Genomic DNA, 113229 nt, shown 5'->3' on the forward strand with positions numbered 1-113229 from the left:
CGGCAAAGTCGTCAAGAAGGGTTACCTCGAACTCGACGAACTCGAGGACGAACCGGCCTTGCGCACCCGCCGCTTCGACGGCGCCTGCATCTTCCTCAACCGGCCCGGTTTCGCCGCGGGCCCCGGTTGCGCGCTGCACATCATGGCGGTGCGCAAAGGGATCGAACCCCTGGAAGTGAAGCCGGACGTGTGCTGGCAGCTGCCGATCCGGCGGACCCAGGATTGGGTGGAACGCCCCGACGGCGTGCAGATCCTGCGCACCGTGGTCACCGAATACGACCGGCGCGGCTGGGGTCCCGGCGGCCTGGATCTGGATTGGTACTGCACCGGCTCCCCCGATGCCCACGTCGGCGCGAAGCCGGTCTGGCAGTCCTACGGCCCGGAGCTGCGTGAGTTGCTCGGTGCGCCCGCCTACGACGAACTCTCCCGGCACTGCCGCCGACGCGAGGGTCTCGGGCTGGTCGCGGTGCATCCGGCCACGGTGGAAGCCGAGCGGATGAACCCCGGATCTCACGGATCGAATCACTCGGAGTGAAAACCTCGTAACCATTCGGTTCATCTGTAGGTCGTGCATCTGTCACCGAACTCGGGTTGGATAGCTGTCCATGTCCAAGAAAGCGATCTACGCAGCGACCCTCGCGATCGGCGCGACCCTCTCCATGACCGGCCTGGCCAATGCCGAACCGAACGGTGATCCGGCCGCGTACGCGGACTTCACGGCCGACTTCGTGAACTACAACGACCCGGCGGCGATCGACGCTGCCAAGAACGGCAAATACATCATCATCAGCACGAAGGGCACCTCCTCGCCCATCGGCTGCCGAGGCAACGGCGCCGACGTGCCGATCTACGACTGCAAGCAGTTCGACGGCGTCGAAGTGGTCTCCCTGAAGAAGATCGACACCCCCCTCGGCACCGCGTGGAGCGTGCTGTAGCCAGGCATCTCGACCATGAACGAAAGGTCCCGTCGGAAATCCGGCGGGACCTTTTCGTTGGGGAGTCGAGATCAAGCTTCGAGCTTGTAACCCAGTCCGCGCACGGTGACGAGGTGTTCCGGCTTGGCCGGGTCGGCTTCGATCTTCGAGCGCAGTCGCTTGACGTGCACGTCGAGGGTCTTGGTGTCGCCCACGTAATCGGCGCCCCAGACCCGGTCGATCAGCTGACCACGGGTGAGCACGCGACCGGAGTTGCGCAGCAGGTACTCGAGCAGGTCGAACTCCTTGAGCGGCAAGGTGACCTGACCACCGTTGACGTGCACGGTGTGCCGGTCCACATCCATCCGCACCGGTCCTGCCTCGAGCACGCCGTTCTCGCTGCCCGAGTCCAGCTCGTCACCGGCGCCGCGGCGCAGCACGGCCCGGATCCGCGCGATCAGCTCGCGCGCCGAGTACGGCTTGGTGACGTAGTCGTCGGCGCCAAGTTCCAGTCCGACCACCTTGTCGATCTCGCTGTCGCGCGCGGTCACCATGATCACCGGCACGCCGCTGCGCGTGCGCAACTGCTTGCACACGTCGGTGCCGCTCATACCGGGCAGCATCAGGTCGAGCAGCACGATATCGGCGCCGGAGCGGTCGAATTCGGCCAGCGCGGACGGACCGTCGCCGACGACGGTGACGTCGAAGCCTTCCTTGCGAAGCAGGAACGCCAGCGGCTCGGCCAGCGAATCCTCGTCTTCGACGATCAACACACTCGTCATCTGCGTGCCTCCACACCGTTCGTTCGTCCTGCGAGAGTGCGCGGGACGGTGGTTTCTCTCGTGGTGGGCTCCGGCGTCTGTTCCGCGTCCTCGTCACCATCGGTTTCCAGATGGGCGGGGATGCGCAGCGTGAACGTCGAGCCGGTGCCCAGTTTGCTCCACAGGGTGATTTCACCGTTGTGATTGGCCGCCACGTGTTTCACGATGGCCAGGCCGAGCCCGGTGCCGCCGGTCGACCGGGAACGGGCCTTGTCGGAGCGGAAGAACCGCTCGAACACCCGTTCCTGATCTTCCTTGGCGATCCCGATGCCGCGATCGGTGACCGCCATCGCGACATGATCGCCGCGCAGCGACCGGCTCACCGACACATGCGAACCCTGTGGCGAATACGCGATCGCGTTCTCCACCAGATTCGACAGCGCGGTAACCAGCAACGTTTCGTCGCCGAGCACTTCCAGCCCACTCGGCCGGTCGGTGCTGACGGTGATGCCCGCGGCCTCGGCGGCGGTGCGCGAGCGGTCGACCGCCTGCTGCACCACCGTGTCGACATCGACCACGGCCAGATCGGGCAGTTTCTCGGCGCCCTGCAAGCGCGACAGCGCGATCAGCTCGGTCACCATCTTGCCCAGGCGCCGCGATTCGCCGAGCACACGGGAACCGAAGTGGCGCACGGCTTCGGGATCGTCGGCCGATTCCAGCATGGCCTCGGCCAGCAGGCTCATCGCGCCGACGGGGGTCTTGAGTTCGTGGCTCACGTTGGCGACGAAATCGCGCCGGGTGGCCTCCATGCGGGCCTGCTCGGAATCGTCGTCGGCGAACAGCACGACGAAGCTGGTCTCCTCGCGGGAGAGTTTGCGGGCCACGCCACGCACGGCGATCCGGCCGCGGCCGGGTAGCGGGTTCTTGGCGGTGAGGTCGTATTCGGCGGACTCACCGGTCGCCAGCACCTTCTCCACGGCCGCCCACGCGCGTTCGTCGAGCAACCGGTTGCGGACCAACCCGAGTTCCTCGGCGCGCGGATTCACCAGCACCACATCGCGGTATTCGTCGACAACGGCGATGCCGGATTCGGACGCGAGCACGATCAGGTCGAGCACCTGCGACATCGTCAGCCCGGTGTCTTCCTGGGTACGGGCGGCTTGCCTGGCATTGACGAACGGGATCAGCAGGCCCCCGACTGCCAGCCCGACGACAGCCGCGAGGACTGCCAACAGCACTGCCTGCGGAACACTCACAAGATTGATCGTACGAGTGCGGACCGACATAACGTCGGCGGGTCGGCGAAGTTTCACGCAGGTCACAGGCACTTGGTATGGCGTTCTTTTGCCGTTCACCCGGCAGGCACCTGAGGCTCCGCCGGGCGTGTCAGTTCGGCGGTTCGCCGTACATGGCGGTGGTCACCGCAGGCCCGTGCCGGTCGACCCATACACCGAGCGCATAAATCGGACCGAGCAGATCGCGGCCAGCGTCGGTGAGTTCGTATTCGACTCGCGGCGGCGCTTCGGCATACCGACGCCTGCGTACAAGCGTCATCTTCTCCATGCGCCGCAACGTCTGGGTGAGCATCTTCTGACTGATCCCGCCCGCGCCCGCGAGAAGTTCGCTGTGACGTTGCGGACCATCGCGCAGCAGGTACACCACCACCGGCAGCCACGAATTCGCGAACAGGTCCACGGCCAGCCGCGCCGGACAGTCGGCCTCGTAGGCACCGTAGGGCGGGTACTGCACCGATTCAGCGGTGGTCATGGGTACCAGCGTGCCACCGCCGAAAGGCACCTGCGGGTGCCTTTCGGTCTTTCTAGCGTCAGTGTGGTCGATGCGATCAAGCTCGGCACCTGCCAATCACAGGAGTTCTCATGCGAATCGGAATCATCGGTGCGGGCGCGATGGCGGCCACATTGGGCGGCGGCTGGGCCGCGGCGGGTCACGAGGTGCGGATCGGCGCCCGCTCGGCCGATGCGGCGGGAGCACTCGCGGCCGAGATCAACGCGATCCGTGGCGCGGGACCGGAGGCCGACCGGGCGAGCGGAACGGCTGCCGCGCCGGTCGACGTGCGAGCGGCGACGATCGGCGAGGCGATCGCCTTCGCCGATGTAGTGCTGTTCGCGGTGCCGGTCAGCGCCCTCTCCGAACTGCTCGCCGCGCACGGCCCCGATCTGGCCGGAAAGACCGTGATCGACTGCACGAACGCGTTCATGCCCGACGAATCCGCACCCGACGGAGTGACCGCGTTCGTCCTGAGCGAGGAAGCGGTAGCGGAACGCATCGCCTGGGACGCACCGAACGCCCACGTGGTCAAGGCTTTCAATCTGCTCGCCGCCGAGGTATGGGCGGGCGCCGACCGCGTCTTCGACGGTGCGCGTCTGGCCGTCCCGATCTGCGGCGACGACCCGGTGGCGGTACAGACCGTGGCCCGGCTCGCCGAAGACCTTGCCCTGCAACCATTTATCGCGGGCGGCTTGCACCGGGCCAGGTACTTGGAGGCGACCTCGGTCTTCACCGTCGGCCTCTGGTTCGGCGGCCTCGACGCCCGCGCGATGCTGCCCCCGCTGTCGGCGGCCTTCGCGGTCGCCGACGCCTGAATGCCGAAGGCCCTGGCGCTACCGATCTTCCGGTTGCGCCAGGGCCGACGACTCGACTACGCCGCGGTCCCGAGGTCGCCGTGGCCTCGGACTCAGTCGTCGTGCGAACCGGCGCTCACGATGGCCTCGATCGCATCGATCAGACGTTGCTTGTCCGCCGGTTCGATGTGCAGATCCCGGTACCGCTGGTAGGTGAGATAGCGTCCGTCGTCCGCCACATCGAGCCATGTCAGATATCGCGGCGACGTCGGTCGTTCGGCATGCAAACCGACCCTGACTTCGATGCGTCCGTACGCGGCGCGGTCGGCCGCGGTCAGCCGGTGCATGCGAGCGGCGACGGAATCGGCTGGGCGCTGCCAGGATTCGAAGTGCGCGGCCAGCCGGTCGACGTCCTCGACGAGATGTCCCGCGCGTCCGGCGGGCTGCTCGCCGAGGAAGGTGGCGAAAGCCCGCGCCACCATTGTGGCGCTGCCCGAGAACACCTCGACGCTGTTGTCGTCGTACTGCCGGATCACGACGCCGCGCTCCCCTGACCGCGCACCGTAAGCCCGCAGCCGGGGTCCCGCCTCGTCGAACACCGCCATAGAGGTCTCGGGTCTGGCCGCATGCCGCAGTACCGCGGTCAGGTCCGGGTCGGCGTCGGTGGGCCAGCGCTGTGTCGCGGCCCGTGCGAGCTCCTCGTACCGATCCTGGGTGGCGGCTGCCGAGAACACCGTGAGCGGGAAGGGGTACCGGTCGTCGTCGACCTCCCCCTGCCACACGTGCGCGAACTCGTCGGCGGTGAAAGTCCAGCTCACGAGTCACCCGTTTGGTCCGCGAGGCGGGTCGCGGGTGCGTCCGCGCCGATAGCTTCGGGCACTGTCGGCCGTTCCTCGCCGAGCAACTCGGGTTGGACACCGCGAAGATAGTCGGGCGCCTGGTGTTCCTGCTCGTCGTCTTTGCCGCCGCCGCGCGCGCCGGGCGCACCCATCATGCCCGGACTCATCCCGCGTCCGGCCGAGGCCGCACCGGAAGCACCAGCAGCCGTGAGGCTTTGAACGGCACCGGCTGTCGGGCGCCCGGCAACGGGCGCGCCTGGCGTGCTGCCGCCCAGGTTCGAACCACCGGGCGATCCCGACCCCGGCGATCCGGAACCCGGCGATCCCGACCCCGGCGACCCTGACCCCGGCGACCCACCGGACGGGTTGGTGCCCGGCGTGGTCGAGGCAGGAGTGGTGCTCGCTGGGTTCGTACTGTCCTCCCCCTGAGAATCGTCGGTGCCGCTGTCCTCGGTATCCGTGCCTGCTGTTGTTGTCTCGTCGTCGGTCGTCGTGCCGGGCTGGGTGGTCTCCTCGGTGGTGCCAGGGTCCTCGGAAGTCCCCGCGTCAGTGCTGTTTCCACCGTCGCCGCTGGTGGTACCACCGTTGTTCGACCCACCGCCGCCGGCACCCTGTCCATTGGCGCCGACGGTGCCGGGCTGGGTCGGTGCGACGAAGGTCGGCACGTTCTCGCCCGCGGGACCATAGGTCGGCTTGTAGGTCTGGTTCATCGCCGCGATCGCCTCCAGGCGCCGGTTCTCCTTCTCGCGCGCGATCGCCGCCGCCCCATCAGGAACCGCGAGCTCTGTCAGGCTCGCAGGCACCGAGGTACCCACGTTCGTTCCCTCAGTCGAGGAGACCGGTGCCGGCACAGCCACTTTCACCGCCTCCGCACCATAGGCCGCGGCCTTCACCCGATGCCCGACCGCGGACAGCACCGTGTACACATCCGTCGCCTCGGTGATGAACCGCCGCCCGGCGGCTTCGCCCGCCGACGCGAACGCACCGTCCAGGCTCGACGACGCGCGCCCCGTCTGCAGCATCAACCCGGTTACCGCACCGGAGATCTCCGTGAACATCGCGACCCACTTGTCGCCGAACTGCTGCATCACACCCGGCTGCATCTGCTGCACGGCGTTGTAGATGTCCTCGTGCGAATGACCCTCGAAGACTTCCCAACTCCCACTCTGGATGTAGGCCGGATCGGTTCCCCCGTGGCTGAGCGAGCTCTGCTGCTTCTCGGCACCCGACTGCTGCTGATTCCCGTTGGCCGTCGGTACGAGCGGTACCCCGAATGTTGTCGACAGAATGTCCGTCAGCGGAACTTGCGTTCCTCCCCCGTCCGCCATGGTCAGTTCTCCTTACCGATGGATTTCTCTACTGCCGAGGCGATTTCCATGATGTTGGCGCAGGGGTCGAGGTTCTGGTTCTTGCCAAGACTCAGGACCAAGGTCCCGACAATGACGACACCGGCTTTCGTCAGCAGGTGCACCTGACAGGCGTCTTCGCCCCCAGGTTGGCCTCGCACCAAGCCGGCTTGGCGGCCGTTGACAGTCGTCGCCTGCAGCCAGGCGCCGTTCTTCTGCAGGTTCTCGTCCCACGAGATGTTTCCTGAGTCCACGTTGACAGACAATGTGTTGTCCGCGTTGCGGAAGATGCACGTCAAGAACGTGTACTCAGCAACCAAGTCCGGACCTCGCCTGCGTGACTCGGAGCGAAAGCCCACCGCGTCGATATCGGCAGCGTCGATCCAGGTGCAGGGATCGAAGACCACCTTCGGTCGCACACTCGATTGCGTGTATTTGTTGTCCTGTGACGGCGGCTGCAGCTTCGCATCGGTCAGCGTCGTCCGTGCAGCCTGGGTCTCCGTAACCGAACTGCTTGATCCCGACGCTTCGGGACCCGCGGTGTCGGGTGATGAACTGCACGCCGACCCAGCCAGGGCAACGAGAATCAAGCCGGGGATCACTCGCGATTTCATGTTATGCCTGCCCAGCTATCACGCTCAATGCAGCCGCATTGAGCTGGTCCGCTTCAGCGAGTATTCCTGCGGCCCGCAGATATCCGTCGGCCATAGCTCTCGCTGCTGTCGCCATCTGTCCGAGGACTTGTTTCGCTCCGATCGCCTTGTTCGCGAAGCCTTCCTGCAGTTGCTGTGCTGATGCCAACGACCCGAAGCCGTGGATGCCTCGCAGCACCTCCGCCTCTTCGAGCCACCCATCGCACGCCGCCGCGAACCGCAGATACGCCCCAGCCACCTCCCGAGCGGCATCCGGCTCCATCGTCAACTGCCCCGACGAAGCCGCGTTCCACAGCTGCGCCGCAGCATCCCCTCCGATAGCCACTGAGCTCCCCTCCCAAGATCAAGCGTCGACCGGCATTTTAGCGCCGACTCGACCACGGTGAACAGCTCGCCGAATACATCACCCTGACCTGCGGCTCATTCGACAGACGTCACAGGCCGAGGACCTTCGCCGCCGATACCTGGGCGCCCACTACATCGTCGAGCATCTGGAAGATCGGACGGAACCGAACGCTGCTTCGTTGCGTCTAATCAGGCGAGTACTACCGAAAGATGCTGAGGGGACAGGTGGCGACGACGCTTGCACGGTATCCGAATCACCAACTGCCGCTACGGACCCGCTGACGGCCGCGAAGCCGCCCAGCGACAAGAATCACTTCCGCCGAACTATCTCGAACACTGGAGAGCAATGCTCAAGGCTGACATCGACCAAATACGTGCCCTCGCGGTGAAACTCACCAACGCGGGCGAGAGCATCGACGCGTTGGACGTCCGTTCCGGCGCGAGTTCGTTGGATGCGGCGCTCCCGGACGGCACGAATGACGCGACCTTCTTGATTCCCGAAGCCGCCGCCCAGGCAGCACTGGCTGTCGAGGGCGCGTTCTTGCGGGCGGCCGAGCGCTACAAGCAGGTGTCCACGCTGTGCACCACCTGCGCCGACAACTTGCAGATGACCGACGAAGAGTTCGACCGGAAGCTGTCCGAACTGGACGTGCGCAATGCATAAGCGTTCAGCTGTCGAGAAATGGGACCTCGAAGCCGTCAAGACGTGGGGTACCCAGGTCGCATCTGCGCGCGGTGCGCTGATGGTGTGCGCCGATACCACGATGACCCACATGCGGGACATGCAAGCCAGTTGGGCCGGGGCGGCCTACCTGGCGGCGTATGACCGCGTGGCAGGCGATCACCTCCAAGTCCAGAAGTTGGCCATGGAGGTCGACGAGCTCGTCACAGTCATCAATGATCAAGTCGACAACGTCGTTTCCCATCGCACGACGCTGCTGGGCAAAGTGACCGACGCGCAGGGTCTCGGGATGACGATCGACGACGTGTGGAAGGTGATGGACTACGACAACGTCGAAGCCGACGTGCGTCGCGACCACCAGCAGTTGATCAACAACGCGCTGTATCCGTTCGAGGACGCCGTCACCAAGGCAGTGCAGGCCATCACCGGCCAAGCCACCGAGATTCGGTCGGCAGGCGATCTGCTCGGTTCCAGTTTGGATGTCAGCGCGGCCGATACCCAGGCCGGGCGCTTCGGCAAGGACGACGGTACCGAGCTCGCCGAAGCGGTCAAGAACCATGACAAGGCCAAGATCGACGAAATCCTCGCGCAGATGCCGCAGCCGGCGCTCTCCCAATTCGAGATCGACCAGCTGGCCGCGGGCAACGAGGTGAATACCCTTCCCCAGAGCACGCAGGACTACTACAAGACATTCCTCCAGTCGGCGGGCAAAGACGGCATCCTCGGCCTGAACGAACAGCTGCTGGCACGAGAGTCCGCCGGCGACACCACCGCGGCCGCGCAACGAAACAACCTCGCCAACACCGTGCTCGCGATGACCAACGAGAAAGTGGGCACCAGCAACGGATCCAAGGGCTCGTACTCGAACCTGCCCCCCGACCTCCAAAACCTCGTCTCCGGTCGCGCCGAGGACTTCACCGGTGCCTACAACGGCGAGAACCAACTGGTCAACCGCTATCAGGAACTCGGCCAGTTCAGCCAACTCCTGAACCAGTCCGATCCAGGCATGCAACCCGGCAAGCAGCTCGGCGTCGAACTCGGTAAGCAGAGCGAAAGCATCACGGCCTACCTCGACAACATCGACTCGAACAACGCGAAGCACATGCCCCCCGGCTTCAGCGAAGAAGATCGTGTGACGATGGAGGAGGGCGCACAGAGTTTCTTGGAAGTCGCCACCCGCAACGACGATGTGAGCTATTCCCTGCTCACCGGCAACGGTATGCCGGACTCACCCGATATCGGATCCGAGTACAAGAACGACCGCCCGTACGACGCCGAAGAATTCCGGAATACGATCTTCCGCAACGAGTGGGCCGATGACGGCAAGGCCGCGTCAGGACTGTTGGACTGGATCGCCGAGGACACCAAGAAGCCCGGCGAGGAAGGTTTGCGCGCGAACGAGGCGTTCGCAGCACTTCCCGAATATTTCGCGCCCTCTGGCGACGCACCCGACGGGTCCGCATCCGAACGCCCGGAACTGAAGGACGAGGACGGCAAAACTGTCTTCAACCGAAGTGTCGACGCATTCAATGCCAACCCGCAGCTCGCCGATTCCATGGCACATATCATGGGCAACAACATCGATTCCTATATATCGGGCCACGCGCTCGAGAGTGGACTGGTGGACGACCCCGGTCTGCCTGGAAACGATAAACGCTTGGCTGAGCTCTCGGTGACGGATGCAGACCGCATGCTGTTCCTGGCTGGGCAATCCGAAGGCGGTCGTCTCATGCTAGAGGTGAGCCGTCAAGAGTACGAGTCAACAAAGATTGGAGAAGCATTGGCCGAAGGTGGCGACAACCCCGCCACATGGTTGGAAACCAACGCACCGAATCTTGCCGAACTCGACGGCCGCTATACGAATGCTATCAACAACGCCCTGACTTGGCAGGACGAGCAGAACGCTCAGGCCAGCTTTGATGAAAAAACCAAGACGTTCGAGAACCGTCAACAGGCAGCGGACATCGTGAAGTCCCTTACTTTGGACAATTTGGAAATTCCCGGGAAATCCCCTGCCGGAGTGATCGGAAACGAGGTATTCGGAGTCCTGAAGGACGAAGGATACAATGCGGCCATGGAGAAATGGAACCCCGAACCCGAGAAGGAAGGGGTGGTTCCACCGAATTCCGATGCACTGACCACACGCTCGGAAAACGAGGTTCGAAGCATCATCCTCCAGGAAATGATGAAAGAGGGAACCCTCCCCGCATTCGGCATCGATACAAACGGAAACCGCATCGACTACCTCGATTCCAATGGTCGCATCATTGACGTCGGAGAAATATCCGGACCGGCAATGACGGCCGTGAACCGGACGCTGACCGATCGCGGATTGCAAGATTATGTCACCGACTACGGGCAAGCACATACTATCGCTTTGAATACTAATTTGAAATCAGATCCATCGGAAGTGAAAGCATATGTGACCGGCAAGACAGGAGGTGGGAAGTGAATCAAACAACAGAACGACCGAAATGGCATAGCGCCGCAGCAGTCACAGCGGTATTTACGTGCATCCTGACAGCGAGCTGCTCATTGAATTCCAATGAGCCAGGAGGGAAACCCACGACGACAACGGTATCTGTTTCGGTAGCCTTCGACCCCTGCAAGGATCTTACGACCGGGTTCATCGAGAAATACGGTTTGAAAACTCCGGGCACGGTGGCGAAAGAACCCATGATGTCATTGCGGGATGCGCAGGGGTGTGAGTTCGAAACAAACGTAGCAAAATATTCCAGGACCACTATCGCACTCAACGACGCTCGCCTCGGCTCAGCCGATGAACTCCAACACCCGCCCAGGCGCAGTGTGACGATCGCAGAACGTCCCGCCGAACTGCTGAGCTGGCGGGAAAGACCAGGCCAAGCCGGCAAGCCGGTCTGCTCGATCCAAATCCAGTTGGCTCGCGACTCTCTGTTCATCTTCTATAGCGATGGGGTGTTGCCGCTGCCCGATGACGACTATTCCTGCCGCAGAGCCATGGAGATGGGCGATGATCTCGTACGGATGATCGAAACACACGGGTGACCCGCTCCCGAACTTCGCGGCCCGCTGCGCTCCGCGCACTCGCTCACGCGACGATGCCCAGCCCTGAAGCAACAACGACCGGCACCAGGTACAGCACGGGGAACGCCACCGTCTTGTACGACCGCGCCCGGAGCACTGTCACCACCGCACCAGCGAAGTACAGGATCAGCCCGATCGCGGCGATGACCCCGATCACCGGTACGAGCAGGCCGACCAGCAGGCCCACAGACCCGAGGGCCTTGGCGATTCCCAGTGGCGTCCACCAGGTCTGCGGGACGCCGTATTCCACCAGCGGCTCCACTACGAACGGGGCCCGGCGCAGCAGTGAGAACGCCGAGAACCCCACCCACAGTGCGGCGACGACGGTGACGATGACGTAGGCGGTGAACATGGCGTAACTCCTTCGGCAACCGCGCGTTTCGCGGATCTACCGAGGTGACGACACAGCCGACGCGAGTGTGACATCGCCCCGGACAGCACAACGGCCCCACACCGTCGAACGGGGTGGGGCCGAGGCGTTGGAGTTACTTGCCGCCCTGATTGGCGACAGCGGCGGCACCGGCGGCAGCGGCGGCCGGGTCCAGGTACTCGGCGGCCTTCACCGGACGCATGTTCTCGTCCAGCTCGTAGACCAGCGGGATACCGGTGGGGATGTTCAGGCCGGAGATGTCCTCATCGGAGATGCCGTCGAGGTGCTTGACCAGCGCGCGCAGCGAGTTGCCGTGCGCGGCGACCAGCACGGTCTTGCCGGTCAGCAGTTCCTTGGAGATGGTGTCTTCCCAGTACGGGACCATCCGCTTGACGACGTCGAGCAGGCACTCGGTCTTCGGGACCTCGATGCCCGTGTAGCGCGGGTCGCCTTCCTGGCTGTACTCGTTGTCGGGCTGGATCGGCGGCGGCGGGGTGTCGTAGCTGCGACGCCACAGCATGAACTGCTCCTGGCCGTACTGCTCGCGGACCTGCTCCTTGTTCTTGCCCTGCAGGTCGCCGTAGTGGCGCTCGTTGAGGCGCCAGTCGCGCACGACCGGGATCCACAGCCGGTCGGCGGTGCCGAGGGCGTTGTCGGCGGTGCTGATCGCGCGACGCAGCAGCGAGGTGTAGACGATGTCGGGCAGGATGCCTGCCTCTTTGAGCAGCTCTCCGGCCCGTTTACCCTCGGCGATGCCCTTGTCGGTGAGTTGCACGTCCACCCAGCCGGTGAACAGGTTGAGGGCGTTCCATTCGCTCTCGCCGTGGCGCAGCAGCACGAGGGTGTAGGTCATAGGGGTCATTCTGACATTTCGACGATGTCAGGCCCACTCCACCTCGTCGAAGCCGATGCTCAGCTCGTAGGGTCCACCTTTGACCAGCGCGTCGACCTGTAATCGCGACGCCACCGAGTCGACTTCGCGCACTACGGCGCACACCCCTTGGAACGGACCCTCCGGAATATGGACGACATCGCCCGGCACGTAGTCGGCAGCCACCTCATCGAGGCTACGCGCGCCGACGACCAGGCATAACGAACGCGCCGAGCGCATCGCCGGTCGGACCGAAGAGTCCTCACACCGCCTCAGCTCTCGTCTGCTTCGACCGCGAGCACCCCCGCACCGACGAGCGTGGCCCCCTCGCTCAGCGTCGACAGTTCCACCGACAGCTCCTCGATGAACTCGAGCCGCGAATGCCTGGTGACGGCAGCCCGCAACGGCCCCCAGAGCGGCTCCCCCGAATGCGCGAACCCACCGCTGATCACCACCCGGTCCACATCCAGCAGCGCGGCCGCCGACGAGATCGCCTGCCCCAAGGCGGTTCCCGCTCGAGCCAAGGCGGCGAGCGCGATCGGCTCACCACCACGCGCGTCCTCGGCGAGCTCGACGCCGCTGCCGCCCACCCAGCCTCGCGCACGCGCCCACCGCACCGACGACATCCCGCTCGCCACCGCCTCCACGCACCCGACTCCCCCACAGGGACAAGCGGTGTCGTCGCCGGGCACCACGATGTGCCCGAGGTGACCGGCATTGCCCGTGCGCCCCACCACGACTCGCCCGTCGGCGATGATCCCCCCACCGACCCCCGACGACACCGTCAGGGCCAACCCGTTGTCCACCCCACGCAACCCACCGACTCGATGCTCGGCCAGCACCAGACACGCGCCGTCGATCGCCAACCGCACCACCGCATTCGGGAACAGCGCCCGTACCTGTTCGACGATCGCGAACCCGTCCCGCCACGCCGCGAGGTTCAACGGCCGGATCACCCCGGCGGGCACGTCGACCGGTCCGGCCGAACCGATCCCGACCGCGCTCACCTCGTTGTCACCTGCCACAGCGACCAGAAGCTGCCGACAGGTCGCCCACGGGTCGGCCGAGGCGGCGGCCGCCCGGCGCACTCCGTGCAGGCCGTAGTGCGGGTCCACAACTCCCGCGGCAAATTTCGTCGCCCCGATATCGAGCGCAAGCACCGCCATCACCACTCCTACCTACCGCATCGGGCCTGACCAGTGCCGGTTACGGCCATCGCTGATGTGAAGCGTCACAAGGTGTGGCACGCGACACTTTGACTACTGGTCGGTACAGATCACCGGTTTTCGTTAGATACTTCTGCACGGGTCGGGTCGTTTCGTTGGGCAGCACTACTGTTGATGAAGGAAAGCTGTGTCGAAAATCGCTGTATTGGTGTTGAGTCTGCTCTCAGTGGGCTTGTTCGCCGCACCTGCGGGTGCGAACCCGCTTTATCCGACGCCGGATCCGGATCCGTTCTTCACCGCACCGGCTGACATCAGCGCGCTGGCACCCGGCGACGTCGTGCGGACCCGCCACATCGACACCTGGATGTACCCGGGCACCGAAGGACACCAGGTGGCCTTCCGGTCCACCAACTCGGCGGGCAACGCGATCATGGGCATCACCACGGTGTTGCTGCCGGTCGGCGTGAAGAACCCGCCGCTGGTGTCCTACCAGGCGCTGATCAACTCCATCGGCACCCGCTGCAACCCCTCGCAGTCGCTGTTCAACGGCGAACTGCAGGACGCGCCCGGCGCCATGCTGCCGTTGGCGCGCGGCTGGGCGATCTCGGTGCCCGACTACCTCGGCCCGACGGTGGCCTACGGTGCGGCCAAGCTCAGCGGCATGGTCACCCTCGACAGCGTGCGGGCCGTGCAGAAGGTCGCTGAGCTGGGTGTGGGTTCCTCGCCGGTCGCGATCGCCGGCTACTCCGGTGGCGGCATGGCCACCGCGTGGGCGGGCGCACTACAGCCCACCTACGCGCCGGAGCTGAAGCTCGCGGCCGTGGTGTCCGGTGGCATCCCCGCCGACCTCGAGTTGATGGCCGACGCACTGGGTTTCGCGCCGCACCCCGGCTTCGGCCTGGCCTTCGCCGCCGCGATGGGTATCGAGCGCGAGTACCCCGATCAGGTGCCGGTGTCGGACCAGCTCAACGAAAACGGTCTGTGGTTCCGGGAATTCACCAAGGACGCGTGCCGTCGCTTCCTGCTGTTCCACGGCGCCCTGCGCAATGCCGACCAGATGGCGGCGTCCAAGGAGCTGCTGGGCAGCCAGGTGGCACGTGGGGTCCTGCGCGAGAACAGCCTCGTGCACTTCCAGGGCGCGCCGACCGCACCCACCTACATCTGGCAGGGCAAGTACGACATCCTCACCCCGTACGCGCCGGTCGCCGAGACCATCGCCCGCTGGTGCGGTGCGGGTGCGCCGGTGCAGCTGAACACCGTCGAGATCTCCGAGCACATGACCGCCGCCGTGGCGGGCTTCCCCGATGCCTGGAACTACGTCGAGGCCCGTTTCCGCAACGAACCGGTCCCGACCAACTGCTGAGCTGAGAAACGATGCCGGACAGGAACTCTCCTGTCCGGCATCGTTTGTTTTCAGACCTTGTCGGCGTCGTCGATGATGTGCTCGAAGGCGCGCAGATTCTTCAGCGACTCACCCCGCGAGACCCGCCACTTCCATTCCTTGCGAATGGATTCGGCGAAACCGAGTTCGAGCAGCATGTTGAAGTCGTTGTCGACGGCTTCGAGGATCTGACCGAAGACGCGGTCGAGTTCGTCGGCGGTGACCGACTCGGCGGACATGCGGCCGACCAGGTAGATGTCGCCGACATTGTCGAGCGTGTAAGCCACCCCGTAGAGGCGGCGGTTGCGCCGCAGCAGGTATTTGTAGACGCCTTCGAAGTTCTCATCGGGCTTGCGGCAGACGAAGGATTCGATGCGAACCCCGTGCTTGCCGACGGTCAGCATCACCGTGGTCTTCAGCTTGCGCTCACCCGGCAGCACCACGATGAACGTGTCGTCACCGTGGCGGGTGTATTCGATCTCGCGATCGCGCAGCGTGTCGTCGATGATCTGTGAAACGGCGCTCACCTGCGTGCTCCCGTCCGGCGCCGCCACAGCGCCCGCGATCTGGCCTGGCCTGTCTCGCCCGCGTACAGAGCGATCGGTCCGCGTTCGGCGCGGAATCCGGCCATCGCGGCAGCGTAGCTGTCGAGCAGCCCGTCGGCGGTGTGCGCCCAGGAGAACCGGCTCGCGTGCTCGACGGCGGTCGCGCCCATGCGGGTCAGCCGGTCGGGATCGTCGAGCAGGGCGGCCAGCGCGTCGGCCCAGTCGGGCGTGCGATGCCCCGGCACCAGCAGGCCGGACTCGTGGTTGCGAACCGCGGTGCCGAGACCGCCGACATCGGCGGCGAGCACCGGAGTGCCGCTGGCCTGCGCCTCGATGGCGACCAGGCCGAAGGATTCGTTGTAGCTGGGCACCGCGACCACGTCGGCCGCGCGATACACCTGCACGAGCTTGTCGGCGGGCTGCGGCGGCAGGAACGTGACCCGGTCGGCGATGCCGAGATCGGCGGCCAGTTCGATCAGCGCGTGCGGTTTGGCCAGTCCGGTACCGGACGGCCCGCCCACGATCAACACACGCAGCTTGCGGCTCGGATCCCGGCTCAGGAGCTCGGCCGCGGCCCGCACGAGCACATCGGGGGCCTTGAGCGGCTGGATCCGGCCGATGAACGCGACGATCTGCTCGTCGGCGCGCAGACCGAGTTCGGTGCGCGCGGCGAGCTTGTCGCCGGGGCGGTAGCGGGTCAGGTCGGCGCCGGGGGGCACCACGTCGATACGGTCGGGTGAGGCGCCGTAGAGGTCGACGAGCTGATGGGCTTCGTCACCGGTGTTGGCGACGAGCCGGTCGGACTCGGCGATCACCTGCTTCTCGCCGATCACCCTGGTTTCGGGTTCGGGGGTATCGCCCTCGGCCAGCGCGGCGTTCTTCACCGCGGCGAGGGTGTGCGCGGTGTGCACCAGCGGCACCCGCCAGCGATCGCGCGCGAGCCAACCGACCTGGCCGGAGAGCCAGTAGTGCGAGTGCACGAGGTCGTAGTGGCCGGGCAGGTGGCGCGCTTCCTGGCGCAGTACCTCGGCGGTGAACGGACACAGCTGGGTGGGCAGCTCGTGCTTGTCGAGTCCCTCGAACGGGCCCGCGACCACGTTGCGCACGATCACGCCGGGTCCGGCCTCGGCGACCGGCGGCAACTCCGACGAGGTCGCGCGGGTGAAGATCTCCACCTCGGTACCCCGTTTGGCCAGCTCGAGCGCGGTTTGCAGCACGTAGACATTCATCCCGCCCGCGTCCCCGGTGCCGGGCTGCGCCAGCGGCGAGGTATGCACCGATAGCACCGCGATGCGATGGGGCAAAAGTTCGGGATGACGCTGGCTCACACCTTCCAGTGTGCACGCCGCGACGCCGCCACCGTTACCCCTACCGGGTTCGGTGACGGCTGTCACAGCGTCTTCGTGAGTGAGTTCACGGACTTGTCGCGGTCGAGCCTGCCCGATCCGGCGCCGGAGCGCGAGCGGGTTTCGGACAGCGCGGTGGCTGTCACGCCCGGTGCAGCGCTGCCTCGAACACGGGCCACGATTTGTGCATGTCCTGCTCCCAGTAGCCCCACGAGTGGGTGCCGTTGGAGCGCATGTCCACCGTGGCGGGGATGCCGAGCGTTTGCAGCCGATCGCGCAGCTGCTGGGTGCACAGATTCGTGACGGCCTCGAGCCCGGCGCCGAACAGCAACTGCATGGTCATCTGCGCCGGGTCGCCCTGGGCGAAGATGTTGTCGTACGGACCGGGGATGCCGGTACCGGAGGAGATGTAGACGTCGGTGCCGCGCAACGATTCCGCGTGCAGGTACGGGTCGTTGTCCGACCACTCGGGATCGGTGGGTGGGCCCCACATATTGGCCGCGTTGCCGAGCCTGCTGCCCACCACCGTTCGCACGATCGCTTGTCCGCGTGGATCACTCGTGCGCACGCACCCGCTGTAGGAGCCGATCGCCCGGTACAGCCCCGGCTCGGCGAGCGCGAGCTGGAACACCGAGGTCCCCGCCATCGACAGTCCGGCAATGGCATTGGCACCGGTGCCGTCGAACTCCTTGTCGATCACGGGCGGAAGTTCCTTGGTGAGGAACGTGGTCCACCGCTGCTTGCCGAGCACCGGATCGTCGGTTTTCCAGTCCGCGAAATAGCTACCGGCACCGCCGAACGGGATCACCACATTGACCTGTTTGTCCTTGAAGAACTCGACGACATCGGTTCGATCCAACCAGTTGCCGTCGCTGCCCCCACCGACTCCGTTGAGCAGATACAGCGTCGGCGCGGGCGCATTCGGATCCGCGGCCCGCAACACCCGCACCCTGGTGACGATGTCCATCGCCGGTGAGTACACGCCAACATCGATGGTGCGATCCGGCTCGACCCGCTGATCCTCGATCCGCGCTGTCGGCTCCGCGCCCGCGGGCGCCCCGACCACAAGACCGGCCAACACGACCGACACGGCCACTACAACCCGTGCGCCCACTGCTCGACCGAACATCATCGAACTCCGTTCTCGACGCCGAATCCTCTTCTCCACATACGATCCAACGACATTCCAGAACGCTACACACGATCTCGGCGGAAATCTGTGACGATTCCTAGAAGATATACCCGAAATCTGTACGTTCATTCTCCTTGGTTACCCGGAACAATCACGGGCCGATCACATAGGCACCGCAGACCAATCACATCACCGACCCTACCTGCGCTGTTATGCCTCATCCGCGCACACCGTCGCCCGATTCCATCGGCGGAAATAGACCGGTCGGACCCGTTCGACCTATTCCGCGAATTGCGAAATATGACACAACAAGCATGCAAAGTTATTCGCATCTCATGATCAGCGCCGAACCAGCGGGCTGACGCGACCTGCGCGCAGACGGCAGGTTCAGCCGACCCGCAGGGCCGCGGCGAACAGCGGCCAGGAGTGACGGAGGTCGTCGCGCCAATAGCCCCAGGAGTGAGTTCCGTTGGGACGCAAGTCGATTGTGGCGGGGATGGCGAGGTCGTGGAAGCGGGTGGCGAGCTGTTGTGTGCACAGGCCGGTGACCGCGTCGAGGGCGCCGCCGACGATCAGCTGGTCCACCAGCTTCATCGAATCACCGTGTAGCCCGGGTCCGTCGACGGTGTCGAGCCCACCGGGAAGGCCGGTCCCGGAGGAGACGTAGATGGCGAGGCCGCGTAGACGCTCGGCGTGCAGAAAGGGATCGTTGGCAGCCCAGAGGGGGTCGCCGGGTTGTCCCCACATGTTCACAGGGTCGCCGTTCTGACCGGAGACAACGGTATTGACGATGGCGTGGCCCTGCGGACCACTGGTGGAGACGCAGCCACTGTAGGAGCCGACGGCCTTGTAGAGCTGGGGCGCCGCGAGCGCCAGCTGGAAGGCCGCTGTGCCCGCCATCGACACCCCCGCGACGGCATTGACGCCGTCGCCCTGGAACTCGGCGTCGATGACGCGGGGCAATTCGCGGGTGAGGAAGGTGGTCCAGCGCTGACGACCTAGGACGGGATCATCGGCCCGCCAGTCGGCGTAGTAGCTGCCCGCGCCGCCGATCGGCATCACGACGGTGACCTGCTTGTCGGCGAAGAAGGCGTCGGCGTCGGTGCGGGTGAGCCAGTTGCCGCCGTCGCGCCATTCGCCGGTGGGGCCGACGCCACCGTCGACGCCGTTGAGCAGATACAGCACCGGCGCCGTCGCCGTGCCATCGGGCGCGGGCAACACCGCCACGGTCACCGACTTCGCCATGGCGGCGGAGTGCACCACCAGCTCGACGACCCGGCCCGGACCCGGCGTGACGGAAATCAGCCGCGTGGCGTCGGTGGCCGGGCTCGCTCCGGCCACCGGAGCAGCGCACGTCAGGGCCGCCGCGAGAACCAGCACACAACGCGTCAAGACGCTCATGCGCCACCTCCATGCCCGGCCGCGGGACAAGGCCGTCGGGCTCAGAGTAAGTCGCCCTCACCTGCCTCGGACATGTTTCTGAAACATTGCCGATTCAGAGCGGCGGGGTGCGCCGAACTCACCCCAGCGCGTCGACAAACGCGCTGACCTCGGCAAAGAAGCGCGGGCGGTCCTCGATGAAGAGCCCGTGCTGGGCCCCTTCCCAGAAGGAACCGCGGGCGTCAGGGGCATTGTCGAGGATGTACTGACCGTTGGCCGCCGGGACCACCGGGTCGTCGGTGCCGTGCAGCACGAACACCGGAACATCCAGGGCGCGCAGCGTTTCGGTGTTGTCGATCGTGCGGTAGAACAGCGCCTTGCGTACCGAAGGCGGGGTCGCGAGACTGCCGCCGAACAACCGCTGCGCGTCGACGCCCTTGTCCTCGCCCGGCCCGGTATTGGCATTGCCGAACACCGAGAACGCGCGCACCGCGCGCCCGGCGGCCTCGTCGAACACCCCTGGAATCGCCTTCTCCATCGAGGGCCCGGGAGCCGCACCGGGCACATCGCGGCCGATATGGGCGGGCGCACCGCAGTAGACGACACCCGCGACAGCCGAGGTGCCGTAGGTGGCGAGGTAGTCGGTGGCGACGATCCCGCCGTAGGACCAGCCGAGCAGCACCGCACCGGAGTCGATGCCCTCGGCGGCAAGCACCGCGGCCACATCGCCGGCCCAAGCCTTGGGATCGTCATAACCGGCGCCGGGATCGTCGGAGTACCCGTGCCCGCGCAGGTCGACCGCGATCACCCGGTATCGCTCGGCCAGATCAGCCGCGGCAGCACCCCAGCAGCGCAGATTCCCCGCCCACCCGTGCAACAGCACCAGCGGTCTACCGGTACCGCTCACCTGGTAGACGATCCTCGTTCCATCGGCACTGACAGCATCGCGAATAGCCATACCGACAGGCTAATCGGCGCAGTCGTGCAGCGATCCCCATGCCTGACGTCACGGTGATCGGAGCCATGGCGCCCGCAAATCCGGGGCGAATAAGATCGACCACCATGAGCATTCGCACCGCTGTCGTCACCGGAGCCAGCTCGGGAATCGGTGAAGCCACCGCCCGGGAACTGGCCGAACAGGGCTATCACGTCTATGTGGGCGCCCGTCGGTTCGACCGGGTGCAAAGCCTCGCCGCCGAGATCGGCGGCACCGCGCTCGAACTCGACGTCACCTCCGAGGAATCGGTGCGCGCGTTCACCGACGCGATCGACCACGTCGACGTGCTGGTCAACAACGCGGGCGGCGCGAAGGGCATGGCCACGGTCCTCGACGCCGACCTCGACGACTGGCGCTGGATGTGGGAGACCAACGTCGTCGGCACCCTGCGCATGACCAAGGCCCTGCTGCCGAAACTGATCGCCTCCGGCGACGGCCTGATCGTCACCATCACCTCCATCGCCGCCCTGCACACCTACGACAACGGCTCCGGCTACACCTCCGCCAAGCACGCCCAGGCGGTTGCCCACCGCACCCTGCGCGGCGAACTCCTAGGCCAACCGGTCCGCCTCACCGAGATCGCCCCCGGCGCCGTGGAAACCGAGTTCTCGCTGGTCCGCTTCGACGGCGACGCCGACCGCGCCGCCAAGGTCTACGAGGGCATCGACCCCCTCTACGCCAAGGACATCGCCGAAATCGTCGGCTTCGTGGCCACCCGCCCGCCCCACGTCAACCTCGACACCATCGTCGTCAAACCCCGAGACCAGGCAGGCCCCGGCTCCTTCGCCCGCCGCTCCTGAGGACTGCTCGACCCACTCCTCGCCCGGTAAACGTGAGGCTCGACACTCCTGGGCGTCGAGCTCTTCGGTCGATCTGCTTCGGGCGGCATCCCATCGGGTACCTGAATTCCAGGGCGGGGTAGGCGAATCCAGGATCGGTGGTCGTTCGAGTAGCGGGGCGGGCGGCGGGAATTGATACTGGGAGCGGATCGCTCGGGCGTTGCTAAGAATTCGCCATGCCAAGTGACTGATCTTTAACATGGCCGTTTGTCGATAGCCAGTCTGAGGAGTAGATGTTCGATGCTCGGTATCAAGTCCGTTTTCGGTGGGTTCAAAGATTTCCTGATGCGCGGGAACGTCATCGACCTCGCGGTCGCGGTCGTGATGGGTACCGCGTTCACCGCGGTGGTCACCTCGTTCAGCAAGGGGCTCATCAATCCGCTGCTCGCGGTGTTCGGTTCGACCAATGAATTGGGCCTCGGCGTTCAGCTGATCGCCGACAAGCCGGCGACCTTCATCGCGTTCGGCCCGATCATCACCGCGTTCATCGACTTCTTCATGGTCGCCGCGGTCCTGTACTTCGTGCTGATGCTGCCGATGAAGTCGCTGAAGAACAAGTTCGGCACCACCAAGGACGCCGAGCCCACCGAGACCGAACTGCTCATCGAGATCCGCGATCTGCTGGCCAAGCAGCAGGGTCTGACCACCGACGAGACCGTCGCGCTGAGCAAGGATCGCGCCAGCGAGTCCGTCGAGGCGTAGCCGGTTCAGACGTAGGCCGGAGTCCTGCTCGGCCAGCGCGGGTGGTTGGGGTCGATCACGTAGGCGTGGGTGTGCTGGAAGTGCCGTGGCCCGATCTGGATCGCGTCGGTCAGGATCGCCGGGTCGACCGAGCCGAGTTCGTGGACATGCGTGATCTCGGCCGGATCATGGCGTGGCCACAGCCGGATCGCCGCCGTGGCGCCGAGGCCGGCGATGACCGCAAGGGTCGCCCAGGTGGCGGTGAAACCCGCGGTGGTGGCCAGCCAGCCGGTGATCGGGTAGGTGATCAGCCAGGCGAGGTGGGACAGGGAGAACTGGGCCGCGAACAGGGCGGGGCGGTCCTGCGCGCGAGCGGAACGACGCAGAACACGGCCGGTGGGGGTGAGGATCAGCGCGGTGCCCGCGCCGATGGTGGCCCAGGTGGCGAGGGCGGCGGACCAGTGCCACTCGCCGATCGGCAAGATCGACAACGCGAGCGCGGCGGCGAGGCCGACGAGCAGAACAGCGGCACCGGCGAGCATGACCGGACGCTCGCCACGGCGGTCCAGGATCCGGGGCAGGGCGAGGGCGATGACCATGGTGCCGAGGCCGTTCGCCGCCAGCAACAGCGCGACGCCGGACTGATTGCCGCCCAGCACGTCCCGGGCGTAGTTCACGGTGTTGACCATCACCACCGAGCCCGCGGCGGCGACCACCAGGTTCAACCCGAGCAGCCCACGCAGTCGCGGAGTCGCCGCGAACAGTCGCAGCCCGGCGGCCAGCCGTTCGGTGATCGCACCCTCGCCGACCACCGCGTTCGGGATACGCGCGGCCAGCACCAGCGCGACCGACACCGCGAAGCCGAGACCGGTGCCGACGAACAGCCAGTGGAAGCTGATCAGACTCAGCGCCAGCGCCGCCAGCATCGGGCTGAGCAGTGTTTCCATGGTCGCCGCGAGCTGGGCCACCGACAGCGCCTTCGTGTAGTCGCGCTCGTCGGGCAGGATGTCGGGCAGCACCGCCTGGTAGGTGGGCGTGTAGGCGGCCGAGGCGATCTGTAGCAGTGTGATGAGCACGTAGATCTGCCAGATCTGGTCCACGAAGGGCAGCGCCAGCACGATCGCGCCACGAATTCCGTTGAGTGCCATCAGGAATTGCCTGCGCGGCAGTCGGCCCGCGTACGCGCCCGCGATCGGCGCGACGGTGACATAGGCGACCATCTTCAGCGTCAACGCCGTACCGAGCACGATGGCCGCGTTGCCGCCCGCCAGTTCGTAGGCGAGCAGACCGAGGGCGACGGTGGTGAGTCCGGTGCCGAACAGGGCCGCGACCTGGGCGGTGAACAGCAGTCGGTAGTCGCGGTGAGCGAACAGCGAGGTGGTCATGGCCTGCCCTTTCAAGGCTGCTTATCTGCGTATGAATGCAATAAGCAGCTTAATGCCGTGAGTATTCCCGGACCACCGAAATCTTCTTCTGCTTGACCTCGAGGACAGTTGAGGTAGGACGGTAGAGCGCAGCGGCGGCCGAGGGCCGTCACCGACGAAGAGGAACGTCATGAGCGCCACGGTTGACCACGTCCGAACCGATATCAGCCCGTTGCGGCTCGCGGTCGTCATCGGCAGTACCAGGCAGGGGCGTTTCGGCCCGACGATCACGAACTGGTTCGTCCGACAGGCGGCACTGCGCGACGCCGTCACCGTCGATGTCGTCGACACCGCGAGCATCGAGTTGCCGCACGCGTTCGGCGCCGCCACCGACCATCCCTCTGTCGCGGAAGCCACCGAAAAGCTCTCGCGCGCCGACGCGTTCGTGGTGGTGACACCCGAGTACAACCACAGCTACCCGGGTTCGCTGAAGAACCTGATCGACACCCACCACGCCGAATGGCAGGCCAAGCCGGTGGGCTTCGTCTCCTACGGCGGCATCTCCGGCGGGCTGCGCGCCGTGGAGCACCTGCGCCCGGTCTTCGCCGAACTCCATGCGGTCACCGTCCGCGACTCGGTCTGCTTCCCGAATCCGTGGGGCAGATTCGACGACGCGGGCGAGCTCACCGCTCCCAACGATGCCGACGCCGCTGCCGCGACCATGCTCGATCAGCTGACCTGGTGGGGCGAAGCACTGCGCGCCGCCCGCCTGGCCCAGCCGTACGGGAAGTGACCGCCGTGATCACCACCGTCGAACCGACCACCAGCCGCACTCCGATGCGGGTCGCCCTGGTCCTGGTGGTCGGCATGATCATGGCAACGCTCGATCAGACCATCGTGAATGTCGCCATCAACAAGTTGTCGATGGAATTCCACGCGGGCCTGAGCACGATCCAGTGGGTCGCGACCGGATACTCGCTCGCCCTCGGCGCCGTGGTGCCGACCTCGGCATGGCTGGTCGGCCGATTCGGCGCCAAGCGGCTGTATCTGATCGCGATCAGCGCGTTCGTTGTCGGCTCGGTGCTGGCCGGACTGTCGTGGAACATCGAGTCGCTCATCGCTTTTCGACTGATCCAGGGTGCGAGTGGCGGGCTGTTGATGCCGGTCGCCATGACGATCCTGCTGCGCGCGGCCGGACCAGAGCGGCTGGGGCAGTTGATGAGCACGCTCGGGTTGGCCATTCTGGTCGGCCCGCTGCTGGGCCCGGTGATCGGCGGATACCTGATCGACGAGGTGTCGTGGCGCTGGATGTTCTTCATCAATCTGCCACTGGGCGCGTTGGTGCTCCTGCTGGCGGTACGGGTGGTGCCCGACGACACGCCGGAGCCGCCGCGGGCGCTCGACATCCGCGGGCTGCTGCTGATGTCGCCCGGGTTGGCGTTGGTCATCTACGGCGTCACCGCCGCGGGCGAGAGTGCCGGGTTCGCCACCCCCGCGGTGCTCGTGCCGCTGCTGGCGGGGATCGGCCTGATCGCCGCGTTCGTGCGTCGTTCGCTGACCACCTCGGTGCCGCTGCTGGATCTGCGCGTGCTCGGCAACCGGATCACCGGCACCTCCGCGGTGCTGCTCGCGGTGTTCGCGAGCGGCTACTTCGGTTCGATGTTGCTGCTGCCGTTGTACTTCCAGGTGGTGCGCGACGAGTCAGCGCTGGTGGCAGGCGCTTTGGGGATTCCGTTCGCCCTGGCGTCGGGCGCGACGATGCAGGTGGCGGGCAGATTGATCGATCGGATCCCGCCCGGCCGGTACCTGCCGGTGTCGATCACGGTGGCGCTCACCGGGTTCGTGCTGTTCGTGGTCCAACTCGACGCGGACGCGCCGTACTGGGCGCTGTGCCTGACGATGGTGCTGATGGGCGCGGGCGGCGGCGGAACCATGATGCCGGTGATGACCACGGCCACCCGGCCGCTGAGCCGCGAGCAGCAGCCCGCCGGGTCGACGGTGCTGAACATGATCAGCACCACGTCGATGGCGATCGGCACGGCGGTGGCCTCGGTGACACTGGGCGCGCTGCTCCCGGTCGCAGGTGGACTACAGGCACTGCACGCCATGACGGCGGATCAGCGAGCCGAACTCGCCCCCGCTCTGGCCGACGCGTTCCAGCACACCTATCTGATCGCGCCCGTCATGATCGCGCTGGCGCTCGTCCCTGCCCTACTCCTGCCCCGCCGCTAGAGCAGGTCGAACCGTCGTGCCGTGGACATCGCACCGCGGCACGACGGTAGGGGTCGGATCTATCCGGCCGGCAAGGCGGACATCGACGTCCACGTCGACCAGTCGATGGCCCAGTCGTAGATGTCGCCGTCGGCCTGGGACAACTCGATCGAGGTGCCGGTCACCTCCACCGGATCACCGTAGAGCGCGGTCGGGAAGTAGGCCTGAGCATCGCCGGGCGAGAGGTTGATGCAGCCGTTGGTGACGTTCGACGAACCCTGGGCCGAGAGGGATTCGGGGTTGGCGTGGATGAATTCGCCGTTGTTGGAGATACGGACGGCCCACCGTTCGCGCACGTTGGTGTAGTACGGCGGATTCGACATCATGAAGTCCTCGTACTTCTCGGTGACGACGTGCACGCCCGAGCGGGTCACATTGCGCGGCTCGTTGCCTTCGCCGTAGGAGACCGCGAAGTCGAAGACCGTGGCGCCGTCGCGCACGACCTGCATGCGGTGACTCGGGGCGTTCGCGATGACGATCTGGCTGCGCCCGATGGTGAAGTCGGAGCTCACATCGGAGTCGCCGTAGGCGCCGCCGCCGAGGTCGACGCCGTAGAGCTTCGCGGCGACGTGCACGGTGGTGCCGGGGGTCCAGTAGTTCTTCGGACGCCAGTGCACCCGCGAGCCGTCGTCGTCGGGCAGCCAGGCCCAGGATCCCTCGGTGCCCTGGTCGGTGGTGACGGTGAGCGCCTTCTCCACGGCCGCCTTATTGGTGACCGGCCCCGCGAACTTCAGGATGATCGGCGCCCCGATCCCGACCTGCTGGCCGTCGCCGATGTTGATCGTGGCCGGGATGGTCGATTGGGGACTGATCGTGGTGAAGGTGCCGTCGATCGGGACCGGTTTCGCATCGGCCCCGATGGCCGTCCCCGCCCAGGTGTACGACGCGCCGTAACCGAGCGGTTCGGAGACCTTGTAGGTCGTGCGGTCGGGGCTGAGCTGACCGGGGATCTGCTTGCCGCCGGCATTGGTGAGGGCGATCTGGTCGATCGTGCCGTGGGCGACCGTCACCGAAACGGGCGCGACCGGATCGACGTCGGTGGCCCCCGGCGTCGGCGCGATGGTCACCTGCGCGACCGGCGTCGCCGCCTCGGCGTCCTTGCCCGGCCGGTCGATCGTGCACCCGGTGAGCACGACGAGCACCGCCAGCAACATCACCGCAATCACCGATCGACCACCACGAACGCCGACGTCACGGCGCTGTGCCGACGAACTACGACGCGCGTTTTTTCGCGCGCGCAACAGACCGGTTACCGAATGTTTGCTCACGCATCGAATGTACGCCGAGCTATCGACCCGCACCCCGTGAGCGCGGTCTCACCACAACCACTACTGGCGGTTGAGCCATTCCTCGGTGAACGCGGCCTCGTTGGCGAGGAGTTCGATCAGGTGCTCCGAGATGGCCGCCTCGATCTTGCCGCCGAACAGCGGGATCTTCACCTCGATGGTGCCGTTGATCGCGGTGGTGGAGCCGGTGCCGTCGTCGGGGGCCATGGTGACCGTGCCGCGGACCACCGCGGGGGCGCCGTCCACGTGGGCTTCGAAGATGCCGCCGGTGCCGGTGTAGGTCTCGGTGCGCGGAATGATCAGGTCACCGGGGCGCACAGCGGTGATGGCGGGCGGGAGCTGGTCGGCGGGGATGGACTGCACCATCTGGACGCGGACCTGGTCGCCGTCTACGGCGAAGGCGTCGAGCCGGGCACCGGGGCCGCCGACCTCGGCGATCCGGGCCTTCCAGTACTGCTCGTCGGAGTACGCGGCGCGCACCGCATCGACGGAATGCGTGTAGCCGGCAGTGAACGCCAGAGGTGTAGCCATGCTCGACACGGTACCGTCTGCGGACGTGCGTACAACACGGGTGGTGTCCTCCGATCAGCTGCGTGACCTGCTTGCCGATACCGGCGCGAAGGTCAGCGATTCGGTGCGTTTGTCCGAATTGACGACCCTGCGGGTCGGCGGGCCCGCGCTGCTGGCCGAATGCGCGAGCACCGAGGCCCTGGTGGCCACGGTGAAGGCCCTGGATGCGGCCGGTATCGCGGTCCTGCTGGTGGCAGGCGGGTCGAACCTGCTCATCGACGACGCGGGCTTCGACGGCGTGGTCGTCCGGGTCGGCACGACCGGTGTCGAGCTGAGCGCCGACGGCGTGGTGGCCGAGGCGGGCGCGAACTGGGACGAGGTCGTCGCGGCGACCGTCGCGGCCGGACTGGGCGGGTTGGAGTGCCTGTCCGGGATTCCGGGTTCGGCCGGCGCGACGCCGGTACAGAACGTGGGCGCCTACGGCGTCGAGGTCGCGTCGCTGTTGCGCCGGGTGCGGATGCTCGATCGCAAGACCGGGGACGTGCGCTGGGTCGAGCCCGCCGAACTCGGCTTCGGCTACCGGACCAGCGTGCTCAAGCACAGCGACGACGCCGTGGTCCTCGCGGTCGAGTTCGCGTTGGATCCGAGTGGGATGAGCGCACCGTTGCGCTACGGCGAACTGGCGAAGGCGCTCGGCGCGGGCGACGGCGAGACCCTGCCCGTCGAGCAGGTGCGCGCGCAAGTGCTCCGCCTGCGGGCAGGCAAGGGCATGGTCCTGGACCCGGCCGATCACGACACCTGGAGTGCCGGTTCCTTCTTCACCAACCCGGTCGTCACCGAGGAGCGGTTGCCGCGGGTACTGGCCGCGATCGCCGCGCACGTCGGCGACGACGTCACCGTGCCCACCTATCCCGCACCCGACGGCACCAAGCTCTCGGCCGGCTGGCTCATCGAACGAGCCGGTTTCGCGAAGGGCTTCCCCGGTGACGCCGCCGCCGCACGCCTGTCCACCAAGCACACCCTGGCCCTGACCAATCGCGGCGCCGCGACCGCCTCCGACATCGTCGCTCTGGCCCGCACCGTCCGCGCGGGCGTTCAGGAAAGGTTCGGCGTGACGTTGGAGCCGGAACCGGTAACCGTCGGCATCGATTTATAGGACCGAGCACAGACAACCCACCACTTCCCGCCGCCCACACCCCAACCACGTAACGTGTCCTGCCATGGCACGCAGACTGGACTACTCCGCTCGCTACCCCCTGCACACCACCGAAGAGCTGTACGCAGCCCTCCAGAGCAGGGACTACTGGGAAGCCCGCGTCGCCGAAATGCGCAAGTACGCGCCCAACAACGAAGTGGTCAGCCTCGACGTCTCCGATGACGGCATCGACGTGGTCCTGCACCACACACTGCCCCGCGAGATGCTCCCCGAGATCGCCCAGACCGTCATGCGCAAGGACATGGTGATCACTCGCAAGGAGAGCTGGGGTCCGTTCGACCACGACGAGACCGAGGGCAAGTTCTCCGCCTCGATCCCCGCAGGCCCCGGCAGCCTCACCGGCACCATCCGCCTTTTCCCCACCGAAACCGGCGCCACCATGCGCTTCTCCCCCACCGCCAAGGTCTTCATCCCCATGGTCGGCCCGCGCCTGGAGCAGTTGATGCTGGTGAATCTCGTCGACCTGTTCCGCGCCGAGCAGGAGGAAACCCTGCGCTACCTGGATCGAGAATCCGCCGAGAAGACCGTCTGACCCACCCGTGGCCCCGAGCCGCAAGGCCGTCCCGCCGGTCGGCACCATCACCCGCGGCACCACGGGCGTCAACCGCCTACGCCGCAGCGACCGCTGGCTCGTCAACGACGAACTCGTCAGCACGACACTGCGTGAGGCCACCACGCCCCTGGTTGTCGACCTCGGCTACGGCGCCGCCCCCTGGACCACCTTCGAGCTGGCCGCTCGCCTGCGCACCGTCCGCCCCGACCTCGAGGTGGTCGGTCTCGAAATAGACCCGGCCCGCGTCGTCGAACCCCGCGACGGCGTCCGCTTCGCCCGGGGCGGCTTCGAACTGGCCGGTCTGCGACCGACCCTCGTCCGCGCGTTCAACGTCCTGCGTCAATACCCCGAGGACGCCGTCCCCGACGCGTGGTCTCGAATCCAGTCCAATCTGGCTCCCGACGGCCTGCTCGTCGACGGCACCTGCGATGAACTCGGCCGCCGCTGCGCCTGGGTGCTGCTCGACCGCCACCGCCCGCTCTCCCTGACGCTGGCCTGGGATCCCTTCACCGTCGACCGACCCTCCGACATCGCCGAACGCCTGCCGAAAGCGTTGATCCACCGCAACATTGCCGGTGAACGGATCCACACCCTGCTCACCGCGGCCGACCAGGCCTGGGAGCGATCCGCGGCCATGGCGCCGTACGGCCCCCGCGTCCGCTGGCGAGAAGCTGCGCAGATGTTGCGCGCCAACGGTTTCCCCCTTCGCCCGTATCACCGGCGAATGCGCGACTGCGTGCTGTCGGTCCCCTGGGACGTCGTCGCCCCGTCACACCCGGCTTAACGCCCGCCGCACCCGCGTCGACGCGCGCGGCGCCAATTGCTGCCCACCCCACCAGATCTCGTCGGTATCGCACCGGTGGATCGCCACCGCGTCGGCCACCACCTCGTCCAATGCCGACTGCGAGATCTCGGTCTCGGCCAGATCGAGGACCGTCCGCACCGGCGTCGTCACCAGAAACGGCCCGGCCGACTCCACGTCCGCCCCGCAGAGCTTGCGTCGGGTCAGCACCAGCCGCGGCGTCACGGGCGGGCGACCCGCCGACACCGACAGATGCAGAAATCGCGGTTGCAACCTGCCGAGCCCATGGAGTTCGGCCGCACTCTGATACGACACCGCCGCCGCGCCGTCGAACCACGCCGCCCACATCGCGTACTCGTCCAGCGGCCCCACCCGCCACTGCCCCAGCCGCATCATCCCGACCCCCGCCCTGGTCACCGACCCGTCCCCCAGGGCCGCCCTGACCTGCGATTCGCAGCCGGTACGCAACACCTGACGCGTGGTGAAGAAGCCCGCGTGCCGCCCGGCGAGGCGCCGCAGCACCCGCCACCGATGATCCGCTGTCCCCGCCACCCGGCGCGCGTCCTCGCCAGTCATGGGTCCAGGTTACGCCCGGCCCAGTGCGCCAGGTCACATTTTGCTGTGAAGGCTTTCACCACGTCCTCAGAGCGGACACAGAAAGATCGGGAAGAATCCGATGCCATGACCACACAGAACTCCCCACGCCCCAGGATCGGTCGGCGCTCTCTGGTGATCGCGTTGGCCGTGGTCGCAGCTCTACTCGTCGCGGCCATCGCCGGAACCGAAGCCTATGCCCGGCACAAGATCTCGAGCTGCATCAGCGGCGCGTTCGAGCAGCAGATGGGCTCGAGCATCGACGTGGGCTTCGGCCTGCGCCCGATCCTGCTGTCGTATGCGGACGGCAAGGTCGGCACGATCACCGTCGACAGCGAGGACAACCAGTTCGGCCCCGCTGTCGGAATGGTCGTGCACGCGAAATTCAACGACATCGAACTCGTCGACCGCGGCCGAGGCGGCGGCACCATCGACAGCTCCACCGCCGATGTGACCTGGAACAACGACGGTATCCGCGAGACCCTCGGCACCATGGTCAGCGGCGTGAGCTCGTCGGCGAGCACCGGAGTGCTGACTCTCGATGTACTCGGCGGCCTCGCCCAACTGGAGGTGCAGCCGCTGGTCCGCGACGGCAACATCGTCGTGGAGACGAAGTCGGCGCAGCTACTCGGCATCGGCCTGCCCACCGACCTCGTGCAGGGCATCGTCGAGACCTTCACCCAGAGCTTGCAGAGCTATCCGCTCGGCCTGCGCGCGCAGGAGGTCAAGGTCACCGATGACGGTGTGAACGTGCACCTTTCAGGTGGCAAGACCGCACTCGAGAGCGCCCCGTCCGGCCAGCAGTCCGAGTTCACCTGCTGATCCTGCGAGGCGGTGACTACTCGGGAAATCCGGCGAGGACGGCGGCCGATTTCGACAACCCGAGCCGCGTAGCCCCGGCTTCGATCATCGCGGCGGCGTCCTCGGCGGTGCGGATTCCGCCGCTGGCCTTCACCCCGAGTCGCCCGCCGACGGTCTCTGCCATCAACCGCACCGCGTGCACGCTCGCACCGCCCGCCGGATGAAAACCGGTGGAAGTCTTCACGAAATCGGCGCCCGCCTGCTCGGCCGCCCGGCACGCGCCGACGATCGCCTCGTCAGTGAGTGCGGCCGACTCGATGATCACCTTGAGCACGGCCCGTTCCCTGGTCGCCTCGCGCACGGTGATGATGTCGGCGAGAACGGCATTGAAGTCACCGGCCAACGCGGCGCCCACGTCGATCACCATGTCGACCTCGGCGGCGCCCTGATCCACGGCCAGCCGCGCCTCGGCGCCCTTCACCAGCGAGTGGTGTTTGCCGGACGGAAAGCCGGCGACGGTGGCCACCACCAGTCCCGGCGCGCGTACCGGCAGCATCGAGGGCGACAGACAGATCGCGTACACCCCGAGTTTGCGCGCGTCGGCGATCAACGCGTCGACCTCGGCCGGTGTGGCTTCCGGAGCGAGCAGGGTGTGGTCGATCATGTCGGCCACGGCGGCCCGGGTCAGCGGCGCGGAAGTCATTTGCCGAGCATGGCATACGCGCGGCACCGTCCGGCGCAGAGGGCATCGACGTATCCGGACATCGGCGACCGCACATCATTGCGCTCCCGTACCCAAATCCTGGAGACTTAAGCCTGTGCTGATCCGTCGCGAGACCCCAGCGGACGCGGTGGCGATCGCCGCGATTCACCGCGCCGCCTTCGCCCCGCATTACGCGGGCGATCCGGCCGTCACCGAACCACCCGAACCCGCCCTCGTCGAAACGCTACGCACCGACGAGTCGTGGATGCCGACGCTGTCACTGGTCGCGCTCGAATACGACACCGTTGTTGGGCACATCTGTCTCACCAGAGCCGGTATCGGTCCGTTCCCCGTGCTGGCGCTCGGCCCGCTCGGCGTCGATCCGGAGAATCAGAAGTCCGGCGTCGGCTCGGCGCTGGTCCACGCCGCCCTCGGCGCCGCCGATGCCCTCGACGAATCGGTCGTCGGCCTGGTCGGCGACCCCGACTACTACGCCCGCTTCGGTTTCGTCCCCGGCGCGCGCCTCGGCATCGTGCCCGACGAGGCCGAATGGGGGCCGTACTTCCAGGTCCGCCCGCTCACGGCCTACGACTCCGCCGTCACCGGCGAATTCCGTTACGCCGCACCGTTCTACGACCTGTAGATCACTCGAAGACGACCGTGCGCCGACCGTGCACGAGCACCCGGCCCTCGAGGTGCCAGCGCAGCCCGCGCGCGAGCACGACCCGCTCGATGTCACGGCCCTGGCGCACCATGTCGCGCACGTCGTCGGCGTGATCGACCCGGATCACGTCCTGCTCGATGATGGGCCCGGCGTCCAGCTCGGCGGTGACGTAGTGGCAGGTCGCCCCGATCAGCTTCACCCCGCGCGCGTACGCCTGGTGATAGGGCCGCGCGCCGACGAACGAGGGCAGGAAGCTGTGATGGATATTGAGCGCCCGCCCGGCCCAGTACTCGCACAGCTCGGCGGGTAGCACCTGCATGAACCGGGCGAGCACCACCGCGTGCGGATCATGGGAGTCGACGAGTGCGCGCACCTGCTCGAAGGCCGGACCGCGCTCGGCCGGGTCCTTCGGGAACGGCACGTAGTGGAACTTCACCCCGTGCGCCTCGGTCATCCCCGCGAGGTCGGGATGGTTGCCGATCACGGCCTCGATGGTCGCGGGCAGCTCACCGGCCTGCGCGCGTCCGAGCAGGTCGTGCAGGCAGTGCCCGTCCTTGCTCACCAGCAGCACCGCCCGCCGCGGCGCACCGGAATCGTGGAGCTGCCAATCGGTCTCGGGACCGAACTCGGCGGCCACCTCGGCGAAGCGCTCCCGGAGCTCGTCGATGGCGAACGGCACCGTCGAGGCCTTCACAGCCTGCCGGGTGAAGAACCACCCGATGTCACCGTCGGAGTGGTACCCGGCCTCCACGATCGAGCCGCCGAATTCGGCGATGAACGAGGAGATCCGGGCGATGACGCCCGGCCGGTCCGGGCAGCCGAGGGTCAGCACGAACCGACGGTCGTCCGAGGTCACAGCGGTAGAACTCATCCGCCGATTCTCGCAGGCGATCAGGCCAGGGCGCGCACGGGCTCGCGGACGGCGGAGAGTACCTGGGCCACTTCGGCATTGAACAGGTCGAAGCGTTCGACGTTGCCCAGGTGCCCGGTCGGCAGCACCTTGAACCCGGCGAGCGTGCCCGCTTCCGCCAGCAGCGCGGCCAGGCGCTCGGCGTGGATCGCGGGGGTCATGTCGTCGCGGTCGCCGGCGAGCACGGTGGTCGGGACCGAGAAGTTCTTCGCGTCATCGCCCAGGTGCAGCGCCGTGAGCAGGAACCCATAGCGCGAACGCGTCATCATCGGACAGCCGCGCACCACCGACAGCGCGTAGTCCAGCTTCTCGCGCGAGGTGTCGAGGGTCATCACCTGACGGGCGAAGATCCAGCGCACCGGCTTGATCGGCGGGAACACCACCGGGGTGCCGAGGATCAGCCTGCCGAGCCAGTCCGGCGTCGGCATCGACCGGCCGCGCAGAATCCGCAGCGGCACGTTGAGACCGGGAACCATGGTCGACACCTCGACCAGCGAGTGCGCGCCGGTATTGGTGAGGATCACCGCGGCGGCCTGCTCGGCGACGCGCTCGGGGTAGCGGCCCGCCCAGGCGATGAGCGTCATCCCGCCCATGCTGTGCCCGGCCAGCACCGCGCGCTGACCCGGCAGCAACACGGCGTCGAGCACGTCACACAGGTCGTCGGCGAGCAGATTCGTGCTCGGGCGGGCGTAACCGTTGGTGCTCTCGCCGTGGCCGCGCTGGTCGTAGGCGACCACGCGGTACTCGCCGGCGAAGGCGTTGATCTGGGCGTTCCAGTACTCGAGCGAGCACGTCCAGCCGTGGGCGAACACGATGACGGGCGCGTCGACCGGGCCGTAGGCGTGCACCCGCAGGCGAGCGCCATCCGCGGTGACCACCGGAATCACCTCGCAGGGCATCCGCGGCGGATCGAAGGCCGCGATCCCGTGCGTCCGTGTCCGCAGGTCGGCCCGGTGGGCCGCGAGGGTGGTCTCGACCACGGTGGATACCCGGCCGACCAGGTTCACCAGAGCCGTCGGCAACTTTGCGCGCATCGGCACACTCCTTTGTGTTACTGACAGATACAGTAACACCGCGTACCACTCACCCGCGAGCCCTTCCGAGCAAGCTTTTTTACCAGCGCGGGCCGCGCTGCACCTCATCGACCTTCGGACGCACGTCGGCCAGGTACACACCGGTCGCGATGATCGCGATGAACGACAGCATCCCCAGCCCACCGATGCCGATCAGCAGGAACACCAGCGCACCGCCGAGAATGGCCAGCCAGATGGGCTTGGTCATCTTGTCGACGGCGGTGAAGGCATCCGAACGCTGACGCACAGCGTGAATGAGCGCGAACACCGTCGCGCCGAAGGCGCCGATCCACAGGATCAGCAGAATCAGCGAGGTCATCCCATTCACCATGTTCACACCCCCATCATACGAACAGCGGCCCCGCACACACCTGGTGTACGGGGCCGCTGTCAGCGGTGATGCGCGAAGGCGAATCAGATCTTCTTCGGCGCGGCCTTCTTGGCCGGAGCGGCCTTCTTGGCGGCCGGAGCCTTCTTCGGGGCCGGAGCCGGCGCCGCGGCGGCGGGCTCGGCCGGAGCAGGCTCGGTGGTAACGGCGACGACCTCGGCATCGACGACGGCCTCGACCTTGTCGGCCACAGCCTCGGCCTCGGCCTTGGTACGGCCCAGCAGGTCGTTGACCTTGGTCAGGGCGTCCTCGGCGCGAGCCGACGCATCCTTGTAGAGGGTCTCGACGCGACCGATCTGCTCGTCGACGGCCTGGTTGGCACGCAGTCGGTCGACGGTCTCCTCGCCGCGAACGGCGAGATCGGCGTAGATGTCGAGCGCCTGGCGGTAGTACTGCTCGGCCAGCTTGCGCAGCTCTTCGGGGGTGAACTTCTCGCGCAGTTCGGCGAGATCCTCCGGCAGCTCCGACGGCAGGCCGGAGATGCGGTCGCGCAGGGTGTCGAACTGGGCCTGCACGTCGGCGGGCACGTTCGCGATGCGCTCGCGGGCCTCTTCGACGCGGGTCTTGGCATCGGTGGCGACAACGCGGCCGCGGACGTCGGCGACAACGTCGTTCACGGCGGCGTAGATGGCGTCACCGGCGCCGACGGTGGCGAACAGCGGCTTGGTGACAGTGGCGGTCTTTTCGGTCATCAGTCTTCATTCTCCTGGTGTGGCGGAGTGTCAGTTGTCGTGAACGAAACGTCACTGTCTCGTTCGGTCCCCCCTGAGCCGGTTTCTTCCCCGTTTTCCCGGCGAAACGACTCATAGATTTCCAGCAACACCTGCTTCTGCCGCTCGGACACCGAAGTGTCGGCCAGCAGGGCGTCACGGACCGGGCTGTGCGGGCGCTGTTCCAGAAATCCTGCCCGCACATACAACACCTCCGAGGAAACTCGCAGCGCCTTGGCGATCTGCCCGAGTACTTCGGCGGAGGGATTACGTAATCCGCGTTCGATTTGGCTCAAGTACGGATTACTTACCCCCGCCAGAGCGGCGAGCTGACGCAGGGACACCTGCGCACCTTCGCGCTGTGCCCTGATGAAACCTCCGATATCTTGAGCCGCGTGCGCTACACGACTCTCGGGTTGGTCTGTCATCGCTCACCTTCTGGCGTTGTAAGGCCAATAGTAGAACAGGGTGCTAGCTATTGCAAGCACTACAGTTAGCACCCGGTCGGCTGACACGTGCGCAGCTCCGGCTACCAGGTCGTTCAGTGGAACAGCAGCTGCGAGACGGTGTAGATCGCCAGGCCGGCGAGTGAGCCGACCACCGTGCCGTTGATTCTGATGAATTGCAGATCCCGACCGACCTGCAATTCGATCTTCCTACTCGCCTCGTCGGCGTCCCAGCGCGCGACCGTATCGGTCACCAGTGTCGTGATCTCCGCGGAGTAGTTGCCGACCAGATAGCGAGCACCGCGATCGATCCACCCGTCCACTTTGCCACGCATCTCCGGGTCGTCACGGAGGCGCTCGCCGAGCTGTTGCACATTTTCGGCCACCTTGCGCCGAAGTGTGGAATCAGGATCTTCGGCCGACTCCAAGATCAACCGCTTCGCCGCTCGCCACGTAGCCTCGGCCATTCCGGTGATCTGCTCGCGGCCCATGATCTCGGCCTTGACCTTCTCCGCCTTGGCGATCATCGCGTCGTCGTGTTGCAGGTCATCGGCGAAATCCTGGAGAAAGCGATCGGCAGCCTTGCGCAATTCATGATCGGGATCGGAGCGCACCTTCCAGGTGAATTCGACGAGTTCCCGATAAATTCGCTCCGACAACAATGTATTGACAAATTTCGGCGCCCACTGCGGCGCATCGCGCACCACGATCCGATCGATCGTGTCCTGTGAGCCCAGCGCCCACTGGTGCGCGCGCTCGGCCAGCAGATCGATCAGCGGCCGCTGCCGGTTGTCGGCGATCATCTCCGAGAGCACCCGACCCAGCGGCGGCCCCCACAGCGGTTCGGCGATCCGCTTGACGATGGTGTTGTCGATGATCTGCTCGACGTCCTCGTCGCGCAGGGTGTTGACCACCGCGGTCAGGATCGTCGCGCTCTCCTTCGCCACCCTGACCGCGTGCGCCGGATCGGCCATCCACCGCCCGACGCGCAGCGAGATCTGCGCCGAGTCCAGGCGGGCGGAGACCACATCGGGAGCGAGGAAGTTGGTGCCGACGAAGGCGCCGAGGCTCTCGCCGAGCTGGTCTTTCTTCTTGCGGATGATCGCGGTGTGCGGGATCGGCAGACCCAGTGGGTGTTTGAACAGCGCGGTGACAGCGAACCAGTCGGCCAGTGCGCCGACCATGCCCGCCTCCGAGGCCGCGCGGACATAGCCCACCCACTCGCCACCGCCGCCACGCGATTCGAGCCAGCGGCACAACAGGTAGATCACGCTGGCCACGACCAGGAAACTGGTCGCCAGCGCCTTCATCTTGAACAGGTCACGTTTTTTGCCCGCCTCGTCGGTCATCACCGCGAAGCCGGCGGGCTGTGCGGCGGGCTCGGTGCGCGGCGTGAGAACCGCCGTGTTGCCGGGAGATTTCTCCATAGCCCCCATTCTGCTGTGCGCGCGGCGAGTGCGCCGCCGCCAACCCCGCGTGGCGGCCCCCACGACACGGCGAACCGCCTGGTTTTCGTACGCGCGCGTAAGCACCGGAGTGTGGTAAATGCCCCAACGTGGCCCAAAGGAGCGCCACCCCACACCGGCGCGCCTAAGCTGTTGACTAAAGACGCCAACATCGATCACAAGGGGGCTGTTCTGTCCACCGAAGACCTTGTCGAGATCGGCGAGCAGTCGAGCCGAGCCAGTGTGCGCGGCGGCGGCCAAGCCGACGGCCGCAAACGTCGGTGGCGGCAGCACAAGATCGACCGCCGCGAGGAGCTGGTCGACGGCACCCTCAACGCCATCCGCGCGCGGGGCAGCCAGGCGGGCATGGACGAGATCGCCACCGAGATCGGCGTGTCCAAGACCGTGCTGTACCGCTACTTCGCCGACAAGAACGACCTGGTCCACGCCACCATGCAGCGCTTCATCGAAACCACCCTGCTGCCCCGGGTGTACGGCGCGATCAGCCTCGACGCCGACGAGTACCAGCTGGTGCGCGCCGCGATGACCGAATACGTCGGCACCGTCGACGACGACCCCGAGGTCTACCGGTTCATCATGAGCAATGCCGCGGGCGACAAGTCCTCGCTGGCGGAGTTCGAGCGGCTGTTCGCCGAGGTGGTCACCACCGTGCTCGTCGATCGGGCGGGCGCCAAGGGCATCCGCACCGAGGGCGCGATGCTGTGGTCGTACGTGCTGGTCGGCGGCATCCAACTGGCCACCCACTGGTGGACCACCACCGACAAGGCCATGCCTCGCCAGGACGTGATCGATTACCTCACGATGATGGCCTGGAGCGCGATCGAGGGCATGGCCCGCGCGGGCGGCTCACCCGAGATCTTCACCGCACAGCCGCATCCGCTGCCCGAGATGCCGCCGCAGACACCCTGACCAGGCTCTCCCTCCCTTCGAGGGAGCCGGGCTCGACAACGCCGCGCGGTTGGCTACGCTGAACCGAGCGGGGCGCTGTGGCTTGCGTCACCGCGGGTGGTCGTGTGACGCTGCGCGTCGACACCGCCGCGCACGTCGGCACCAACGGAGGTACCTCGATGGCGAAGAACGTGCCGACTTCCCGGCTTGCCCGCGGGACGAAGCTGGGGGCGGTCGCGGCGGGTTCGGTCATCCGCTCGAAGAAGACCAGACTCTCGATGCGCGGCCGCTCGGAGGCGGTGCGCGCACGGATGGCCGAGGAGTCGATGATCCGCACCACCGAACAGGTGGTCATGGTGCTCGGCACCATGAAGGGCGTGGCCATGAAACTCGGCCAGATGATGTCGGTGCTGGATCTGGATCTGGTGCCCGAGAATCATCGTGAGCGGTTCCAGCAGCGCCTCGCCGTGCTGCGCAACGCGGCGCCGACGGTGTCGTTCGAGTCCATGCGCGCGGTGATCGAGCAGGATTTCGGTGCTCCGCTGGCGGAGATCTTCGCCGAATTCGATCCGGAGCCGATCGCCGCCGCCTCGATCGGCCAGGTGTATCGGGCCACCCTGCACGACGGCCGCGCCGTCGCGGTGAAGGTCCAGTACCCCGGGGTCGACGCTGCCGTGCGCGCGGACTTGAAGAACCTCACCATGTTCCGCCGGGTGCTGGCCTCGGCGATGCCGTGGATCACCCCCGCGGTGCTCGACGAGCTGAAACTGAACATGGAGAGCGAACTCGACTACCAGGCCGAGGCCGCCACCCAGGCCGAGATCGCGCACCTGTACCGCGAACACCCGTTCATCGTGGTGCCCTCCTCGGTGCCCGAGCTGTCGACCACCCGCGTGCTGGTCAGCGAGTTCATCGACGGCGACGGGTTCGACGAGATCCGGAAAATGCCTGCAGCGCAACGCGATCGGGTCGGCGAGATCATCTACCGCTTCTATGTCGGCTCACTGTTCAGCTTCAACGAGTTCTGTGGCGACCCGCATCCGGGCAATGTGCTGCTAGCTCGTGACGGCCGGGTCGCGTTCCTCGACTTCGGGCTGTTCAACCGGATGGATCCCAAGCTGGTCGGCTTCGAAATCCAGTGCCTGCGCGCAGCCGCCGAGGATCGCGCCGAAGACCTGCGCCAGTTGATGATCGACCGCGGCGTGATCGATTCGCCCGAGGAGATCGGCGCCGAGGAATGCCTCGAATACGTGCTCGCCGCCTCGGAATGGTGTCTGGTCGACGAGGAGCTCACCATCACCCCCGAACTGGCCAGCGGCGCGTTCCTGCTCGCCGTCGACCCGAGGGCCAGCGAGTTCACCGGCATGAAGCAGCAGAACCTGCCGCCGGAGCACCTGTTCTCCCGCCGCGCCGACTTCCTCACCTTCGGCATGCTCGGCCAGCTCGACAGCACCAACAACTGGCATCTGATCGCCAGGGAATGGCTCTACGGCGATCCGCCGATCACCGAACTCGGCCTGGCCCACCGCGATTGGCTCACTACTCATCCACCGAAGCCGGTGAAGAAGACCCGCGCCCGCAAGGCGAGCGCACCAGCCACCAAGCCCTGATCACCTTTTCGAAAGGCGCGCAATGCCGCAGCACCGCGAGTTCGACCTGATCCTGTTCGGCGCAACGGGTTTCGTCGGCAAACTCACCGCCGAATACCTGCTCACCGCGGCCCCGGCCGACGCCAAGATCGCCCTGGCGGGTCGCTCGGCAGACAAGCTCGCCGCCACCCGCGACGAGCTCGGCCCGGCCGCCGCGGCATGGGAACTCGTCGTCGCCGATGCCAGCGATCCCGCCTCGCTGGCGGCGATGGCCGAGCGCACCAAGGTCGTGGTCACCACCGTCGGCCCGTACCTGCGCTATGGCATGCCGCTGCTGGGCGCGTGCGCCGCGGCGGGCACCCACTATGCCGACCTCACCGGTGAGCCGCTGTTCATCCACGACGCCATCGAGAAGTACGAGCAGACCGCAGTGGACTCGGGCGCCAAGATCGTGAATTCCTGTGGCTACGACTCGATTCCATCGGATCTGAGCGTGTACGAGATCTACCGCGCCACCCTCGCCGACAACACCGGCGAGCTCGAGGACACCACCCTGGTCGCCTACCTCAAGGGCGGCATGAGCGGCGGCACCATCGATTCCGGACGCGCCATGATGGAGGATGTCGCGGCCGATTCCACGCGCGGCAAGATCCTGGCCCACCCGTACTCGCTGAGCCCGGACCGCAGCATGGAACCCGATGTCGGCCGCCAGTCCGACCAGGCGCTGGCCCGTGCCGACAGCATCGACCCCAGCCTGAACGGCTGGGTCACCACGTTCGTGATGGCCTCGCACAACACCAAGGTCGTGCGCCGCACCAACGGCCTGCTCGGCTGGGTCTACGGCAAGCAGTTCCGCTACCGCGAGGTGATGAACGCGGGCGCCTCGCCCGCCGCGCCGCTGATCGCCGCGGGGATCGCCGGCGGCATGGTGGCCGTGATGGCGTCGCAGGCGGCACTGTCGCGGGTGTCGCTCGGCCGCAAGCTGCTCGACCGGATCCTGCCCAAGCCCGGCACCGGCCCCAACGAAAAGGCCCGCCGCAGTGGCTGGTTCACCATGAAGACCTTCGCCCGCACCAGCTCAGGCGCCAAGTACCAGGCCACCTTCTCCGGCACCGGCGATCCCGGCTACCAGGCCACCGCCGTGCTGCTCGGCCAGAGCGGCCTGAGCCTGGCCTTCGACACCCTGCCCGAGCGCGCGGGCGTGCTCACCCCCGCCTCGGCGATGGGCGAGGCACTCACCGCGCGGCTGCGCGAGGCGGGCATGACCATCGAGGTCGCACGACAGTGAATCTCGCTCGCAAGACGATGAACGCCCCGGCGCTGGCGGCGGTGTACGAGCACGCGTGGCGACCCACGCTGTTCTACCTCGCCAGCGGCCGGACCACCGGCACCGACCGCCGCGACGCGGTCGACCGGCTGCGCCTGAGCGGTCCTATGAAGGTGCTCGACCTTGCCTGCGGCCCAGGCAATTTCACGCGATACCTGAGCGAATATCTCACCCGCGACGGTTTCGTCACCGGTCTCGACTACTCCGCGCCGATGCTGGCCAAGGCCGCCGTCGACAACGCGAGCCCCCGCGTCGGCTACGTCCGCGGCGACGCCCGCACGCTGCCGTTCGCCGACGGAACCTTCGACGCCGTCTGCTGTTTCGGCGCCCTGTACCTGATCCCCGACCCGCTGGTCGCTACCCGCGAGATGATCCGCGTCCTCGCCCCCGGCGGCCGCATCGCGATCAGCACCAGCTACGCCGAGGACAACCTCTTCGGGTCGGCGAGCAGCCTGGCCGCGAGCCTGAGCGGCCTACGCCTGTTCGACCGTGACATCTTCCCGAAGCTGTTCGCCAGGGCGGGCCTGACCGAAATCGACCAGCGCGTCCACCGTTTCATGCAGTATGTGGACGCCACCAAGCCGATGTCAGACCAGGCTTAGCCAGTAGTCCTGGAACTTCAGGAACACCAGCAGCAGCACCACCGCGTAGAACACCACCACCAGGGTCCAGCGCCATTCGGCGAGGATCCCCATCGCCCCACGCGAGCGACCCCACAGCTCCTGCGTGGTCACAGCGAACAACACCGGCACGGCCACCCACACCACCATGCAGTACGGGCACAGCGCGTTGATCCGGTACAGGCTCTGGAAGATCAGCCAGCACAGTCCGGCGATGCCGAGGACGGTCCCGATCCACAGCCCGCCCCAGATCCAGCGCGGGAATCCGATACCGACCACCGACAGCACCGCGAGGGTCACCACCACCGAGAACCCGACGACGCCGATCAGCGGGTTGGGGAAACCGAAGACCGCGGCCTGGTCGGTCTTCATGATCGACCCGCACGACAGCACCGAGTTGATGCTGCACGAGGTGACGTAGTTCGGGTCGACGAACAGCTTGAACCGTTCGACGGTGAGCGTGAACGACGCCAGCCAGCCCGCCAGCCCGGCGATCAGCAGCAGCCAGGCCGAGCGGGCGGGGGCGGTGATCACTTGGCCGCGTCAGCGATCACGGGGGCCAGTCCGTTCTCGGTGAAGATCGCGTCGGACTGGTTCAGCTGACCGTTGATGTACACCGACGGCGTCGACTTCACGCCGCTCTGCAGCGTGGTCTGGGTGATCTGCTGGATGTAATCGTTGTACGGCTTGTCGTTGATGCAGGTCGCCACGGCGGGATCGGTGTACCCGGCGTCGGTGGCGATCTGGATGAGCTCGTCGTTGCTCAGGCCCGCGCCGCCCTCGGCGGGCTGCTTCTCGAACATGGTCTGCAACCAGGACTGGTACTTGGTGGTGTCGGACTTCGCCACGCAGAACGACGCGTTGGCCGCCCGTGAGGAGTACTGGTTGGTCGAGGCCTTGTCGAGGAAGGAGATGATCTGGTACTCCACGGAGGCGGTACCGTCGGCAGCCGCCTTGGCGAGCGCCTCCCCGTTGGCGGCCTCGAACTGCTTGCAGGCCGGGCACTGCAGGTCGGCGACCACGCGCACCTTGACCTTGGCATCGGGATTGCCGATCACGACCGTGCCGGTCTCGGTGACCGCCCCGCCGGTCGCGGGCAACTGCGCCGCCGAAGTAGTCGACGATTCCCTGTCGGAATCGGACTTGTTCACGGCGATTCCGATGCCGATGGCCGCGACCAGCGCCACCAGGACCGCGGCGACACCGACCTGGATCGCGATCTTGCGCTTCTTGTCGGCCGCCTCGGCCGCCGCCAGCGGATTCCTGCCGGAGGGACTCTTGCCCGTGCTCACCGTCGTCACACGCCTTTCGCTCGTTGGCTCCCCACCGGGAACATCATGCGGGCCGAACCTGAGAGTTTCCGCAAAGCTCGTTTTCAGGATTCGTCGAGTCGGCGCAACTGCTCGGCGATATCGAAGTCGGCGGGCGGCCAATCGAGTTCCAACTGCGACAGTGCGGCGATCAGCAACTCGGTGACCGCCAGGCGCGCGTACCACTTGTTGTCGGAGGGCAGTACATACCAGGGCGCGTAATCGGTGTTGGTGCGATCGAGAACGGCCTGGTATGCCTTCTGGTATTCGGGCCAGTGGGCGCGTTCGGTGATGTCGGAGGGGTTGAATTTCCAGTACTTGTCCGGACGCTCGAGCCGTTCGCGCAGCCGACGCTTCTGTTCGTCGAGGGAGACGAACATGGCGACCTTCACGATGGTGGTGCCCGCGTCGGCGACCTCTTTCTCGAACGCGTTGATCTGGTCGTAGCGCTGCTCCCACTCCGCCTGCGGCACGAGCTCGTGTACCCGCACCACCAGTACGTCCTCGTACTGGGAGCGGTCGAAGACGCCGATCTGACCGTGCGCGGGCAGCTTGTTGCGGATGCGCCACAGGAAGTCGTGCTGGGACTCCTCCTCGGTCGGCACGCCGAAGGACGCGTGATCGACGCCCTGCGGGTCGACCGAACCGATGACGTGGCGCACGATGCCGCCCTTACCCGCGGTATCCATACCCTGCAGGACCAGCAGCACGCTGTGTTGTCCACCGGTGCGACCGTGCGCGAACAGCTTCTCCTGCAAGACCGACAGCACCGTGGCCCGTTCGGCCAGCAGTTCCTTGCCGAGGCGCTTGCCGCCGGTGAAGCCCGGCGTGCTCGCGGTGTCGAGATCAGCGACGCGCTGACCGTCGGCGCGCAGCGCGATCTCAGCCGGTTCGGTCCAGGTTTTCGCCATTTCCCATGCCTACCACTACTGGGTGGGTTTACCGGGCAAGCTCGACGCAATCGTTGCCTGCCAGCACTGCACGCCCGCCGGGTCGGCGATGTCGGCGCTGTGCACGTACACGGGGTCTTCGCCGGCGCCACGCTGGGCGCGGTAGTCGGCGAGCAGACGGAAAGCGACGACGCCGAGCGGAATGATCGCGGCCAGGTTCACCAGCGCCATCGCGCCCATGAACACATCAGCGAGATTCCAGATCAGGCTCACCGAGCCGAGCGCGCCCCCGAAGACGGCCACCAGCACCAGGATTCGGAACGCGGTGAGCACCTGTGGACGCGTGGTGATGAATTCGATATTGGCGCGGCCGTAGTAGAAGTTGCCGATCATCGAGCTGAACGCGAGCAAGAACACCACCGCGGTGAGCACGTGCCCGGCCCAATCGCCCAGCGACGCCTGCAGCGCGCTCTGGGTGAGGTCGGCGCTGCGCCGCTCGGACAGGTCGGGGTCGGTGGTGAGAATGATGAAGGCGGTGATCGAGCAGATCAGCAGGGTATCGAAGTAGACGCCGAGCGATTGGACCAGACCCTGCTTCACCGGGTGCGAGACATCCGCTGCCGCAGCCGCGTTGGGCGAGGAACCGAGCCCGGCCTCATTGGAGAACATCCCGCGCCGAATACCCTGCGCGAGCGCGGTACCGATCCCGCCGCCGACCACCTCACGCACCCCGAACGCCCCGCCGACGATATCGGCCAGCACCCGCGGCAGGTCGGTGATGTTGAGTGCCACCACCGCGATGCCGAGCAGCAGGTACACGATCGCCATCACCGGCACCAGCACCTCGGTGATGTGGCTGATCCGGCGCACGCCCCCGAAGATCACCAGCCCGAGCAGCGTGATCAGACACAGCCCGACCACCAGGGCGAACCAGTCACCGTCCAGGGCCGACAGCGACGCCCGCGCGGTCGCCACGATGGTGTTGGACTGCACCGCGTTGAACACGAACCCGAAGGTCACCGTGATGATCACCGCGAACGCCAACCCCTGCCACCGACGCCGCAGCCCGTATTCCATGTAGTACGCGGGGCCGCCGCGAAAAGTCCCCGGCTCGTTCTCGCGGCGCTTGTAGAGCTGGGCGAGCGTGGATTCCACGAACGCCGACGCGGCGCCGACCGTGGCCATCGCCCACATCCAGAACACCGCCCCCGGCCCGCCGACACTGATCGCGGTCGCGACCCCCGCGATATTGCCGGTCCCCACCCGCGCCGCCGCGGAGATACTGAAGGCCCCGAACGCCGATACCGATTTCTTCCCGTCGGCGGCCGTCGGCCCCTTCTCCGTGACCACCCGGAACATCTCGGGCAGCATCCGCACCTGCACCACGCCGGTGCGCACCGTGAAGTACACCCCGGCCACGATGACCAGCGGAATCAGCAGCCAGTTCCAGAACACATCGTTGATATCGACGATCACCGAGTTCAGGGTGTCCATCCGGCGAACGCTACCGCCGTCGCGCGCCGTGACCGGTCAGGCCGCGCCTCATGTTGCTCAGTGGCTGAGGGCGGAGACGACGAACATGGCGGCGACACCGAAGAGGGTGCACAACAGGGTCAATCGGGAGGGGTGGCCCGCGTGGGCTTCGGGGAGGATGTCGGCGGTGGCGAGGTAGAGGAGGAACCCGGCGAAGTAGCCCATGTAGAGGCCGATCCAGTGCTCCGGTACGTGGATCACGGTGCCGAGAACGGCGCCTACTACGGGAGCGACGGCGTCGAGGGCCAACAGGGTGAGGGCGCGTTTGCGGGCACTGCCGTAGACGGTGGGAATGGTGAAAGTGTTGAAGCCGTCGGCGAAGTCGTGGCAGATCACGGCGATCGCGACGGACATGCCGACCGCCGCGCCCGCCTGGTACCCGAGGCCGATGCCGAAACCGTCCAGGGTGCTGTGAAAGATCAGGCCGCCCGCGGCCAGGAGACCGACGGACTCGAAACCGTGCTTGTGCGTACCGAATTCCTGCTCGTGGCCACGATGGATGGCGACCGCCCGCTCGATCACGTGCAGGCTGAGGAAGCCGAGGACCGCGGCGATCAACACATACGGGATACCGCGGAACATGCCGTCGGTCTGTTCGAGCGCCTCGGGAATCAGGTCGAACGCGACCACGCCGAACATCACCCCGGCGGCCAAGCCGAGGACCAGGTGCTTGCGGTCGCCGATCCGCATGGCGACGAAACCGCCGAACAGTGTCGACAACATCGACACCAAGGACAACAGGATCGCCATGAGCTGCCTATTCGTCGGCGGATGTGGCTTCGGACTCGGCCTTCTTGCGCTTCTTCTTCGACGGTGGCGCGTCGACCTCTTCGGTGACCTCGTAGCGGCGCACATACGCGCCCGCGAAACCTTGCAGCGTGGCGGTGACGGGAATCGCCAGCAGAGCGCCGGTCGGCCCGAGTAGCGCGGCACCCGCGATCACCGCCCCGAAGGCCACCGCCGGGTGCATGTCCAGAGTGGTCGCGGTGATGCGCGGTTGCAGAACATAGTTCTCGAACTGCTGATAGGCGACGATGAACAGCAGGATCCACAGGGCGGTGATCGGGTCGTGCACCAGCGCGACCAGCACCGGGAGCGCGCCGGCCATATACGTGCCGACAGTCGGGATGAACTGGGAGACGACGCCGACCCACAGCGCCAAGGCGAACGCCGACGGCACATCGAGCACCCGCAGCGCGACATAGTGCGCGATCGCCGAGCACAGCGCGAGCAGGGCCCGCGAATAGATGTAGCCGCCGGTCTTCTCGACCGCGATGTCCCAGGCCCGCAACACATGCTTCTGCTGTCTCGGCGGCAGCAGCGAACACACCCAGGTGCGGAAACGCGGGCCGTCGGCGGCGAAGTAGAAGGTGAACAACAGCACCCCGAGCAGCTGGAACAGCGCGCCGATCGCGACAGTGCCGATGCCCCAGACGTTTCCGGCCAGACCCACCAGATACTTCTCGATCGTGGAACTCCACTCCGAGGCGTATTTGGTCAGGTCGTCACCCGAAATATCCTGGTGGAAGGTCGAATTGACCCAGTTCACCAGATCCTGGACGTAGTCGGGGGCATTCGCCACCAGCATGGTCACCTGGTTGACCAGCAGCGCGCCCAGCGTCCACACGAACGCGACGATCACCACCAGCAAGGCCAGGAACACCGCGCCGGTGCCCGCCCCGCGCCGAACACCGCGCGCGGCAAGCCAATTCACCGCGGGTTCGATCGCGAACGCCAAGAATATCGATACCAGCAGCACGGTCAGCAGGCCCTGCATCTTGCCGAGCACCCAGAACGCCGCGATCAACCCGGCCACCGCGAGCACGATGTACAGCAGCGCCCTCGGCAGCCAGCGCGGTGGTGTTCGCACCGACCAGAAGGCAGGCAGGTTTCTCATGTCGCCGGACCGTGCGGCAGGTTCAGCGGATTCGTCCTGGGCAACCACAGATGTCACGGTACCCAGGACGAGCGCCCACCAGCCCGTCGGCGCGCGTACCGCCGACCCGGACAGCTACACCGTGGCGGTGTCGATCACGAACCGGTACTGGACATCGCTGGCGACCACGCGGTCGTAGGCGGAGTCGATCTCGTCGGCGGAGATCAGTTCGATCTCCGCGCCGATCCCGTGCGAAGCGCAGAAGTTCAGCATCTCCTGGGTCTGCGCCACGCCACCGATCATCGAACCGGCCAGTGACCGGCGGAAACCGGCGAGGTTACGCCCGGTGACGCTCATCGGGTTCTCCGGCAGGCCGAGAATCACCAGGGTGCCGTCGAGGGCGAGCAGGCGCAGGTAGCTGTCGATGGGCAGGTCGGCCGAGACGGTGTTGATGATCAGGTCGAACTGGCCGCGCAGCTGACGGAAGGTTTCCTTGTCGCTGGTGGCGTAGTAGTGGTGGGCCCCCATGCGCAGCCCGTCGTCGCGCTTGCGCAGCGACTGGCTCAGCACCGTCACCTCCGCGCCCAGCGCCGCCGCGATCTTCACACCGACGTGCCCGAGCCCGCCCATCCCGATGATCGCGACCTTCTTGCCCGGCCCCGCGTTCCAGTGCTTCAGCGGCGAGAACAGCGTGATGCCCGCGCACAGCAGCGGCGCGGCGACGTCTAGGCCGATGCCCTCGGGGATCGCGACGACGAAGCTCTCGTCCACCACGATCTGGGTGGAGTAGCCGCCCATCGTGTACCCGCCTGGCTGCGCGGTTTCGGGGACGCGTGAGTTGTAGGTCCACGTAGGACCGTTGGAGCAGTACTGCTCCTCGCCCGCCAGACACGGCACACACTTCCCGCACGAGTTCACCAGGCAGCCGACGCCGACCCGGTCACCGACCTGGTACTTGCGCACCGACGAGCCGACCGCGGCGACGATGCCCGCGATCTCGTGCCCTGGCACGCACGGGTACTGCGCGCCACCCCATTCGTCGCGCGCGGTGTGGATATCGGAATGGCAGATTCCGGCGTACTTGATATCGATCAGCACATCATCGGGACCGACCTCGCGACGTTCGATCGTGACCTTTTCGAAGGCCCCGTCAGGAGAGGGCTTGGCGTAGGCGGCAGCGGTGCTCATGGCTACATGCCTACAGCCGCATGCGTGCTTTGCCAAGTAGGCCGCGCCCCGACCGCGTCCGTATCGAGACCGGCGGACGCGGAAAACCGGTCACAATGGATTGGTCGGCTCGCGAGAGAGGACATGTGCTGTGAAGCGTGTCGGACGAGTGCTGGTAACGATGCTGGTCGCGCTGCTCGGCGTGTGCGCCTTTCTCGGGTATCGCGGGGAGTTCGCCCTGGTCGAGCAGGAGTTCGTGGCGCAGGCGCAGGCGCCCGTGCTGGTGCCGCTCGACCCCGCGCTGGTCGCGGGGCAGCTGGAATCGGTTCTGGTCAATATCGACGTCGACGCGGCCGGTTTCGGCATCGGGGCGGCCGGATCGGGGATCGTGCTCACCTCCGACGGACAGATTCTGACCAGTCATCATGTGATCAAGGGCGCCGAGGCGCTGAGCGTCACCGATATCGCCAACGGACTCGTCTACGAGGCGACCGTGCTCGGCTACGACTCCGGCGCCGACATCGCGTTGCTGTCGCTGGCAGGGGCCACGGGATTACCGGCCGCGCGGCTCGGCACCTCCGCCGACCTGCGGATCAGCCAGGATGTGCTGGCTATCGGTGACGCGGGCGGCGACGGCGGCGAGCCGACCTCGGTCGCCGGTCCGATCACCGATCTGGACGCGACGATCGTCGCCATGAACTCCGCCGACCTGACCCGCAAGGCGCTCAAGGGGATGGTCGAGGTCGCCGCGCCGGTGATGGGCGGGCAGTCCGGCGGCGCGCTGGCCGACGCGTCAGGGGCGGTGGTCGGGGTGATCACGGCGGCCTCCGGCGAGAACGCCAGGGCCGAGGGCAGGCCGGCCAACGGCTACGCCGTCCCGATCGACACCGCCATGCGCATCGTGGCCCAGATCCGTTCGGGAACCCCGACCGACACCGTCCACATCGGCCCCACCGCAACCCTCGGCGTGCAGGTCATCGACGCCAGACCCGCCGGCGCCCAGGTGAGCTGGGCTTTCTACGGCCAGCCCGCCCGCGAGGCCGGTATCAGCATCGGCGATGTGATCACCGCGGTCGACGGCGTCTCGATCACCACCGCCAAGGCCCTCAGCGCCGCCATCAACCTCCGCAAGCCCGCCGACCCGATCCGCCTCGACGTCACCTCCCCCAACGGCACCACCCGCACCGTCGAAGCAGTACTCGCCCACGGAACCCCCAACTGACCCCCACACCGACCGCGCTGAACAAGCGGAACTCCGGCCGTGTCACTCGAGGGTTTGGAGGAGTTCGACGAGGGTCAGGCGGAGCTTTTCCATGTGGGTTCGGCGGTAGAGGGCGGTGTCGTATTCGAGTTGGAGGGTGAGGCGGCCACCGATGGTGAAGGTGGTGAGCTTCGGGGGCATGGCCGGGCCCATGGCGTAGATGTCGTCGCGGACGAAGGCGATGTCGTCGGGGATCGGATGGGGTTGCAGGCGGCCGATATTGGAGATGGCGATGGTGGGAGGTGCCGAGAGGAGTGCGGCGGTGAGTTCGTCGTTGACGAGTTGGGCGGCGAGCGGGAAGTGGGCGGGTTCGCGGCGGTCGAGGCCGGCGCGCAGGCCGGTCTCGATCGAGTGAGCCAGTTCGAGCTGGGTGGTTTCGCCGGTCGCGTGGACCAGGACGCCCGCGCCGGAGGCGAAGTTGACGACCGTCTCGGCGGGTACCGGCGGGTCGAATTCCGCGCGAACGTCGGCCGCGTACCCACAGAACATCGGCAAGGAGCCTGATTCGGGAAAACGAGTTCGGAAGGCGGTCAGCGCCGTACCGGCGAGCACGCTGGTCACCGAAAGGCCATGGGCGCGTGCCACTGTCACGAGTCCGGCGGTCTCCTCGGCGCTGAGTTCGATGCGTTGCATCGCGAATCGGCCGAGCGGATCGGTGTCGGAACCGTCGCGGGGCAGTGTTCGCGGCGCGTCCTCGGGACCCATCGACGCCGCGCCCGCCCTGATTTCATCCAGCCATGCTTCAGCCGCCGCGACCGAAACCACGTCGGCCAGCCGGGTATCCATAGCCTCGGGCAGCGTCTGATCCGAATTCGTCTCCGGCACAGCGATACCTGTCGCGTGCGCCGTGTAGCGCCGCCACATCTGTCCGAGCAACGCGAATCCCGATCTGCCATCGGAGATTCCGTGGTGGACGACCAACACGATCTGCTGACGCAGACCCGCCCGTAGCAGGTACGCGCGAAACAGCCCGCCACTCCAGTCCCTCGGCCCGTTGACCAGCGCCAGATACTCGGCTGCCCCACCTTCGACGATGTCGAGCCGAGGCTGGAACCCGTCGTCGCGGACGAAATGGCCCACGCCGTCGTCGGTCACCACCCGGCTGCGCAGCAGCGGATGCGCGGCGGCGAGCTCGTCGAGCACTGTCCGCAGGATCGCGGGATCGAGCACGCCGTGCACCGTGGTGCCGAGAAACAGTGGCATCCCGCCGGTCGGCACGCTGCCGATGGTCGTGCCGGTGCCGAAGAAGCTGGATTCGAACGGGGAGATACGTCGTCGAGAGGTCATCGTCGAAACATACATCCGTTTCATACACTTGTCACTGACGTTTGTTTGAAACGTATGTCACGAACAGCCGTATGCGCCGCTTGCTATCGTGCGCGGGTGGGAACGCGCGAAGATCTTCTGGAAGCCGCCAAGCAGTGCCTGGCCGAACGCGGCTATGCCCGCACCACCGTGCGCGATATCGTCGCTGCCTCCGGCACCAACCTGGCGGCCATCAACTACCACTTCGGCACCCGCGACAAGCTGCTCCAACAGGCGATGCTGGAATCGAGCGCGAGCGCGGTGACGCAGATCCTCGACGCGCTGCCCGCGAGCGATCCGGCCGATCCCACCGCCCGCCTCGAAGCGTTCTGGCACAGCCTGATCACCTCGTTCGTCGAGAACGCGCCGCTGTGGCACGCCAATGCCGAATGCCTCAACCAGGCACTGCACTCGCCCGAGCTGCGCACCGAACTCGCCCACGCGCAGGGGCGGGCCCGGAGCGGTCTGACCGAAGCCTTCGGCAACGGCGACAGCAATGTCGGCGCGATCCTGCAGACGATGATCGGCGGCCTGCTCCTGCAGTGGCTGATCGACCCGGACAACGCCCCCACCGCGACCGAGCTCACCGCGGGCGCCCGCGCCATGATCCGCGCCTGACCAGCCTGACCACCGAACCGGCGAGCAGCGATCTCACCCGCTCCGGGCGATGTGCGCCGCCCGAGTATCGGCGGATGCTGGTGTCGCGCGGTCCGATCATGGTCGCGCGACATGGACGCGAAGACGAGGAGCGCGCATGCCGGATCAGAACGTGCCCGAATTGACCGCACAGGCCTACCTGTATGGATTCCCGCTGGTCTTCAACCTCGATTCGATCGAGCGATTGCTCCATGAGGGCATCGGCGATATCCCCGCGACGCCGTTCAACGACTTCGCCCATGCCCGCACCCTCGCCGGCGCCTCGGCGACCTTCGTCTCGATCAACAACGACACCGTGTACTCGATCGCCCTGATCGACCTCTCAGTCGGTCCATTGACCTTCCATGTGCCGGACGCCGGCGATCGGTACTACGTCATGCAGTTCATCGACGCCTGGACCGACAACTTCGCCTACGTCGGCACGCGGGCCACCGGAAACCGCGCGGGCGACTACCTCCTGGTCCCGCCGGGATGGACCGGTACCGCCCCCGACGACACGACGGTCATCCATTTCCCCACCGTTGTCGGCGTGATCGCCGGCCGCTGGGCCTGCGCGGGCGAGGACGACCTCCCCGCCGTGCACGCCTTGCAGGACGCGCTGACGTTGACAGCCGCCGACGGAGCCGCACAGCCGACCGGACTTCCGTCGCCGGATCCGACGGTCGCGCCGGACCTGATGTTCCTCGAGAAAGTCCGCGTCTGGTCGCAGGCATTTCCTCCCGCGAAGCGCGATCTCGCGCTCCAGGAATCGTTCGCGCCGATCGGCCTGACGACTGCGGGCGCCTCCCCCTACCTGTCCCTCGACCCGGACCGAGCGTCCGCGCTGCGCGCCGGATTGGGTGAGGGCCAGGAAGAACTGAGCAACGCGACGAAGAGCGGGGCGGGCGCCGAAGAGAACGGCTGGCAGTTGACGCTGCACCTTTTCGACTACAACATCGACTTCTTCGAGATCGGCACGGTCGACGACGAGAACTTCAAGATCACCGACCCGACACAGCGGATCATCGCTCGCGCCGTAGCCGCCAAGGCCGGACTCTGGGGCAACCACGCCTATGAGGCCGCCTACGCGATGATCTACACCGACAGCACCGGCCAGCAGCTGACCGGCGCGAACACCTATATTCTTCGCCTCGACCCCACCCCGCCGGTCCACGCCTTCTGGTCGATCACCATGTACTCGACCCCGGACTTCTACCTGTGCGCCAACCCGATCGACCGCTACTCGATCGGCGACCGCACCCCCGGCCTCGTCTACGACGACAACGGCGGGCTCACGCTCACCATCAGCCACGCCGAGCCCGTCGACCCCAAAGCCCGCGCCAACTGGCTCCCCGCCCCGGACGGCGACTTCCGCCCCGGCATGCGCATGTACGAGCCCCAGCAGGCAGTCCTCGACCAGACCTACGTTCTCCCCCCGATCACCAGGACCTGACCGAACCGAATCACGCTGTGCTCGTTCGTGTACCGCGCCCAGACAAAAGGGGCGCACCGGAATCCGGTGCGCCCCTTGTCTTGTTCGCTTACTCCTCGGTCGCGGCAGCCGCCTGCGCGGCCAGCGCTCGTCGGCGGACCCGGCGAGCCGCGGCCACCATGTTCCGCAACGACGGCTCCAGCTGCCAGTAGTGGCGGGTCTTGAGGCCGCCGTCGGGGTTGGCCCACAACCGTTGCGGGGTCACGGCATTCGCGGCCTGGGTGAGCAGCTCGTCGAATTCGTCGATATCGGGGATGCGGGCCGAGCGGCTCTCGTACACACCGGGGCCGACGCCGTGGGTGAGGCCGTGGCCGGAGGAGAGGTCCTCGGTAAGCGCCTCGATGACCCACTCGATCGAGCGGGTCGCCACGATCGCGGTGACGTCGGCATCGAGCTGATCGATCGCGTCGACCACCTCGGTGCGGCCGGAATAGCCGATGTGGGTGTGGATCTGGGTGTCGGACCGCACGCCGGAGGTGGCCAGCTTGAACGCGCCGACCGCCCAGCGCAGGTACTCCTCGCGGCCGTGCGGGCGGGCAGGGAGCAGCTCGCGGATGGCGGGCTCGTCGACCTGGATGATCGCGATCCCGGCCTTCTCCAAGTCCACCACTTCATCCCGGATGGCAAGTGCCACTTGGTCGGCCGTCTCGTAGAGCGGCTGATCCTGGCGAACGAACGAGCGCGCCAACATCGTGACCGGCCCGGTGACCATGCCCTTGACCGGCTTGTCGGTGAGCGACTGCGCGTAGGTGGTCCACTCCACCGACATCGGCGCGGGCCGCGCCACATCGCCGTAGACGATCGGCGGGCGCACACACCGCGAGCCGTACACCTGCACCCAGCCGAAACGGGTGGTCGCGAAGCCGTCGAGCTGCTCGGCGAAGAACTGGATCATGTCGTTGCGCTCGTGCTCGCCGTGCACGAACACGTCGAGGCCGATGTCTTCCTGGAGCCGGATCGTCGCCTCGATCTCGGCCTCGACCAGCTTGCGGTAGTCGTCGTCGGACAGCCGTCCCGAGGACACCTCGTGGCGGGCCTGGCGCAGTTTGCCGCTCTGCGGGAACGAGCCGAGCGTGGTGGCGGGCACCAGCGGCAGGTTCAACCGCTCCTGCTGCGCGGCCGCGCGCTCGTCGTAGGGCGCGCGTTCGCGCATCTGGGGCGTCACGGCGTACACCCGCTGGCGCACCGCGTGCTTCTGCTTGAAATGCACCTCGGTGGGCCGCTTGCGCCAGTTCTCCGACGGGCCCTCGGTGAGCGCCTTGGCGAGCGAGACGACCTCGCCCACCTTCTGCTTCGCGAAGGCGAGCCGGTCGGCCACATTGCCCTCGATGTCGTACTCGGCGAGCACGTCATAGGGCACGTGCAGCAGCGTGGTGCCGGTCGACACCACCAGATCCGGGCACACCTCGGCGATCGAGTTCAGGTAGTTCAGCGTGACCACCCGGTCGGCGCGCCACACGTTCTGACCACTGATGACACCGGCGTAGATCCGCTTGCGCTTGATCCCAGGAATCGCCGCCAGCTCCTCCGGCTGCATCCGGTAGGAGGCCAGGTCGAGGCCGATCGCCTCGACATTGCTCGCGGCCAGAATCCGCAGCGCCTCACCGAAATCGCCGTACTGCCCGGTGACCAGGATGCGCGGACGCAGCGGCGCCTTCGCCAGCTGGTTGTAGGCCTTCTCGAACGCGGCCAGCTCGGCGGGCGTGCGCTCACCGGTGAAGCAGGGCTCATCGAGCTGCACGCAGGTCGACCCGCGCTTGGCGAGGATCTCGAACAGCTCCTCGTAGAACGGCAGCAGCTGATCGAGCAGGCTCAATGTGTCGAACTCGGTCTCGCCCGGCACATGCCCGGCCTTCGACAACAGCAGCAACGACACCGGGCCGAGCACCACCGGACGCAGCTCGATCCCGCGGGCGGCCGCCCGGTCCCACTCGTCGAGCAGGGCCTCGGGATGCAGCGAGAACGTGGTGTCGGCGTCGAGTTCGGGCTGGCGGTAGTGGTAGTTGGTGCCGAAGAATCGCACCAGCTCGAGCGGCGGGGTGTCGGGGTTGCCGCGCGCCATCAGGAAGTAGAAGTCCAGCGGGTCGAGACCCTCTTGGAATTCCTTGAAGCGCGAGGGCACCGCACCGAACAGCAGCGCGTTGTCGAGGATGTGGTCGTAGAAGGAGAAGGTGTTGCCCGGCACCTGCGAGAGCCCGGTCGCGGCCAGCTCGTTGAACTGACGCTCCTGGATATCGCGTCCTACCGTGAGCAGTTCCTCGCGTTCGAGCGATCCGCGCCAATACGACTCGAGCGCGCGCTTGAGCTCTCGGTGCGGACCGATCCTCGGGTATCCGAGAACGCTCGACCCGAATCCATCGGTGACGTTGACCATGACCGCCGATACTCCCTTTCGATCACACGCTGCGCTCGAGACATAGCGCCGGGCACGCGAGCGCGTCCGGCTACAGCAGCTTAAGCCGCAAGAACGCCTCCGCGCCGCTCCCCCCGCAAACCCCGAGCACCTGAGCGCCTTTTGTAAGTCTCTCTAGGGGCCCGCCCTGATCTGGACTGACCGAAGGGTGCGACGAAGGAGTACCCGTAGGGAGGGAAGATCAGGGGCCCGAAGGGCCCCACTCGAGCGCGCCAGCGCTCCGATGAACACAGCCACCAAACGACCCCGAGCGGGTAAACCTGATCGTCCCTACCGAACAGCCCGAATCCGGGCTGTTCGGACGAGTCCCCTATTTGCCGTACTGGTAGAACCCGGCTCCGGTCTTCTTACCGAGCAGCCCGGCTTCGACCATGCGCATCAGCAGCGGCGGAGCCGAGTAGAGCGGCTCCTTGAACTCGGAGTACATCGAGTCCGCGATGGACTTCACGGTGTCGAGGCCGACGAGGTCGGTCAGCGCCAGCGGGCCCATCGGGTGGGCACAGCCGAGCACCATCGCCTTGTCGACGTCGTCCTTGGTGGCGAAGCCCGACTCGACCATCCGGATGGCCGAGAGCAGGTACGGCACCAGCAGCGCGTTGACGACGAAACCGGAGCGGTCGGCCGAGCGCACGATCTGCTTGCCCAGGATCTCGGCGGCGAACTGCTCGGCGCGCTTGGCGACCGGCTCGCTGGTCTTGAGCGTGGTGACCAGCTCGACCAGCGGCAGCACCGGCACCGGGTTGAAGAAGTGCAGGCCGACCACGCGCTCGGGATTGGCGGTGGCGACGGCGATCTTCATGATCGGGATCGAGGAGGTGTTGGAGGCGAGCACGGCGTTCGGGTCGGTGACGACCTTGTCCAGCTCGGCGAAGATGGCCGTCTTGACCTCTTCGTTCTCGACAACGGCCTCGACCACCAGCTGACGGTCGGCGAAGTCGCTGAGATCGGAGGTGAAGCGCAGCCGCCATGCGGCCTGCTCCCGCTCACGCTCGGTGATCTTGCCGCTGCTCACGCCACGGTCCAGCGAACGCAGGATCCGTGCGCGGCCCGCGGCGGCGAGTTCACGCGTGGTCTCGTAGACGAGGACGTCGACGTGCGCGCGTGCGCACACCTCCGCGATGCCCGCGCCCATCTGTCCGGCGCCGATGATGCCAACGCGCTGAATCTTCTCGCTGCTGCTCACGTCCCGCTCCTGCTGTGTGTCTGGCTGTGGGGTGGCTGGGGAGGTCATAGCGACCAAAGTATAGGGATGCCCTCCCTCACCGAGGGCTGATCGGCGAGGGAGGGCGTACACCCCTACCGGAGTAGAGGAAAGACGTTGCCGGTCAAAGCAACTCCGAGGGAGATCAGTGGAACTGACCCTCTTCGGTGGAGCCCTTCAGGGCGGCGGTCGACGTGTTGGGGTCGACGGTGGTGGCGATGGTGTCGAAGTAGCCGGCACCGACCTCACGCTGGTGCTTGATGGCGGTGAAGCCACGCTCGGCAGCAGCCTTGAACTCGCGCTCCTGCAGGTCGACGAACGCGGTCATGCCCTCGCGAGCGTAGCCGTGCGCCAGGTCGAACATGCCGTAGTTGAGCGAGTGGAAGCCCGCCAGGGTGATGAACTGGAACTTGAAGCCCATCGCGCCGAGCTCACGCTGGAACTTCGCGATGGTCGCGTCGTCCAGGTGCTGCTTCCAGTTGAACGAAGGCGAGCAGTTGTAGGCAAGCAGCTGGTCCGGGAACTCGCTGCGAACCGACTCGGCGAACTTGCGCGCGACCTCGAGATCCGGGATACCGGTCTCCATCCAGATGAGGTCGGCGTAGGGGGCGTAGGCCTTGGCACGCGCGATGCAGGGCTCGATGCCGTTCTTCACACCGAAGAAGCCCTCGGCGGTACGGGTGCCGTCCAGGAACTCACGGTCGCGCTCGTCCACATCGGAGGTGATGAGGGTGGCGGCCTCGGCGTCGGTGCGGGCGATGATCACCGAAGGCACGTCGGCGACGTCAGCGGCCAGACGCGCGGAGGTCAGGGTGCGGATGTGCTGCTGGGTGGGGATCAGCACCTTGCCACCGAGGTGGCCGCACTTCTTCTCCGAAGCCAGCTGGTCTTCCCAGTGCACGCCGGCGGCGCCGGCCACGATCATGGCCTTCTGCAGCTCGTAGGCGTTCAGGGCGCCACCGAAGCCGGCCTCGGCGTCGGCCACGATCGGGGCAAGCCAGTTCTTGACCGACTCGTCGCCCTCGACCTTGGAGATCTCGTCGGCGCGCGACAGGGCGTTGTTGATGCGACGCACGACCGCGGGAACCGAGTTCGCCGGGTACAGCGACTGGTCCGGGTAGGTGTGGCCGGACAGGTTGGCGTCACCGGCGACCTGCCAACCGGACAGGTAGATGGCCTTCAGGCCGGCGCGAACCTGCTGCACGGCCTGGTTGCCGGTGAGGGCGCCCAGCGAGTTGATGTAGTCCTCGTTGTTCACGAGGTCCCACAGGATCTCCGAACCGCGACGGGCGAGGGTGTGCTCCTCGACGACGTTGCCCTGCAGCTTGGAAACCTGCTCGGCGGAGTAGGTGCGGGTCAGGCCGTTCCAACGCGGGTTGGTGTCCCAATCCTGCTGGATTTCCGCTGCGGTCTTCGGGGTGCCGGGGAGAGACATCTCTTGACTCCACTTCCTCGTGTGGTCGGTGCCCCACGCAGTCGGCGTGCGAATAAACCGGTGGCTGAACGCTTTCGGTTGCACATCTCGTACTGCTGGAGCAATTTGCAGGCTTGCTAGGACTTACTAGGGCCCAAGGGGTGTACTTCCAAACAATGGCACACCCAGAAATAGCCGTCTACCTGTTGGTTGTGTGAATCTCAGCTAGTTTTGACGACGCGTTTGCTAACTTTGCGAAATTAGCGGGCTGATTGCAAGCATCGGACCTACCGGCGGGTAGTGCTGACCAGGAGTTTTAGCATAACGCTCGTACTGTTAGCGATCATCGGGTGGGCGCCCTCCGACACTCCCGAGCCTTCCAGCGTGTGAGTCGTTTCACACACCACGCCGGACACGAATGATGTGCGTGTCGTCACTCGATTCGGTCACGACGCGAGGATTCCCCCGTCGCCCCCCAGAAGTGGGTGCACCGCACAGCGTGCGAGACACTCGTCCACCGAGACAGGTTGCTCGGAAGACGAAAGAGTGGGTCCATGAGGATTTCGAGGATCGCGGCGACATCGCTGACCGTATTGGCGGCGGCATTGAGCCTGGTACCGGCGGCGAGCGCGCAGCCGACCGAGGCGGCGGGCACCGTCGTCGGCGTCGAGTCGCTGTCCGCCGCGGCGACTCTGCCCGGTTCCGCCCGGGCCGAGCGACTGCTCTACCGCTCGACCACCGCGGGTGACCAGCCGACCACCACCAGCGCGGCCGTGTACTTCCCCGCGGGCGAGGCCCCGCAGGGCGGCTGGCCGGTGATCGCGTGGGCACACGGCACCGTCGGACTCGGCGACGACTGCGCCTACAGCGTGGGAGGGCCCGCCGCGGTCGAGCGCGACTGGGCCTACCTCGGCACCTGGTTGAACCAGGGCTACGCGATCGTCTCCGCCGACTACGCGGGCCTCGGCGGCCCCGGCGAACATCCCTACCTCAACGGCATCGCCGAAGCGCACAATGTGGTCGACGCGGTGAAGGCCGCGACCGAGCGGTACTCGTCCCTGTCGAACAGGTGGGCCGTGGTCGGCCAGTCCCAGGGCGCGGGCGCCGCGGTGTTCACCGCCCGCTACGCCACCGAATTCGGCGGTCCCGACCTGGACTACCGCGGTGCGGTGGGCACCGGCGTCCCCGCCTACATCGAGGACGTCATCCAACTACTCGGCCCCGGCGTGCCCCCTATCGCCCTGAGCTCGCACCTCACCGCCTACGTCCTGTACATCCTGAGCGGCCTGCGCACCACCTACCCCGACCTGAACATCGACGGCCTGCTCACCGACACCGGCCGCACCTGGCTCGCCCGCGCCCAAACCGCGTGCATCGGCCCCCTCGGCGACGAACTCGCCGCCGCGAAACCCTCGATCGGCAGCATGTTCGCCCGCCCCATGTCCTCGATCCCCGACGTCCACGGCCTGCTCGCCCACTACATGGGCCTGCCCGAATCCGGCTACGACCGCCCGCTCTTCCTCGGCCAGGGCCTCCAGGACACCGACGTTGTCACCCCCGAAACCCTGCGCTACGCCGCGGTCCTGCAAGCCAACCGCCAGCCGCTCACCTTCCGCACCTACCCCACCGATCACGACGGCACCGTCAACGCCTCCCTGGTCGACTCGGCGCCCTTCGTCAGCGCGTTGTTCGCCTGACCCGAGTACGAGAACGGCCCCGCGCTACTCCAAGTAGCGTGGGGCCGTTACGTTTTCGTACGTACAGTCGCAGGCGTGAGAATTATTCGATCCGCCGTCCTCGCCGCGTTCGTGCTGCTGCTCGCACCGGCCTTCGCGCACGCCGACCCGCCGCCGATCTTCACCCAGGAAGAGCAGTGCGAGACCACGCGCACCCTGGTCGACAATGTCCGCGCCGCGAAACCCGATGCGACGCCGGAAGAGATCGCGAACGCGTTCGTCGAGTACATGGACTCCCTTGGCGCCTACAACCGCGTCCCGCAGGCCAAGGAATCCGATCGCCAGATCACGCTGAGCAACATCGAACGCTGCGGTTCGGCCTAGGCGCCGAACCGACGTCGACCCCGCGCGCAGCGGGGTCGACGTCGCGCGATCAGTCGCCGAGGAGCCGAACCCCCGCCGGGTGGACTTTGCGCCAGTGTTCGGCGATGTCGATACGGCGGGTTGTCCACACCCGTTCGTGCGATTGGACATGGTCGAGGAACCGCTCGAGGGCGGCGGTGCGGGCGGGACGGCCCGCGATGCGGCAGTGCAGGCCAATCGACAACATCTTCGGGGCGCCTTGCGCCCCTTCGCGGTAGAGCACGTCGAAGGCGTCGCGCAGGTGGGCGTAGAACTCGTCGCCGTTGGCGAAGCCGGCCGGGGAAGAGAAGCGCATGTCGTTGGTGTCGAGGGTGTACGGCACCACGAGATGGTTCTGCCCGCGCACCTCCGTCCAGTAGGGGAGGTCGTCGGCGTAGGAATCGGAGTCGTAGACGAAACCGCCCTGTTCGACGACCAATTCGCGGGTGTTCGGGGAGTCGCGGCCGGTGTACCAGCCGAGGGGGGCCGCACCGGTGAGGTCGGTGAGGACACGGACCGCTTCGGCCATGTCGGCGCGTTCGCTCTCGCGATCGATCAGCTGATAGGACTTCCATCGCAGTCCGTGGCAGGCGATCTCGTGGCCGAGTTCGGAAAAGGCCGCTACCGCTTCGGGATTGCGCTGCATCGCCTGCGCCACGGCGAAGACGGTGAGCGGTAGGCCGCGCCGTTCGAAGGCGCGCAGCACCCGCCACAACCCGGCGCGCGAGCCGTATTCGTAGAGCGATTCCATGCTCATGTGCCGGTTCGGAAAAGCATCGGCGGGCGTCATCTCGGAGAGAAAGGTCTCCGAATGCGGCGAACCGTCGAGGACGTTGTTCTCCCCGCCCTCTTCGTAATTCAGCACGAATTGCACCGCGATCACCGCGCCGTCGGGCCACTGCGGGTCGGGCGGATTCGGTCCGTATCCGACGAAATCGCGAAGCTCGTTCATGCGCTGAGCTCTCCGTAGAGGCGCAGCCGGGCCAGGCCGCCGTCGGGATAGATGTCGAGTCGTACCTCCACTACCGAGGCCGCCGCGAGGGCGAGCGCGAAGCGATGCCGGGTGTCGGGGAGCAGGTCGGTGCGCGGCAGGAGTTCGACTTCTGTTCCGTCACTGGTCAATCCGGTGAGCGACGCGGAGCCGGGGCTGTTTCCCAGGAAGCAGGAGGTGTCGATCTCGGCGAGACGGATCGCGCCGGGGCCCGCCAATTTGATGCGCACCCAGTCGTTTCCGTCGTCGCGGCGACGCGCTGTCTCCCAGCCGTCGCCCATCTCCCTGGCCAGGCCGGGGTAGAGCATCTGGTTCGGCGAACTGTAGAAGCGGTTCGAGCAGTCGAGCACGAGGGCGCCGTTTTCCAGCGCGGCGAGGTCGAGCGGGCCGAGGCCGAGGAGCGCGGTATCGGGGCGACCTTCGCCGTGCACGCGAAGGCGGGCCACGCCGCCATCGGGATGCATGGTGAGTTTCACATGGGTCCACCGGTTCTCGTCGTCGACGGCGAACGGATTGCGGCTGTCGCCACCGACCTTCACGCGGTCGAGCAGGGTCACCCAGTCGGTGCGGGCGGCGATCTCCTCGGCGGGCGGATAGCCCTCGATCGCCAGCGCCGACAGCGACACCTCGGGCGGAAAATTACCCTTGAACCAGGCGGTGTCCACCACCACGCCGCGGATCACGCCGGGCACGCCCAGGCGCACGACGGCCGAATCGTCACCGGGTCTGCCGCGATGCCTGCGGGTCTCCCAGCCGTCGTAGACCTGACCTTTGTGCCCGAATGTCGCCGGCTGGTATTCCGACGGACCTGGGCTGACGAGGTTCTCCTTCTCCGCGAAGAATTCGTCGTTCGCCCAGATCACCGAACCGCCAAGGGTGCGGACAGCCAGATCCGGGAGCAGGGTGAAATCGTCGCTGCCGTCGACTCGGCTCACGGGTGCCTCCTCATGTCGGGTTCGATATTACTGGTATACCGCTATTTGTGGTGGGTGGCTCACGTCGTACGCACGCGCCGAGCGGCGAGGTCGAGCAGAACATCGCCGGTCAGGTCCGGGGCCTTCGCGAGTAGTTCGGCCTCGGTGAACGCCCCGGCCCGCAGGCCACGCAGCACGGTGCTTGCCAGGGCTTCGGCGGTAGCGGGCTCGTCCAGCACGCCACCGCCGCGCCGGTCCAGATAGGCGATCAGGCGCGGCACCGCCACCTCGGCCGCGCTACGGAAGAAGTCGTAGGTGGCGAGCCAGCGGGTGATCAGGTGGCCGGGGTGCATGTCCCAGCCCTGGTAGTAGCCGCGACGCAGCGCCCGGTCGACCAGGCGGTGGTGGTTGGCCATGGCGCCCTCGGGATCGACGTCGGGGACGATCTGGGTGGAGCCGTCGCAGATCCACACCCCCGTCTGCGCGGCGGCGGTCTGCATCACCGACTTGGCGTAGTCGGCGGCGGGATGGTCGAGGGCCTGATCGGTGGCCGCGATGCCGCAGGCGGCGGTATAGTCGTAGGTACCGAAATGCAGTGCGCTACAGCGTCCGTCGGCCAGCTGGATCATCTTGACGATGGGCGCGGTGCCGTCGGGGGCGATGATCGCCTGCGGGCTCTCGATCTGCAGTTCGAACCGCAGCGACCGTTCGGGCAGGCCGTGTCCACGCTCGAGCCCGGTGCACAGATCGACGATCGCCGACACCTGTTCCGCGGCGCGGATCTTCGGCACCGTGAACACGAAGCCGGGCAGCGCGCCACCCGCCCCGTCGAGGACCAGTTCGAGGGTCCGCAACGCGCGCCGACGTTCGTTCGCCGCCAGCCCCTTCATCCGAACTCCGAAGGAGACAGGGGCACCGGGCTTTTCGGCCCACGCCGCCAACGCCTCCCCCGCGACCTTCGCCGCCGCGTCCTCTTCCTCGTCGGTTCGGAACCCGTAACCGTCCTCGAAGTCGATGCGCATGTCCTGCACCGGCCGGTCCGCGAGTCGGCGGCGCACGGCAGGCAGCGAGCCGGTGACATCGAGGCCGACGAGGAAGTCGGCGTGGCGATGCAGCAACTCCGAGGCGGTAGCACCCCACTCGGCGGGGGTCTGCGCGGTGGCGCGGTCGGCGGGAACGTAGGCGGTGTGCACGGGCTGGACCCGGTCACCAGCCCCGGGGTAGCGCACGCGCAGTTCCGCGTCGACGGAGTCGAGAACGGAGTCGATGCGGGCTCGAATATGTTCGGGCAGGCGAGTATTCACCCGGCGGTTCCTTCCTTGATGGCCCGCCACACCCGGTCGGCGGTCATCGGTAATCGGTCCGGGCGGACACCGATGGCGTCGCGGATCGCGTTCGCCAGGGCCGGGGCCACCGGGTTGTAGGGGGACTCACTCATCGATTTGGCGCCCAGCGGGCCCAACTCGTCACTCGTTTCGGCGAAATAGACCTCCGTGCGTGGCAGATCGGCGAACTGTGGAACGTGATAGTGGCGCAGCGTCCTGGTGGTCACCACACCGTATTCCGACCGCATGTCCTCGTAGAGCGCGGTACCGAGTGCCTGCGCGACCCCGCCTTCCACCTGCCCCCGCAGCTGCACCGGGTTGAGTACGGTGCCCGCGTCGGCCACCTGGATCGATTGCAGAATCCGTACCGCGCCGGTCGAGGGCTGGACCGCCACCCGGAACGCGTGCACATTGAAACTCACCGAGCGCGGGGTACCCGCATGGGTGCCGTGGGCGATCAGCTCCCCGTCGGCGAGCAGTTGGGCCGCGGTGATCAGCTCGTCGCCGCAGCGCACGCCGCCCGCTTCGAGCAGGCAGTCGCGTTCGGGGTGGCCGCTCACCTTCGCTGCCCTCGCCAACATCATCGCGTGTAGTTCGAGCGCCGCCGCGTAGGAGGCTTTGCCCGCGACCATGGTGCCGGTGGAGCCGAACGCACCGGTGTCATGGCCGACCACGTCGGTGTCGGACTGGCGGATGACGATCCGCTCGGCGGCGGTGGCCAGTGCCGTAGCCGCGAGCTGGGCGTGGACGGTCGTGGTTCCGTTGCCGAATTCCGCCGTGCCGACGCCTATTTCGTAGCGACCATCGGCGAGCACGCTCGCCGTGGCATCGGCGTGGTGTCCGCGCGGAGGTACCGTCGCGATCATGGCCACGGCCATCCCCTCACCCACCTGCCAGTGCCGACCGGGCGCCGCGACACCGTTGCCGCGACGTAGCGCCTGTTGAGCGGTGTCGAGACATTGGTCGAGACCGTAACTGCCGAATGTCAGGTCCGACTCGTCGATTTCGGCGGCGGTGAATTGATCGCCCGGAATCACCACATTGCGACGGCGAAATTCGAACGGGTCGATGCCGAGTTCGCGGGCCAGTTCGTCGATCGCCGATTCGATGCCGAAGATCACCTGGCCGAGCCCGTACCCGCGGAACGCGCCGGAGGGAACGTTGTTGGTGTACACCGCTTGCGCGTCGACCCGCTTGTTCGGGCAGCGGTAGACAGCCACGGATTCGCCGACCGAATGGAACATCACGCCCGCGCTGTGATTGCCGTAGGCGCCCGCGTCGGCGAGGACGTCCACCGAGAGCGCGGTCAGCACCCCCGCCGCGTCGGCTGCCGCGGTGACCGCGACGCGCATCGGGTGACGGCATGTGGCAGAGGTGAATTCGTCGGTGCGGGTGAACTCGTATTGCACGGGATGCCCGGTGCGCAGCACAGCCAGCGCGATGAGATCCTCGGCCAGCATCTCCTGCTTCGCCCCGAATCCGCCGCCCACGCGAGTCGCGAACACCCGCACGCGATCTCGATCCAGCCCGAACAGGTGGCACAGTTCGTCGCGCACCAGGAACGGCACCTGGGTGCTCGAGCGGACGACGAGCCTTCCCGCGTCGTCGAGCCAGCCGATTCCACCATGGGTCTCCAGGTGAACATGTTGCACGCGAGGTGAATTCCACACGCCGCTCACCACTGTGGCGGCCTGCTCGATGCCTGCATCGAAATCACCCACACCACCGCGGATCTCGGCGATCAGATTGCGCTGCGCGTCGGCGATCCGCGCCGAGTCCGGCTTGTCGGCATGCAGCAACGGTGCGCCATCGGCCAACGCCGCCTCGGGCTCGAAGACCGCGGGCAGCACCTCGTACTCCACGCGCAGCGCTCGCACCCCCGCGCGTGCGGCGTCCAGGGTCTCCCCCACCACCGCGGCCACCCGCTGCCCCGCGAACCGGACCGTGCTGTCGAGCACGAAGGTGTCGTCCGGATCGTCCTCGCGCAGTTCGTGACGAGCCGTGGAGAACGCGGTCCGCGGTCCATCCACATGCGTCAACACCGTGTGCACACCCGGCACCGCCCGCGCCGCGGCCACGTCGATGGAGACGATCCGCGCATGCGCGTGCGGACTGGCCAGCACAGCCAGATGCCAGGGAGCCACCGGCGGCATCTGCTCCCCCGCCCCCGGCACCACGTCCATCGTGAACGCCTCCGCACCCCGCACGATCCGCGCCCCCGCGGGCGCCCCCACCCCGTCCCCGATCTGCCCCGGCCGATGCTTCCGCCGCATCACCCCGCCGACCCGCGCCTCCACTACCGACACGGCGGACACCCCGACCTGCGGCCCTTCTTCGGCCGAGACCGCGGTGACCTCGCCGGCCAGATGGCCGCCCACATAAGACTCGACACCAGGCCCCTCCGCAACGATCGGCCCAGCCGATCGCGCCACCTCGTCATCTCGCGGCCGCACGTCCTCAGCAGGCGAATGAGCTGACCGACCGTCATCGCTGCTGCGACCGGCACCCGCCCGCTCCGAGACTCCATCGGTAACGCCGTGCGAGGCCGACGAACTACTGTCGAATCGGTCAGCGGTCGACTCACGACCGCCCTCCCCTGTGCACAACGAGCCGGATTCTCCCGAACGGCGCTGCGCCGAGTCGGCTTCGGTATTTGTGCACAGTGATGCACAGGGTGCGGCCAAAGCGTCGGCGATGGCGCGGTAACCCGTGCAGCGGCACAGGTTTCCCTTCAACAGCTCGGCGCGTTCGGCGTCGGTGATTGCCTGAGCAGCAGAGTTGTCCACAGGTGTGTCGGGCCGAACGGCGGCCAGACCCGACGCCGTCACCACCATTCCAGCGGTGCAGAAACCACATTGGAACCCGGCGTTCGCCACGAAGCTGCGCTGCACGGAGTTCGGCCCGTCCGTATCGCCGAGTCCCGCGGCGGTCGTCACCGCGCGGTCGGCGGCGCGGTGTGCCGGGATCAGACAGGAGTGGACGGGTTCGCCGTCGAGCAGCACCGAGCAGGCGCCACAGTCGCCGGAGTCGCAGCCCTTCTTGACCGCCAGCTCACCGTGTTCGCGCAGCACCGTGCGCAGACACTGGCCTGGCCGCGCGCTCACTTCGACCGCACGGCCGTCGATCTCGAGCCTCATGAACCACCTCCGTGTTCCGTACGACGCAGCCATCTGAACTCACGACGTCTCCCCGAGTTCGGCGGCGACCTCGGTGACCAGCAGCCCGGTCACGTGCTCGCGCCAGTCCGGCGCACCGTGCGGGTCGTCGAACCACACGTCGTCGCCCAGTTCGGCCAGCGCTTCGGTCAGATCGGATCGCGTAGGGACGGAATCGAAGTCGAGGACGATCGGTCGCACGGTCGCCGCGGTGACGGTGATCGCGCAGCGGTCGTCGGCCTCGCGTCTGCCCATCACCACCGATCCGGAACGCCCGAGCGGAGCCAGGGCGATCTTGCGAAAGCTGGTGCGCGCCAACAGACTCGAAGTGGGCACCAGAAAGGAGCGCACGACGGCGCCCGAGGCCAGCAGATTCTCGCCGGGCCCGGTGACGAAGTCGCGCAGGCTGATTCGACGCTCGCCGCCGCCACGCGGCCAGATCACCGCCGTGGCATCCAAGGCGACGAGCGCGCCGAGCACCGCGCCGGCGGGCAGCGACAGGCACACATTCCCGCCGACTGTCGCGGTGCGCCAGATCTTGTGTGAGGCCAGCAGCGCCCGGCAGGACTGCGCGAACAGCGCCGTCCCCGGCCACTCCGGCCGCAGCACCGGGGTGCCGAGTTCGCGGCCGGGCCCGGCGCCGGCGAACTCCGCCAGCGTGCAGGTCGCGGCGATCTCCAGACCTTGCGCGCGGTCCGTGAGCGGAGCCCAGCCGAGGGTGGTGATGTCGACCAGCCGGTCGAGATGATCGTGCGGCTCGGAGAAAAGAAAGGTGCCGCCCGCCAGCACCGCGCTACCCGCGCCGACCTGGGCCAGATCGGCGCGCTCGCGGGCGAGAACAACCTCGGAAACAGTATCCAGATCCACGTTCACCTCGCTTGCCTCACCGGCCACAGTAGGGGCCGCGAGTTGCCACGATGTTGCACGAAACCCGCGCCAGATTGCGCCGCGGTTAACCCGGTGTACGCCATCCAGTGTGCGCCGATCCGAGCAAAACCGCAGTTCAGCACGCCGTCGCCGACGAGTACCGCCCACAACCGAGACCTTGCGCCCGTCACGCACCGGCCAGCAACGTGGCTTGCGCCTTGGCCACCTCGGCGCCGACCGACATCTCGTCCACGGTCAGCACCACATCGTCGCGAACAACCTCGCGCCCGTTCACCACCAGCGCGGCCAACGGCGGCGCCGACCCGAGCACCAGCGCGACAACAGGGTCCTCGATGCCCGCGTGAGCGGGGGTATCGAGCCGCCACAGCGCCAGATCCGCCAGCTTGCCCGGTTCTATGGAGCCGATCTCCTCGGCGCGTCCGAGCACGCGCGCGCCGCCCATGGTCGCCAATTCCAACGCGGTTCGCACCGTCATCGCCCGTGGCCCGCCGACCGCCCGCGCGTACAGCAGCGCGTTGCGCGGCTCCTCGATCATCGAACTCGACTCGTTGCTGGCCGCACCGTCGACCCCGAGCCCCACGGGCACACCGGCCGCCACCAGGTCGGCGGTCCGCGCGATCCCGGCGCCCAGCCGGCCGTTCGACGTCGGGCAGTGCGCGATCCCGGTCCCGGTCCTGGCCATCGCCGCGATCGCCGGGTCGTCGAGATGCACGGCGTGGGCGTACCAGACGTCCTCGCCGAGCCAGCCGAGCCGCTCCATGTACTCGGCGGGCGTGCACCCGAACTTCTCCAGGCAGAACTGCTGCTCGTCGAGGGTTTCGGCGAGGTGCGTGTGCAGCCGAACTCCCGCCGAACGCGCCAGCGCCGCGGACTCGCGCATGAGATCGGCGGTCACCGAGAACGGCGAGCAGGGAGCCAGCGCGATCCGCACCATCGCGTCGAAGGACGGGTCGTGCCAGTCCTCGACGGCCGCGGCACTCGCGGCGAGGATGTCGTCGATCGACTCCACCACCGAGTCCGGCGGCAGCCCGCCGCTGCTCTGTCCGAGATCCATCGACCCGCGCGCCGGGTGGAACCGCAGCCCCACCTCGGCGGCCGCTCCGATTTCCGCGGCGAGCAGATCGCCGCCGCCACGCGGGAACACGTAATGGTGATCCGACGACGTCGTGCAGCCACTACGCGCCAGCGAGACCAGCGCGCCGGTGGCCGCGGTCCGCACCGATTTCTCGTCGATCCGCGCCCACACCGGATACAGCGTGGTCAGCCACTCGAACAGCGTGTTGTCGGCGGCCAGCCCGCGGGTGATCCACTGGTAGAGGTGGTGATGGGTGTTGACCAGACCGGGCGTGAGTACACAGCCGCGCCCGTCGATCCGCGCGACCTCGGGACCGAATTCCGGCGGCATACCCTCGCCGACGGCATCGATCCTGTTGCCACGCACGGTGACCCAGCCGTGGCGGTACTCGGTGCCCGCCGCGTCGACGGTCACCACCGCGCATCCGTGGATCAGCAGATCGGGCGCGCTCACGGCTGCCACGCGATCCCCGCGTCGGGCGCGTCCGCGCGCGCCAGGGTGGCGTGGATCGAGCCGTACGGCCGGTCGGCCGCCCAGAAGACCTCACCCTTGTTCTCGATCTCGAACTGCGCAAGGTCGTAGTCGAAGTGGTGCTTGTTCGGCGCCGACAACCGGATCTCTGCGAGCATCGGAAAACGTTCCAGCGCGGCCGTTCCCATCGCGTACAGGGTCTGCTGCAACGCCTTGGAATACGTGGTCGCGAACAGTTCGAGCAGCGTGGCGCGAATCCCGGCGTACACCTGGTCCCAGTCGACTCCACCGATTTCGGCGAACCGCCACTGGACCACCAGCGAACTGGCCAGCACACGATCATGGGTCGGCGCGAGGGTCGTGTACTCGTCGGTGAGGAAGTCGGCGAACTCCGAGCCGGTCGACTTGAGCAGCACCAGGTCCTTGATCCCGCCGATCACCCAGGTCTGTTGCTCGGCGCCGGTGCCCGCCACCGTCACCGCGGCCGTGCGTACCTCGGGCCCCTGCCGCACCCACGTGTGATCGTGTTCGGCACCATCGATCGAGACCCGTTGCCAGCCATAGGAGTCCACGTCGATCCGCGCACTCGACACCGGCTCCACCGCATCGACGAAATGCTTCGCCAGCGCGATCGCGTAGTCCTCGATGGTGTCGAGGCCGGGCTTCTTCGCGTAGATGAAGGCGGTGTGCTTCTGGGTGTCGGTGGGCAGAACGTGACGCTGGTCACCGTCGGTGTATGCCGCCTCGAAATCGCCCCGCAGGGCGGTGGAGACGTTCACGTCGCGAATCTCGTGGCGCGCGTTCTCTTTGTAGAAACGCACAACCCGATTCTCGGCCTTGCCATATCGATGATCGGTCAACACGATCGGACCATTCAGTGCCATCTCAGCTCCCTCGGTAGGTGGAATAGGCGAACGGCGACAGCAGCAGCGGCACATGCAGGTGCGGCTGATCACCCACCGTGAACGCGACGCAGACTTCCGGATAGAAGGTCTCGCTACCCTGCGCCGCGAAATAGCTGCCGGTGTCGAAGAAGAGGCGGTAGTCGCCCGGATTGAGCCCGGCCGCAAGCTCTTTCACCCGACCGTCGGCATCGGTGAGCGCTTCGGTGAGCCGCTGCTCCTCGCGCAGGAGCCACACGGCCACACCCGCCGCGGGCGCCCCGCGCACGGCATCGAGGACGTGGGTGCTCAGGCTCGTCATGACACCACCAGTCCCGCCAGTCGCAGCCGGTTGATCTTCGACAGTTCTGTTCGCATGACCTGCCTTTCGGTCGACGGATCGTTGTCCAAGCGCGCCCGCAACACCGCGAGCAGCTCCTCGCCGCTGCGGCCCGCGGCGCAGACCAGATAGATGTGGCCGAACTTCGCCTCGTAGGCGCGATTGCCCTCGGCCAGCGCCGAGCGCACGTCCTGGCCGGTCACGCCGGACTGTTCGCGCGCCGACGCCGCCGAGGTCGGGCGGTCGCCGATGCGTGGGTGACCAGCCAGCGCCTCGTCGATGTCGGCGTCATCGAGCGAGGCCGACGCCGCGTCGGCGGCCGCCGTCAGCGATTCCGTGGTCGCGTAGGGACGGGCAGCCGCGACAGCCCGTGCCCAGCGCGGCGCAGAGCAACAGGCAAGCAATGCCTCTTCGGCAGTCTCCGCAGGTAGATCGTTGAAACCCGCGAGGCTCAACCCTTGGCTCGTCATCGATCCAGCATCGCGCGATCCCCGCCCCGTCGCCACCGATGTGCAGTCCATCACGTCGGCGTGTCGTCGTCGCCGCGCTCCCCTGCCGTAATCGAGCGGCAACATTGCGTCATTACCTTCGCTCACATGCCCCCACTCGCCCCTTCCGCGAACCCGTCGTGCACGGGCATCGTCCTCGCGGCGGGTGCGGGCACGCGATACGGCAAACCCAAGGCACTCGCCGAGAACGGCGCCTGGTTGCGCTCGGCGATCACCGCCCTGCGCGACGGTGGTTGCGATCCGGTGATCGTCGCGCTCGGCGCGACCGGACCCGATCCGGGCGCCGCCGGACTGCCCGCCGACACCGAGTGGCGGTGGGTAGCCGACTGGGCCACCGGACTCTCCGCGACGGTGCGCGCGGGCTTGCGCGCCGCCCTCGAAAAGGACACTCGTTATGTGGCGTTCTTGCCCGTCGATACCCCCGATATCGGGGCCGATGTAGTCGCCAGAGTGCTCGCCGCGGCGCGTTCGAGCCAGAGCGGACTTGCCCGTGCTGTGTTCAACAACACACCTGGTCACCCCGTTGTGATCGAGAACAAGCACTGGGAAGCCATTTCGGAGGTAACGGCAGGCGATGTCGGGGCCGGTTCCTATTTGGGCGGTCGACAGGATATGGTGTGCGTCACGTGCGACGACTTGGCGACAGGGACCGATCGCGATTTCCCGGAAGTCGGCGCACGGTGATCGGAGTTGTGAGATATGCGCGATATCGTCGATGACCTTCTGCGAGTGTGGCATTCGGGCCGTACGGGTGGCCTCGCCACCGTGGTCCGTACTATCGGCACCAATTCCCTGCCCATCGGATCTTCGATGCTCGTCACGCCGAACGGTGGCGTCTTCGGATCCATTGCCTCCGGCCGGCTGGAAGAGACCGTGTATGACGCGGCTCTGGAAGCGGGTCGCACCGGCGTCCGGCAACTGCGCCGCTACAGCATGCTCACCGGGATGGAATCGAGCGCCGACGACGGCACGCTCGTCGATATTTTCGTAGAACCGTTCTCCTGCCGCGATTTTCCCGAATTCCCCTCCATTGCCGCTGATATCCAAGCCCATCGCCGGGTCACCGTGTTCACCGTGGTCTGGAATCAGGATCCCGATGTCATCGGTCAGCATCTGGTCACCGACCGCAAGCACGCGACCGAACTCGTCGCGCTGCCCGAGTCGGATCTGTTCGTCGCCTCGTACTGCCCGCCGCCGCGCCTGATCATCTTCGGCGCCAACGCCTATGCGGCCACCCTCGTCGCGCAGGCGCGGATGATCGGCTACCGGGTGAGCATCTGCGACTCGCGCCCCGAGTTCGCCGACCCGGCCTCGTTCCCCGGCGCCGAAGTGGTCGTCGACTGGCCGCACCGCTACCTCAACACCCTCTCGGCCGCGGGCGAGGTCGACAGCAGCACCGCGATCGTCGTGCTCGCCAACGAGCCGCGCTTCGAGATCCCGCTGCTCACCGTCGCCTTACGACTACCCGAGCTCGGATACCTGGCCGCCCTCGGCACCCCGGCCGACCAGGCCCGCCGCCTCGACGACCTGCGGGCCGGCGGCTTCGACGAGCCGACCCTGTCCCGCGTGCACGTGCCCGCGGGCCTGGAGACCGGCCCGCGCACCCCCGCCGAGACCGCCGTCTTCATCACCGCGGACTTCCTCGCCTCCCGTGCGGGTCTGCGCCTCGCGGCCCAGCGCGACTACGTCTCGACCGCCGCTGTGGGCATGGCGATTTGATGTGCGCCGGCGCCGCGACCCGCGGCGCCGGCCGACCGTCTACTTCAAACCAGGGTTCTCGGCGTAGATCTCACGAATAACCGACAGGTCGAACAGCTGGTCGGCCTTGATATCGATCTTCGCGGTACGAAGGGCGGCGATGTTCTGCTCGATCAGCGCGTCCGACATCGTCAGCAGTCCGTCGGTCCTGGTCGACGCGGAGACGACCAGGTCGTTCTGCGCGGTGGCCTCCGCGGTCTGCTCGGCCAGGTCGAGCTTCAGGTCCTTGCCGTAGACCTCCACAGCGAGGCGCGCGGACTCGGCGGGACTGGCGACGGCGTCCTTCCAGCCCTTGATCTGGGCGGTCAGGAAGGCTTTGAGCTTGTCGCGCTCGTTGTCGATGGTGTGCTGGCTGACGGTCATCGTCTCGGCAACCAGCGGTAGACCGAAGTCGGCGAACAGGAAGTGGTCGTTGGCGAAGCCCTTGGCGGCCAAGGTGATCGGCTCGTTGGTCACGTAGCTCACCCAGCCGTCGACCTCACCGTTGGCCAGCGGCGTCGGATCGAACTGCGCGGGCACCACGGTCACCTCGCCCGGACTGATGCCGTTGGCGGCCAGCAGGGCACTGAAGATGAGCTGGTTGGTGTCCTGCACGCCGATCTTGCGGCCCTTCATCTCCGCGGGCGTCTTTATCGGTTTGCCTGCCGAGCTGACAATCGCGAACGGGTTCTTCTGATAGGTCGCACCGACGATCTTGGCGGGCAGTCCTTCGAGCACGGCGGGCGCGGTGGTCTGCGGCGCGGAAAGGCCGAGCCAGATCTTGCCGGTATCGAGGCCCGCTTCCACCGAAGTCGACGCCGCGCCACCCGCGACGAGATCTACCGCACCGAATCCCGCATCTTTGAAATAGCCCTTCGAATCGGCGAAATACTCACCCGCGAATTCGATGTTCTTGATCCACGACAACTGGATAGCGACCTTGCCGAATTTCGAGCCGTCGTCGGTCGAGCCGTTCGAGGATGTGCTCGAACCGCTGCCACACGCGGCGAGCAATCCGGCGCCGCCGAGCGCGGCGCCGGTCAATGCGGAAAAGCGGAGAAAGGAACGACGGTCGACACTGTTCATACGCAGAATCTAGATTCGCCGCGTTTCGTTCTCTTTGCCGTCACGTTCCACCCACTATTCCTACTTTCCAGCGTTCGGACCGAAACGCGCGAGCACCACGTTCTCGAGCACTCCGACAATCGCGTACAGCAGCACCGACACCACCGTGACGACCACGATGGACGCCCACAGCCGGTTGTACTGGAACATCGGGATGGCCCGCACCAGGCTCGCGCCCAATCCTGTTCCACTACCGAGCCATTCACCCAGCAGGGCGCCGATCAGCGCACCGGGCACCGAGATCCTGGCCGCGGCGAACACCGACGGCAGCGCGGCGGGCACCGCGACCATCCGCAGCCGGGTCCAGCGCGTGCCGCCGTAGGCCGTCACCAATTCCATTGCCTGCCTCGGTGCTTCGCGGAGACCCGTCATGATCATCACCAGGGCGGGGAAGAACACGACGATCGCCGTCAGCACCGTCACCCCCGCCGTGCCACGGCCGAAGATCAGCACGACGATCGGACACAGGGCGACCAGCGGCACCGAACGCAACAGCATCGCGACCGGCATGAACGTCTGCCGCACAGCCGAATACAGCACGAACAGCGCGGCAACGCCGAGCGCGCCCGCCATTCCGACGAGAAAGCCCGATGCCGCGTCGCGCAGGGTGATCGCGAGGTCGTCGAGAATCGCCTGCCGTGCCGTCGCCGCACCCGCCGAGGTCACCAGGTAGGCCCAGACATCCGCCGGTGTCTTGCCCACCCGTGGACCGATCTGCGGGAACAGGCGAAGGAACAGCGTCCAGATGACGAGCAGCAGGATCAGCGAACTCGCCAGCGGCAGCAGGAAGCGGCCGATCCTGCGCAAGACGGTGGTGGTCATCGCGTCGACTCCTCGGCGGTCGCCGTCCACGGCGTGATCAGTCGGGCCGCACCCGCCACCAGCAGGTAGCCGAGCCCGGCCAGTGCGGCGGCGGCGATCGCCATGCCCCAGGTGCGTGGCACGTTGTAGGCGGTCTGCGCCGCGGTGAGCGCGACTCCGATGCCGCTGTCGACGCCGCCCAGGTACTCACCGATGATCGCACCGAGCACAGCCGACGGCGCGGCGATCTTCAAGGCGGCGAACGTATTCGGCAGCGCCGCGATGGATTGGACGCGATACAGCCGCTGCCAGCGGCCACCGCCGTAGGCGCGCACCAGATCCAGGCTCGCCGGATCCGCCGAGCGCAATCCGGTCACCGCGCCGACCATGGTGGTGAAGAAGCAGTACATCGCGGCCAGGAACACCGTGGGTGTGCGTCCACCGAACACCACCAGGATGATCGGGCCGAGCGCCACCAGCGGCGTGCAGTAGCTCAGGATGGCCAATTGGGTGGCGAGGGGTTCGATCCGCGGTACCACCATGATCAGCGCCGCGATCCCGATCGCCAGCAGATTCCCCCACAGGAAGCCCTGCACCGCCCCGATCGCGGTGACCTGGAAGTTGGGCCCGTAGAGCCCCCACCCGTCCGACCACATGGTGGAAAGGACTCGCCACGGCGTGGGAATCGTCCCGCCCGCGGTGCCCGCGGCGGCCAGCGCCCACCACAGCGCGATCAGCGCCACCACGCCCAGCGCACCGGCCGCGCGGCCCGTGCCCGCGCTCACGCGACCCCACCCCGCCCGAACAGCAACTCGGACAGGTAGTCACAGAGCTTGTGGAATTCCGGGGTCCGCATCATCTCGGGTGTGCGCGGTCGCGGCAGGTCGATCTCGACCAGTTCCAGTACCCGGCCCGGTCGTGGACTCATCACCGCCACCACATCGGAGAGGAACACCGCCTCGCCGATGCCGTGGGTGACCATCAGCGTCGTCGCGGGCTTCTCGGTCCAGATGCGCAGCAGTTCCAGGTTCAATCGCTGCCTGGTCATGTCGTCGAGCGCGCCGAACGGTTCGTCGAGCAGCAGCACCGACGGCTGCACGACCAGTGCCCGAGCGATCGAAACCCGTTGGCGCATACCGCCGGACAGCTGCGCGGGCTTGGCCTTCTCGAACCCTTCGAGGCCGACCAGCGCGATCAGCTCGGCGATCCGGTCCGGTGCGGCGGGCAGCCCGGCCACCTGCAACGGCAGCCCGATATTGGATTCCACGCTGCGCCACGGCAGCAATGCCGAATCCTGGAACGCGATACCCAGCTGATGACCGCCGCGCAATTGTTCCGGGGACAGGCCGTTGATCCGGGCGGTACCCGCGCTCGGTTCGTCGAGGCCGGCCAGAATCCGCAACACCGTCGATTTGCCGCAGCCCGACGGCCCGAGCAATGCCAGGAATGCACCGTGCGAAGTCCGCAAATCGACCGAGTCCAGCGCGCCGACCGTGTTGCGGCCTACCTTGAAGGTCTTGCTCAACCCACTGATCTCGATCCCGGCGGTAGCGCTGCCGGGGATTTCCTTACCCATGCTCGTCACCATAAGAGCGGCTGGTTGCGGCGGCATTTCCGAATCGGAGCCCAGATTGCGCCCCCGTAAACCGTGCTCGAGGTCACCATAAAAGTGAACCGGTAACGATTCGCTCATGTGAGAGGACATAGAGTGTCGGAGGATCTGACAGCCCTGCGAGCGCCGAGCGCATATGCTCTCGACGACCGGGGGAAGCACTGCGATGACGTGCCCGACAGGGCCCGTGGACTGGAACCGACTGTTCGATGAAGCTCTCTGCACTACGTACCGTGGCCGCGCTGCGCACCACCGCCGTGGCTCTGACCGCCGCATTGTCGGTGGCCGTTGTCGCCGGTGGCGCCGCGACCGCCGAGCCCGAGAAGCCCTCAGCCGTGTCGTCCATCGTCAAAGACGGACGCGTGTGGCACCTGAAGGTGTATTCGGCGGCGATGAAGAAGGACATCACGATCGACGTGCAGCGCCCCGTCGACGAGTCGAAGCCCGCCCCCAACTTCTACATGCTCAACGGCCTCGACGGCGGCGAGGGCACCGCCAGCTGGGCCGCGCAGACCCAGGCGCTCGGCTTCCTGTCCGACAAGCAGGTCAATGTCATCCAGCCGATCGGTGGTCGCGGCAGCTACTACACCGACTGGAAGCAAGACGACCCCAAGCTCGGCCTGAACAAGTGGAGCACCTTCTTCACCCAGGAGCTCCCGCCGCTGCTCGACGGCGCCCTCAACTCGACCGGCCTGAACTCGCTGGCCGGGCTGTCCACCTCCGGCACCTCGGTGCTGCAGCTGGCCGAGGCCAACCCGGGTCTGTTCAAGTCCGTCGCCGCCTACAGTGGCTGTGCGCAGATCGCCGACCCGATGGGCAAGCAGGCCGTCAAGTTCTCCGTGGAGACCTGGGCCGGCGGCAAGACCGCGAACATGTACGGCCCGGACAACGATGCGGCGTGGGTCGACAACGACCCGGTCATCAACGCCGAGAAGCTGCGCGGCACCAACCTCTACATCTCCAGCGGTAGCGGCATGCCGACCAACGCCGACGTGGCCTACTACCTCAACGGTTCGCCCGGCCCGATGGGCGTGATCAACCTCGGTCTCGGAATCGGCATCGAAGCGGCGACCAACGCTTGCAGCCAGAACCTGAAGACCAAGCTGGACTCGCTGGGTATCCCGGCGACCTACCAGTTCACCCCGATGGGCACCCACTACTGGCCGTACTGGGAGCAGGCGCTGCACGAGTCGTGGCCGCTGCTCGCTCAGGGCATGGGTATCTGATTTCTCACTGAAAAGCGGGAGGCATCCGGATTCGGATGTCTCCCGCTTTTGCGTTGTCGCCGACTACGCGGTGGGCGCGACCGCGGTGCGCACCGTGAGCCCGGAGCGGATGAAATAGGCGATCTCCTCGCAGATCTCGTCGACCGAGATCGCGTCGCCGGGGACGGTGGCGTGCACCATCTCCTGGGCGAGCGAATTCACCGCGCCGATTACCGCGAGGCCGAACAGGTGCAGGCTGCGCGATTCCGCCTCGCCGCGCTCGGCGGCCCGTTGCGCTTCGCGCGTGAGCAGGGCCGAAATCGACCGTCGCTGTGCGCGCCGCCATTCCTCCACCACCGGACTCACCCCGACGACCTCGACATAGAACACCCGCGCCGCCCGGCGATCACGGCAGGTCACCGCGAGGAACGCACGGAAACTCTCCACCACGCGCACCACCAGCGGCTGTTCACTGGTGCTTTCCAAGGCTTCGTCGAGGCGGCGCAACGCGGCCGCGTTCAACCGGTCGACGAGTGCGATCAACAATGCCTCGCGGCTACCGATGTCTTCGTAGAAACTGCGGGTCGACACATTCGCGGTCGCACACAGTCGCTCGATCGAGGTCGACGAATATCCCTGGGTACCGAATAGTTCCAGCGCCGCGTCGGTCAACCTGTTGCGGCGTAGCGCTACTCGCTGCTGGCGCGACAATCCACCGTAACTACGACCACTATCGGTTACATCCGCACGCCGAACCACGGATGCATGCTAGCGCGCGATCGCCCGGTAGCCAGTCGATTCGCCATTGTCGCCACCAGCGAATTCCGCTGGCGCGACGGAATTGTCGAACGGGGTGATCAATTCTGTTCGATAGTGGGTTCGCCGTCGTCGAGCGGCTCGTCCAACGGCCAGCCACCGGCGGCCAGATGCGAAGCCACCCGCGAGACATCGTCGGGCGCGGGCTGCTGCTTCGCGAAATCGGCGATGGCAGCGGCGATATCGGCCTCGCTGATCTTTTCGCCCTCGCGGCTGGCTTCGACCAGCCGCTCTCCGATCACCACCACCTCGTAGTCGGTGAGGTGGCGGTGCAGCACCGCGAACAACGCGACGTAGTCCGACTGCGGAATACCCTGCGGATACCCGGCACGCAACCAACCGAGCACCCGAGAGAGCAGGTTGCCGCGAACCGAGGGGCTCGGCGAGGCGGGGTTCGGATCGGTCATGGCTTCCTCACTCATGATTGGCCGAACAGGTGGATGCCGAACTGGTGGGCGATGAATGCCTTGGCGGTGAACAGGATTCCGGTGATCACCACGACGACGATGAGGACCAGGCAGGTCAGCGCACCGGCCAGCGCCGGATAGTTGCGCCGAACTCGACCCTCGGCGTCGACGGTCTCGGCATTGGCCCACCACCGCACGGCGTAAGCGAAAACGGCGGGTACCCCCGCGCCGAAGATCAGCGCGGCGAGCACCACTTCCCACAGTGAACTCAGATTGGTGATCACGGTGTGCACGATCGCTCCCCTCTACCCGGCATGGTTCTGGTCGATCGGCGACGGTGCCGAGGCGGGTGGCTGATGGCCGTCGGGCCATTCGTTCACATTGTGGGTGCCGACCGGGTCCCGGCGCGACCGGAGATAGATTCCCAGCGCCCCGGCGATCAGGAGACCGAAGACCACGAGGACGCCGGGGAGCCCACCGATGAGGTGGGCGATCACCCAGCAGATCGCGCCGACGATGCCCGCCATCGGCAGGGTGAGCAGCCAGGCGACGGCCATCCGGCCCATCACACGCCAGCGCACCTCCGCGCCCTTGCCGATGCCGGTACCGAGGATCGCGCCGGTCGCGGTCTGCGTGGTCGACAGCGGCAGGCCGAAGTGCGCCGAGGTGAGGATGATCGCCGCCGAGGTCGACTCGGCGGCCAGACCCTGCGGCGACTCGATCTCGACCAGGCCCTTACCGAGGGTCCTGATGATCCGCCAGCCGCCGAGATAGGTACCGAGGGCGATCGCGACCGCGCAGGAAGCCATCACCCACAGCGGCATGTGGTCGTCCTTGCCCAGTGAGCCGTAGGCGACCAGCGCGAGGAAGATGATGCCCATCGTCTTCTGCGCGTCGTTGGTGCCGTGCGCCAGCGAGACCAGTGAGGCCGAGCCGATCTGTCCCCAGCGGAATCCCTCGTCGGTCTTCCCCCGGTCGACGCCGTGGGTGATCCGGTACACCAGGAAGATGCCGATGGCCGCCACCATGGCCGCGATCACCGGCGCGAGCAGCGCGGGCAGCACGATCTTGATCAGCACGCCGTCCGACCCCGATGCCCAGATCACGCCGTTCCAGCCCAGCGCGGCGATCGTCGAGCCGATCAGCCCGCCGAACAGCGCGTGCGACGAACTCGACGGCAGGCCGAGCAGCCAGGTCAACAAATTCCACAGGATGCCGCCGACCAGGCCGGCGAAGACGATGACCAGCAGGTCGTGTCCACTCACATCGTCCAATTTCACAATGCCCTTGGCCACAGTCGCCGCCACCGATACCGACAGGAACGCACCGATCAGATTCAGCACACCGGAGAGGGCTACCGCCGTCTTCGGCTTCAGAGCGCCGGTGGCGATCGACGTCGCCATGGCATTGGCCGTGTCGTGGAATCCGTTGGTGAAGTCGAATGCGAGAGCTGTGGCGATGACGATCAACAGGATCATTAATTCGGCGCTCACCCGAACAGTGTGTCGTATGCTGCCGCCGGATTGCCAAACTGTTGCGGGTCGGTCTCCTGAACAGCGCTGACCTCAGCCGAGTGCGCGCACCGCGTCGATAACATCGGCCTGGGCGGGTTCCTTGTCCGGCCGATAACGGACCACTCTGGCGAAGCGCAGCGCCACCCCGCCGGGATATCGGGTACTGGTCTGGACGCCGTCGAGCGCGATCTCGACGACGAGTTCGGGGCGCAGGTACACGGTCTGACCGTCACGGTGGGTTTCGTGGCGCGGGAATTCCTCGGTCTGCCAGCGCAGCAGTTCGTCGGTGAGGCCCTTGAAGGTCTTGCCGACCATCACCGGCTCGCCGGTCTCCGGATCGCGGGCGGCCAGATGCAGATTGGACAGCAACCCGGTGCGGCGGCCGTAGCCCCATTCGGCGCCGATCACCAGTAGGTCGAGGGTGTGCGCGGGTTTGATCTTCTGCCAGGCCTTGCCGCGTCGGCCCGCGGCGTAGGGGGCATCGAGCGCCTTGACCATCACGCCCTCGTTGCCCACGGCGAGTGCGTCGTCATAGCAGTCGGCGGCGGCCTCCGGCGTCGGCGCGATGAGCGCGGGGATGCTGTGGTCGCCCGCGACCTGCTCGAGCGCGATGCGGCGCACACGCAGTGGCTCGTCGATGAGGTCGACGCCGTCGAGGTGCAGGCAGTCGAAGAAATAGGGGTGCAGCTGGCGTGGATCGCCGATGGTGGCGAACCTGCTCATCGTCTCCTGGAACGGGCGTGGGCGACCCGAGTCGGTGAGGGCGAGGGTTTCGCCGTCGAGGACCACGGTGGCGCAGTCGAGGGTTCTGACCAGGTCGACGAGTTCGGGGACGCCGGTGGTGATGTCGCGCAGGGTTCTGGTGAACACCCAGACCTGGTCGCCGTCGCGGTGCACTTGGATGCGGGCGCCGTCGAGCTTGTGTTCGACACTGATGTCGGAGCCCAGTTCGGCGAGGGCCTCGTCCAGTGAGCCGCCGGGCGAGGCGAGCATCGGCGCCACGGGTCGGCCTACCTCGAGCCGGAATGCCGACAGTGCTGGTTCGCCCCCGGCGAGCGCGGCGATCGCGGTGGTGGGGAGTTGGCCGGAGAGCATGTGGGCGCGGCGCACCACGTCGACCGGGATACCGGTGGACTGGGCGAGCGCCTCGACGACAATCGCGGTGAGCGCGCCCTGGCGCACTTCACCGGTGAGCAGGCGGATCAGGAAGGACTGCTCTTCCTCGGTCGCCGCGGTGAACAGCGCGGTGAGCAATGCGCGCCGCCGGTTGGTCGAGCCTTTGCCGTTCAGTCCGGTGAGCTGGGTGAAGATGTCGTCCACCGCGCCGACGGTGAGGCTCGCCTCGCTGCTCGGCGGCGTATCGAGCCCGGTCACCGTGCGCCACCCGGCCCCGATCCGGCCCTGCACCAGCTCACCGGACAACCACGCGACCACGGTGCCGATCTCGGCGGGCCCGGCGGCACCGAAGAGCTCGGCCAGCGCGGCGGTTTTCGCCTTGCGCGACCGAGTCGCTCGCACGGCAGCGGAGGCCGTGACGACATCGCTGAACAGCACCTCACGACAGTATCGCGAGGGTGTGACACAGAGCTCGAGGCCGTTGTTAAGAATCCTTTGGCAAGCCTGCGAAAGGCCCTTAAACTGGACATATGGCCAAGACCTATGTCGGAGCGCGGCTGCGCCAGCTGCGTACCGAACGTGGGCTGAGCCAGGTGGCGCTCGCGCAGAAACTGGAGATCTCGGCCAGCTATCTGAACCAGATCGAACACGACGTGCGACCGCTCACCGTGCCGGTGCTGACGCGCATCAACGAGGTCTTCGGCGTCGACCCCACCTTCTTCTCCGCCCAGGACGACACCCGCCTGATCGCCGAGTTGTCCGAAGTCGTGATGGACGCCGAGCTCGGCATCGAGGCCGACACCCAGCAGATCGCCGACATGGTCTCCGCGCATCCGTCGATGGCGCGCGCCCTGGTGGCCATGCACAACCGCTACCGCAACACCAGCGCGCAGCTGGCCGCCGCCACCGAGGACCGGTTCGCCGACGGCTCCGGCAGCGCCGCGATCAGCAAGCCGCACGAGGAAGTGCGCGACTACTTCTATCAGCGCCAGAACTACATCCACGAATTAGACACCGCCGCAGAGGATCTCACCGCGCGTATCCGATTCCACGGTGGCGAGGTGAGCACCGAGATCGTGCGTCTGCTGCGCGCGCACGGCGTGCGGATCAGCGAGCGCATCGACCTCGGCGAGGGCGTCCTGCACCATTTCGACCCCGAGACCAAGCAGCTCGAGATCTCCCCGCATCTGTCCGGTGGCCAACGCACCTTCAAGCTCGCCGCCGAACTGGCCTATCTCGAGTGCGGGCCACTGCTCGAAAAGCTGGTCGACGAAGGCAATTTCGCCTCCGACGCCTCACACAAACTCGCGATGCTCGGACTGGCGAACTACTTCGCGGCCGCGATGGTCCTGCCTTACACGCACTTTCACGAAGTGGCCGAGAATTTCCGCTACGACATCGAGCGCCTGTCAGCGTTCTTCTCGCAGAGTTTCGAAACCATCTGCCACCGCCTCTCGACCCTGCAACGACCGACCCTGCGCGGGGTCCCCTTCTCCTTCGTGCGCGTCGACCGCGCGGGCAATATGTCGAAACGCCAGTCCGCCACCGGTTTCCACTTCTCGGCCAGCGGCGGCACCTGCCCGCTGTGGAACGTCTACGAGACCTTCGCCTATCCCGGCAAGATCATGACCCAGATCGCCCAGATGCCCGACGGCCGCAAATACCTCTGGATCGCGCGAACCGTGGAACGCCGCGCCACCCGTTACGGCCAACCCGGCAAAACCTTCGCCATCGGCCTCGGCTGCGAACTGCGCCACGCTGGCCGCGTCGTCTACGCCGACGGCATCGACCTGGGCGAAGCCAACGCCACCCCCATCGGCGCGGGCTGCCGAGTCTGTGTGCGCTCCAACTGCCCCCAGCGCGCCTTCCCCCCGCTGGGCAAGGCCCTCGATATCAGCGAACACCGCAGCTCGGTCTCGCCGTACCTCATCAAATAGCGCCGCTCACCTCAGAAGGCCTCTTCCGGGACGGCCATGATGTCGTTGTCGATGGTGGCGAGGATGTTCCTGGTGGCGGTGAGCTCGGGAAGCACATTCTTGGCGAAGAAGCTCGCCGCGGCGACTTTGCCCTGATAGAAGGGGCGGTCCCGCGGGGTGGCGTCGGAGGCCAGGGCGGCGGCCGCGATGTCGGCCTGGACCAGCAGGCGCCAGGCGATGAGGAGGTCGCCGACCGACATCAGGAAGCGGACCGAGCCGAGGCCGACCTTGTAGAGCTCGGTGGGCTCGGTCCGGCCCGCCATGGCGTAGCCGGTGAGAGTGGCGGCCATGGCGCCGATGTCGGCCTGGGCGGTGCGCAGCAGGGCGCGCTCGACGGCGAAGCGGCCGGTGTCGTTCTCGAGGTAGGCGCTGATCTGGGCATTCACATGGGCCAATGCCACGCCACGATCGCGAATGATCTTGCGGAAGAAGAAGTCCTGAGCCTGGATCGCCGTGGTGCCCTCGTAGAGCGAGTCGATCTTGGCGTCGCGGATGTACTGCTCGATCGGATAGTCCTGCAAATAGCCGGAGCCGCCGAACGTTTGTAGCGACTCCGTGAGCAACTGATACGCGCGCTCGGATCCGACGCCCTTGACGATCGGCAGCAGCAGATCGTCCACGCGGTGCGCGGTCTCGGGATCGGCACCCGACACCAGCAGCGCCACCTCCGCGTTCTGATGCGCGGCGGTGTACAGATAGACCGCTCGCAGCCCCTCCGCGTATGCCTTCTGCATGGCCAGCGACCGGCGGACATCGGGGTGATGGGTAATGGTGACGCGCGGCGCCGCCTTATCGGCGATCTGCGTCAGATCCGCACCCTGCACCCTCGACTTGGCGTACTCGAGCGCGTTCAGATACCCGGTCGACAACGTCCCGGACGACTTCACACCCACCGTCATCCGAGCGTTCTCGATCACCTTGAACATCTGGGCGATGCCGTTGTGCACATCGCCGACCAGCCAGCCCTTGGCGGGCACCGCGGTGCCGCCGAAGGTCAGTTCGCAGGTCGGTGAGGACTTGATCCCCATCTTGTGCTCGACCCCGGTCAGATACACACCGTTGCGGGCGCCCGGTTCGAGCGTCACGGGATCGAAGAGGAACTTCGGCACGTAGAACAGCGAGAGCCCCTTGGTGCCGGGGCCCGCGCCCTCGGGGCGGGCGAGCACCAGATGGAACATGTTCTCCGCCGTATCACCCACGTCACCGCCGGAGATGAACCGCTTCACCCCCTCGATGTGCCATGACCCGTCGGGCTGCGGCACAGCCTTGGTCCGACCGGCGCCGACATCGGACCCGGCATCCGGCTCGGTGAGCACCATGGTCGCCTGCCACCCGCGCTCGAACCCGCCCCGAGCCCAGCGCTGCTGTTCGTCGGTGCCGAGTTCGTAGAGCACCGAGCCCATCAGCGGGCCCATGTTGAAGAAGCTGGCCGCCGGGTTGGCACAGATGATGAGCTCGTTGACCGCCCACATCACCACGTTCGGGGCGGCGGTGCCGTCCATACCGGCAGGCATGCCGAGGCGGTGCCAGCCTGCCTCGTGCACCACGTCCACCGTCTTGCGCAGGGGTTCGGGCACGGTGATGTCGTGGGTATCGGGGCGGAAGACCACCGGGTGCCGGTCGGCATCGGCGAACGAGTCCGCGATCGGCCCCTCGGCCAGGTTCTTCACCTCGACGAGGAGCTGACGCACTGTGTCGGAGTCCAGGTCGCCGTAGGCCCCGGTGTCAAGAAGCTTGTCGAGGTTCAGCACCTCGAACAGGTTGAACTCGATGTCACGCACGTTCGCCTTGTAGTGCCCCACGGGGCCCTCCTCGACTGACCGCACACGGCCGATTGCCGTGTGACTCGGCTGCTCGACGTCGTACAAATCGAGCGTGCCGCACCTGCGCGCCCTTACGCAACCGTAGGTACGCCGACCCTTCGGCAGTCCCTCCGGCGAACAATTCACACGGACGAAACAGACGAAACGGGCGCGTGACCGGGAGTCATTCGGGGGCAACAAGTTCCATCTACTGTCTCGAATCACGAATACAGCAGCTGTATACAACTCGGTGTACATCCAGTCGCCGGGAGCAGCGGTGGTGTTCGTTGTGGCGCGTGTGGCGCCGCCGTTACACCTGATGAGGAGAACCGCCCCATGTCTGAATCCCGTTTGGTCAAGGCACTTGTCGTGCCTGCCGCGGTGGCCGTCGCCGGCCTGCTGCTCACCGGCTGTGGTGCTCGCGACGACGCGTCGACCGGCTCGACCGCCGCCTCCTGCGTCGACACCAGCAAGGACACCATCAAGGTGGGCTCGCTGCACTCGCTGTCTGGCACCATGGCCATTTCCGAAGTGACCGTGGCCAATTCGACCAAGCTGGCGATCGACCAGATCAACGCGGCGGGCGGTGTGCTCGGCAAGAAGATCGAGATCGTCCTCGAAGACGGCGCATCCGACCCCAAGACCTTCGCCGAGAAGGCCGAGAAGCTGATCAGTTCCGACTGTGTCGCTTCGGTATTCGGCGGTTGGACCTCATCGAGCCGCAAGGCCATGAAGCCCAAGTTCGAGAGCCTGAACTCGCTGCTCTACTACCCCGTGCAGTACGAGGGTCTGGAAGATTCCAAGAACATCTTCTACACCGGCGCCACCACCAATCAGCAGATCATCCCCGCGCTGGACTACCTGAAGCAGAAGGGCATCAAGTCCCTCTACCTGGTCGGCTCCGACTACGTCTTCCCGCAGACCGCCAACCGCGAGATCAAGGCCTACGCCGCGGCCAACGGCATCGAGATCAAGGGCGAGGACTACACCCCGCTCGGCTCCACCGACTTCTCCACCATCGTCAACAAGGTGCGCGCCGCCAAGGCGGGCGCGGTGTTCAACACCCTCAACGGTGACTCCAACGTCGCCTTCTTCCGCGAGTACACCAACGCGGGCCTGAAAGCCGCTGAGATGCCGGTGGTCTCGGTGTCGATCGCCGAGGAAGAGGTCGCCGGTATCGGCGCGCAGAACATCGCGGGCCAGCTGACGGCCTGGAACTACTACCAGACCGTCGACTCCCCGGCGAACAAGAAGTTCGTCGCCGACTACAAGGCCGCCTTCGGCGCCGACAAGCCCACCTCGGACCCGATGGAAGCCGCCTACGCCTCGGTCTACCTGTGGAAGAACACCGTCGAGAAGGCGAAGTCGTTCGCGGTAGCCGACATTCAGGCCGCGGCCGACGGCGTGAGCTTCGACGCCCCGGAGGGCACCGTCACCATCGACGGCTCCAACCACCACATCACCAAGACCGCCCGCATCGGTGAGATCCGTCCCGACGGCCTGATCTACACCGTCTGGGATTCCGGCAAGGCCATCACCCCCGACCCGTACCTGAAGTCCTACGAGTGGGCCAAGGGCCTCAAGTAAGTAGCCCGACAGATGTGGGACGCGCGATGCGCGCGTCCCACATCGCCCCATCTCCAAGGAGTCCACTGCAATGGACGTGCTGATCAGTCAGCTCTTCACAGGGTTGAGTCTGGGATCCATTCTTCTGCTCGCCGCGCTCGGTCTGTCACTGACCTTCGGTCAGATGGGCGTCATCAATATGGCGCACGGCGAATTCATCATGGCCGGTTGCTACACCACTTATGTTGTGCAGCAGGTCTTCTCGTCGGCCGGAGTTTCGCTGGTCGTGTCCCTGCTGGTGGGCTTCCTCATCGGCGGCCTGCTCGGCGCCGCCCTGGAGATGGGGCTCATCCGCTACATGTACGACCGCCCGCTCGACACGCTGCTCGTCACCTTCGGTGTCGGACTCGTGCTGCAGCAGGCCGCGCGTGACATCTTCGGCGCGCCCGCCAAGAACGTGCTGGTGCCCGAATGGCTCAGTGGCGGCATCACTATCGCCGGCGCGGTCGTGCCGAAGACCCGCATCTTCATCCTCGTGCTGGCGATCGTCGCGGTGACCACCCTGGCCGCGGTGCTCAAGACCACGCCCATGGGCCGACGGATCCGCGCCGTCGTGCAGAACCGCGGACTCGCCGAAACCAGTGGAATCTCGAGCAGATTCACCGATATCAGCACGTTCTTCATCGGCTCCGGGCTGGCCGGTGTCGCCGGTGTCGCGCTCACGCTGATCGGTTCGACCAGCCCCACCATCGGCCAGAGCTATCTGATCGACGCGTTCCTGGTGGTCGTGATCGGTGGCCTCGGCCAGATCAAGGGCACGGTGATCGCGGCGTTCGCGCTCGGCCTGCTCAACTCGTTCATCGAATACTCCACCACCGCGTCCATCGCGAAGGTGATCGTGTTCGTGCTGATCGTCATCTTCCTGCAGGTCCGCCCGCAGGGCCTGTTCACCGTGCGGACGAGGAGCCTGGCATGACCGCACTCACCGAACGTCTCCGCGAATATCCGCGGCTCACCCCACTACTCGGCTTCGGCGTTGCCGCGATCCTGCTATTCGCTGTCGCGCCGGCGGTTCTGAGCGACTTCCGCTTGAACCTGCTCGCCAAGTTCCTCTGCTTCGCCATCGTGGCGGCGGGCATCGGATTGGCTTGGGGCCGTGGCGGAATGCTCACCCTGGGCCAGGGCGTGTTCTTCGGCGTCGGCGCCTACATCATGGCCATGCACATGCAGCTCGCCGACGCCGCCCGCCTCGGCAACGACGTCCCCGAGTTCATGGAGATCTCCGGCATCAGCGAACTGCCGGGATTCTGGCAGCCGTTCAGTTCCGCGCCGGTGGCGATTCTCGGCATCCTGGTGCTGCCCGCGCTGGTCGCCGCGGTACTCGGGTACGGCGTGTTCAAGCGCCGGGTGCGCGGCGCCTACTTCGCCATCCTGAGCCAGGCGCTGGCCGCGGCGCTGGCGATCCTGCTCACCGGCCAGCAGGCCATCGGCGGCTTCACCGGCCTGTCGGACTTCCGCTCCTTCTTCGGATTCCGGCTGTCGGACCCGGCCAACCGGCAGATGCTGTTCTTCATCGCGTCGGGCACGCTGCTGGTGGTGGTCGCGCTGATCCGCCAGCTCAATCGCAGCCGCTACGGCGAACTGCTGGTGGCGGTGCGAGACGCCGAGGAGCGGGTGCGCTTCCTCGGCTACGACCCGGCCAATATCAAGATCGTCGCCTATGTGGTGGCGGCGTTCCTGGCCGGTATCGCCGGTGCGCTGTTCACTCCGATCGTCGGCATCATCTCCCCCGCCGACATCGGCGTCATCCCGTCGATCGCCTTCCTCATCGGTGTCGCCATCGGCGGCCGCACCACGCTGCTCGGGCCGATTCTCGGCGCGATCGGCGTCGCCTGGGCGCAGACCTCGCTGTCGGAGCAGTTCCCGTCGGGCTGGACCTACATGCAGGGCATCCTGTTCATCGTGGTCGTCGGCTTCATCCCCGCCGGGCTGGCCGGACTGTGGCCGATGTTCAAGGGCTGGCTCGACAGTCGCAAGAAGTTGCCGCCCGCACCGGAAGAACCCGCCCCGGTCGTGATCGAGGAAGAGGTGCACGCGCGATGACACTCGAACCCAAAGCCGGCGGCAACGCGGGCATGGACAGCGACTACCTCGAAATCCGCGGCCTCTCGGTGAGTTTCGACGGATTCAAGGCGGTCACCGAGGTCGATCTCACGGTGCTGCAGGGCGACCTGCGGTTCCTGATCGGCCCGAACGGCGCGGGCAAGACCACGCTGATCGACGCCATCACCGGCCTCGTTCCGGCCACCGGTTCGGCGCAGAAGTCGGGCACCGAACTGCTCGGCAAGAAGGTGCACCAGATCGCGCGTCTCGGCATCGGGCGCACGTTCCAGACGGCCAGCGTCTTCGAACAGCTGACCGTGTTGCAGAACCTGGATATCGCGGCGGGCGCGGGGCGTTCGGCCTGGTCGCTGCTGCGCACCCGCAAGTCGGTCCTGCCCAGCATCGAAGAGGCTTTGGAGACAACGGGTCTCACCGCACTGCGCGACAAGCCCGCCGGGGTACTCGCGCACGGGCAGAAGCAGTGGCTCGAGATCGGCATGCTGCTGGTGCAGAACGCGTCGGTGCTGCTGCTCGACGAGCCCGTCGCGGGCATGAGCGCCGAGGAGCGCGAGGAGACCGGAAACCTGTTGCGCCGCATCGGCAGTGATCGCGTGGTGATCGTCGTCGAGCACGACATGGACTTCATGCGGTCCTTCGCCACCTCGGTCACCGTACTCGCGGGCGGCAAGGTGCTCAGCGAGGGCAGCGTGGAACAGGTGCAGGCCGATCCGAAGGTGCAAGAGGTCTATCTCGGCACCGCGACTCTGGTTACGACAGACAAGGAGTCGGCCGATGCTTGAGCTACACGACATCCGTTCCGGATACGGGCGCACCGAGGTCATCCACGGCGTCAGCATGACCGTGCCCGACGACAGCGTGGTCGCGATCATGGGCCACAACGGCGCGGGCAAGACCACGCTGCTGCGCGCCGCGGTGGGACTGCTGCCCACCAAGTCGGGGACCATCACCTTCAACGGCGAGAAGATCACCAAACTCTCACCCTCGCAACGGGTCAAGCGCGGCATCGGCTATGTGCCGCAGGGCCAGCAGAGCTTCGGGCAGCTGACCACCGCCGAGAACCTCCAGGTGGTCGCGGACGGGCGCAAGCGCGGCAAGGCGCTGATCGACGAATCCCTCGATCTGTTCCCCGCGCTGAAGGACCTGCTCACCCGCAAGGCGGGCCTGCTCTCGGGCGGTCAACGCCAGCAACTGGCCATCGCGCGGGCCCTCATCACCGAGCCGAAGCTGCTCATCCTCGACGAACCGACCGAGGGCATCCAGCCGTCGGTGGTCGCCGAAATCGAGCGCACCATCATCGAATTGACGCAGCGCGGCGGCTTGAGCGTGCTGCTGGTGGAGCAGCACATCGGCTTCGCACTGCAGGCCGCGCAGCAGTACTACGTGCTGCATTCGGGACATCTCGGCTCGACCGGGGCAGGCGGGGCAGGCGCGGAATCCGCGGTCCGCGCGGCGATGGCGATCTGATCGCAGCGGCGCGCATGGCCGGGAGGGGATCGGGCGAGGACTTGCGTCCCGCTGGAGGGAGACGGCGGGTTCCGCTGGCCGCGCGCGTCTACGACGAGCTGCGCCACGACCTCGCCACCGGGGAACTGGCGCCGACCGAACGGCTGCGCGCCGAACGGCTGGCCGAGCGCTACGGCGTCTCGCGCACCCCGGTGCGCGAGGCGCTGGCCCGGCTCCAGGCCGACGGACTCGTGCAGCGTCATCCCGATGGGCTCTACCTGTACCGGCCCCGTCTCAACGAACTCGACGAACTCTACGAGCTACGAATTGTGCTGGAATCCAGAGGTTTTCAGCGCATCGCCGCCGGTGGTTCCGTCCAGGTACACGTCCCGACCGAGCACGACCTACGCACCGTGCGCGCCGAGTTGGCCCGCTGGCTCGAATACCGCGACACCCCACCGGAACCAGGACCCGATCTGGTCGCCGCCGACGAGCAGTTCCACACCGAACTGCTGAGGGCGGCGGGCAACACCGCGCTCGCCGAGGCGCTGGCAGCCGTCTACCTGCGAGTTCGCCCGGTACGCACCATGGATGTGCCCACCGCCGAACGGGTCGCGGCCATGACGGCCGACCACATCACCATTGCCGAACAGGTGCTGGCCGGCGACGACGAACAGGCCCTGCACACCCTCACCGCCCACATCGATTCCTCCCGCGCCCACGTTCGGGTGCGCGCGGAACAGGCGATCGCCTTCACCAAACTCGGTCGCGCCGTTCGGGATTGATCAACAGTCCTGCTGGAACGGCCAGCACTCGGTCTTGCGCGGAGTAGCCGTCGAGGGCGCACGGGTCGTCGAGGTCTGCGACGTGTCCGACATCGGGCGCGAATCGGGCGAATCCTGGAACAACGCCACCCCGACCACCACGAAGACGACGAAGATGCCGAGCACCGCGGCGGCGAACATTCCGATGCCGACGAGCTTTCCCCGGCGCGACGGATCGGCGGGCGGGGCGGGCGGGGTCGGCGCGCTGAACTTGCGCACCTGCGGTACCACCGTCGGCGCGGGCCGATTGCCGGTGAACCCCTCCTCGGCCAGCTCGGCGCGCGAGGGCACCTCGACCACCCCGAGCGTCGTACAGGTGTTGAACACCCGATCGATCGTCCATTCGCGTGGCCCCGCCGAGAACCCTTCGAGGTATACCCGCAGCTCGTGCGCGTCGACGCTGTTCGCGACCAGTACATCGAGACCCGGCCGCAGCGCGGTGCGCGCGGGCCGGACGACGACTCCGCGATACGGCACGAGCACCACCGCGCCGGACACATGCCTGCTGTCCTGCAACGCCCGTTCCAGCGCGACCCGCACCGCGTGCACTCCGTGCTCGACCCGGTCGGTGAGACCGTTCGACGGCTCGGCTTCTAAATCCAGCGGACTGTCGCTGATCCGCCACGAGCCGTCGGCGGTAGCGGTGAGCAGGCCGCTCTGCCGCCGCCGGAAGCCCTTGACCTCGACCACCGTGATCCCGCGCGGCGTCACGATCACCGCGCCGAGCCGCCGGTCACCCACCCGGCAATCGACCAGCGCGAGCCCCGTACTCGGATATGAGCGCAGGCAATCCACGAGCTCGCGCTCGGCGCCGGTGAGCTCGGCACCCGGTCTGATCCGAACCAGCATGTTCGATGTTCCCCTACCAGTGCTGCGACTTCACACCGCCGCTACCCGCTGCGGTACCCACCGATCATGACGCGCAACTGTTCCGAAAACCACTGGAAACCAAAGAAAACGGCAGAAACGCAGGATGGGCCCTCCAGGCAGCCCACCACAGCTATACCGGCGAGTACGCTCCGATCCTGGCCGACGATGTTCGAGAAGACAGGTGGATCACCGATGGATTCAGCGCCACTACCACGCGTTTCGCCCGGCAGGTTCGGTGAACTCGGGCCGATCAACTGGGTTGTCTGGCAGGTACTTTCCCGTGCGTCGGGTACCGATGACGCGCATCTGTTCAGCACCCTCGGTCGCACCGGCGGGCTCTTTCGCGGCTGGCTGCATTTCTCCGGCAAGCTGATGCCGGGTGGCAGGTTGCCGCGCGCCGAGGCCGAACTGGTGATCCTGCGCGTCGCGCAGCTGCGCGCGTGCGACTACGAGGCCGATCATCATCGCCGGTTGGGTCGGAAGGCAGGGCTGTCCGCCGTCGAGATCGAGCGCGTTACCGCAGGTCCAGAAGCGGAGGGCTGGACACCTCGGCAGCGGGCATTGCTGACTGCCGTCGATCAGCTGGTGTCCACCCGGAATGTGGACGACGCGGCGTGGGCCGCATTGGCCGAGCACTACGACGAGCGGGTGCTGATCGAGATCGTGCTGCTGATCAATCAGTACGAAGGTCTGGCGTCGACGATCACGACCCTGCGGATCGAGCGCGACACGTTCTGACACTGTGACCCAGGTCATATAGCGAGCCCGGGCGGGATCTCCCACAGTAAAGACGTACAACGTACGGAGTTCATCGTCATCGAGGAGAACCCATGCAGATCACCGCTTCCGCCCTCTCGCTCAACGTCGCCGACCCGCAGTCCTCTGCCCAGTTCCTGATCGACCACCTCGGCTTCACCGAGAAGATGGCCGCCGACGGATTCGTCAACGTGGAGCGAGCCGACGCGGGCATGGACGTGATCTACCTACGTACCGGTCTCGGCTCGTTCAAGCCCGCCCGCATCGCGGGCAACGCGGGCGAGGGGCTGCTGGTGGTGTTCGTCGTCGACGATATCGACCGCGAATACGACCGCTTGCGGGCCAAGGGCGTCCCGATCGAGACGCCCATCGAAACCGAGGAGTGGGGCGAGCGCTACTTCCAGATGACCGACCCCAACGGCATCGTCATCCAGCTCGTGCAGTGGGTCTGATCAGCGGCGCGCGACCCGCAACGCCGCGACGATCATCGGGATCTGCAACGGCAACCGCGCCAGCACGCCTGCCTTGAAGACCTTGGGCGCTTTCGGGTTACCGAGTACATCCGCGGTCATCTGGATATTGGCGGGGAACACGCCGACGAACAGCGCCACGGCGAGCCACCCACCGAGCCGCCGCGTGCGCGGCACCGCCAGCGCGGTCGCCACGCCCAGCTCGGCAACCCCGGACCCATACGTGTAGGTTCGCGGGTTGCCGGGCAGCTGCGGCGGCACGATCTTGTCGAACGGCTTCGGTGCGACGAAGTGCAGGATGCCCATGAAGAACAGCAGTCCACTCAACCAGGAGTGCGCGCGTCGACGGGGAGTTTGATCAGCCACACCGCCGACGGTACCGCCTCCCCGCGACTTCGAGCCAGATCCAGGCGCGCAAGACGATCCATCGGCGGCCGACGGTAAGCGTAAGGACCGCTAGCCCGTGCCCGGCGAGTTACCCATGCGCTGTCGTCACGGGCGGCGACTACCGCGCGAAGACCGTGGACGCGGGGGTCGCCGGGCGGCCGAGGAGTTTGGTCAGGTCGCCGGTGTCCACCTCGAGCAGGCCCTCGCCGATACGGGCGTCGGCGTCGGCGAGGGCGGCGGCGATCTGGCCGTCGAGGCCGGCCGCACGCAGCGCCGCCGCATAGTCTGCCTCGGCGAGGTCTGCGTAGCGGACCGTGGAGCCCGTCGCCTCGGCGACCGCGGCCGCCAGGTCAGCACCGGTCAGCGCCTCGTCACCGCCCAGTTCGTAGACGCGGCCCTCGTGCCCGGCGCCGGTGAGCACGCGCGCGGCGGCCTCGGCGTAATCGGCCCGTGCGGCGCCGGAGACGCGACCGGTGGCCATCGCGCCGTGCAGGACGCCCGACTCCGCCGCGTTCGCGACGGCGCCCTCGTAGTTCTCCCAGTACCAGCTGTTGCGCAGCAGCACCGTCGGCACGGTGGCGGTGGCCAGCACCTCTTCGGTGCCTCGGTGCTCGGCCGCCAGCAGCATCGGATTGCTGTCGGCGCGGGGGATGCTGGTGTAGGCCAGCAGTTCGACGCCTGCCCGTTCTGCGGCGCGAATGACATTGGTGTGCTGGGCAATTCGGGAGCCGAATTCGTTGCCCGAGATCAGCAGCACCCGATCCACACCCACCAGCGCGGCATCGAGGGCCGCCGGGTCGTCGTAGGACGCCTGCCGCACGTCGGCGCCTCGCTCGGCCAGGTCGGCCACCTTCTGCGGATCGCGCACGATCGCGACGGGCCGCTCCCCTGCGGCGAGCAGGGCCTCCACGACCAACCGGCCGAGCTTTCCGCCTGCTGCTGTCACTGCCACGGTCATTGCTACCTCCAGCGCTACAAGTACTAACTATTAGTAAGCACTATGCCTTTAGCGGGCACTTGCGTCAAGTGGGTACGATGGAGTCATGTCAGAGCCGCCCGCAGACCACGACCCCACGCTGGAAGCCGACGTCTTCGCGCGCAATTGCACCTCTCGGCCCGTCCTGCAGAACATCGCCGGTCGGTGGGGTGTGCTGGCCCTGGTCGCGCTACGCGACGGTCCCGTCCGCTTCAGCGCTCTGCGCCGGCGGGTAGACGGCGTGAGCGAGCGCATGCTCTCGCAGACCCTGCAGGCGCTGGAACGCGACGGCATGGTTCATCGCGAGGTGCTGGAAGCGATCCCGCCCCGCGTCGAATACACCCTCACCGAGCTGGGCGCGCAGGTCGCCGACCATCTGCGGTCGCTGATCGTCGTGCTGGAATCCAATATGGACACCGTCCGCGCGGCACAGGACAGCTACCACCGCGCCGGTGTCATCGGCCAGGACCAGCTCAACGCGTGAGCAGCTCCGAGACAGTGACGAATCGGTAGCCCTGCGCACGCAATCCGTCGACGATCCCGGGGACCGAGGCAAGGGATTCTGCGCCGTGCATGACATGGAGCAAGATGATCGAGCCCGGCCTGGTCTCGGCGAGGGTATCGGCGACGATGGCCGCGCGCGACGCGCCGCCCGCGGAATCGGGCTCGACGTCCCAGGTCACGGTGGTGCGATCGTGGTCGGCGAGGTAGCGCGGCAGCGTCCACAGCTTTTTGCCGTAGGGCGGGCGGAAAGTGATCGGTCCGGGATACCCGGCGCGGCGGATCTCGTCGTCGGTGCGTTCGATCTCGTCACGCACGTTGTCACCGGAGACCAGCACCATGCGCCGGTGCGAATAGGAGTGATTTCCGATCTCGTGGCCCGCTGCCACGATCGCCGCACCGTATTCGGGATGGGCGGCCAGGTCGTCGCCGACCAGATAGAAGGTCGCGCGAACCTGCGATTCCCCCAGCACCCGCAGCACTTCCGGGGTATGCGCGGTCGGGCCGTCATCGAAGGTCAACGCGACAACCTTCTCGTCGGTCTCGACCCGATCGACCAGCTGCCCCGCCACCTGATAGGTCCGCGAATTCATCAGCACGTACAGGCCGACCGCCACCACCGAAACCCCCACGATGCCGACAACCCCACCCACCAGCCAACGACGCATGGACAGACGGTAGCTCACCGGGTCTGCTCGGCCCGGTGAGTTACCGGCGCACCTACGCGATAACTTGGGTGATGTCGCCCGGCTTCAGGTAGTCGAAGAAACGGTGGGCGCCGTCTTCGGTCATCCGGACACAGCCGTGCGATTTCGAATCGACCGGTCCCACGTGGAATGCCATGTCGCCGTTGAAGAAGGTCGCCCATCGCATCGGCGCATTGTGCATCGTGCTCCAGTGGAATTCCCGCTTGAAGGAAATCTTGGTCACCGCGGGCGGCGTTTCGTATCCGGCCATACCGTGCGAAATCGGCGTAGGTCCGAAGATCACCCGACCGTTGTCGACCAGCCACGCCTCGTTCGTCGACAGCCGCAGGCACGCCCTGGCTTCGACCACCGGGCACGGCGATGCGGTGGGAACAATGGCGGGAACACCAGGAACGTCCGGTCCACCAGGGAAAAGGGGTTCCGCTACGGCCGGTGTCACCGTGCCGAGTCCGGCCACAGCGACTGCGGCTATTGCCGCGATCCGTGCTGTCCAACCGAGAATGCTCTTGCTCATCAGTCGTAGCCTCTCTGTCCGCCACTCCGCGCCTTTTGCCGGTCGTTAGGTACGACGACGGCGCGTTGCCGGGCTGGCGGTCACGATGGAGTCAGCTTGTGGGCGTGCCCGGCGAGTTACCCATGTACTCACAAGATCAGGTGTTGCGACTAACAAGCGAACGAAAAGCTACAGAGATCATCGGTTACAGGCTTCGATTCACCAAATCAACGCCCGGAAAAAGACCAAATAGAAACCAAAAGGCCGGGGACGCGATCGCGTCCCCGGCCTTTCAGCTGATATCTCAGAAGTTGATCATGTGCCCCGCGAGGCCGTGGATCGCTTCCTGCACCGCTTCGCTCAGCGTCGGGTGGGTGTGCACATTGCGGGCCACCTCGTTGACCGTGAGGTCCCACTTCTGGGCGAGGGTGAGTTCCGGCAGCAGCTCGGAGACGTCGGGGCCGATCAGGTGCCCACCGAGCAGTTCGCCGTGCGTGCCGTCGGCGATCAGCTTCACGAAGCCGGTCGGATCGCCGAGGCCGTGCGCCTTGCCGTTGGCCTGGAACGGGAAGTTCGCGACCTTCACGTCGTAGCCCTCGTCGCGGGCCTGCTGCTCGGTGAGGCCGAAGCTGGCGACCTGCGGCTGGCAGAAGGTGGCGCGCGGCATCATCCGGTAGTCACCGAGGGGCATCGTCTCGGCGCCGCCGATGGTCTCGGCCGCGACCACGCCCTGTGCCTCCGCCACGTGGGCGAGCTGCAGCTTGGCGGTGACGTCACCGATCGCGTAGATGTGCGCCACGTTGGTGCGCATGTAGTCGTCGATCTCGATGGCGCCACGGTCGGTGAGCGCGACACCGGTGGTCTCCAGGCCGTAGCCCTCCACCCGCGGTGCGAAGCCGACGGCCTGCAGCACCTTGTCGACGGTGACGGTCTCGATCGCGCCGGACTTGTTGTCCTTGATCTGGACGGTGACCTTGGAGCCGTCGTCGTCGATCGACTGCACGGCCGCACCGGTGGAGATGGTGATGCCGAGCTTCTTGTACTGCTTGGTGATCTCCTTGGAGACGTCGGCGTCCTCATTGGGCAGCGCGCGGTCGAGGAACTCCACGATCCGCACGTCGACGCCGTAGTTCTTGAGGACGTAGGCGAACTCCATGCCGATGGCGCCGGCGCCGACGATCAGGATCGAGCCCGGTAGGTCACGGGTGAGGATCTGCTCCTCGTAGGTGACCACGTTCTCGGAAAGCTGGGTGCCCGGCAGCAGCTTGGTGGTGGTGCCGGTGGCGATGATGGCATTGTCGAACGTGATCGTCTCGGCGCCGCCCTTGGTGAGCGCGACGTCGATCGAGTTCGGGCCGGTGAAGGTACCGAGACCGTCGAACTCGTCGATCTTGTTCTTCTTCATCAGGAAGTGCACGCCCTTGACCCGACCGTCGGCCACCTTGCGGCTGCGATCGAAGGCGGCGCCGAAGTCGAAGCTGACCTCACCGGAGATGCCGAAGGTCTTGGCCTCCTTGTGGAAGATATGGGCCAGCTCGGCGTTGCGCAGCAGTGCCTTGGACGGGATGCAGCCCACGTTCAGGCACACGCCACCCCAGTATTTCTGCTCGACAATCGCTGTTCGCAGGCCGAGTTGAGCGGCACGGATCGCGGCGACATATCCGCCGGGACCAGCGCCGAGAACGACGACATCGTAGTGGGAAGTCACGTCACCGAGCCTAACTCTGTTTCGGGGAGTTCACCCACCCGTCCCCCCTATAGGTGAGATGTGCCCTCGACCGGCCGCTGGTCACTGCTGCGCCCAGTAATGTCGAGAAGGTGAGCGGTGCTGGGTCGGCGGGCGGAATCGGTAGCCGGCTCGACGGCACGGCGTCGACCCACCTCGTCCGATTGCTCGTGCAGGCAGCCAGGCAGGCGGGTGCGGCCGAGGACCAGCTGGCCCGGGTGGCCGGTACCGACGAGGTGGTTCTGCGCGGTGAGCTCAACCGGATCCCGATGAGTTCGCTGCTCCGGTTGTGGGAGTTGATCGCACAGGCGCGGCCCGGTGCGGGGTCGGGGGCCGCGATCGCCGCGGCGGCGCCGCTCGGCTCGCTCAACACCTGGGACTACCTGGTGACAACCGGCGAGACACTGGCGGATTCGCTGCGCGCGGCCCAGCCCTATCACCGCCTGGTGACCGCGGCGACCGAGGGTTTCGACCTGTCCGGCGACGGGGATCTCACCATCGGCTACCGGACCTCGGCCGATGATCCGGCAGTGGCCTCGGTGGTCAACGAATACGTGCTCGCCTACTACCTGCGCCGTGCGCGCGAGGCGATCGGTCGCCCGCTCGTGCCCATCCGGGTGAGCTTCGGCCACGCCGCACCGGCCGACCACGCCGGACTGGTCGCCGTATTCGGTACCGCCGACATCGAATTCGAGGCCGAGTCGGATTCGATCACCTTCCACGCCGACGACGCCAACGCACCGCTGGCCCGCGCGGATCCGATGCTGGCCGACTTGATGCGCAGCCACGCCGACCTGGTCCTCGCCTCCGCCCGCCCGATCGCCGACCCCCTCGATGCCTTTCGCATCGCCCTCGGCGCGGCACTGGACGCGGGCGACCCAGCCCTGCCCCGGGTCGCGAAAAGCCTTGCCATGAGCCAGCGCACCCTGCAACGTCATCTCGCCGAACACGGCACGTCCTGGCGTGACGAGCTCGACCTGCTCCGCCACGAACGCGCGAGAATCCTGCTCGACCGAGGCCACAGCACCGCCACCATTGCCCAGCGCCTCGCCTTCACCGACGACCGCGCCCTGCGCAAGGCCTTCCACCGATGGACCGGCACCACACCGACCGCCTCGCGCGCGGGGTGAGCACGCCCACCATGGCGTGAACGGACCGGGTGGTGGCGTCCGCGGACCTGGGAGCGAGGTCCCGGCCGCCATAACGTAGTCATCACCGGCGAGAAACACCGGCTGACCTCGAAAGAAGGCTCGATCATGTCGAACACGGCCACCCGCGCACTGCCCACCTTCACCCGCGAGATCCACCTCGCCGCCCGCCCGAACGGCGCACCGGTCGCCGGCGATTTCGCCCTGGTGGAGCGGGAACTGCCGGAACTCGCCGAGGGCCAGATCCTGGTCCGCAACACCTGGATGTCGGTCGATCCGTACATGCGCGGCCGGATGGACGACAAGGCGTCCTACATCCCGCCCTTCGAACTCGGTGCGGCCCTGGACGGTTCAGCGATCGGCGAGGTGATCGCTTCCCGCTCAGCCGATATCGCGGTCGGCGCCACGGTCACGCACTTCGCCGGATGGCGCGAACACGCCATCGTCGACGCCGCGACGGCCACCCCTGTCGACCCCGAACTCGCCGCACCGCAGCACTTCCTGAGCGTGCTCGGCACCACGGGACTCACCGCCTACGCCGCGCTCACCGACGTCGCCCGGGTAGAGCCCGGCGACACCGTGTTCATCTCGGCGGCAGCGGGAGCGGTCGGCAGCGTGGCGGGCCAGATCGCCAAGGCCCTCGGCGCGAAGCGGGTGATCGGCTCGGCCGGTGGTCCCGTCAAGACCCGAAAGCTGCTCGAGGACTTCGGTTTCGACGCGGCGATCGACTACCGGGCCGGCGATCTCGATGGTCAGCTCGCGACGGCCGCACCCGATGGCATCGATGTCTACCTCGACAGTGTCGGCGGCGAACACCTGAAGGTCGCCATCGAGGCGCTCAACCAGCACGGCCGGATCGCCCTGGTCGGCGCGATCAGCGGCTACAACGGCGCCACCACCGGGCAGACCCCCGATCTCTACCTCGCGGCGACGAAGGAGATCACCCTGCGCGGCATGCTGGTCACCAGCTACTTCCCGATCTTCGGCGAGTACATCGCCAAGGCCGCGGGCTGGCTCGCCGACGGCGCCCTGCACACCGCCGAAACCGTCTACGAAGGACTCGACCAGGCGCCCGCCGCGTTCCTCGGTGTTCTCACCGGCGCCAACACCGGAAAAATGCTCGTTCACCTCGCCTGAACATCGGCCCCGGACGCCCCGCCGCGCACCGAACTCCTCGGTCCGGCGGGGCGAAGGTCACTCACGCCAGACGTGGCTCGCGGCCCTGGCGAAGTTGCCACCGAAGATCGCCGCGCGCTCGGCAGGCGTGAAACCCCGGGCCGCGAGGAGCTCGTCCAAGCCGGGCACATCGGATTCGCCGAGCAGATCCTCGGGTGGAGTCCATTGCAGCGGGCCCCATTTCGTGTACGAGTCGGAGAACGCGCCCGGGTTGTCGCGGATCTCGTCGTTGAACTCTTGACCGTCGAACGAATAGTCCGACCCGATCCCGATGTGGTCGATCCCGACCAGGTCGACGCCGTATCGAATGTGGTCGGCTGTCGCCTCGACCCGCTCGGCGCGCGCGGCAGGCTCGTTGCGGCCGAGGAAGATTCCGACGCCGTTGATGCCGATCACCCCACCGGTGGCGGCGCACGCGCGTGCCTGCTCGTCGGTGATATTGCGCGGATGGTCCCACAGCGCGGCGAAATTGGAGTGGCTGTAGATCATCGGAACCGAGGTGTGGGTGGCGATGTCGAGGCCGGTGCGGCGCGAGCAGTGCGAGCCGTCGGCGAACATGCCGACCTCGTTGAGCTTGCGCACCAGGTCTTTTCCGTATCCGGTCAGCCCGGTGTCGCCGCTGTCGAGGCAACCGCAGCCCGCCGCGTTCGCGTGGTTGTAGGTGGGCAGCAGCGAGCGAACGCCGAGCTCGTAGAACAGTTCCACAGTGTCGAGGTCACCGTCGAGTGGCCCGGAATCCTCGAGGTCGAAGGCCAACGAGATCATCCCGGGCGCACCGACATCGCCCACTCGGTCGACCAACCGGAACCGCGAATCCGCCGCTGCCTCGTCCCGGAACTGCCGCAGCAAGGCCAGCGAATCATCCTTGGTCTGCGCCGAGTACCCGACGTTGACCGACAGATACGACCCCGCCGGGTACCGAGCCAGCTCCGCGACCCTGGCCGTGGGCCGCAACGGCAGACAACAGTGCTGCTCCCACAGGAACACATCCACCTCCGGTTGATTCGTGACCTGTGATCGTACGTTTCACAGCGCATCCGACGCCGGACCGACGTTAACGCGATGTCTGATTCGTCGATAAGTCAGTACTGCATCCCCGACCCATTGCCCCCTGATCCAAAAGGCGGTGCGACATGCGTCGCGTCCTCGTCCTCCTCGCCTCCCTCGCGACCTGCCTCGGGCTGTCGACTCTGCCCGCGTCCGCCACCCCCTCCTACTGCGGTCTCGCCTGGAGCTCACAGGACCAATCGACATCGAACTACTCGGGAGCCACCGTCGCCGACGTCCGCGCGGGCCGCCACGAGTGCTTCGACCGCCTGGTCATCGACCTGTCCGGGCCCACCGCCGGTTACCGCGTCGGTTACGTCGGCACAGTCACCCAGGAGGGCTCCGGCGCCGCTGTCCCGCTCCGCGGTGGCGCGTTCTTGCAGATCGCCGTCATGGCCCCCGCCTACGACAACGCGGGCAACAGCACCTACAACCCGCCGAGCCGCACCGAGCTCGTCGGCGTGAACGGCTACCCGACCTTCCGCCAAGCCGCGTTCGCCGGCTCCTTCGAAGGCCAGAGCACTTTCGGCCTCGGCGTCCGCGCCCGCCTGCCCTTCCGCGTGAGCACCCTCGACGGCCCCGCCCGCGTGGTCGTGGACGTCGCCCACTACTGGTGACGGCTCGCGCAACATGCGAATCCTCACATCGGCAACAATGTGGGGATGAGCGGCGTTGAGCAGAACGTGACCGATCCCTATCTTTGGCTCGAGGACGTGACCGACGAGGGCGCGCTGGACTGGGCGCGCGCCCGCAACGAGGTGGTGGGGCGGCGGTTCGCGGCCACCGACCGATTCGCCGATATGGAGCGTCGCGTTCTGGCGATGCTCGACGACGACACCAAGATCGCCTACCCCGGCCGACGGGGGCCGTGGCTGTACAACTTCTGGCGTGACGCGCAGCATCAGCGCGGGCTGTGGCGGCGCACGACATTCGAGTCCTACGCCACCGACGAGCCCGAGTGGGATGTGCTGATCGACGTCGACGCGCTGGCCGAGGCGGACGGCGAGAACTGGGTGTGGGCGGGCGCGGCCGTGCTGCGTCCGTCGCAGGAACGCGCCATCATCCATCTGTCCCGCGGCGGCGCCGACGCCACCGTCGAACGCGAATTCGACCTGACCACCAGGCAATTCATCGCCCCCGAGGACGGTGGGTTCTCCTTGCCGGAGGCCAAGTCGCGCATCGGCTGGATCGACGCCGACACCGTCTACCTCGGCACCGATTTCGGACCCGGATCGCTCACCGACTCCGGCTACCCGCGCATCGCCAAGCGCTGGCGACGCGGCACCGCGTTGTCCACCGCCGACACGGTGTACGAGGGCAAGCCGAGCGATGTCTCGATCGGCGCGGGCTACGACCGCCACCCCGGCTACGAGCGGCACTATCTTCATCGGTCGACGGACTTCTTCAACAGTGAGGTATCGCTGCTGGAGGACGGTGCGTGGCGTCTGATCGAAACCCCCACCGACGCCGACGTCGACTGGTACCGCGACTGGTTGCTGGTGCGCTTGAAGACCGAGTGGACTCCGGCCCAGACCACCTACGCGCCCGGCAGTCTGCTGGTCACCGACCTGAACGACTTCCTCGCCGGTGGCAGAGAATTCGACGTCCTCTTCACACCGGATCCGCACACCTCACTGGAATCGTGGGGATGGACCGAGAACCACCTGATCCTGACCACCTTGCAGGACGTGCAGACCGGATTCCGCGTGCTCACCCCCGGCCCGGACGGCTGGGCCGCCAGTGCGCTCACCGATTCCCCCGCCATGTCGTCCACCTCGGTGGCCAACCTGGACCCGCTGGAGGGTGGCGACGAATTCATGCTCACCACCACCGGTTTCACCACCCCGACCACCCTGCTCAGCAGCGCCATCGGCGAAACCGCGGTGACCTTGAAGCAGGCGCCCGGCTACTTCGACGCCACCGGCATCGAGACCGAACAGTTCTTCGCCACCTCCGACGACGGAACCGCGGTGCCCTACTTCGTGATCCGCCATCGCGACCGGCGCGGCACACCGGGACCGACGATCATGAACGGGTACGGCGGCTTCGAGATCTCCAAGACCCCCGCCTATCTCGGCTCGGCGGGCATGAACTGGCTCGAACGTGGCGGCACCTACGTGATGACCAACATTCGCGGCGGCGGCGAGTACGGCCCCGAATGGCACACTGCCGCACTGAAAGAGCACCGCCACCGCGCGTTCGAGGACTTCGCCTCGGTCGCCCGCGACCTCGTGGCCCGCGGCATCACCACCCCCGACCGGCTCGGCGCGATCGGCGGCAGCAACGGCGGGCTGCTGATGGGCGTGATGCTCACCCGCTACCCGGAACTGTTCGGCGCCATCGTCTGCCAGGTCCCGCTGCTGGACATGAAGCGCTATCACCTGCTGCTGGCCGGTGCGTCGTGGGTCGCCGAATACGGTGACCCGGACAAGCCGGAGGAATGGGCCTTCCTCAGCGAGTACTCGCCGTATCAGAACACCGACCCCGGCAAGCAGTACCCGCCGATCCTGCTCGCCACCTCCACTCGCGACGACCGGGTCCATCCCGGCCATGCGCGAAAGATGGCCGCGCTCTTGGAGTCGCAAGATCGCACTGTTTGGTACTACGAGAACATCGAGGGTGGTCACGGCGGAGCCGCCGACAACAAGCAGTCGGCCTATCTGTCCGCGCTGGTCTACGAGTTCTTCATCCAGATGCTGATCGAGGGCCGCCGCTCGGCCTGATCCTCAGCGGTCGCGCAGCCACTTCTCCACCGTGTCGACGGTGGAGTCCGGATTGGTGATCCAGCCGTTGTGCCCCAGGGCCTCCGGCTGGAACCACCGGGTCACCTGCGTGCCGGGCAGCTTGCCGAGCAGGTGGTCGGCGGAGGTCTGCGGGGCCAGATCGTCTCCGGCGATGGTGATCGACAGGACCGGAAACGTCAGCCGCGACATCCGCTCGTCGTAGTCGATATCGGCGCCGACGGGCACGAAGCGCCCGGTGCGTGCCAGTCTGGCCCAATCCGACATGAGAACTTTGGACTGCCTGCCGTACGCGCGCTTGCCGAGCAGGTCCCCCGGCCAGAACCCGGCCAGGTTCGACGCGACCGCCACCGCCGCGGTGCCCACCAGCACGCCCGGCCCGAAGACACCGCGATACCCACGGAAATACGGCGTCCCGGAAGCGACCAGGATCAAGCCGCCGAGCCTGCCGCGCACCCTGGCCGCGTACATCGATGCGAGCTGGCCGCCCATGCTGTGCCCGAGCAGGTACGGCGTGCTGGCCGGGAACCGGTTGCGCACCGCGGCCAGCATCGCCGGAAAGTCCACCGAGACCAGTTCGTGGTAGCCGTAGGTGCTTTCGGCGTCGGGACGACGCGTGCTCTCACTCTGACCACGCAGTTCGCCGATGGCGACATCGAATCCGCGGGCGGCCAGCCGGTGTCCGAAGTACTCGTAGAACTCCCCCGGCACCGCTAGGCCGGGCACGATCACCACGACCGCGCGTGGTGCGTCCGGGGTGACCGGATGCCGGTGGGCGCCGGTGGCCGGAATGAGCCGCACCGGCAGGGTGCTGCCGTCGGGTACCTGGATCTCGACGATCTCGACCCGGGCCATCAAGCCCCGACCGCGCCAAGGATCACCCGGCTCAGCACCTTGATCACCTCATCGAGCGGAGGCCGCGGGTCGCTGCCGCTCCAGCCGTCGACGACATAGTTCACCGCGCCGATCACCGCGAGTACCCGCAGTTCGTAGTCGCCGGGCGGGATTTCGCCGTGCATGGCCGCGTCTTCGGCGGCACTGGCCAGCAGTGACCCCCACACGCGACGCAGTTCGAGACGAAACTTCTCGACCTTGGGGCCTGCTCCGACCACTTCGACCAGCGCCACCCGCGCCTTGCGGGGATCGGTCCCGATCGACTCGACGTAGGCCCGCACGGCCGCGTCGATCTGCTCGAGCACGGTCGCCTCGGCCTTGTCCTCGAGGGCGGTAGCCACCGCCTCGCGCGAATGTCGGTCGATCTGCTCGTACAGCTCCAGCAGCAGAGATTCGCGGCCGGTGAACTCCTCGTAGAACTGCCGAGACGATAGTCCCGCGTCCTTACAGATGGCGCCGACCGAACTGTTTGCGTACCCGTCGCGCGCGAAGACCGTAAGGCCTGACTCCAGAAAACGCGCACGCCGCTGGCGTTGCCGGTCCTCTACGGGTTGCCCGGCATACATTCGTCCCGTATTCGCATCCTGTGACATTGTCGCTGACAATACCGAAGGGCCTGATCCCCTCGTCATGGATCAGGCCCTTCGGCTGCCCAATCGGCCAACCGCGCGTTAGCCGAAAGTTGGCTACAGACGGCTCAGTTGCCCGAGCCCTGCACCGAACCGGTGCTCAGCGAGCTGGCGAGCAGGCCGAGCAGCAGGGTCAGGATGTTGCCGTCGCTGCTGTCGTCAGTGATGTTGTAAAGCATGTGTCACTCCAAGTCGATGTTTTGTGACTTCGTTGTCACTGGCCATTTGCCATCTCGGACGATACCCAGACAGAATGTGAAGCGAGGGTGTTTTAAAGGAATTTTCTAGAATTTTTTGTCACAGGGCACAAGACCAAGGAACTCGGGGCGCGCCCGAACCGAGCATGAGCCGATTCGCGAACGAGGCGTCGACAGCACGAGACCGTGAATATCGGCATCGCCGAATCCGAGCGCGCGCAACCGTTCCCGTTCCGCGTGCGTCGATCCGTACCGTCGTTCCCTCGTCCAGCAGCCGCTGCTCGTCGTCGACGCGCCAGGGCACCCGCGATGTGAAACGTGAGTGTACCGATGCGCCGTTCCCGCATCCGTCGAACCGAGAAGTAACCGTCACGGTGCGACAAATCATTGTCGGCAGCCGCTGGGCTCGGTACTCCTGTCCCCATGACGACTCTGCTGCACATCAAGGCTTGCTCACGGGGCGAACTCCGCCGATCCCGCTCTACCGCAAACACTTTCATCGAAACCCTCGCGGCGAAGGACGCCGGATCGCGGGTCGACACGTTCGATCTGTTCGAGCCGGGTTTGCCCGACTTCGGCGCCGACTACTGAAGTGACGGAAACGGGGGTGGGCGCCGACGGGAAGAACAGTCGCAACAATCTGTGCCGGAGGGATTCTCGTCGTCAGGAAGCCCTACGTGACGCTGCCGATACTCGGCGACCCGGCCGCGGCGTGGGGTACCCGCCGCGACGCGACGATCTGGACAACAACTGCTTTCGAGCTCGCCTACGGCGCAGGGTTTCTGATCACCGGCCCGCTGTCGCACCGCCGGGGACGACGCCCGGTGACCGTCGGGGGCCTGGCAGTGACGGCCTTGTCCGCCCCTGTGGTGATCTCGGCGCCGAGTCCGGGCGCGAGGATCGACATACGGGCGACTTAGCGGTCGACGGCTTCGATATCGGACCTGACGTTCCTCGGCGTGGGGGTGAGCGCGCAGGTTGTCGACGACGTTTCCGGCCGGCAGGCCGTGTTCGTGGTGGGCGCGGCGGGCTCGGCCTTCACCGGGTTCGTCGCGCTGCCGCGCGGCCCACGGTTGACGCCGCTCCACGTCAGCGGCCTTCCCGCGCTCGGGTCCATCGTCGGGATCTACACCGGCGTACTGCTCGCGCCGCCCGACGGCGTCGTCAGCCGGAGCGCCCCGCAGTCGACGGGCGGGTTGCCGCCCGGTAAGCCGGGCCACGTGACTTCTGTCGAAACATATTCGGGCGCAATTATTTTGACCAGCGTTCGGCGCAGCCCGCAAGAAATCCGACCACGGGCGGAGGTCTACCGAGGTCACGGTGCCTATGCTGAGCGTGACAGCCCGTCACGCATACCCCGGAGGCACCGTTGCCGAACACTCTCGAAGCCAGCATCGACATCGCCGCATCGCCGGAACAGGTCTGGTCGGTGCTCGCAGACCTGCGCCGCATGCCCGAGCTCAGCCCCACGACGCTGAAGATGGTCGCGGTCGGTGGCGTTCGCGACGGCGCGTTCACCGTCAACATCAACAAGGTCGGCTGGAAGGTTTACCCGACCACCTCGCGGATCGTGCGCTTCGAGCCCAACAAGGCGCTGGCGTTCCGGATGAACGAGAACCGCACGGTCTGGGCCTACGAGCTCGAGCCGACCGCCACCGGCACCCGCGTCGTCGAGACGCGCACCGTCGACGCCAAGGGGCTGCCCGGTTGGTTGCGGGGAACGATCAAGGTCGCCATGGGCGGCGAGGAGAAGTTCGAGGCCGATCTGGTCTCGGGTATGCAGGAGACGCTGAGCAAGGTGAAGGTCGCCGCCGAGCGCTGACCTCGAATATCGCGTGAGCCCGCCGGAATCATCCGGCGGGCTCTTTTTTCGTTATGCCAGGTTGTCGCGGATCTCGTCGAGCGCCTGCGCGCCGCGGGTGAGCAGCTCCTGCACCGCGGCCAGTTCGGTCGCGGTGAATCGCTCAGCCAAGGCACGCTCCACCGCGATCGCGCGGACGTCGGCATCGTTCATCACCGCCCGCCCCTCCTCGGTGAGTCGGGTTTCCAGCACGTTCTTGTGCCACTCATGCGGGGTCCGGTCCACCAGGCCGCGCTCCTGAAGGTTGGTCAGGACAGTGTTCATGGTCGGCGGGGTGACGCCGGCCAGCCGGGCCAGGGCAGCGGCCGAGATGCCGGGATTCTCGGCGAGGTGCAGCAGCGCGCTGTACTGCGCGACGGTCAGCCCGGCGGGTTTGAGCGCGGCCGTCTTCGTCGCGATCAGGGCTTGCTCGGCACGCTTGATATATGTGCCGAGCCTCTCGGCGGCGGACATGGACGTCATGCGTTGCATGGTATCCGCCCATCACTTCGTAAACCTCTTGACGATCATAACGACCCTAATCTAAGTTACTGCCTATCGATTGATGCTTGGCGTTACGTCACTGAGAGGCTTCATCATGTTGAGAACCGTCGCCGCTGCCGCCGCTTGCCTGACCCTGGCCGCATGCGGAACCTCGCCCACCACACCCACGCTGAGCACCGCTTACGAGCTGCCGGGCAACGCCGTGTACCCGGAGGGCATCGGCGTGGACGCGCGCAACGGTGACACCTACGTCGGGTCGTTCGCCGACGGCGCGGTGTATCGGGCTGCCACCGACGCTGCGCGCGCCGAGGTGTTCCTGCCCGCGGGCGCCGACGGCAGGAAGACGGCGAACGGCGTGAAGGTCGATCGAAGCGGTCGACTGTGGGTGATCGATTCGGGTGTGGGCGTGAGTGTTTACGACACCGGATCACGAGCGCTGCTGGCGCGCTTCGCAGTGCCCGGTGACGCACCGCGTTTCGTCAACGACCTGGATTTCGGCGCGGACGGGTCGGCCTATCTGACCGACAGCATGCGAAATGTGGTCTACAAGGCGGTAATCGGCGGCGGGGGTGAACTGAAAGTCGCCTACGACCTGACCACCGCGCTCGGGCCGCGTGACCCGAAGGTGTTCGAGCTCAACGGCATTGTCGCCGACCCGGCCGGCAAGTTCCTGATCGTCGTCGCCATGTCAGCGGCCGAGCTGTACCGCATCGACCTCACCGGCGGCGCGGATCCGATCCGAAAGGTAGTGCTGACCGGTGGCGACGCACGCCACGGCGACGGGCTGGACCTGCGCGACAACACGCTGTGGATAGTCCACAACCTCGACAACACCATCAGCCGCTGGGCCCTCACCGACAACGGCGCCACCGCTACCCGCACCGGCGAATTCCACGATCTCGCGCTGAATGTTCCTACGACGATGGTGCATTCGGGCGAGCGGGCACTGATCGTGTCGTCGCAGTTCGACAAGGGCGGGCCGCTGGGTCAGACGGGCACGCCGGGGACATTCGTGGTTTCGGCGGTCACCGGGTTCTAGCGATGAATTCGCCGAGGACGGAGACGAATTCGTCCGGTTGCTCGACTTGCGGGGAGTGGCCCGCGTGTTCGACGAGGTGGGTGTCGGCGCCCGCGGCGGCGAAGCGGGCGAGGGTTTCGGCGCTGTCGTAGAGGTGGTCGTGGCGGCCGTGGATGGCGAGCACGGGCTGGTCGAGCGCCCGCACGCGGGTATCGAGGGGTTTCTCGGCGAAGTCGTCGGCTCGGGCGCCCACCGCGTAGGCGAGGCCCGTGGGAAGGGTGGCGCGGAAGTCGCGCACCAGCGCCTCGGCCAGCCCGGGCGCCGAGTCGTAGCGGAAGCGGGGAGCGAAGGCCGACCGGCTCGCCAGGCGGATCACCGGCCCCGGTGTCCACCGCTGCGCCAGGCGCACAGCCCACGGGCGGACAACCCATTTCGCGGCCGTCGGGATCCTGGCGGCCTGGTAGTCAGGGGCCTGGCCGACGACCACCACGCGGGCAACGCGGTGGGAGACGGCGGCGAGTTCCAAGGCGATCTCGGCGCCGAACGAGTGTCCGACCGCTGTCACATCGGTGAGGTCCAGATCGTCCATGAGGGTGATGAGCGGGGCCACGCGGGCCGCGGCGCCGAAGTCGCCGTCGGCGCCGAGCTCGTGCATATCGACTCGGATCACGCGAAAGGCGGCGGTCATCCGCTCGGCGGCGGCAGCGAACCAGTCGACCGAGCCCGGGATGCCGTGGATGAACACGATCGCCGGCGCGGTGGGTTCGCCCTCGTCCAGAAATAACACGTCAACCACCCTAATCGGCACAGTCACGGAGCGTTCCCAGCATTTCGGGCGCGTCCCTCGTCGGATCGATTCACCTAGGCTCAGCCCATGTCTACCGCCCTGCTGTACGGTCTCGGCACCGTGGTTCCGCTGCTGATCGGGGTCGCGGTGGGACTGCGATGGACGCTGCCGAAGCCCGTACTCGCCGCGATGATGGCCTTCGGTGCGGGAACGATGATCGCGGCGATGTCGCAGGAGCTCTTCGCGCCCGCCTTCGACCGCGACGGTCCGCTGATCGCCGGTGCCGCGTTGTTCGCCGGCGCGGGGGTGTACGTGGTCGCCAACCACTTCATCGAGAACAGGCTGGGCCCCGCCGCGATCGGCTGGGCGTTGTTGCTGGGCACCGTGCTCGACGGCGTGCCGGAGAACCTCGCGCTCGGCGTATCCCTCAGCGGCGGAGGCGGAGTGGTGTTGCTGGTCGCGATCGCGGCGGGCAATGTGCCCGAAGCGGTCAGCGGGGCGGTCCTCATGCGTCAGCAGCACGGGTTCGAGGCAGGCCGGACCTTCGCGCTGTGGGCGGTGACGGCCGCGGTGCTCGTCGCGGTGACGGTGCTGGGCAACGGTTTCGCTGATTCGGTGTCGACGACGGCGATCAGCGTGGTTCAGGCCTTCGCGGGCGGCGCGACGATCGCGGTGCTGGCCGACTCGCTCATCCCCGAGGCCTACCGCGAAGGCGGTTGGTGGATCGGGATGGCAACTGCGGCGGGGTTCTTCGTCGCTTTCGCCATCGGCTGAGCCATTCCACCCGGTCGTGGCCAGAATTTCCGATCCATACCGGTGGCAATATTCCGCCCGGTCGCATACGCTTCGCCGCGGATGAAAACGCCTCTTGGAGGGACGAGTGATCACTCCGAACAGGCCGGAGGACGTAGCCGATACTCGGCATGCGGTGCCGTTGACCCAACTGATACACCTGATGGCGGAGTATCAGCACCTGGGCGCGCACCGTGACACCTTTCTCGCCACCCCCGCGGACGACACCTTTGTGCGCGGCTGCGGCATCGTGGCGGGCTGCATCGCCACCATCGGCGTCATCGTCGCGGCCGTCGGCGGATGGCAAGGTGGTGTCTCCCTGCTCGTGATCGCCGCCGCGCCCGTTTTGCTCGCGCTGCGCCGCGGCGTGATCAACCGGCAGAACCGCGCCGCCCGCATCGATCTGTTCGACCACGGCGTCACCGTCTACCGCTCTGGTCAACGCGTGGCCGGATTCCGGTGGGACAGCACCGAAGTGCGTCAGCAGGCCATCCCCTTCCACGACACCACCCCCGTCACCTACCTGCTGGAACTGTCGGGCCCCGGCGGCGTCGAAGCCACCATCGACGAAGAGGGTTTCGCCCGCGCCCGCGAATGGGCCCGCGCCATCCAATCCGCCGTCACCGCAACCCAACTCCCCGCCGCGGTAGCCGCCATCGACAACGGCGAAACCGTCCCGTTCGGCGAACTCTCCCTCTCCCTGGACGCCCTCACCTTCCGCGAAGAAGCCCTGTCCTGGGAAGACATCCAACTCATCGACGCCCGCAGCGGCCACATCCGCATCAAACTCTCCGGCATATGGATGTCCCTGGCCCCCGTCAGCACCATCCCCAACTTCTACATCTTCAACGAGCTGGCCGAGCGCCTCCGCCTCACACCAGTGGTCTAGCTTCGCAGACTCGTTTCAGCAATCGAATGATCTGTCGGCGGCGATCCGACCCGCTCGATATGAACCCGTTTGTCGCCCTATTTGCGTCGGTCGGTCTGCTTCGGATGCCCTGTACCTGCGTGAGTGATCCACAGCGTTCGCGTCTCGTCATCGACGGCGTACCAGATCCGACCACCGCCGAAGCTCAGGCATCCCCACCGCCGGGGCGCGGCACGGCGATCGAATCCTCCGTGTCGAACGGGCCGCGCAGTCGACGTGCCAGTTCCGGATCGGAGTAGATCTCGGCGGTCGACTGCCACTCTCGTAGCGCCCGCGAAAACGGTAGGAGCAGGCCGGTTTCCGCACCTGCCAAGAGGTGGTCGAGGAGCTCGCTGATGCATTCGGGCCGGGCTTCGGCCGGCAGCCACGTCAGCCACGGGAGCTCCTCGGCGAAGACTTCTTCCGCCAGTGGCCGGTTCGCCTTCGCGATGATCGCGAGCGAGCGCGCGGCAAGTCCGAGGCCCTTCAGCATTGCCTCGAACCGCTCCGACCGCATCAGCACAAGTAGTTCAGTGAATACCCGCTCAACTGATCAGCCCCATTTCATGACGAAGGCCGGTCCACCGAATGGTGGACCGGCCTTCGTGGCTTGCGGGGAACTTACTGATCAGGAGATCAGAAGTCCATGCCGCCCATGCCGCCGGTGGGGTCGCCGCCTGCGGGGGCGGACTTCTCCGGCTTGTCGGCGACTACTGCCTCGGTGGTGAGGAAGAGCGCGGCGATGGAGGCCGCGTTCTGCAGGGCCGAGCGGGTGACCTTGACCGGGTCGGCAACGCCGGCGGCCAGCAGGTTCTCGTAGACACCGGTGTCGGCGTTCAGGCCTTCGCCCTCGGGGAGGTTGGAGACCTTCTCGGCCACGACGCCGGGCTCGAGGCCCGCGTTGAAGGCGATCTGCTTGAGCGGAGCCGACAGCGCGACGCGCACGATGTTGACACCGGTCGCCTCGTCAGCGGTCAGACCGCTGAAGCCGTCGAGCGCGGGGGCGGCCTGCAGCAGCGCGACGCCACCACCGGCAACGATGCCCTCTTCGACGGCGGCCTTGGCGTTGCGCACGGCATCTTCGATGCGGTGCTTGCGCTCCTTGAGCTCGACCTCGGTAGCGGCACCGGCCTTGATCACCGCAACGCCGCCGGCCAGCTTGGCCAGACGTTCCTGCAGCTTCTCACGGTCGTAGTCCGAATCCGAGGACTCGATCTCGGCGCGGATCTGCGCCACGCGGCCCTTGATGGCCTCCGCGTCGCCCGCACCCTCGACGATGGTGGTCTCGTCCTTGGTGATGACGACCTTGCGCGCGGTGCCGAGCAGCTCGATGCCTGCGGTCTCCAGGGAGAGGCCGACCTCTTCGCTGATGACCTCGCCACCGGTGAGGATG

General features: G+C 66.9%; 118 protein-coding genes (2 of these 118 running past the window's edge). 48 read left to right on the forward strand and 70 right to left on the reverse strand.

Going from position 1 to position 113229, the window contains the following annotated elements:
• Nucleotides 1-535, forward strand: partial view of a DUF3109 family protein gene (locus tag OHS03_RS25485; protein WP_056816206.1) — the 3' portion only. The gene continues 290 nt to the left of window position 1, outside the view; 535 of the gene's 825 nt are visible here — the last part of the coding sequence; its start codon lies beyond the left edge, outside the window; it ends in the stop codon at nt 533-535.
• Nucleotides 536-605: 70 nt separating this feature from the next.
• Nucleotides 606-935 (forward strand): hypothetical protein, encoded by a 330-nt coding sequence (locus OHS03_RS25490; RefSeq protein WP_328657565.1) that lies wholly within the window; start codon nt 606-608, stop codon nt 933-935.
• Nucleotides 936-1006: 71 nt separating this feature from the next.
• On the opposite strand, the gene OHS03_RS25495 is transcribed toward OHS03_RS25490, so the two are convergent.
• The 3 genes from OHS03_RS25495 to OHS03_RS25505 all read right to left on the reverse strand — a co-directional run bounded on the left by OHS03_RS25495 (nt 1007) and on the right by OHS03_RS25505 (nt 3442).
• The gene (locus OHS03_RS25495; protein ID WP_056814516.1) at nt 1007-1696 is read right to left on the reverse strand and encodes a response regulator; all 690 of its coding nucleotides are present in this window, start codon (nt 1694-1696) and stop codon (nt 1007-1009) included.
• Complete coding sequence (locus OHS03_RS25500) at nt 1693-2931, reverse strand: sensor histidine kinase (RefSeq protein WP_328657567.1); 1239 nt, start codon at nt 2929-2931, stop codon at nt 1693-1695. Before OHS03_RS25500 ends, OHS03_RS25495 begins: the two co-directional genes overlap by 4 nt.
• Nucleotides 2932-3061: 130 nt before the next feature.
• Nucleotides 3062-3442, reverse strand: coding sequence for a winged helix-turn-helix transcriptional regulator (locus OHS03_RS25505; RefSeq protein ID WP_328657569.1), 381 nt, complete (start codon nt 3440-3442; stop codon nt 3062-3064).
• Nucleotides 3443-3552: 110 nt separating this feature from the next.
• On the opposite strand from OHS03_RS25505, the gene OHS03_RS25510 reads away from it, so the two are divergent.
• Nucleotides 3553-4278 carry an NADPH-dependent F420 reductase gene (locus tag OHS03_RS25510; RefSeq protein WP_328657571.1) on the forward strand — a complete coding sequence of 242 codons (726 nt, stop codon included), beginning with the start codon at nt 3553-3555 and terminating at the stop codon, nt 4276-4278.
• 92 nt (nt 4279-4370) lie between these two features.
• Here the strand turns inward: OHS03_RS25510 and OHS03_RS25515 are convergent, their stop codons facing one another.
• Genes OHS03_RS25515 through OHS03_RS25530 form a run of 4 tightly spaced genes read right to left on the reverse strand, consistent with a single transcriptional unit; the run spans nt 4371 to nt 7420 of the window.
• Nucleotides 4371-5075 (reverse strand): hypothetical protein, encoded by a 705-nt coding sequence (locus OHS03_RS25515; protein WP_328657573.1) that lies wholly within the window; start codon nt 5073-5075, stop codon nt 4371-4373.
• Nucleotides 5072-6424 (reverse strand): hypothetical protein, encoded by a 1353-nt coding sequence (locus tag OHS03_RS25520; RefSeq protein WP_328657575.1) that lies wholly within the window; start codon nt 6422-6424, stop codon nt 5072-5074. The genes OHS03_RS25515 and OHS03_RS25520 overlap by 4 nt, the downstream gene beginning before the upstream one ends.
• Before the next feature lie 2 nt (nt 6425-6426).
• Nucleotides 6427-7056, reverse strand: coding sequence for a DUF3558 domain-containing protein (locus tag OHS03_RS25525; protein WP_328657577.1), 630 nt, complete (start codon nt 7054-7056; stop codon nt 6427-6429).
• Nucleotide 7057: 1 nt separating this feature from the next.
• Nucleotides 7058-7420, reverse strand: coding sequence for a hypothetical protein (locus OHS03_RS25530; protein WP_266293815.1), 363 nt, complete (start codon nt 7418-7420; stop codon nt 7058-7060).
• Between the two features lie 366 nt (nt 7421-7786).
• Here OHS03_RS25530 and OHS03_RS25535 point away from each other — a divergent pair, with 366 nt between their 5' ends.
• Genes OHS03_RS25535 through OHS03_RS25545 form a run of 3 tightly spaced genes read left to right on the forward strand, consistent with a single transcriptional unit; the run spans nt 7787 to nt 11149 of the window.
• Nucleotides 7787-8104 (forward strand): hypothetical protein, encoded by a 318-nt coding sequence (locus tag OHS03_RS25535; protein ID WP_328657579.1) that lies wholly within the window; start codon nt 7787-7789, stop codon nt 8102-8104.
• On the forward strand, nt 8097-10574 hold the full coding sequence (locus OHS03_RS25540; RefSeq protein ID WP_328657580.1) for a TPR repeat domain-containing protein: 2478 nt from the start codon (nt 8097-8099) through the stop codon (nt 10572-10574). The genes OHS03_RS25535 and OHS03_RS25540 overlap by 8 nt, the downstream gene beginning before the upstream one ends.
• Nucleotides 10571-11149, forward strand: coding sequence for a DUF3558 family protein (locus OHS03_RS25545; protein WP_328657583.1), 579 nt, complete (start codon nt 10571-10573; stop codon nt 11147-11149). The genes OHS03_RS25540 and OHS03_RS25545 overlap by 4 nt, the downstream gene beginning before the upstream one ends.
• Before the next feature lie 43 nt (nt 11150-11192).
• Here OHS03_RS25545 and OHS03_RS25550 read toward each other — a convergent pair whose 3' ends face one another.
• The 4 genes from OHS03_RS25550 to OHS03_RS25565 all read right to left on the reverse strand — a co-directional run bounded on the left by OHS03_RS25550 (nt 11193) and on the right by OHS03_RS25565 (nt 13595).
• Nucleotides 11193-11540: a DoxX family protein gene (locus OHS03_RS25550; RefSeq protein ID WP_328657585.1), complete on the reverse strand. Its 348-nt coding sequence runs from the start codon at nt 11538-11540 to the stop codon at nt 11193-11195.
• Between the two features lie 133 nt (nt 11541-11673).
• Nucleotides 11674-12411, reverse strand: a complete 738-nt coding sequence (locus tag OHS03_RS25555; RefSeq protein WP_328657586.1) for a phosphoglyceromutase — start codon at nt 12409-12411, stop codon at nt 11674-11676.
• Between the two features lie 27 nt (nt 12412-12438).
• On the reverse strand, nt 12439-12615 hold the full coding sequence (locus OHS03_RS25560; RefSeq protein ID WP_228537169.1) for a KOW domain-containing RNA-binding protein: 177 nt from the start codon (nt 12613-12615) through the stop codon (nt 12439-12441).
• Nucleotides 12616-12701: 86 nt separating this feature from the next.
• The gene (locus OHS03_RS25565) at nt 12702-13595 is read right to left on the reverse strand and encodes an ROK family protein (protein WP_328657588.1); all 894 of its coding nucleotides are present in this window, start codon (nt 13593-13595) and stop codon (nt 12702-12704) included.
• A 187-nt stretch (nt 13596-13782) separates the two neighbouring features.
• Between OHS03_RS25565 and OHS03_RS25570 the strand changes: the two genes are divergently transcribed.
• The gene (locus OHS03_RS25570; protein ID WP_328657589.1) at nt 13783-14958 is read left to right on the forward strand and encodes a lipase family protein; all 1176 of its coding nucleotides are present in this window, start codon (nt 13783-13785) and stop codon (nt 14956-14958) included.
• 50 nt (nt 14959-15008) lie between these two features.
• On the opposite strand, the gene OHS03_RS25575 is transcribed toward OHS03_RS25570, so the two are convergent.
• The 5 genes from OHS03_RS25575 to OHS03_RS25595 all read right to left on the reverse strand — a co-directional run bounded on the left by OHS03_RS25575 (nt 15009) and on the right by OHS03_RS25595 (nt 20337).
• Nucleotides 15009-15503, reverse strand: coding sequence for a type III secretion system chaperone family protein (locus tag OHS03_RS25575; RefSeq protein WP_328657591.1), 495 nt, complete (start codon nt 15501-15503; stop codon nt 15009-15011).
• Entirely contained in the window at nt 15500-16858 is a 1359-nt protein-coding gene (gene mshA / locus OHS03_RS25580) for a D-inositol-3-phosphate glycosyltransferase (protein ID WP_328664396.1), read from the reverse strand. Before mshA ends, OHS03_RS25575 begins: the two co-directional genes overlap by 4 nt.
• 151 nt (nt 16859-17009) lie before the next feature.
• Nucleotides 17010-17996: an alpha/beta hydrolase gene (locus OHS03_RS25585; protein ID WP_407942523.1), complete on the reverse strand. Its 987-nt coding sequence runs from the start codon at nt 17994-17996 to the stop codon at nt 17010-17012.
• Between the two features lie 390 nt (nt 17997-18386).
• Nucleotides 18387-19400 carry an alpha/beta hydrolase gene (locus OHS03_RS25590; protein WP_328657595.1) on the reverse strand — a complete coding sequence of 338 codons (1014 nt, stop codon included), beginning with the start codon at nt 19398-19400 and terminating at the stop codon, nt 18387-18389.
• Nucleotides 19401-19518: 118 nt separating this feature from the next.
• Complete coding sequence (locus OHS03_RS25595) at nt 19519-20337, reverse strand: alpha/beta fold hydrolase (protein WP_328657598.1); 819 nt, start codon at nt 20335-20337, stop codon at nt 19519-19521.
• Between the two features lie 104 nt (nt 20338-20441).
• On the opposite strand from OHS03_RS25595, the gene OHS03_RS25600 reads away from it, so the two are divergent.
• Nucleotides 20442-21176, forward strand: a complete 735-nt coding sequence (locus tag OHS03_RS25600; protein ID WP_328657600.1) for an SDR family NAD(P)-dependent oxidoreductase — start codon at nt 20442-20444, stop codon at nt 21174-21176.
• A gap of 279 nt (nt 21177-21455) precedes the next feature.
• A complete protein-coding gene (gene mscL, locus OHS03_RS25605; protein WP_056814542.1) occupies nt 21456-21917 on the forward strand; it encodes a large conductance mechanosensitive channel protein MscL in 462 nt (153 codons plus the stop codon).
• Between the two features lie 5 nt (nt 21918-21922).
• On the opposite strand, the gene OHS03_RS25610 is transcribed toward mscL, so the two are convergent.
• Nucleotides 21923-23281, reverse strand: a complete 1359-nt coding sequence (locus OHS03_RS25610; protein WP_328657602.1) for an MFS transporter — start codon at nt 23279-23281, stop codon at nt 21923-21925.
• Between the two features lie 169 nt (nt 23282-23450).
• On the opposite strand from OHS03_RS25610, the gene OHS03_RS25615 reads away from it, so the two are divergent.
• Both OHS03_RS25615 and OHS03_RS25620 read left to right on the forward strand, forming a co-directional pair.
• Entirely contained in the window at nt 23451-24053 is a 603-nt protein-coding gene (locus OHS03_RS25615) for an NADPH-dependent FMN reductase (RefSeq protein ID WP_328657604.1), read from the forward strand.
• A 5-nt stretch (nt 24054-24058) separates the two neighbouring features.
• On the forward strand, nt 24059-25492 hold the full coding sequence (locus tag OHS03_RS25620) for a DHA2 family efflux MFS transporter permease subunit (protein ID WP_328657606.1): 1434 nt from the start codon (nt 24059-24061) through the stop codon (nt 25490-25492).
• A 59-nt stretch (nt 25493-25551) separates the two neighbouring features.
• On the opposite strand, the gene OHS03_RS25625 is transcribed toward OHS03_RS25620, so the two are convergent.
• A complete protein-coding gene (locus OHS03_RS25625; RefSeq protein ID WP_328664398.1) occupies nt 25552-26685 on the reverse strand; it encodes a L,D-transpeptidase in 1134 nt (377 codons plus the stop codon).
• Between the two features lie 174 nt (nt 26686-26859).
• On the reverse strand, nt 26860-27348 hold the full coding sequence (locus OHS03_RS25630) for a DUF2505 domain-containing protein (protein ID WP_328657608.1): 489 nt from the start codon (nt 27346-27348) through the stop codon (nt 26860-26862).
• On the opposite strand from OHS03_RS25630, the gene OHS03_RS25635 reads away from it, so the two are divergent.
• The 3 genes from OHS03_RS25635 to OHS03_RS25645 all read left to right on the forward strand — a co-directional run bounded on the left by OHS03_RS25635 (nt 27347) and on the right by OHS03_RS25645 (nt 29880).
• Nucleotides 27347-28483, forward strand: a complete 1137-nt coding sequence (locus OHS03_RS25635; RefSeq protein WP_407942410.1) for a UDP-N-acetylmuramate dehydrogenase — start codon at nt 27347-27349, stop codon at nt 28481-28483. The genes OHS03_RS25630 and OHS03_RS25635 overlap by 2 nt on opposite strands.
• 64 nt (nt 28484-28547) lie before the next feature.
• Nucleotides 28548-29075 carry a DUF2505 domain-containing protein gene (locus tag OHS03_RS25640; RefSeq protein WP_056814549.1) on the forward strand — a complete coding sequence of 176 codons (528 nt, stop codon included), beginning with the start codon at nt 28548-28550 and terminating at the stop codon, nt 29073-29075.
• Between the two features lie 7 nt (nt 29076-29082).
• Nucleotides 29083-29880, forward strand: coding sequence for a class I SAM-dependent methyltransferase (locus tag OHS03_RS25645; RefSeq protein WP_328657610.1), 798 nt, complete (start codon nt 29083-29085; stop codon nt 29878-29880).
• Here OHS03_RS25645 and OHS03_RS25650 read toward each other — a convergent pair.
• Entirely contained in the window at nt 29866-30474 is a 609-nt protein-coding gene (locus tag OHS03_RS25650; RefSeq protein ID WP_056814556.1) for a type IV toxin-antitoxin system AbiEi family antitoxin, read from the reverse strand. The two genes, OHS03_RS25645 and OHS03_RS25650, sit on opposite strands and share 15 nt — an antisense overlap.
• A gap of 105 nt (nt 30475-30579) precedes the next feature.
• Here OHS03_RS25650 and OHS03_RS25655 point away from each other — a divergent pair, with 105 nt between their 5' ends.
• The gene (locus OHS03_RS25655) at nt 30580-31314 is read left to right on the forward strand and encodes an LmeA family phospholipid-binding protein (protein ID WP_062986359.1); all 735 of its coding nucleotides are present in this window, start codon (nt 30580-30582) and stop codon (nt 31312-31314) included.
• 16 nt (nt 31315-31330) lie between these two features.
• Here OHS03_RS25655 and deoC read toward each other — a convergent pair whose 3' ends face one another.
• Entirely contained in the window at nt 31331-31996 is a 666-nt protein-coding gene (gene deoC / locus OHS03_RS25660; RefSeq protein WP_062986357.1) for a deoxyribose-phosphate aldolase, read from the reverse strand.
• A gap of 115 nt (nt 31997-32111) precedes the next feature.
• Between deoC and OHS03_RS25665 the strand changes: the two genes are divergently transcribed.
• Nucleotides 32112-32639, forward strand: coding sequence for a GNAT family N-acetyltransferase (locus OHS03_RS25665; protein ID WP_328657612.1), 528 nt, complete (start codon nt 32112-32114; stop codon nt 32637-32639).
• A 1-nt stretch (nt 32640) separates the two neighbouring features.
• Here OHS03_RS25665 and purU read toward each other — a convergent pair whose 3' ends face one another.
• From purU to OHS03_RS25695, 6 genes are all read right to left on the reverse strand, one after another.
• The gene (purU, locus tag OHS03_RS25670) at nt 32641-33531 is read right to left on the reverse strand and encodes a formyltetrahydrofolate deformylase (protein WP_328657614.1); all 891 of its coding nucleotides are present in this window, start codon (nt 33529-33531) and stop codon (nt 32641-32643) included.
• Nucleotides 33532-33551: 20 nt separating this feature from the next.
• Nucleotides 33552-34604 (reverse strand): alpha/beta fold hydrolase, encoded by a 1053-nt coding sequence (locus OHS03_RS25675; RefSeq protein WP_328657616.1) that lies wholly within the window; start codon nt 34602-34604, stop codon nt 33552-33554.
• Nucleotides 34605-34683: 79 nt separating this feature from the next.
• Nucleotides 34684-34974, reverse strand: coding sequence for a DUF2516 family protein (locus tag OHS03_RS25680; protein WP_056814570.1), 291 nt, complete (start codon nt 34972-34974; stop codon nt 34684-34686).
• An 83-nt stretch (nt 34975-35057) separates the two neighbouring features.
• Nucleotides 35058-35723 (reverse strand): heparin-binding hemagglutinin, encoded by a 666-nt coding sequence (locus OHS03_RS25685; protein WP_328657618.1) that lies wholly within the window; start codon nt 35721-35723, stop codon nt 35058-35060.
• The gene (locus OHS03_RS25690) at nt 35723-36169 is read right to left on the reverse strand and encodes a helix-turn-helix domain-containing protein (RefSeq protein ID WP_328657620.1); all 447 of its coding nucleotides are present in this window, start codon (nt 36167-36169) and stop codon (nt 35723-35725) included. Before OHS03_RS25690 ends, OHS03_RS25685 begins: the two co-directional genes overlap by 1 nt.
• A 113-nt stretch (nt 36170-36282) precedes the next feature.
• Nucleotides 36283-37536 (reverse strand): DUF445 domain-containing protein, encoded by a 1254-nt coding sequence (locus OHS03_RS25695; RefSeq protein ID WP_328664401.1) that lies wholly within the window; start codon nt 37534-37536, stop codon nt 36283-36285.
• A gap of 339 nt (nt 37537-37875) precedes the next feature.
• Here OHS03_RS25695 and OHS03_RS25700 point away from each other — a divergent pair, with 339 nt between their 5' ends.
• The 4 genes from OHS03_RS25700 to OHS03_RS25715 all read left to right on the forward strand — a co-directional run bounded on the left by OHS03_RS25700 (nt 37876) and on the right by OHS03_RS25715 (nt 42059).
• Complete coding sequence (locus OHS03_RS25700; RefSeq protein WP_062986447.1) at nt 37876-38562, forward strand: TetR/AcrR family transcriptional regulator; 687 nt, start codon at nt 37876-37878, stop codon at nt 38560-38562.
• 158 nt (nt 38563-38720) lie between these two features.
• A complete protein-coding gene (locus OHS03_RS25705) occupies nt 38721-40151 on the forward strand; it encodes an ABC1 kinase family protein (RefSeq protein WP_328664402.1) in 1431 nt (476 codons plus the stop codon).
• 22 nt (nt 40152-40173) lie between these two features.
• A complete protein-coding gene (locus tag OHS03_RS25710; protein ID WP_328657622.1) occupies nt 40174-41418 on the forward strand; it encodes a saccharopine dehydrogenase family protein in 1245 nt (414 codons plus the stop codon).
• A complete protein-coding gene (locus OHS03_RS25715; RefSeq protein ID WP_328657624.1) occupies nt 41415-42059 on the forward strand; it encodes a class I SAM-dependent methyltransferase in 645 nt (214 codons plus the stop codon). The genes OHS03_RS25710 and OHS03_RS25715 overlap by 4 nt, the downstream gene beginning before the upstream one ends.
• Here OHS03_RS25715 and OHS03_RS25720 read toward each other — a convergent pair.
• The 7 genes from OHS03_RS25720 to OHS03_RS25750 all read right to left on the reverse strand — a co-directional run bounded on the left by OHS03_RS25720 (nt 42045) and on the right by OHS03_RS25750 (nt 48874).
• Nucleotides 42045-42608, reverse strand: a complete 564-nt coding sequence (locus OHS03_RS25720; RefSeq protein WP_370585371.1) for a vitamin K epoxide reductase family protein — start codon at nt 42606-42608, stop codon at nt 42045-42047. The two genes, OHS03_RS25715 and OHS03_RS25720, sit on opposite strands and share 15 nt — an antisense overlap.
• Nucleotides 42608-43369 (reverse strand): DsbA family protein, encoded by a 762-nt coding sequence (locus tag OHS03_RS25725; protein WP_328657627.1) that lies wholly within the window; start codon nt 43367-43369, stop codon nt 42608-42610. Before OHS03_RS25725 ends, OHS03_RS25720 begins: the two co-directional genes overlap by 1 nt.
• An 83-nt stretch (nt 43370-43452) precedes the next feature.
• Entirely contained in the window at nt 43453-44298 is an 846-nt protein-coding gene (locus OHS03_RS25730) for a PPK2 family polyphosphate kinase (RefSeq protein WP_328657629.1), read from the reverse strand.
• A gap of 15 nt (nt 44299-44313) precedes the next feature.
• Complete coding sequence (locus OHS03_RS25735) at nt 44314-45771, reverse strand: alanine/glycine:cation symporter family protein (RefSeq protein WP_328657631.1); 1458 nt, start codon at nt 45769-45771, stop codon at nt 44314-44316.
• Between the two features lie 57 nt (nt 45772-45828).
• The gene (locus tag OHS03_RS25740; protein ID WP_328657634.1) at nt 45829-46560 is read right to left on the reverse strand and encodes a ZIP family metal transporter; all 732 of its coding nucleotides are present in this window, start codon (nt 46558-46560) and stop codon (nt 45829-45831) included.
• Nucleotides 46561-46567: 7 nt separating this feature from the next.
• The gene (locus tag OHS03_RS25745; protein WP_328657636.1) at nt 46568-47707 is read right to left on the reverse strand and encodes an AI-2E family transporter; all 1140 of its coding nucleotides are present in this window, start codon (nt 47705-47707) and stop codon (nt 46568-46570) included.
• A 114-nt stretch (nt 47708-47821) separates the two neighbouring features.
• A complete protein-coding gene (locus OHS03_RS25750) occupies nt 47822-48874 on the reverse strand; it encodes an NAD(P)-dependent alcohol dehydrogenase (RefSeq protein WP_062986327.1) in 1053 nt (350 codons plus the stop codon).
• A 130-nt stretch (nt 48875-49004) separates the two neighbouring features.
• On the opposite strand from OHS03_RS25750, the gene OHS03_RS25755 reads away from it, so the two are divergent.
• Complete coding sequence (locus tag OHS03_RS25755) at nt 49005-50075, forward strand: S1C family serine protease (RefSeq protein ID WP_328657638.1); 1071 nt, start codon at nt 49005-49007, stop codon at nt 50073-50075.
• A gap of 42 nt (nt 50076-50117) precedes the next feature.
• On the opposite strand, the gene OHS03_RS25760 is transcribed toward OHS03_RS25755, so the two are convergent.
• Complete coding sequence (locus OHS03_RS25760) at nt 50118-51401, reverse strand: phthiocerol/phthiodiolone dimycocerosyl transferase family protein (protein ID WP_328657640.1); 1284 nt, start codon at nt 51399-51401, stop codon at nt 50118-50120.
• 96 nt (nt 51402-51497) lie between these two features.
• Here OHS03_RS25760 and OHS03_RS25765 point away from each other — a divergent pair, with 96 nt between their 5' ends.
• Together OHS03_RS25765 and OHS03_RS25770 are read left to right on the forward strand one after the other, a co-directional pair.
• Nucleotides 51498-52037 carry a TetR/AcrR family transcriptional regulator gene (locus OHS03_RS25765; protein ID WP_328657642.1) on the forward strand — a complete coding sequence of 180 codons (540 nt, stop codon included), beginning with the start codon at nt 51498-51500 and terminating at the stop codon, nt 52035-52037.
• Nucleotides 52038-52173: 136 nt separating this feature from the next.
• The gene (locus tag OHS03_RS25770; RefSeq protein ID WP_328657644.1) at nt 52174-53508 is read left to right on the forward strand and encodes a DUF1254 domain-containing protein; all 1335 of its coding nucleotides are present in this window, start codon (nt 52174-52176) and stop codon (nt 53506-53508) included.
• Nucleotides 53509-53596: 88 nt separating this feature from the next.
• Here the strand turns inward: OHS03_RS25770 and metE are convergent, their stop codons facing one another.
• The 3 genes from metE to aceA form a co-directional block, all read right to left on the reverse strand.
• Complete coding sequence (metE, locus tag OHS03_RS25775) at nt 53597-55921, reverse strand: 5-methyltetrahydropteroyltriglutamate--homocysteine S-methyltransferase (protein ID WP_056814614.1); 2325 nt, start codon at nt 55919-55921, stop codon at nt 53597-53599.
• Nucleotides 55922-56270: 349 nt separating this feature from the next.
• On the reverse strand, nt 56271-57143 hold the full coding sequence (locus OHS03_RS25780) for a 3-hydroxybutyryl-CoA dehydrogenase (protein ID WP_255284589.1): 873 nt from the start codon (nt 57141-57143) through the stop codon (nt 56271-56273).
• A 163-nt stretch (nt 57144-57306) separates the two neighbouring features.
• A complete protein-coding gene (gene aceA, locus OHS03_RS25785) occupies nt 57307-58596 on the reverse strand; it encodes an isocitrate lyase (RefSeq protein WP_056814620.1) in 1290 nt (429 codons plus the stop codon).
• A gap of 533 nt (nt 58597-59129) precedes the next feature.
• Here aceA and OHS03_RS25790 point away from each other — a divergent pair.
• Nucleotides 59130-60272, forward strand: coding sequence for a lipase family protein (locus OHS03_RS25790; RefSeq protein WP_328657646.1), 1143 nt, complete (start codon nt 59130-59132; stop codon nt 60270-60272).
• Between the two features lie 75 nt (nt 60273-60347).
• Nucleotides 60348-60635: a hypothetical protein gene (locus OHS03_RS25795; RefSeq protein ID WP_328657647.1), complete on the forward strand. Its 288-nt coding sequence runs from the start codon at nt 60348-60350 to the stop codon at nt 60633-60635.
• 49 nt (nt 60636-60684) lie between these two features.
• On the opposite strand, the gene puuE is transcribed toward OHS03_RS25795, so the two are convergent.
• The 9 genes from puuE to uraD form a co-directional block, all read right to left on the reverse strand.
• Nucleotides 60685-61605 (reverse strand): allantoinase PuuE, encoded by a 921-nt coding sequence (puuE, locus tag OHS03_RS25800; RefSeq protein WP_328657649.1) that lies wholly within the window; start codon nt 61603-61605, stop codon nt 60685-60687.
• The gene (gene alc / locus OHS03_RS25805) at nt 61602-62579 is read right to left on the reverse strand and encodes an allantoicase (RefSeq protein ID WP_056814632.1); all 978 of its coding nucleotides are present in this window, start codon (nt 62577-62579) and stop codon (nt 61602-61604) included. The genes puuE and alc overlap by 4 nt, the downstream gene beginning before the upstream one ends.
• A 59-nt stretch (nt 62580-62638) precedes the next feature.
• Complete coding sequence (locus OHS03_RS25810) at nt 62639-63862, reverse strand: DUF6986 family protein (RefSeq protein ID WP_328657651.1); 1224 nt, start codon at nt 63860-63862, stop codon at nt 62639-62641.
• Nucleotides 63859-67020 (reverse strand): molybdopterin-dependent oxidoreductase, encoded by a 3162-nt coding sequence (locus OHS03_RS25815; RefSeq protein ID WP_328657652.1) that lies wholly within the window; start codon nt 67018-67020, stop codon nt 63859-63861. The genes OHS03_RS25810 and OHS03_RS25815 overlap by 4 nt, the downstream gene beginning before the upstream one ends.
• A gap of 39 nt (nt 67021-67059) precedes the next feature.
• The gene (locus tag OHS03_RS25820; protein WP_328657655.1) at nt 67060-67905 is read right to left on the reverse strand and encodes an FAD binding domain-containing protein; all 846 of its coding nucleotides are present in this window, start codon (nt 67903-67905) and stop codon (nt 67060-67062) included.
• A gap of 187 nt (nt 67906-68092) precedes the next feature.
• Complete coding sequence (locus OHS03_RS25825; protein WP_328657657.1) at nt 68093-69463, reverse strand: 8-oxoguanine deaminase; 1371 nt, start codon at nt 69461-69463, stop codon at nt 68093-68095.
• Complete coding sequence (gene pucL, locus OHS03_RS25830; protein ID WP_328657658.1) at nt 69451-70356, reverse strand: factor-independent urate hydroxylase; 906 nt, start codon at nt 70354-70356, stop codon at nt 69451-69453. The genes OHS03_RS25825 and pucL overlap by 13 nt, the downstream gene beginning before the upstream one ends.
• A 1-nt stretch (nt 70357) precedes the next feature.
• The gene (gene uraH / locus OHS03_RS25835; RefSeq protein ID WP_328657660.1) at nt 70358-70675 is read right to left on the reverse strand and encodes a hydroxyisourate hydrolase; all 318 of its coding nucleotides are present in this window, start codon (nt 70673-70675) and stop codon (nt 70358-70360) included.
• Complete coding sequence (uraD, locus tag OHS03_RS25840; RefSeq protein ID WP_328657662.1) at nt 70672-71163, reverse strand: 2-oxo-4-hydroxy-4-carboxy-5-ureidoimidazoline decarboxylase; 492 nt, start codon at nt 71161-71163, stop codon at nt 70672-70674. Before uraD ends, uraH begins: the two co-directional genes overlap by 4 nt.
• Before the next feature lie 126 nt (nt 71164-71289).
• Between uraD and OHS03_RS25845 the strand changes: the two genes are divergently transcribed.
• Complete coding sequence (locus OHS03_RS25845) at nt 71290-71886, forward strand: nucleotidyltransferase family protein (RefSeq protein ID WP_328657664.1); 597 nt, start codon at nt 71290-71292, stop codon at nt 71884-71886.
• Between the two features lie 15 nt (nt 71887-71901).
• Nucleotides 71902-72921 carry an XdhC family protein gene (locus OHS03_RS25850; RefSeq protein ID WP_056814656.1) on the forward strand — a complete coding sequence of 340 codons (1020 nt, stop codon included), beginning with the start codon at nt 71902-71904 and terminating at the stop codon, nt 72919-72921.
• 39 nt (nt 72922-72960) lie between these two features.
• Here OHS03_RS25850 and OHS03_RS25855 read toward each other — a convergent pair whose 3' ends face one another.
• Genes OHS03_RS25855 through OHS03_RS25870 form a run of 4 tightly spaced genes read right to left on the reverse strand, consistent with a single transcriptional unit; the run spans nt 72961 to nt 76441 of the window.
• On the reverse strand, nt 72961-74025 hold the full coding sequence (locus OHS03_RS25855) for an ABC transporter substrate-binding protein (RefSeq protein WP_063004064.1): 1065 nt from the start codon (nt 74023-74025) through the stop codon (nt 72961-72963).
• A gap of 60 nt (nt 74026-74085) precedes the next feature.
• Nucleotides 74086-74886, reverse strand: a complete 801-nt coding sequence (locus OHS03_RS25860) for an ABC transporter permease (protein ID WP_063054520.1) — start codon at nt 74884-74886, stop codon at nt 74086-74088.
• Nucleotides 74883-75650 carry an ABC transporter permease gene (locus tag OHS03_RS25865; protein WP_056814662.1) on the reverse strand — a complete coding sequence of 256 codons (768 nt, stop codon included), beginning with the start codon at nt 75648-75650 and terminating at the stop codon, nt 74883-74885. Before OHS03_RS25865 ends, OHS03_RS25860 begins: the two co-directional genes overlap by 4 nt.
• Nucleotides 75647-76441, reverse strand: coding sequence for an ABC transporter ATP-binding protein (locus OHS03_RS25870; protein WP_328657667.1), 795 nt, complete (start codon nt 76439-76441; stop codon nt 75647-75649). Before OHS03_RS25870 ends, OHS03_RS25865 begins: the two co-directional genes overlap by 4 nt.
• A gap of 245 nt (nt 76442-76686) precedes the next feature.
• Here OHS03_RS25870 and OHS03_RS25875 point away from each other — a divergent pair, with 245 nt between their 5' ends.
• Entirely contained in the window at nt 76687-77703 is a 1017-nt protein-coding gene (locus OHS03_RS25875; protein WP_328657669.1) for an alpha/beta hydrolase, read from the forward strand.
• Between the two features lie 63 nt (nt 77704-77766).
• Here OHS03_RS25875 and OHS03_RS25880 read toward each other — a convergent pair whose 3' ends face one another.
• The 5 genes from OHS03_RS25880 to OHS03_RS25900 form a co-directional block, all read right to left on the reverse strand.
• Nucleotides 77767-78393, reverse strand: a complete 627-nt coding sequence (locus tag OHS03_RS25880) for a TetR/AcrR family transcriptional regulator (RefSeq protein WP_328657672.1) — start codon at nt 78391-78393, stop codon at nt 77767-77769.
• Nucleotides 78394-78539: 146 nt separating this feature from the next.
• A complete protein-coding gene (locus OHS03_RS25885) occupies nt 78540-78905 on the reverse strand; it encodes a DUF3349 domain-containing protein (RefSeq protein ID WP_056816253.1) in 366 nt (121 codons plus the stop codon).
• An 11-nt stretch (nt 78906-78916) separates the two neighbouring features.
• On the reverse strand, nt 78917-79198 hold the full coding sequence (locus tag OHS03_RS25890) for a hypothetical protein (RefSeq protein ID WP_056814674.1): 282 nt from the start codon (nt 79196-79198) through the stop codon (nt 78917-78919).
• Between the two features lie 12 nt (nt 79199-79210).
• Nucleotides 79211-80398 (reverse strand): inorganic phosphate transporter, encoded by a 1188-nt coding sequence (locus tag OHS03_RS25895; protein ID WP_328657674.1) that lies wholly within the window; start codon nt 80396-80398, stop codon nt 79211-79213.
• 72 nt (nt 80399-80470) lie between these two features.
• The gene (locus tag OHS03_RS25900; RefSeq protein WP_328657676.1) at nt 80471-81973 is read right to left on the reverse strand and encodes an ATP-dependent DNA ligase; all 1503 of its coding nucleotides are present in this window, start codon (nt 81971-81973) and stop codon (nt 80471-80473) included.
• A gap of 92 nt (nt 81974-82065) precedes the next feature.
• Between OHS03_RS25900 and ramB the strand changes: the two genes are divergently transcribed.
• Nucleotides 82066-83472: an acetate metabolism transcriptional regulator RamB gene (gene ramB / locus OHS03_RS25905; protein WP_056814684.1), complete on the forward strand. Its 1407-nt coding sequence runs from the start codon at nt 82066-82068 to the stop codon at nt 83470-83472.
• A gap of 11 nt (nt 83473-83483) precedes the next feature.
• Here ramB and OHS03_RS25910 read toward each other — a convergent pair whose 3' ends face one another.
• Nucleotides 83484-85313 carry an acyl-CoA dehydrogenase gene (locus OHS03_RS25910; protein ID WP_328657678.1) on the reverse strand — a complete coding sequence of 610 codons (1830 nt, stop codon included), beginning with the start codon at nt 85311-85313 and terminating at the stop codon, nt 83484-83486.
• Between the two features lie 336 nt (nt 85314-85649).
• Here OHS03_RS25910 and urtA point away from each other — a divergent pair, with 336 nt between their 5' ends.
• The 6 genes from urtA to OHS03_RS25940 all read left to right on the forward strand — a co-directional run bounded on the left by urtA (nt 85650) and on the right by OHS03_RS25940 (nt 91231).
• Complete coding sequence (urtA, locus tag OHS03_RS25915) at nt 85650-86900, forward strand: urea ABC transporter substrate-binding protein (RefSeq protein WP_056814694.1); 1251 nt, start codon at nt 85650-85652, stop codon at nt 86898-86900.
• A gap of 70 nt (nt 86901-86970) precedes the next feature.
• Nucleotides 86971-87855: an urea ABC transporter permease subunit UrtB gene (urtB, locus tag OHS03_RS25920; RefSeq protein ID WP_056814698.1), complete on the forward strand. Its 885-nt coding sequence runs from the start codon at nt 86971-86973 to the stop codon at nt 87853-87855.
• Nucleotides 87852-88982: an urea ABC transporter permease subunit UrtC gene (urtC, locus tag OHS03_RS25925; protein WP_062986281.1), complete on the forward strand. Its 1131-nt coding sequence runs from the start codon at nt 87852-87854 to the stop codon at nt 88980-88982. The genes urtB and urtC overlap by 4 nt, the downstream gene beginning before the upstream one ends.
• On the forward strand, nt 88979-89782 hold the full coding sequence (gene urtD, locus OHS03_RS25930; protein ID WP_056814703.1) for an urea ABC transporter ATP-binding protein UrtD: 804 nt from the start codon (nt 88979-88981) through the stop codon (nt 89780-89782). Before urtC ends, urtD begins: the two co-directional genes overlap by 4 nt.
• Nucleotides 89775-90467 carry an urea ABC transporter ATP-binding subunit UrtE gene (gene urtE / locus OHS03_RS25935; protein WP_062986279.1) on the forward strand — a complete coding sequence of 231 codons (693 nt, stop codon included), beginning with the start codon at nt 89775-89777 and terminating at the stop codon, nt 90465-90467. Before urtD ends, urtE begins: the two co-directional genes overlap by 8 nt.
• Nucleotides 90468-90481: 14 nt before the next feature.
• The gene (locus tag OHS03_RS25940; protein ID WP_328657681.1) at nt 90482-91231 is read left to right on the forward strand and encodes a GntR family transcriptional regulator; all 750 of its coding nucleotides are present in this window, start codon (nt 90482-90484) and stop codon (nt 91229-91231) included.
• Here the strand turns inward: OHS03_RS25940 and OHS03_RS25945 are convergent, their stop codons facing one another.
• Complete coding sequence (locus OHS03_RS25945) at nt 91232-92119, reverse strand: nuclease-related domain-containing protein (RefSeq protein ID WP_328657682.1); 888 nt, start codon at nt 92117-92119, stop codon at nt 91232-91234. It lies immediately after the preceding gene.
• Between the two features lie 213 nt (nt 92120-92332).
• Here OHS03_RS25945 and OHS03_RS25950 point away from each other — a divergent pair, with 213 nt between their 5' ends.
• Together OHS03_RS25950 and OHS03_RS25955 are read left to right on the forward strand one after the other, a co-directional pair.
• Nucleotides 92333-92878: a carboxymuconolactone decarboxylase family protein gene (locus OHS03_RS25950; RefSeq protein ID WP_328657684.1), complete on the forward strand. Its 546-nt coding sequence runs from the start codon at nt 92333-92335 to the stop codon at nt 92876-92878.
• 92 nt (nt 92879-92970) lie between these two features.
• The gene (locus OHS03_RS25955; protein WP_328657686.1) at nt 92971-93348 is read left to right on the forward strand and encodes a VOC family protein; all 378 of its coding nucleotides are present in this window, start codon (nt 92971-92973) and stop codon (nt 93346-93348) included.
• Here the strand turns inward: OHS03_RS25955 and OHS03_RS25960 are convergent, their stop codons facing one another.
• Nucleotides 93349-93732 (reverse strand): DoxX-related protein, encoded by a 384-nt coding sequence (locus OHS03_RS25960; protein WP_494410488.1) that lies wholly within the window; start codon nt 93730-93732, stop codon nt 93349-93351. It lies immediately after the preceding gene.
• Between the two features lie 139 nt (nt 93733-93871).
• Nucleotides 93872-94711 carry an NmrA family NAD(P)-binding protein gene (locus tag OHS03_RS25965; RefSeq protein ID WP_328657688.1) on the reverse strand — a complete coding sequence of 280 codons (840 nt, stop codon included), beginning with the start codon at nt 94709-94711 and terminating at the stop codon, nt 93872-93874.
• 85 nt (nt 94712-94796) lie between these two features.
• Here OHS03_RS25965 and OHS03_RS25970 point away from each other — a divergent pair, with 85 nt between their 5' ends.
• Entirely contained in the window at nt 94797-95213 is a 417-nt protein-coding gene (locus OHS03_RS25970; RefSeq protein WP_328657691.1) for a winged helix-turn-helix transcriptional regulator, read from the forward strand.
• Here OHS03_RS25970 and OHS03_RS25975 read toward each other — a convergent pair.
• The 3 genes from OHS03_RS25975 to lpdA form a co-directional block, all read right to left on the reverse strand.
• Nucleotides 95203-95898, reverse strand: a complete 696-nt coding sequence (locus OHS03_RS25975; protein ID WP_328657693.1) for a polysaccharide deacetylase family protein — start codon at nt 95896-95898, stop codon at nt 95203-95205. The genes OHS03_RS25970 and OHS03_RS25975 overlap by 11 nt on opposite strands.
• 52 nt (nt 95899-95950) lie before the next feature.
• Nucleotides 95951-96451, reverse strand: coding sequence for a L,D-transpeptidase (locus tag OHS03_RS25980; RefSeq protein WP_328657694.1), 501 nt, complete (start codon nt 96449-96451; stop codon nt 95951-95953).
• A gap of 283 nt (nt 96452-96734) precedes the next feature.
• The gene (lpdA, locus tag OHS03_RS25985; protein ID WP_328657696.1) at nt 96735-98138 is read right to left on the reverse strand and encodes a dihydrolipoyl dehydrogenase; all 1404 of its coding nucleotides are present in this window, start codon (nt 98136-98138) and stop codon (nt 96735-96737) included.
• A gap of 110 nt (nt 98139-98248) precedes the next feature.
• Here lpdA and OHS03_RS25990 point away from each other — a divergent pair, with 110 nt between their 5' ends.
• Both OHS03_RS25990 and OHS03_RS25995 read left to right on the forward strand, forming a co-directional pair.
• A complete protein-coding gene (locus OHS03_RS25990) occupies nt 98249-99286 on the forward strand; it encodes an AraC family transcriptional regulator (RefSeq protein WP_328657698.1) in 1038 nt (345 codons plus the stop codon).
• 126 nt (nt 99287-99412) lie between these two features.
• The gene (locus OHS03_RS25995) at nt 99413-100441 is read left to right on the forward strand and encodes an NADP-dependent oxidoreductase (protein ID WP_328657700.1); all 1029 of its coding nucleotides are present in this window, start codon (nt 99413-99415) and stop codon (nt 100439-100441) included.
• Nucleotides 100442-100498: 57 nt separating this feature from the next.
• Here OHS03_RS25995 and OHS03_RS26000 read toward each other — a convergent pair whose 3' ends face one another.
• Nucleotides 100499-101473 (reverse strand): dipeptidase, encoded by a 975-nt coding sequence (locus OHS03_RS26000; protein WP_328657702.1) that lies wholly within the window; start codon nt 101471-101473, stop codon nt 100499-100501.
• A gap of 140 nt (nt 101474-101613) precedes the next feature.
• Here OHS03_RS26000 and OHS03_RS26005 point away from each other — a divergent pair, with 140 nt between their 5' ends.
• Nucleotides 101614-102144, forward strand: a complete 531-nt coding sequence (locus tag OHS03_RS26005) for an AMIN-like domain-containing (lipo)protein (RefSeq protein ID WP_328657704.1) — start codon at nt 101614-101616, stop codon at nt 102142-102144.
• Between the two features lie 45 nt (nt 102145-102189).
• On the forward strand, nt 102190-104250 hold the full coding sequence (locus tag OHS03_RS26010) for a prolyl oligopeptidase family serine peptidase (RefSeq protein ID WP_328657706.1): 2061 nt from the start codon (nt 102190-102192) through the stop codon (nt 104248-104250).
• 3 nt (nt 104251-104253) lie between these two features.
• On the opposite strand, the gene OHS03_RS26015 is transcribed toward OHS03_RS26010, so the two are convergent.
• Together OHS03_RS26015 and OHS03_RS26020 are read right to left on the reverse strand one after the other, a co-directional pair.
• Entirely contained in the window at nt 104254-105123 is an 870-nt protein-coding gene (locus OHS03_RS26015) for an alpha/beta hydrolase family protein (protein ID WP_328657707.1), read from the reverse strand.
• The gene (locus tag OHS03_RS26020) at nt 105123-105755 is read right to left on the reverse strand and encodes a TetR/AcrR family transcriptional regulator (RefSeq protein ID WP_235569398.1); all 633 of its coding nucleotides are present in this window, start codon (nt 105753-105755) and stop codon (nt 105123-105125) included. The genes OHS03_RS26015 and OHS03_RS26020 overlap by 1 nt, the downstream gene beginning before the upstream one ends.
• 656 nt (nt 105756-106411) lie before the next feature.
• On the opposite strand from OHS03_RS26020, the gene OHS03_RS26025 reads away from it, so the two are divergent.
• The 3 genes from OHS03_RS26025 (at nt 106412) to OHS03_RS26035 (ending at nt 107810) form a co-directional block, all read left to right on the forward strand.
• On the forward strand, nt 106412-106579 hold the full coding sequence (locus tag OHS03_RS26025; protein ID WP_328657710.1) for an NADPH-dependent FMN reductase family protein: 168 nt from the start codon (nt 106412-106414) through the stop codon (nt 106577-106579).
• An 86-nt stretch (nt 106580-106665) separates the two neighbouring features.
• On the forward strand, nt 106666-106908 hold the full coding sequence (locus OHS03_RS26030) for a hypothetical protein (protein ID WP_328657711.1): 243 nt from the start codon (nt 106666-106668) through the stop codon (nt 106906-106908).
• A 449-nt stretch (nt 106909-107357) separates the two neighbouring features.
• Entirely contained in the window at nt 107358-107810 is a 453-nt protein-coding gene (locus OHS03_RS26035; RefSeq protein WP_328657713.1) for an SRPBCC family protein, read from the forward strand.
• 51 nt (nt 107811-107861) lie between these two features.
• On the opposite strand, the gene OHS03_RS26040 is transcribed toward OHS03_RS26035, so the two are convergent.
• On the reverse strand, nt 107862-108311 hold the full coding sequence (locus OHS03_RS26040; RefSeq protein ID WP_255284586.1) for a MarR family winged helix-turn-helix transcriptional regulator: 450 nt from the start codon (nt 108309-108311) through the stop codon (nt 107862-107864).
• A 115-nt stretch (nt 108312-108426) separates the two neighbouring features.
• Here OHS03_RS26040 and OHS03_RS26045 point away from each other — a divergent pair, with 115 nt between their 5' ends.
• Nucleotides 108427-109371 carry an SMP-30/gluconolactonase/LRE family protein gene (locus OHS03_RS26045; RefSeq protein ID WP_328657715.1) on the forward strand — a complete coding sequence of 315 codons (945 nt, stop codon included), beginning with the start codon at nt 108427-108429 and terminating at the stop codon, nt 109369-109371.
• On the opposite strand, the gene OHS03_RS26050 is transcribed toward OHS03_RS26045, so the two are convergent.
• The gene (locus tag OHS03_RS26050) at nt 109358-110137 is read right to left on the reverse strand and encodes an alpha/beta fold hydrolase (protein WP_328657716.1); all 780 of its coding nucleotides are present in this window, start codon (nt 110135-110137) and stop codon (nt 109358-109360) included. The two genes, OHS03_RS26045 and OHS03_RS26050, sit on opposite strands and share 14 nt — an antisense overlap.
• 87 nt (nt 110138-110224) lie before the next feature.
• Between OHS03_RS26050 and OHS03_RS26055 the strand changes: the two genes are divergently transcribed.
• Nucleotides 110225-110911 (forward strand): ZIP family metal transporter, encoded by a 687-nt coding sequence (locus OHS03_RS26055; RefSeq protein ID WP_328657718.1) that lies wholly within the window; start codon nt 110225-110227, stop codon nt 110909-110911.
• Nucleotides 110912-111017: 106 nt separating this feature from the next.
• Nucleotides 111018-111818: a DUF6585 family protein gene (locus OHS03_RS26060; RefSeq protein ID WP_245661472.1), complete on the forward strand. Its 801-nt coding sequence runs from the start codon at nt 111018-111020 to the stop codon at nt 111816-111818.
• 184 nt (nt 111819-112002) lie between these two features.
• Here OHS03_RS26060 and OHS03_RS26065 read toward each other — a convergent pair whose 3' ends face one another.
• Together OHS03_RS26065 and groL are read right to left on the reverse strand one after the other, a co-directional pair.
• Complete coding sequence (locus OHS03_RS26065) at nt 112003-112329, reverse strand: hypothetical protein (protein ID WP_328657720.1); 327 nt, start codon at nt 112327-112329, stop codon at nt 112003-112005.
• Nucleotides 112330-112472: 143 nt separating this feature from the next.
• On the reverse strand, nt 112473-113229 hold the final stretch of the coding sequence (gene groL, locus OHS03_RS26070) for a chaperonin GroEL (protein WP_056816261.1). It continues 872 nt past the right edge of the window; only the last 757 of its 1629 coding nucleotides appear in the window; its start codon lies off the right edge, out of view — the gene reads right to left on this strand; it ends in the stop codon at nt 112473-112475.

Source organism: Nocardia salmonicida (genome assembly GCF_036142455.1).
GTDB classification, from domain to species: domain Bacteria; phylum Actinomycetota; class Actinomycetes; order Mycobacteriales; family Mycobacteriaceae; genus Nocardia; species Nocardia salmonicida.

Coding starts and splice junctions, on each gene's coding strand:
- OHS03_RS25975 (WP_328657693.1), bottom strand. CDS start 95,898: ATGCGTCGTTGGCTGGTGGGTGGGGTTGTCGGCATCGTGGGGGTTTCG.
- OHS03_RS25490 (WP_328657565.1), top strand. CDS start 606: ATGTCCAAGAAAGCGATCTACGCAGCGACCCTCGCGATCGGCGCGACC.
- OHS03_RS25870 (WP_328657667.1), bottom strand. CDS start 76,441: ATGGGTAAGGAAATCCCCGGCAGCGCTACCGCCGGGATCGAGATCAGT.
- OHS03_RS26025 (WP_328657710.1), top strand. CDS start 106,412: ATGACGACTCTGCTGCACATCAAGGCTTGCTCACGGGGCGAACTCCGC.
- OHS03_RS26045 (WP_328657715.1), top strand. CDS start 108,427: ATGTTGAGAACCGTCGCCGCTGCCGCCGCTTGCCTGACCCTGGCCGCA.
- OHS03_RS25600 (WP_328657600.1), top strand. CDS start 20,442: ATGAGCATTCGCACCGCTGTCGTCACCGGAGCCAGCTCGGGAATCGGT.
- OHS03_RS25565 (WP_328657588.1), bottom strand. CDS start 13,595: ATGGCGGTGCTTGCGCTCGATATCGGGGCGACGAAATTTGCCGCGGGA.
- purU (WP_328657614.1), bottom strand. CDS start 33,531: ATGAGTTCTACCGCTGTGACCTCGGACGACCGTCGGTTCGTGCTGACC.
- urtE (WP_062986279.1), top strand. CDS start 89,775: ATGCTTGAGCTACACGACATCCGTTCCGGATACGGGCGCACCGAGGTC.
- OHS03_RS25945 (WP_328657682.1), bottom strand. CDS start 92,119: ATGCTGGTTCGGATCAGACCGGGTGCCGAGCTCACCGGCGCCGAGCGC.
- OHS03_RS25625 (WP_328664398.1), bottom strand. CDS start 26,685: ATGTTGCTGGCGGTGCTCGTCGTGCTCACCGGGTGCACGATCGACCGG.
- OHS03_RS25850 (WP_056814656.1), top strand. CDS start 71,902: ATGCGCGATATCGTCGATGACCTTCTGCGAGTGTGGCATTCGGGCCGT.
- OHS03_RS25675 (WP_328657616.1), bottom strand. CDS start 34,604: ATGCGCGCAAAGTTGCCGACGGCTCTGGTGAACCTGGTCGGCCGGGTA.
- OHS03_RS25885 (WP_056816253.1), bottom strand. CDS start 78,905: ATGACCGATCCGAACCCCGCCTCGCCGAGCCCCTCGGTTCGCGGCAAC.
- OHS03_RS25950 (WP_328657684.1), top strand. CDS start 92,333: ATGGATTCAGCGCCACTACCACGCGTTTCGCCCGGCAGGTTCGGTGAA.
- OHS03_RS25980 (WP_328657694.1), bottom strand. CDS start 96,451: ATGAGCAAGAGCATTCTCGGTTGGACAGCACGGATCGCGGCAATAGCC.
- OHS03_RS26015 (WP_328657707.1), bottom strand. CDS start 105,123: ATGGCCCGGGTCGAGATCGTCGAGATCCAGGTACCCGACGGCAGCACC.
- pucL (WP_328657658.1), bottom strand. CDS start 70,356: ATGGCACTGAATGGTCCGATCGTGTTGACCGATCATCGATATGGCAAG.
- OHS03_RS25770 (WP_328657644.1), top strand. CDS start 52,174: ATGCCGGATCAGAACGTGCCCGAATTGACCGCACAGGCCTACCTGTAT.
- uraD (WP_328657662.1), bottom strand. CDS start 71,163: ATGACGAGCCAAGGGTTGAGCCTCGCGGGTTTCAACGATCTACCTGCG.
- OHS03_RS25520 (WP_328657575.1), bottom strand. CDS start 6,424: ATGGCGGACGGGGGAGGAACGCAAGTTCCGCTGACGGACATTCTGTCG.
- OHS03_RS26005 (WP_328657704.1), top strand. CDS start 101,614: ATGCGTCGCGTCCTCGTCCTCCTCGCCTCCCTCGCGACCTGCCTCGGG.
- OHS03_RS25735 (WP_328657631.1), bottom strand. CDS start 45,771: ATGGACACCCTGAACTCGGTGATCGTCGATATCAACGATGTGTTCTGG.
- OHS03_RS25745 (WP_328657636.1), bottom strand. CDS start 47,707: ATGAGAAACCTGCCTGCCTTCTGGTCGGTGCGAACACCACCGCGCTGG.
- OHS03_RS25510 (WP_328657571.1), top strand. CDS start 3,553: ATGCGAATCGGAATCATCGGTGCGGGCGCGATGGCGGCCACATTGGGC.
- OHS03_RS25610 (WP_328657602.1), bottom strand. CDS start 23,281: ATGACCACCTCGCTGTTCGCTCACCGCGACTACCGACTGCTGTTCACC.
- OHS03_RS25760 (WP_328657640.1), bottom strand. CDS start 51,401: ATGACCTCTCGACGACGTATCTCCCCGTTCGAATCCAGCTTCTTCGGC.
- OHS03_RS25685 (WP_328657618.1), bottom strand. CDS start 35,723: ATGACCGAAAAGACCGCCACTGTCACCAAGCCGCTGTTCGCCACCGTC.
- OHS03_RS25540 (WP_328657580.1), top strand. CDS start 8,097: ATGCATAAGCGTTCAGCTGTCGAGAAATGGGACCTCGAAGCCGTCAAG.
- OHS03_RS25750 (WP_062986327.1), bottom strand. CDS start 48,874: ATGAGCACCGCTGCCGCCTACGCCAAGCCCTCTCCTGACGGGGCCTTC.
- OHS03_RS25965 (WP_328657688.1), bottom strand. CDS start 94,711: ATGACCGTGGCAGTGACAGCAGCAGGCGGAAAGCTCGGCCGGTTGGTC.
- deoC (WP_062986357.1), bottom strand. CDS start 31,996: ATGACTTCCGCGCCGCTGACCCGGGCCGCCGTGGCCGACATGATCGAC.
- ramB (WP_056814684.1), top strand. CDS start 82,066: ATGGCCAAGACCTATGTCGGAGCGCGGCTGCGCCAGCTGCGTACCGAA.
- urtD (WP_056814703.1), top strand. CDS start 88,979: ATGACACTCGAACCCAAAGCCGGCGGCAACGCGGGCATGGACAGCGAC.
- urtC (WP_062986281.1), top strand. CDS start 87,852: ATGACCGCACTCACCGAACGTCTCCGCGAATATCCGCGGCTCACCCCA.
- OHS03_RS25655 (WP_062986359.1), top strand. CDS start 30,580: ATGACCACACAGAACTCCCCACGCCCCAGGATCGGTCGGCGCTCTCTG.
- OHS03_RS25650 (WP_056814556.1), bottom strand. CDS start 30,474: ATGACTGGCGAGGACGCGCGCCGGGTGGCGGGGACAGCGGATCATCGG.
- OHS03_RS25525 (WP_328657577.1), bottom strand. CDS start 7,056: ATGAAATCGCGAGTGATCCCCGGCTTGATTCTCGTTGCCCTGGCTGGG.
- OHS03_RS25705 (WP_328664402.1), top strand. CDS start 38,721: ATGGCGAAGAACGTGCCGACTTCCCGGCTTGCCCGCGGGACGAAGCTG.
- OHS03_RS26065 (WP_328657720.1), bottom strand. CDS start 112,329: ATGCTGAAGGGCCTCGGACTTGCCGCGCGCTCGCTCGCGATCATCGCG.
- metE (WP_056814614.1), bottom strand. CDS start 55,921: ATGGTCAACGTCACCGATGGATTCGGGTCGAGCGTTCTCGGATACCCG.
- OHS03_RS25855 (WP_063004064.1), bottom strand. CDS start 74,025: ATGAACAGTGTCGACCGTCGTTCCTTTCTCCGCTTTTCCGCATTGACC.
- OHS03_RS25585 (WP_407942523.1), bottom strand. CDS start 17,996: ATGTTCGGTCGAGCAGTGGGCGCACGGGTTGTAGTGGCCGTGTCGGTC.
- aceA (WP_056814620.1), bottom strand. CDS start 58,596: ATGTCTCTCCCCGGCACCCCGAAGACCGCAGCGGAAATCCAGCAGGAT.
- OHS03_RS25595 (WP_328657598.1), bottom strand. CDS start 20,337: ATGGCTATTCGCGATGCTGTCAGTGCCGATGGAACGAGGATCGTCTAC.
- OHS03_RS25550 (WP_328657585.1), bottom strand. CDS start 11,540: ATGTTCACCGCCTACGTCATCGTCACCGTCGTCGCCGCACTGTGGGTG.
- OHS03_RS25615 (WP_328657604.1), top strand. CDS start 23,451: ATGAGCGCCACGGTTGACCACGTCCGAACCGATATCAGCCCGTTGCGG.
- OHS03_RS25790 (WP_328657646.1), top strand. CDS start 59,130: ATGAGGATTTCGAGGATCGCGGCGACATCGCTGACCGTATTGGCGGCG.
- OHS03_RS25970 (WP_328657691.1), top strand. CDS start 94,797: ATGTCAGAGCCGCCCGCAGACCACGACCCCACGCTGGAAGCCGACGTC.
- OHS03_RS25875 (WP_328657669.1), top strand. CDS start 76,687: ATGAAGCTCTCTGCACTACGTACCGTGGCCGCGCTGCGCACCACCGCC.
- urtB (WP_056814698.1), top strand. CDS start 86,971: ATGGACGTGCTGATCAGTCAGCTCTTCACAGGGTTGAGTCTGGGATCC.
- OHS03_RS25535 (WP_328657579.1), top strand. CDS start 7,787: ATGCTCAAGGCTGACATCGACCAAATACGTGCCCTCGCGGTGAAACTC.
- OHS03_RS25695 (WP_328664401.1), bottom strand. CDS start 37,536: ATGACCGACGAGGCGGGCAAAAAACGTGACCTGTTCAAGATGAAGGCG.
- OHS03_RS25940 (WP_328657681.1), top strand. CDS start 90,482: ATGGCCGGGAGGGGATCGGGCGAGGACTTGCGTCCCGCTGGAGGGAGA.
- urtA (WP_056814694.1), top strand. CDS start 85,650: ATGTCTGAATCCCGTTTGGTCAAGGCACTTGTCGTGCCTGCCGCGGTG.
- OHS03_RS26055 (WP_328657718.1), top strand. CDS start 110,225: ATGTCTACCGCCCTGCTGTACGGTCTCGGCACCGTGGTTCCGCTGCTG.
- OHS03_RS26020 (WP_235569398.1), bottom strand. CDS start 105,755: ATGTCACAGGATGCGAATACGGGACGAATGTATGCCGGGCAACCCGTA.
- OHS03_RS25740 (WP_328657634.1), bottom strand. CDS start 46,560: ATGGCGATCCTGTTGTCCTTGGTGTCGATGTTGTCGACACTGTTCGGC.
- OHS03_RS25630 (WP_328657608.1), bottom strand. CDS start 27,348: ATGGCTACACCTCTGGCGTTCACTGCCGGCTACACGCATTCCGTCGAT.
- OHS03_RS25590 (WP_328657595.1), bottom strand. CDS start 19,400: ATGAGCGTCTTGACGCGTTGTGTGCTGGTTCTCGCGGCGGCCCTGACG.
- OHS03_RS25635 (WP_407942410.1), top strand. CDS start 27,347: ATGCTCGACACGGTACCGTCTGCGGACGTGCGTACAACACGGGTGGTG.
- OHS03_RS26010 (WP_328657706.1), top strand. CDS start 102,190: ATGAGCGGCGTTGAGCAGAACGTGACCGATCCCTATCTTTGGCTCGAG.
- mscL (WP_056814542.1), top strand. CDS start 21,456: ATGCTCGGTATCAAGTCCGTTTTCGGTGGGTTCAAAGATTTCCTGATG.
- puuE (WP_328657649.1), bottom strand. CDS start 61,605: ATGAACGAGCTTCGCGATTTCGTCGGATACGGACCGAATCCGCCCGAC.
- OHS03_RS25730 (WP_328657629.1), bottom strand. CDS start 44,298: ATGGCGAAAACCTGGACCGAACCGGCTGAGATCGCGCTGCGCGCCGAC.
- OHS03_RS25555 (WP_328657586.1), bottom strand. CDS start 12,411: ATGACCTACACCCTCGTGCTGCTGCGCCACGGCGAGAGCGAATGGAAC.
- OHS03_RS25680 (WP_056814570.1), bottom strand. CDS start 34,974: ATGGTGAATGGGATGACCTCGCTGATTCTGCTGATCCTGTGGATCGGC.
- OHS03_RS25640 (WP_056814549.1), top strand. CDS start 28,548: ATGGCACGCAGACTGGACTACTCCGCTCGCTACCCCCTGCACACCACC.
- OHS03_RS26040 (WP_255284586.1), bottom strand. CDS start 108,311: ATGACGTCCATGTCCGCCGCCGAGAGGCTCGGCACATATATCAAGCGT.
- OHS03_RS25815 (WP_328657652.1), bottom strand. CDS start 67,020: ATGAGGCTCGAGATCGACGGCCGTGCGGTCGAAGTGAGCGCGCGGCCA.
- OHS03_RS25495 (WP_056814516.1), bottom strand. CDS start 1,696: ATGACGAGTGTGTTGATCGTCGAAGACGAGGATTCGCTGGCCGAGCCG.
- OHS03_RS25860 (WP_063054520.1), bottom strand. CDS start 74,886: ATGACCACCACCGTCTTGCGCAGGATCGGCCGCTTCCTGCTGCCGCTG.
- OHS03_RS25690 (WP_328657620.1), bottom strand. CDS start 36,169: ATGACAGACCAACCCGAGAGTCGTGTAGCGCACGCGGCTCAAGATATC.
- OHS03_RS25995 (WP_328657700.1), top strand. CDS start 99,413: ATGTCGAACACGGCCACCCGCGCACTGCCCACCTTCACCCGCGAGATC.
- OHS03_RS25845 (WP_328657664.1), top strand. CDS start 71,290: ATGCCCCCACTCGCCCCTTCCGCGAACCCGTCGTGCACGGGCATCGTC.
- uraH (WP_328657660.1), bottom strand. CDS start 70,675: ATGACGAGCCTGAGCACCCACGTCCTCGATGCCGTGCGCGGGGCGCCC.
- OHS03_RS25505 (WP_328657569.1), bottom strand. CDS start 3,442: ATGACCACCGCTGAATCGGTGCAGTACCCGCCCTACGGTGCCTACGAG.
- OHS03_RS25710 (WP_328657622.1), top strand. CDS start 40,174: ATGCCGCAGCACCGCGAGTTCGACCTGATCCTGTTCGGCGCAACGGGT.
- OHS03_RS25955 (WP_328657686.1), top strand. CDS start 92,971: ATGCAGATCACCGCTTCCGCCCTCTCGCTCAACGTCGCCGACCCGCAG.